Raw genomic sequence first — 115,343 nt, 5'->3', positions numbered from 1 at the left:
GAAGCTTGTGCAAAAGCGCACGATATCCCGCACTTCTTTGGTTCCGTCGATGAGATGCTCAGTTCTGCTGAACTGGACGCCGTCAGCATTTGTACACCGAACAAGTTTCACAGTGTCTCCACGCTTGCGGCGCTGAAAGCTGGTTGTCACGTGCTTTGTGAAAAGCCGCCGGCAATGACCGTTGCAGAGGCGGAAGAGATGGCGGCAACGGCCAAAGCAGCAGGCAAATATCTCACTTACGGCTTCCATTATCGCCATTCGCAAGAAGTAGAGACGTTAAAACGTTTCATTCGCGATGGTGAACTGGGCGACATTTATGCAGCCACCGCCATTGCCCTTCGTCGACGCGGCATTCCGGGTTGGGGCGTGTTTACCAACAAGGAATTGCAGGGCGGAGGACCGCTCATCGACATTGGTGTACATATGCTGGATACAGCGCTGTACCTGATGGGGTATCCAGAGCCGGAGACTGTGTTTGGCGCCACTTATCAGAAGTTGGGCACCAGAGAAGGCGTCGGTATGATGGGTAGCTGGGATTGGAAAAACTTTTCGGTTGAAGATATGGCGCGCGGCATGATTCGCTTCAAAAATGGCGCATCGTTGGTGCTGGAATCTGCCTTTGCGGCAAACATCGGCAAATCCGATGAAATGCAAGTGAAATTGATGGGAGACATCGGCGGCGCTGAGGTATTCCCGTTGGAAGTGTATCAAGAGAAACACGAGACGCTCATCAATGCGACGCCTGCGTACATGCCGCAACGGAACAGCTATGAAGTGGAAGTTGCGCGATTTGTCGATGCTTGTTTGGGTGGACCTGCTCCGATTTCAACGCCAGAGCAAGGGGTTATGCTCCAACGCATCATCAATGGCTTGTATGATTCGGCTGAATCAGGTGCACCTGTCAAATTGTAAGATTGAACTGCTGGGATAGAGCGTCGTGTGTGACACGTCTCTCTCCAGCAGGGTCAGCCACATGCCTTTTCATCGGGCATGTGGCTGGCCTGCATCAGGTGTCCGATGAGGATTAGGAAAAGCAACGAAGAGGGGGCTCTCCCCCTCTTTTGTCAATGATTCTTTTTTTCGAGAAAGGTGTGGCGGCAAATGGGAAATGAACGAAAAATTCGGGTTGGTATGGTTGGGTATCAATTTATGGGCAAGGCGCACAGCCATGCTTATCGCGATTTGCCCTTCTTCTTCGATACGGGTGTCGTCCCGGTGATGGCTGCAGTCTCCGGCCGTAACGAAAAGGCCGTACAGGCGGCGGCAAACCAGTACGGGTTCGAGTCGTATGAGACAGATTGGCGGCGGTTGATCGAACGAGATGACATCGATGTCATCGACATTGTGACACCGAACAATGTGCACGCCGAAATTGCGCTTGCCGCGATGGAAGCTGGCAAACATGTCATCTGTGAGAAACCCCTTGCATTGACGATGGATCAGGCGCGTGAAATGAAGGCGGCTGCGGATAAGGCTGGGGTTGTGAACGCGGTTTGTCACAACTATCGTTTTGCACCGGCTGTTCAATACGCGAAGCAATTGATTGAGAGCGGACGACTCGGCCGTATTTACCACATTCGCGCCCAATATTTGCAGGATTGGATCATGGATCCGTCCTTCCCGCTCGTTTGGCGTCTGCGCAAGGAAGTCACAGGCTCTGGCGCACTGGGGGACATTGGCGCACATATCATCGACTTGGCGCGGTTCCTGGTTGGCGAAATTGATGAACTGGTCAGCGAAATGACCACGTTTATCAAAGAACGGCCACTTGGTGAGATGTCGGGCGGTTTGAACGCATCCACAGAAGGCGGCAAAATGGGCGAGGTCGATGTCGACGACGCGGTCTCCTTCTTGGCGCGTTTTCAAAATGGTGCCATGGGTGTGTTTGAAGCATCTCGGTTCGCAGCTGGCAATCGCAATGGCAACCGTTTTGAAATCAACGGTGAACATGGCTCCATCCGTTGGGATTTGGAGAACATGAACAATCTGCACGTCTATTTCACAGACGATAAGGCTGGCCAGCAAGGGTTCCGCACCATCAATTGTACAGAGGCGGAGCATCCGTATGCTGCAGCTTATTGGCCAGCTGGGCACATCATCGGTTATGAGCACACCTTTATCGGCCTGTTTGCTGAGACGTTCCGCGCCATCGCCAATGGAACACAGGTGAAACCCGATTTCGAAGATGGCCTTCGCGATCAAGCGGTGCTCGCAGCAATTGAAGCATCAAGCGAAGCAGGGCGTTGGGTGAAGGTTGAACAGGCATAACCTGTTCATCGCCATGAGTCCGTGTTAAAATAAGTTCAACTGAATATGAACCTTCGGGGCAGGGTGAAATTCCCGACCGGCGGTGACAGTCGCTTTTTGCGACGGAAGCCCGCGACTTGATGTGTTGTTTGACATCGACTGACTTGGTGAAACTCCAAGGCCGACGGTATAGTCCGGATGGGAGAAGGTATTCATTGGGCATGGTCTGTTATAGGCCATACCCAATTCCGCGTGCGCCTCTGAGGATTTTTCCTTTGAGGCGTTTTGTTTTTTTCGTGGTCCTTCTAGGAAGGTTCAATTCAAATCTTCATCAACGTTGGTTGGAGGTTTTTGAATTGACGGCAGCACAGACAAAATCTCGCAGCGCCATTTGGTGGATTGCCATCGGCGCGGCCATGTGGGGGCTTGACGCAGTTTTCATTGTTGCGTTGCTCCACCATTTCACGTCCACGCAAATTGTCTTTTTGGAGCATCTATTGCTCGCCTTTTTTTCGATTCCTGTCTTGATTTGGAAGCGTCGCGAACTAAAAACGCTCAATATGGGCGATTGGTTGGCGGTCTTGTTTATCGCTTGGGGTGGATCAGCGATTGCCTCGATTCTGTTCACCGCTGGTTTTACGTACGGCAACGCCAATGTAGTGCTGATTCTACAAAAATTACAGCCCGTTTTTGCTGTGCTTTTAGCCGCTTGGGTACTCAAAGAGCGCGTGCGTAAAAGTTATTGGCTCGTGTTGATCGCGGCTTTGGTCGGCGCGTACTTTCTGACATTTGGCTTTCATCGTCCAGGGAGTGTCGGCCATGATGGGCAATTGACTGGCGCGCTGTTGGCCATCGGCGCGGCCGTGTTGTGGGGCGGATCGACCGTGATGGGCAAGCGCCTTGTTACGAAGGTGTCTTTTACGACGGTGACGGCCCTGCGCTTCGCCATTGCGCTCCCGCTGCTCTTTACCATTGTTTCGGTCGGGCATCCGCATTGGGGCAATATGTTGCATGCATTATCCTTGACGCCAGTGCTCGCGAACTTGCTCTTCCAGACGCTCGTGCCTAGTTTGATCAGTTTGCTCATCTACTACCGTGGACTCCATGGTGTGCGTGCATCGTATGCCACCATAGCCGAATTGGCTTTTCCGGCAACTGGGATTTTGCTCAATTGGCTGGTCTTACATGAGGTGATCACACTTGGCCAATGGGTTGGTTTCGCCATTGTTTGGCTGGCTGTCTTGTCGCTGTCCTGGGCGCCGGAGCGGAGGAAAAGAACATCACTGCGCGCATTGTCTCGGATGTCATCCGTCAATGACTGAGTGTGCGATTGCATAGTGGCACAAGACGAGCATGCCCTGCGTGGTAACGATTAGATAAGGGTAGAATCACGAGCGGGTCGGATGATTCATCCATAAAGTACGATGCAGGGCATCTCAAAAGTGGACACTTCAGTTGGTTTAACATCTTTACGTACAAGTTTGCGTATAGATATGAATAAGGGTTTTGCGCATCTCGTCTTTTCGAATGAGGGATGTCAAATTGAAAAAATTTAAGTCCACAAAAAACAATCATTTCCCTAGAAAGATCCTTTCCGTCGCCGTGTTCTGCATTTTACTCATCGTTGCATTTGCGCTATTTCGCTTTATAGACCCCTTTCAATCCTTGGATCCCCTACATCGCGAAGTCACACCAGGCGAAAAGGTTATCGACAATTGGACATACAATGGCATGAATGGAAAAGGGGAACTTGTTTTTGCAAATGGCCCTGACAATGTACCTGACTTGATCCCTGCCAGTGACCATATGTTCGCTTTGGACGGCCAGACGTTTGTCATTGAGGAAGCGTCATCCAACTCACTGACGTTCTCGGAGCCAATTGAGTCTTTGCCGTATCTATGGATGATCACGATACTAGGCGTGTTGGGTTTCTTCGCATTGTTCATAACGCGCAGGCGGAAAAGAAAGACGTTCAACGCCAAAAAATGAGAGACAGTGTGCCTGATTTACTTCTAAGAGCAAGGGGAAGTAAATTGATGTGATATGTCACTGTGCAGCGACCAGCCAGTCAACACAAGGGCAGTTTTTACAATACATAAGTGATGTGTGAAGAACGCTTGTATCAATCCTTCGAAGCATTGCTGCAAGATGGATAACCGTTTCTACAAAAATGCCGCGCCATATTCTCATCTTCTAAAAAATTTTTTAACCACCGCTCAAAAAAATCAAACACTTTGCGCAACTCAATCGTTATACAGATGTGGCAGGGAGGACATCCGCCATCTACCCTGAAAATAAAGTCGATACCTTTGCGTGCGCCATCCGCGATGCTTCGATCAACTGGCATTTTCATGATACTGCTGGTGCGGGACGCATCACGCATGGCGGTCTAAAGCGTTTGAAACGCGCATTCCAAGCGATGGGGCGAAGATGCTGTGCTGATTGAGGATTTGTATTACAAACATGGGGCGGAATTGAAGCGATTTGCCAAAGCCATCGCGAGAAATGAACGGGAGGCGGAGGACCTGTTGCAGGAGACGTTCCTGCGGGCTTTGTCCCACACAACCCAGCTTGCCAGTCTACCCGAGTCCAAACGCCGGGCGTGGCTGTTCACCGTCTTGCGGAATGATTTCTATGACAGACGGCGCAAAGCGCGGTTTGAGGTGCCTTTGGCAGAGCAGTTCGAGCCAGCACTCGATTTTGCGGGTCAATCCCGCATCGAAATGCAGGAGTTGCTAGAACAGCTCCCGTCACCGTTGCGGGATATCGTGCATCGGCGCTACTGGTTGGGCATGAATAGTCGGCAGATTGCCGATACGCTGGAACTCCCTGCAGCCACGGTCCGTCATCGTCTGCACACGGCCATCAAGTTGTTGCGCAAGAAAATACGAGAATGAATAGGAGCATGGTGTAATGGGAAAAGTCATTCGCAACGTCAATCTGCTCGATCTCACCGAAGCGACCGAAGAAAACTTCACTGACGTAACAGCCATCGAAAATGTCAATCTGATGCTTTACAGCAAGCAATCTGCCAAATTCTTAGCCGGGATCAAACTTGTGAATGTAAACGCGTCAACCGAGATCCCGGAAGCATGTAGTCGCGTGCAAGTGGTCAATGGAGAGTTCAAGATTGGCAAAGGGTTCGAATCAAGCAGCGGGGAACTCATCTTTTATTTGGTCAACGGAAACGTGATTGTGGAACCCGGTGTTTTACCAGAGACGATTGAAAAGGCAGTTGGCGGATTGTTTGTCAATGGAAATCTGTACTGTCCGGAATCTTTGAGCGGCGTCCTTCAGACAAAAATTCAATCGCACAATGGCAATATGGTTACGTACATGGATGATGCAGATGTGTTGGTAAAGGAAGTGGTCTTAGACAACCACTATCTGCAATCGCTTCAGCCGGGGACAAAGCTTGTCGTGATGGGAACAACACGGATCATTGATTCATTGGATATTACACTCTTGGAGGAACGGTTAGGCAAGCTCGCATGCTTGGGCAATCTGTTGATCCGCGAGGAATATGCCGAAGCGATATCCAAAAAAATGCAAGTTGCAGCGCGGAGAGAACTGAAGCTCATTCCAGCGGCGGCGATTTTTGTCGATAAAGACCTCCAAATCGATGCTGCTTCCATCACGCGTTATCAAGCCGCGAAACTATATGTGACGGGTACCCTGACGATTGGCGAAGATGTGTCTACAGCGTCACTGGAAGCAGCCATCACGCAAATTCACGCAGGAAAAATTATCTGTAAGAAAGAACTTAAGGCAGCCGTCGTCCAGCGTTGTGACGATGATTCTGTGTCCGAGGTGCTTGATTACAGTGGTCGACTTGTTAGGGTTGAAGGCGAGTACACACTTACAGATAGCGAATTGGAATATACAAAGGGCGAACTTACGCTTGTCGTACATGGCATGTTGACCATTGCTGCAGATGTCGATCCCGCCACACTGTACGAAAAAATCGCGTTCATCGACAACTACGGCGTCATTCATGGCAGCGTAGCGCAATGCGGCGTCATTCAAGTAAAATTGCGCAAGAACGAAGGGCATATTGGCCAACCGGAGGAAGAACAAGCCATCGTTGAAGTAGAAGAAGAAGCGGAGTCAGACGATAGTTACATCGCGAACATTAACTTTCTGAAGCTGTAACTGAGTATTTTGCTGGCGAATCGCGTGCTACGCAACACGCGATTCGCCAGTTCAAGTCGGTATCTTGGTGTCGAGTCATGCGCAATGCGTCGATCCACTGCAGTTTTCAGCGTTTATTGGCGCGGGCGCAGCATGTATCCAGCATCAAAGCCAATTCCCCGTCAATCTAAGCGCTTTGTACAACACGCCCAAAGTCATACAAGGATTTCAGATTTCTCACCGTTATGTATCCCTGCCACTCGACTTTTGCGATTTCCCAATCCGCTTCGTAATTGCCAAACCACGACCAGTTAGGACTCCAACTTCCGTCGTCATTCATGTGTTCAATTTCGTAATCTAAGTTGGCTGCTAAGGAGGCTTGCAGTATTTCTGCAAAAGGAGAATCAGGAAATGAGGCAATTTGCAGCGGCTTTGCCCCGTAATCTGCCCACTGATTCGGATCTGTATCAACAGTCAATCCGGCTGATTTCATCAACTTGTCCATGACAAGTGCTCGGTATGGCTCCGGGATATTTTCAGATAACCTCTGATAACAAAGAAAGTCGTGCATTTCTAAATTCACCGGTAGTATTTCAAGCTCTAGCATGGCTTTGTCAGTTAATGAATGGAGAAAATCGGCGGGAACCAAATCTTTGTATCGCCACAGATAGCCAAGGAGTTCGGCGTTTGGATTGGCCCAGGTGTTCTCTGTACCGCAACGGCCCGTCGTCAGGTCAAAAGTCCACCACGGCGCGTGCGGCATATCATTGATTGTTTCAGGTACAGCATGCCAACGCTGCTCGTCTGGATCAAAATGCGCCAAGAGATATTGAATCGCCTTTTGTATCATTGGATCATCGGCAGTCAGCCCAATCTCACAGGCGTATTGCAGGCCAATCGATGTCGCCATCGGCGACGATGTGTTCAACCTAAAATCAGGTTCAATCGCGTGGCCAAATCCCCCATCTTGATTCTGGAAATCTGCCAAGGCTTCTCGCACATCTTCAACGGAACCTCCCCAAAAATAAAATTGTGCCAGGAGGTAGTCCAATGTGCGACCGTGCGTTTGGAGAAACCGTTTGGAACGTTCGAGTTGTTGTTGGGTGATCGTATGCATGCGCTCATTCCCTTCGCTCATTTGTCGAATCTGCAGCACAGTAAAATCACTTCATAAAACCGAGTTCATTGCCGTCGGGATCGGAGATTGTAAACTTTGTGGTTCCCCAAGGGGTAGTCCACAGTTCTTCGATGACCGTTGCCCTATCTTTTGTTTTTTCCCATAGTAGTTGCACATCATCTACTTGGAAATTAAAACGTCCATAGGATGGGACGTTTTCTTCCTGTTGTATCGAAAATCCAGCTCCTAGCTCGTCTTCAAATCCAATGTATGTTGGGTTCTCTGCAGGGTATCTGGTTGTCACGACGAACCCCAGGATTTCCTCATACCATTTAATGGATTGGTTAATGTCTGATACATTGATACGGACATGCGTTAAGCTTGTCTTCATTTTGTAACCCCTTTCGCATTGGTGAATTGGGTTCATTTTGTACCTGAAGCGCAATGAGTGAACACTTCAATATCCACTAGTAACCCAATTTATAGATACCCATATTATACCATGGAGGGAAGTGCTCATCTGAAAAAGTTTTGAGGATTCTCACTCCATCATCTGTGCGATTGTTGCCACTTGCGCATAGTGTATCATGTGATATAATACACTTAATTCTCGCGATACGCTTGTGTGCCTCGATCGGAGGGAAAGCTGTGGATGAACGAAAGGTTGGCTCATTGACGTTTCACCTAGATTTAAGCCAGCCACTATATGAGCAGATATTACAGCAGATGAGCAGCGCGATTGTCAGAGGAGAGATTGCCTTGGGAGAAAAAATTCCGTCCGTGCGGGAGATGGCGCTCGCTCTTAAAATTAACCCGAACACGGTCATGCATGCCTATAAAGAAATGGAACGCGAAGGACTCACAGAGACACGTCGCGGTCAAGGCACGTTTATTACCACGGCCCAGTCTCGTGTGGATGGCTTTCGCGCGCAATTTGCGGAACAAGTGATTGACGAATTTCTAGAGAAAATGCAGAGCATCGGTTACTCGTGGGAGGATATTCACAAATACCTGAATGCGAAACAAGGAGGTGGACTTTGAACATGACAACTGCAGCGGTTTTTTGCAGGGGTGTGACAAAACAGTACGGACAGAAGTACGCTTTGAACGGTTTGGAGCTCTTCATCCCACAAGGCTGCACCGTCGGCGTGCTTGGTCCGAATGGTTCGGGCAAATCCAGTTTGTTTCGTATGCTGACAGGTCTGACGCGGGCTGATAGAGGGAAAATCGAGGTGCTTGGAAAAGCGCCCGGTTGGCGGACCAACAAAGAGATTGCCTATCTGCCGGACAGAGCGCGTTGGTATCCAGATTATACAGTCAACGAGTCTTTCCGGTGGGGAGAAAATTTCCTACCGGGCTTTGAGCGGGAGACGGCAGAGCGATTGGCAAGTTTCATGAAACTGGATATGGACATGCGTGCGGTGGGCATGTCTCGCGGACAAGAGGCACGCTTGATGCTCATTTTGTGCATTGCCCGTCAAGTGCCTTTGATCATCTTAGATGAGCCATTTTCCGGCATCGATGTCATCTCCAGAGAAAAAATCATCGAAGGATTGATTGAGCACATGAGCACGGGGGAGCAAACGGTGTTGATCAGCACTCATGAAATTTACGAGGCTGAACCATTGTTCGATCACGTCGTGTTCATGAATGAGGGCCAGGTCATTTTGGCTGGCGAGGCGGATAAATTGCGTGGAAAATATGGTTCTATGCACACCATCTTACAAAAAATGTACTGATATGTTTTACATCTGTGTGCCCTGCATCCGGGCAGGGTGGGAAAGTCGTTAAGTAGTGCGAAGTGAACAGTCCATTATCAGGACAAGGAGGAGACGCATGACGACACAGAGTGTGTTTTGGGCACTTGTGAAACATGATCTCAGGAGGCGAAAACGCCGCAATGTAGCGCGCTCGAAAACATGGGTGGTGTTGTACGGAACAGTGATCGCGGCGCTGGTTGTGATTGTTGCCACATATGTCAGCCTGAGTGGACAGCGCGTAGATTTAACCGATGCTTGGGTATTTACTTATGTATTGCCGTTCATGTCGTTTGGCCTGACGATAGGCCTCTTGGTGCATGAATGGAAAGATGGAACGGCTGGTTGGTGGCTGTCGCTGCCGATGTCGCGTTTGCGATTGGTCACCTCCAAATTTGTTGCTGCATTGATACGCATGATTCTCCTTGTGGCGGCGGTGTATTGCGCCACTGGGTTATTGATACTGTACACGATGGTTTTGGAGGGGAATTTCAACGCGCACACGGCTGGACAATTTTTGCTGACAGGCTTGAAGTATGACGGCTTATTCCTGTGTGTCTGCCCGTTTATTGCAGCGTTTGGCGTACTGATTGGCGTGCTGACCGAATCGCGCGCAAAACCGATCATGCCGCTCATTTGGCTTGTCTTTGGCTGTAGTTGGTGGCTGATTTTCTCGTGGCACGGAGGCACCGTCCACATTCAGCACACGCATGGATTGGCTGGTTTTTCACTAGCGCCGATATTCTACTATCTGATTGTGGCAAGCTGGATTGTGGCTTACTTGATGATTCGTTTGACTTCATATGTTCTTGAACGGCAAATGGCTTCGTGACCATTGGGAGGATGAATGGGATGCAAACTGTGCTTTCTGTACAGAACCTTCAAAAATCGTACGGCAAGAAGGTGGCCTTGCGAGGTGTCACGTTTGCTGTGCAAAAAGGAACTTGCTTTGGTTTGCTCGGTCCAAATGGGGCGGGGAAATCGACGACAATGAAAATCTTGACGGGCATTGTGGGGGCGGATGGGGGAACGGCGCACATCCTGGGGTTGAATGCCAACCATGAGCAAAATGCGATTCGCCGTCAGGTCGGCTACGTACCGCAGAATATCACGTTGTACGAAAAGCTGAGCGCGCGTGATAATCTGGTTTTCTTTGGTGAAATGTATGGCGTTCACGGCCAAGTATTGGAACAGCGGATCCGTGAAGTGCTGGATCAGACAGGACTGACCAGTCGAGCCCAAGATGCGATAGAAAGTTTTTCTGGCGGAATGAAGCGACGCATCAACATTGCCGCAGCGCTGCTCCATCGACCCAAATTGCTGATACTTGATGAGCCTACGGTCGGGATCGACCCACAATCGCGCAATCATATTTTTGAAATGATTCGCACGCTCAAAGCCAAAGGGGTCACCATCATCTATTCGACGCACTACATGGAAGAGGTGGAGGCGCTCTGTGACGATGTGGCCATTATCGACCAGGGGAATGTTGTGGTGCAAGGCACTTTGAAATCGCTGCTGTCCCGCTTTGCCAGTAAGGCGGTTTATGTGGAAGCGGAAGCGTTTGAGCAATTGTCTCTTTTGCCTGGTGACGTACAGTGCGAGCGCCGGGATAGTGGTTGGGTGATTGAAACGGACGATGTGATGGACACGATGAAACACATCTTGCAGCAGGCGTCCAAACAGCGCATTGAACTGCAGGCGCTGGAGATGGTGCGGCCATCGCTCGAATCTGTGTTTTTAACCTTGACGGGCACCAGTTTACGAGACTAGGGGGGACCGAGTGTGTTGAGCATCGTTCGCAAGGAGCTCAAGTTGTTATTGAAGGGAAAAGGAAACTTCTTCTTCCTCCTTTTAATGCCGATCTTATTCATTGTGTTATTTGGTTCAGTTTTTTCGAGTTCATCGAATGCAACGTTGACGGTTCACTATATTGATCAGGATCAGTCCGCGGTATCGAAAAGTTTTCTTCATGCGGTTGGTCAGGTGAAAGGCTTCGCGTTGAAGCAAGACACTGCATCGTCAAAAGATGAGATCCAGCAGGTGAAAGATGGAAAAGTCGACACGTTGCTAGTCATTCCAAAGGGGTTTGGCGCAGATGTGACATCGGGCGCGAAACAGGCCGATGTACAATTTTACTACGACGCCGCAGATGATACGGTCTCTGGGCCGACCGAATCGGTGTTGAACACCATCGCTAGCCAGTATCAGCAACAACACGTATCTGCGGCATTGTCGGCGACGGGCAAAAGCACTGCGCAGGTCAAGCAAATTTTACAGCCGCCGATTCATATTGAAGGTACGAAATTAAGTGGTGACAATGCAAGCGAATTGGACCAGGTTGTGCCTGGTTACACAGTCATGTTCGTCTTTTTCATCATCATGACCATGATGCGCAGTTTCTTAGGGGAAAAGGAATCGGGGATGTTGGCGCGTCTGCGCAGCACGCCGATGCGACCGGTGACATATCTCATCGGCATGTGGATACCCGCTTTAATTGCCGTCCTGGTTCAATGTGTTGTGCTGCTTGGTTTTGGCCACTTTATTTACGGCGTCAATTTGGGTAATGTCAGCGCCATCGGAGCGATTGTCCTCTGTCTTGGCATCTGCGGAACCGGGATTGGATTGGCCATTTCCCTGCTGGTGCGTGGCGAAAATCAAGGCAGGGGCATCACGATGCTCATCTCGCTTGGAGGCACAGCCGTTGGCGGCGTATGGCTGCCGACGGCGTTGATGCCTCATTTCGCCCAGGTGATAGGCCACTTCAGCCCACAATATTGGGCACAACAAGGATTCCAGGAAGTTATGATCCGCAGCGGGCAGATAGGGGACATTTGGCAGTCGCTCGGTGTGCTTTTGGCCTTTGGCGCCGCTGGTTTACTTGTGGCATTGCTGCGGTTTCATCATTTCTTGCGCACGGCGACAAACTGACGCGTAACAGGAAACTTCGTATACACTTTTTTAGGGCATTCATCTCAATGGGTGAATGCCCTTTGCGATTTGTCGTTTGACGAAGGGTAGCGAATACTCAAGTGATTTTCTGGCATACGGTGACGATGAGCGGACTGGCTTTTGTGTAGGGTAAAATGCGCAAAAAAGCAAGTTCCGTCTCCTCAAGTGAATTCTCTAAATCATAGAGACTTGGATTGCGATATTCTTCAAGGTTGTCTGCGTAATCTTCGCGCACAAAAGCACCTCAATTTTCAAAGCTACAGTCTGTGTATGTGATGACGAATATGCAGTTCGTCAGATGTCATGTGATGCGCGACATAGTCCCAGGCGTCATCACCGATTTCCCACACGTGTGGCATGTGCACGGTGTGCATCAGCGTGAGGAACAATGTAGCGGCGATGGTCACCGAAACGGAGACATTTCGCAATCGCCTTCTCAGCCAAGTTGTTTTTAAGGAAGTCGAGTGCTTTTGTTTGACTGGAAACATGAGCATGTTTTTGCGCCATTTTAGCGGACGCTGCGGTTCGCGCTCCAAAACGGTTGACGGTGTTTCTAGGCACCGAATGATTTCCTTGTATTCACGGACTTCATGCTGGCAGTGCAGACAATCAACAAGATGCCGTTCGTAACGTCTTCGGGTGAATTCATCGCGAATTTCACCAAGTGCATAGTCAAGACACAGCGTACAAAGCGGTTGAACTGTCAAACCATCCTCACCTTTACAGGGTTGTCCGACGACGGTGGCGTCTTGCAGGGCAGGCCGTGCAGAGAGACGAGCGACAGTCTCAGTAAAACATGAAACGGTGTAGATGAGAAGACTTTGGTTCGTGTTACGAGAAATTTCATACTGCCCGCCAACCAAATTGAACGCTTGATGAACTGCTCTCCCCTTTTCCATCACCGACAATATGTGTAGAGTAAAGTGGAATGTGCAGTTTGGCTGGGGCGGGCGAGAACGTGCGCCGCAATTCCGGACACTTCATTCTTCTTACAGTGCTTTTGACAAGGAGGGGCTGCGTTTTGTTTTCTATTTTTTCAACGCATGTCTTACCAGCGCATGTGAAGCGTTATTTAACGGATTTTGCCGAAGTGACAGAATGGAACAAAGGTATCCCAATTGATTCGGATGAGCTTGCGCGCGCCGCAGCCCATGCGGATGGCATCATCACGCCAGGGGGAACGCCTTTTGGCGAAGCGTTGATTCAGCAATTGCCGAAGCTGCGGGCAATTAGCACGATATCCGTCGGGTATGATCATTTCGATCCGGCCGCATTTCGTCGCCACAATATCATGGCTACGCATACGCCAGAGGTGCTGGACGAAACGGTGGCTGATCTGACGTTTGCGCTCATGCTGTCTGTTGCGCGCCGGATTGCGGAGCTGGATAAACTGGTGCGCGATGGCCGTTGGGGTGAACAACCGGGATCGGCCTCTTTTGGCATAGACGTCCATCATCGTACATTGGGCATTGTCGGGATGGGGCGGATTGGTGAAGCTGTGGCCAAGCGTGCGAAACACGGCTTCGGGATGAATGTCCTATACCACAATCGCACGCGCAAGCCGGCGGTCGAGCAGGAATTGGGCGCTACATATGTCTCTTTTGAAGAATTGTTGGAAATTGCCGACTTCGTAGTCTTGCTCACGCCGTTGACGCCAGCAACCAAAGGGCTGATGGATGCGCAAGCCTTTGCGCGCATGAAGTCCTCTGCCATCTTCATCAATGTTTCTCGCGGCGCCACCGTGGACGAGCAGGCTTTATATGAGGCGCTAAGCACAGGCGCCATTTATGGCGCAGGATTAGATGTTTTTCAGGAGGAACCAGTCCCTGTGGATCATCCTTTGTTGAGCTTGCGAAACGTAGTGCTGGTGCCGCATATTGGTTCTGCCACGGCCAAGACGCGTGAGGATATGGCCATGTTGGCTGCCCAAAATTTGATTGCTGTCCTAGAGGGGCGCGCGCGGGACGCTAAAGTGATCCCTGAATTGCAGGATATTGTAAAGGAGTCGTAAATCGTATGTATCCAGTCAAGTTTAAACCTGTACCCATGGAACGCATCTGGGGCGGTCATGCGCTCAAGTCCATGTTTTCGGTAGACAGTGAGCAGCCAATCGGAGAGTATTGGGTGGTTTCCGGGCATCCCAATGGGATGAGTGTGGTGGCGGATGGCCCGCATGCTGGTCAGACGTTGACGGCATTGACCGAGCGGTTTCCAGAGGCTTATCTGGGGCAATCGCCGCAGCCAAGATTTCCTTTGTTGATAAAATTCTTGGAAGCTGAAGCAGACTTGTCTGTGCAAATTCATCCAGATGACGCATATGCGCAAGCCAATGAAGGGGATTTTGGCAAGACTGAAGCTTGGTATGTGCTCGATGCAAAGCCAGACGGCGTAGTCAATTACGGGCATTCGTTTGACAGCAAAGCGTCGTATCAGGCGGCAGTGGCAAACGGCCATGTTCGCGATTATCTCAAGTATCAAAATGTTCGAGCGGGCGATCTCGTCTATGTGCCGGCCCGCACGTTGCACGCGTTGCTCGCCGGTACGAAGGTATTGGAAATTCAGCAGACTTCTGACGTGACGTATCGTGTCTACGATTGGGATCGAAAAGATGAAAATGGTCAGGGCCGGGCATTGCATGTCGAGAAAGCGGCAGATGTGCTGCAATACGGTGTGGAGCATGCCAAAATGACGCGCAGCGTGCTCCGTGACGATGAGAAACTGCGTCAGAGCCGCTTGGCGACGTGCCCATATTTCACCATTGATGAATTGCTGGTCCATGCGCAAGTGACATGTCCACTAGGGCATAAAGGCAATCCGGACGTCATCATCGCCGTTGAGGGGCATGGGCAGTTGTCTTGTGATGTCGATGGCGAACGGCACACGCTTAGGTTAAAGCCAGGGGATGCTGTATTGGTGCCAGGGACATTGAGCGATTACGAGTTGATCCCAGATGGAGAAATGACGTTGGTTCGCACGTTCTATTGATTTGCCGCCATGTGGGGTGCCGAGATTTTCGCGAATTTTTCAGGCACCCCAGATGTATAACAATTGGGGAAATAGGCTTTATTCGTGACCACATTCATGCTTGGTCTGGAGGTTGGCCATAGCGAGCGGTTTCGTAGGCTTGGGTGAGGCTTTCGTCCTCATGCTGTTTTTCATCGCTGGAAATTCGGTTCAACAATTCCCTTGACGATTCCGCTTTGCCCAAGGTGAAGCCGTGATCATGCCAGCGCTTTAAGCGCAATTGGTAGCGGCGGCGCACAGGATCTTTCGTGTCCAGCAATTGAAACGAATCAATCTGTTTGTCCCGCACAATCACGGTTCCCCCCATCTCTACAACTTCTTGTACCTCAATTTCACTGTATTTCTTTTTACTGCGCAAGATGAAGATGAACATCACGATGAACAAAACAGCGACAATCACCACCCAGAGTATCCAGTTGACGGCCATATGTGGCTGTGTGTAAGGGGGATTGGCGTGATTGGTCAGCGCGTGTTTTTTGCCGAGCTGTAGCGGCGCTCTGTGAGACGTATTGAGGCTGTCGAGAATGTGATAAACCAAATTGGCGATTGGCATGAAGAGTGGCAGAAAAATAAATCCCATAACAATGCCCGCAAACAACAGCAAAAGGACGGTAGCAAGGGGGCCGATTGCAATGAAGATGGCGGCGATGGTCAGGATGCCGGAGCCAACAAGGTGCAAGTTGCTTTGCTTCAGTTGGGACGATTGAGCCTGAATACGGCGGGCGATGGCCAATTGCGAAATGATGAGAATCAGTGAGGTTACAAAAATATACAGCACAACGCTGTACAGTTGCAGTTCTAACTCCATCGCGCTGAGAAGGTACATGTAAAGCAGAATCGAAAATAACACGAGCGCTGAAAAAATGCGCAGGTTGAAGGCGGCAGCGTCCCCTACGTCAATGCGCCATATATAATTCAAACATAAGATCAGGCTGCCTAAAATGCCGAACAATGTGATGACATACAAAAGCGTGAAATCGGGCATCAGGTACCAGCCGAAGGCCAACAAAATGAGCCCCGCAATGGCGGATAGCGCCGCCGCGCCTTGCCAAGCTATCCGCTGCACCAAATTGACCATGCAGATGCTGCTGGCTAGACAGACGCAAAGCGGCACGATGAGCGCGACATACCACATCTTGTGATCCCACCCCAAAGCCAGGACAAAGCAAAAACTCGCCAGTGCATTCAGCAGGCCAATGGCCATTTGCATGCTTGGCGCTAAGTCCGTCCATATCAGCGACTCCATCTCGCCTTCTTGGATGTTTGCATGTTTCGCATCCTGCATTGTGATCATCCCCCTTGAGAAATCGCTGGTTCGTGCATCGGCGCAGCCGGATTCACATCCGTGTCTGTTGCCTGTTCGAGTTTCGGTCGGATGATATCGAGATGCATACCGAGTTTTTGCAGGCGTTCGAGCATCTGTGCCTGTTTGGGTGTCTCAAATGCGCTGAACAGGATGATGTGCGGTGGCAGTTTCCGATGGTGTTGCAGGATGTGCGCGAGCATGCTGGTCAGTGGTGCAGAAGCCAGTTTGTTCGCGTGCGCCAACAGGGAACGCAATGAGGGTGTATTCAGTTGCCGAACCAGTCGATTCTGCCAATTGCCGCCGCCGTCCAAAATGACGGTGTTGGTGGCAAAGACCAGACGCGCCCCTTGTTTTTCCAAGTGCAGGGCTGTGGCCGTCACTTCGCGGCACATTTGTTCAAAGGCGACTGCATGGGTGCCCAGCCAGAAAGGATCGACGGTTTGAGCGTTGAGCAACAACAGCACCTCTTTGCTGGTGGAGGAGAAGAACTGTTTGGAGACAAAGTGGCCCAACCGGGCGCTGGCGCGCCAGTGGATGTGGCGAGCGGGATCGCCAAATTGGTAGTTGCGCACGCCCTTGAACATCGTCTCGTCAGGGAACAGCCATTGATCATAGGGACGTTCACCCTGGAGGGTGAGGTTGAGCGCTGGCGGCAGCTCTCGCGCTGGATCTGGACGCACGGCGACCAGTGCGCTGGATTGGTCGTAGATGTAGACGTTGCGCAGGCCCAGTCCCTCGTGCATGCGGACATAGATGTTGCGAATCGTGGCGGGTCCGCGAGCGAAGCCGTAGAGTGTAAATTGCATCTGGACGCGGCGGCGCATCAAGAGATAGGTTCGAAAGGACAGATGCTGATTTGGTACATCCGGCGCAACGGACAGTTCCGCTGGTAATTTCACCTGGACTTGAATCAACGGCAGCGGGAACCAAGCGCGGTTGATGAGGGTCACGGTGATGGGAAGCGCCTCGCCAATGTTGCATTCATGACGTGAAAAATCCACGGTGCACTCCACTTTGTTGCGGATCTGACTGGCCCAAATGGCTGGCCAGGTCAACACGGCGACGACAAAAACGATGATGAACCACAAAAGCACCCACATGGCTTACACCTCGGCGCGCTCGTTGGGCACGGGCACTTGATCCAAGATGTCTGCCAAGATTTGCTCTACGCCAGCATCGCCCATCCAGTCGACGTTCAACTGCAGGCGGTGGCCTATGACTGGCACAAACGCGCGTTTGACGTCATCGGGAATGATAAAACCACGTTGGTCTATGTAGGCAAGCGCTTGCGCGTATTGCGTCAATGCGACAATGGCGCGCGGACTAGCGCCGAGTGTGATTTGGTCATGTGACCTCGTCGTCCGTGCCAAATTCACGATATAGCGTAGCATGTCGTCGCTCACATAGATGTTTTTCACTTCTGCCTGGGCCGCACGGACACTGTCTTCGGTGAGCATACTGGTCAAGGTCACCGCTTGTCCGAAGACGACGCTTTGCACCATCTCCATTTCCTCTTCTGCTGATATATAACCGAGGCGCAGTTGAACGAGGAAGCGGTCTAACTGTGCCTCCGGCAAAGGAAATACGCCCTGTGACTCGATTGGATTGGCGGTTGCGATGACAAAGAAAGGCGTTGGCAGGGCATAGGTCTCTCCATCTGCTGAAACTTGCTTTTCTGCCATTGCTTCGAGGAGCGCTGATTGGGTTCGCGGCGTCGCGCGGTTGATTTCATCCATTAACAAAACATTGGTGAATACCGGTCCGGGATGAAATACGAAACTGCTGTCTTGCGGGTGATAGACAGTGGCGCCGATCACGTCCGCGGGGAGTAGGTCAGGTGTCCCTTGTATCCGTTTAAATGTCAGGCCAAACACCTGTGCAAGACTGTTTGCCAAAGTGGTCTTCCCGGTGCCGGGCACATCTTCGAGGAGGACGTGACCGCCAGTGAGACAAGCTGCTGTGACAAGTGTGAGGGTCTCTTTGTGACCGACCATTTTGCGCGACAGTTCATCTATCAGTGCGGGCATTTGTGCTTGCAGTGCTGATATTGTGGTTTGACTCATGAAGGAACACCCTTTCCACAGCAACCTATATGTATCCATTGTAGCGCTTTTTTTACTGAATGCACCAGTTGAAATCCATGTCCTGTGCTCGAGGCAGCAATGTCGCGATGGAGACATGGCGATCACGCCCGTGGCAACACGGTTTCATATTTTTTACATTTTGCGCGAAGGTGTCGAATGTGGTATACATAGAGATTGGAATTGGGATTTGTTATCCCCCGACAAGGGCGTAGTGATACAGTTGTGCAATGGATATGGAAGATGGGAGCATGAGCCTCCTAGCTGTACTCTGCGCTCATAGATACGGAAGAGGGGTTTACAGATGGAGAACGAACACCCAGCAGATAACCAATCATTTTGGCAGCAGTTTTTCGGGCCGAATTTTGGGTACATTCTCGAACTGTATGAAGCATACAGGGAAGATCCAGAATCGGTCAGTGAGGAGACGCGTGTGCTCTTTACTGAGCATGGCGACCCGAATGCTGCCATTTCGCTGGGATTGGAGACAACATCATCAGGTGCAACAGGTCAAACGAACCTCTCCTCAATTGCACCACAACGCATCGCTCAAGCGATTGACTATGCACGCAATATCCGCATGTATGGCCATCTAGCGGCCACAACTGACCCCATTCATCCAGCACAGGCTGTCGCGCAATTGGAGGCTGCCACTTATCGCCTTCACGAAGCGGACTTGACGCGTATCCCTGCCACAGTGGTCTGGCCAGACGCGCCAGCCGATGTTCGCACAGCGAGTCAGGCGATTGACCGGCTAAAGGCCGCTTATACCGGCCGTCACGGGTACGAATTTAACCAAGTGGTCAATCCAGAAGAACGCGCGTGGCTTGAACAGAAAGTCGAGCGTGGTGAGATCTTCAAACCACTGTTTGTCGACGAACAGAAAAAACTGTTGCGCCAACTTGCGCAAGCAGAGCTGTTTGAGAAGTTTTTGCATCGGCAATACGTCGGTCAAAAGCGCTTTTCTGTCGAGGGGCTGGATGCCTTGGTTCCGATGGTGGACACACTCGCCTTCGAAGCGCTGGACGCGGGAACTGACAAGGTCATCATCGCCATGTCACACCGCGGTCGGTTGAACGTGCTCGCACACGTCCTCAAAAAGCCATATGAAAACATCTTCTCTGAGATTCACAGTGGTCATGACGAAGCTGGCGCAGACGAGATGGCTACTTTCCATCAAGGTTGGGCAGGCGATGTCAAATACCACATGGGTTGGCGTAGAGCTGTGCAGAAAGCGGATGGCAGTGCCGCGCAATTTATTCTGCCAAGCAACCCAAGCCACTTGGAAGTCGTGGACCCTGTCGCAGAGGGCATCGCGCGCGCTGCACAGGATGATCGGACACACAAAGGCGCACCGGTACATGATGTCCGTGCCGCATTGCCGATTGTCGTGCATGGTGATGCGGCCTTTGCTGGGGAAGGTGTCGTCGCCGAGACGTTCAACTTCTCACTGGTGGAAGGCTATCACACTGGCGGCACGGTACATATCATCGCGAACAACCACGTCGGCTTCACTGCGGATCCGGATCAGGGAAGGTCTACGCGGTATGCCAGTGATCCTGCGAAAGGGTATGAAGTCCCAGTCGTCCATGTTTCAGCCGATGATCCAGAAGCATGTCTGGCGGCAGTTCGGTTTGCGTTCTTGTATCGTGAGACGTTCCACAAGGATTTTCTGATTGACTTGATTGGCTATCGTCGTTGGGGACACAATGAGATGGATGATCCAATGAACACGCAACCGGTTTTGTATCGTGAAATCGGTCTGCACAAGACCGTCAAGACGTTGTATGGTCAAGCGCTCATGGATGCGGGCGTCGTCACAGCAGCGGAGATTGGTGAAATGGAAGCGGCCATTAACGACGAACTGAAGGCTGCTCAACAAAAATCGGCGGATATGCACCCACCTGCATTGGTCACTGATTTTTCGTACCCACAGGTGGAGGTTCCAGCAGTGTCTGCGGACGAATTGCGTGAAATCAATGCGGCGTTGCTGGTGACGCCAGCTGATTTTACAGTCTATCCGAAGCTGAAAAAAATATTGGATAGGCGGACAAATGCCATCGATGGTGGTGACATCGAATGGGCTCACGCAGAGGCGTTGGCGTTCGCGACCATCCTGCAGGAAGGCACGCCAATCCGCTTGACTGGACAAGACTCCGAACGAGGGACGTTCGGTCAACGGCACTTGGTCCTGCACGATGTGAACGATGGGCGCAAATATACGCCGCTGCAACATTTGCCCCAAGCAGAAGCGAGCTTTGAGGTACACAACAGCCCGCTGTCAGAAACGAGTCTCATCGGTTTTGAGTACGGGTACAACGTGGAAGCGAAAAATACATTGGTGTTGTGGGAAGCCCAATTTGGCGACTTTGTCAATGTGGCTCAACCAATGATCGATCAGTTTATCGCCGCAGGGTATGCGCGATGGGGAGAAGCTTCCGGTTTGGTCCTGCTCTTGCCGCACGGCTATGAGGGACAGGCTGCAGAGCACTCCAGCGGGCGTGTGGAACGGTTTTTGCAATTGGCGGCGAACAACAATTTCATGGTGGCCAATGTGACCACTTCGGCTCAATATTTCCATCTGCTTCGTCTGCAAGCTGCGCGTTTAGGCGACAATGCACGGCCGTTGATTTTGATGACGCCGAAGAGTTTGTTGCGCAGTCCGCATGCGTCGTCGAAGAGCGAAGATTTAGTAGCTGGCCAGTTTGAGCCGGTGTTGCACCAGGTTGCTGGCGCAAATCCGGATAAAGTCACGCGACTGGTTTTGTCGAGCGGGAAGGTCGGCGTCGATTTGACGACAGAGCTTGCGAACCGCGAGGGCAACTTTGATTGGCTGGCTGCGGCGCGCGTGGAACAGCTCTATCCGTTCCCGAGTGAGCGGGTGCAAGAGATTGTGGCGCAATATCAGAACTTAGAAGAAGTTGTCTGGCTGCAGGAAGAACCGCAAAACAGTGGTGGCTGGTGCTTTGTGGAACCGCGTTTGCGTTCCATCTTGCCCGAGAAGGTCAGCTTGCAATATATTGGTCGTTTTGCCTCAGCAAGTCCTGCCGAAGGGTCAGCAGATGTGCATAACGCTGAACAAGCACGCATTATTGATGGCGCATTAACGCAACATACGCTTTGAGCGAATGGGAGGAAACGGGAATGGCAGAGGTGAAAGTACCTGGACTCGGTGAGTCCATCGTCGAAGCAACCATTGGTGGCTGGCTGAAGAGTGAAGGCGACGCCGTCCAAGCTGGGGAAGCCATCGCCGAACTGGAAACCGACAAGGTCAACGTTGAAGTGATTGCGGATGAGGCTGGGATTTTGGCTTCCATTACAAAACAAGTAGGGGAGACGGTCGGCATCGGTGACACCATCGCGGTCATCCAGGCTGGCGGAGTTGCGCCAGCACCTGCTGCGTCTGCTCCAGCGCCACAGGCGAAGGAACCAGAGAAACCGGAAGCAGCGGCAAAGCCAGCTGCCAGCGCACCTCTTTCGCAAGTCGCGCCAGTGGCCAATGGGAATGTTCGCGCAACGCCTTCTGTGCGACGGGCGGCGCTTGGACAAGGTGTGGACATCAACCAAATTCAAAGCGGTCGTGTGGAGTTGGCGAATTTACAGACGCCGCCGCCAAGTGCGCAACCACAAGCTGCACCGCAACCAGCGTCTGCTGAACGGCAGGACGAGGAACGTGTTCGTATGTCACGGCGTCGGATCACGATTGCCAAGCGTTTGGTCGAAGCTCAACATACCGCTGCAATGTTGACGACATTTAACGAAGTGGACATGACGGCGGTCATGGACGTGCGCAAGCGTCGCAAAGAGGCGTTTAAAGAGAAGCACAACATCGGTTTAGGTTTTATGTCCTTCTTTACCAAAGCGGTTGTCGGGGCATTGAAGCAGTTCCCTCGCTTGAATGCGGAAATTCAAGGCGATGACATGCTGCTCAAGCGCCATTATGACATCGGCATTGCCGTTGCAACCGAAGGTGGACTGGTAGTACCAGTCGTGCGCAATGCGGATAGAATCGGTTTTGCCGATATCGAACGGGAAATCGCATCGCTTGCCAAGCGCGCGCGTGACAACAAATTGGGTGTCGAAGATCTGCAGGGTGGCACGTTTACCATCACGAATGGTGGGACGTTTGGTTCGCTCATGTCGACGCCTATCCTGAATGCGCCCCAAGTGGGTATCCTGGGCATGCACTCCATCCAGCAACGGCCAGTTGCTGTGAACGGACAGGTGGAAATTCGTCCGATGATGTACATCGCATTGTCATATGATCACCGCATTGTCGACGGTAGCGAAGCGGTTCGCTTCCTGGTTGCTGTGAAACAAATGATTGAGGATCCGGAATCATTATTGCTCGAAGGCTGATGGACAGACAACAGCACTTTTTCGATTTTCCAAGGTTCTCATGCAATTCTAATTGACAAGTTCCGCCTTATGCACCTGGCTGGTTGCGTGAGGCGGAACTTTTTGTGTTGGTGGTTTTCGTTTGCATCGGTAGGTGCAATTTGCCTACACTCGCGTACACTGGCAGTGGTCTTTGTATGCAGATGCCGAGCTGATTTGTTCGCAAAAAATGCTTGTGTGCAATGGAATCTTTGCGTAATCTGAAAAATATAAGCATTCTTGACAGGAGGATTTTGCTACATGAGGACGATACCACTGTGGGCGCACCGTGGGTATTCCGGTCGCTATCCGGAAAACACGATGGCAGCGTTTATCGCCGGTGTGGAAGCTGGGGCGAGCGGGATCGAATGCGATTTGCGCGAGACATCAGACGGACATCTTGTCATCTTGCACGATGCGACTGTGGACCGTACGACGGATGGTGTGGGCGCAATCGAGGACATGACACTGGACGAAGCGCGGCGTTTGGATGCGGGGATCGGCTTTCATCCCGCTTTTACCGGCGCATGCATTCCCACGTTAGAGGAATTTCTCGCATATATGTCATATGTTGCGTCGCCTTGTCTGATCAATCTGGAATGGAAACTGCCCGCTCCCCGGCCTGCCGTCGTGCAGAACGCATTTCAGCGGATTGAGGCATATGGCTTGGCGAGTTTCATCCTACACTCTTCGTTTCATGTCGAGAGTTTACGGCGTGTCAAACAAGCAAATCCGCACGCGCGCACCGCTTTGTTGGTGGACGAAGTCGACGCGGGCACGATTGATCAGACGGTTGCTTTAGGTGCAGAGGCGATTCATCCGAACTATCATCAAGTGACGCCCAATTTTGTCCGCAGGGCCCACCAGCAGGGATTGCGGGTGAACCCGTTCACGGTCAACGATGCCAGGGGGTTTGCTTGGATGTACGAGTGCAATGTCGACGCAGTCATTACAAACTGGCCGGCGGCACAGTGGTGGAAACAGATTGAGTCCGCTTCTGATCCAACCATTTAGCGGCCACTGTCGCAAAGAGGACCAGAACCAGCGAGACTGGGATGAGCCAGAAGGCGGTTTGAATTGAGCAACGCGTTGCCAGGATGCCAATCAACCAACTCATGGCCATGCTGCCAACACCTGCGCTGGTGAACAAGACACCAAGCACACGGCCAGTCTCCTGTGCAAACGCTTGACTGGCAATATGCACGATCATCGGAAAGGTGACGGCGAAGCCAAAGCCGGAGATGATGAACAAAACAGGCATTGACGGTGAGATCAGCGCAATGCTGAACAACACGAGTGAAAACACAGAGCTGAAAACAATGCTGCCGTATGGACCCAGATGATGTACCCACACGGGTCCGCTCAAGCGGCCAATGGTGAATACGAGATAGAACCCTGTGAGGAACCATGAACTCTGGTTGACACTCTGGCCTTGGGCGTGGACCAAATAGGTCGGCAACCAGGCAGCGGTGCCTGTTTCGGCGACCACATACAGGGTGATGGCGATGAGCAGCGTGTACAAGAGCGGCGATGTAAACAAGCGCGTCTGGGCTGCATGTTGTTCAGGCTGCCGCATTGGTTCAGGCGCTTTGGGAAAACGAAATCGGGCAATGGCCAGCGCGGCGAGCAGTGTGAGGAGTCCGATGCCGTAAAACGGCGTGCCCCAGGAACCGGATGCGGTGGCCAACCAGATGACGACAATAGGAACGACCGTGGCCCCGACGCCATAACAACCGTGCAGCAAATTAAAGCCTGTGGATTCGGCGCGAGATGAAGTCGAAACTGCGGGAATGACCGCATTGATGCCAATTTCCAGCCACCCCATCATCCAGCCCAAAACAAAAAAGCCCAGCCAAAGCAGCAAATAGATATGCCAGATGGGTAGGACGGCGAGAATTGCGCCCAAGCCGATGCTGCCGCAGAGGATGATTCGTTTTAAGCCAACGTGGTGAAGCGCGAATCCACCTGGGAGACTGCCGAGCAAATAGCCAATCGAATTGGCTGCAAACAAAGCGCCCAACTGTGTGTACGTGATGTGTGTCTGTGCTTGTAGAAGTGGGCCAGTGGCACTCCGTGTCGCGTCGATGGCTCCATAGATGACCATGGTCCACAGCGCGAAGAAGAACGCCATGCGGAACTGTTTCAATTGCCTCATCCATTCATAAAAAAGTCCAGGCTTGATCATAACACCTGGACGTGATCGACGACAATCGCTCATTTATCGAATGGATCTCTATACACTTTTCAATCAGTGGAGGAATGGTCATCAAACGAGATCAATAATTGTCGGTGTGGTGAATTTCGCGCCGTGCAACGCCAGATTCATACGCCGCTTTGCTGACTGCATCTGCCACTTTTTCGACGACTGACTGATTGAAAACGGAGGGAATGATGTAATCCTCCGTCAATTCTTCATCTTTGATGGAGGAAGCAATGGCATGGGCTGCTGCCAGTTTCATTTCCTCATTGATGGTGGATGCGCGCGCATTCAGCGCCCCTTTAAAAATGCCCGGGAAACAGAGGACATTGTTGATTTGATTCGGATAATCCGAGCGCCCGGTCGCCATGACGCGAACGTAGGGTGCCGCTTCTTCTGGCGTGATTTCAGGTGTGGGATTGGCCATGGCAAATACAATCGGATCTCGCGCCATCTTCTGAATGTGCTCGGGCTTGAGCACGCCAGGGCCGGATACACCGATGAACACGTCAGCGTCGACGATGGCGTCGGCCAATGTGCCCTGAACATTGGCTGGATTGGTATGTTCCTTGTACCAGTTCCATGCCGGAATGTCATAGTCTTTTCCGCGGTGCAAAATGCCTTCCAGCGTCACGCCGATGATATTGGTCACCCCTGCGGCCAACATCATTTTTGTGCAGGCCACGCCAGCGGCGCCGATGCCGACGATGACGACTTTCAAGTCAGACAGGTCTTTCTTGACCAGCTTGGTGGCATTGATGAGACCTGCCAAAAGGACGACGGCGGTTCCGTGTTGATCATCATGGAATACGGGGATATCCAGTTCCTTGCGCAACTGTTCCTCAATTGCAAAACAGCGCGGCGAACCGATGTCTTCGAGATTGATGCCGCCGAACGCCGGGGCGATGCTCTTGACGATGCGGACAATCTCATCGGGGTCTTTCGTATCTAAACAGATGGGAAAGGCGTCGATTCCCGCAAACTGTTTGAATAGCATTGCCTTCCCTTCCATGACTGGCATTGCTGCATAGGGGCCAATGTCGCCCAGACCCAAAACGGCTGTGCCATCGGACACGACAGCGACTGTGTTTCGTTTGATGGTCAATTGATAGGCTTTGGATACATCATCGCGAATGGCTTCGCAAATGCGCGCGACATGTGGGGTGTAGACGCGTGATAAATCGTCACGGTTCTTGATTTGGATTTTTGGCGACACTTCGAGTTTGCCGCCCAAATGGACGAGAAATGTGCGATCCGACACAGCGACAACGCGGATGCCTGGTTCGGAGTTTAACATGTCCGAGATGCGTTTGCCGTGATCTCGATTGGACACATTGATGGTCACATCGCGAACAACGATGTCCTGACTGACGCGGATGACGTCCACGGCGATGATATCGCCGCCGGTGACACCGACGAGGCTGGCGACTTTCGCAAAAGTCGTGACGGAGTTGGCGAGCTCGAGACGATAAATCAGGCTGATGCCTGGATTGTTGACGTTCATACAACAAGGCCTCCCAACATGTGCCACGTAGTATTAAGGATATGACAATTTGATATTACCAGAGTTCAGCTCTGCGGGACAACGTATGGCCAGGGAATTGTGTGACGATGTGCACTTTCTATCTGCATCACGCATGGCGGTCTTTCATGTACAATGGAGTGAGTTGATTTGGACGAGGTGAGCAGGGTGTCTTGGTGGACAGAACCGTTGACGAGATGGGCAGCGGCTTTGAATATGCCGTTTGTAACCGAACAAGGGGAAGTTGCATCGCGTTTGTCGACTGGGGCATGGTGGCAACAGGAGGATACGTGGTGTATGCAACTGGATGCTTTTACATATGCTCGCTTTCCAAATTGGAGCGGGACGGATGAACTGCGCGACGCGCTTGCGTGGACCATTCGCCAGGCGCGTCCTGTGGGTAAGGGCACGCAAGACATGCTTTCGCTCAAATACGAAGAGTTGTGCCAATTGGACATGGCGAATTTGGCGATCCGCATTCAAGCGGGGGAAGTGATCTCGGGGCTGGCGGCAGACAGGTGGATATATCCGGGGCATTTATTCATCATCCAACAACAGCATCCACCGCGCGTTGGTGAGGGCAATTCGTATTGGCAGCAGGAACTCCCTGACGTGCTGAGCGCGACCATTGGGGCGGTGTGGTTTTCCCGGTTGGGTGAAACCGAGGATGTGCTGGTGTACGCTTCACGCAGCCAACTGGAGGAAGTGTCGTTGGAGCTCTCTGACGACGCATCTGAATACGGCTTGCTGAGTTTGTTGGAGGTCGGCCAGTTGTTGACATCCGCACTTGCCGAAGAGGCGCTGACCAATGTTCGCATCGCGGTTTCCAAGCAAATTACTGCGGCTAAAGAGATATATGCAGGGATGGCATCGGCCATTCTGGCCTTCCATTTGCCTTCGTCGCACAACAGAGATACAAATGTGCACGTTTTCGGCCAAGCGCCACTGCAACTGTTGGCGCAATTGGCCACTGTGGAAGCGCGAACCGCTTTCTTTCAAATGTTGATGGAGCGTGCCACAGCGCCGATGGACGCGTGGCCTGAGGATTGGATGGAGACAGTTCAGGCGGTCTTGGCGGCCAACCTCAATATCAGTGAGGCGGCGCGACACCTATATGTTCACCGCAACACTTTATTGCACAAGGTGGAGCGCTTGCGCCAATTGACTGGCCACGACGTCCGATTGAGTGGGGATGCGGTCATTTTGTATCTGGCGTCACTCATCATGCGACAACCTGCACTCAATTCGAAAAGTTGATTGTGCAACCTGTACATAGGATAGAGACGAATACACCTGTACACTGAATGTAGTTGATTGATTGCGTTTTCAAATTTAAAGGAGGGTGTATTTCGTGGCACAAGTACAACTCAATCATATTTACAAGACATATAGTGGTGCAACTGAACCAGTTGTAAAAGATTTTAACCTCGACGTAAAAGACAAGGAGTTTGTCGTTTTTGTCGGTCCGTCTGGTTGTGGTAAAACCACGACCCTGCGTATGATTGCCGGTCTGGAAGACATCACGGATGGGGATTTGCTGATTGGGGATCGCCGCGTGAACGATGTGGCGCCGAAAGACAGGGACATCGCGATGGTTTTCCAAAACTACGCGCTGTATCCGCATATGAGTGTTTATCAAAACATGGCTTTCGGCTTGAAACTTCGCAAGTTTTCCAAGGCTGACATCGACAAGCGCGTTCAAGAAGCAGCTAAAATTTTGGATATCCAACATCTGTTGGATCGGAAACCAAAAGCGCTGTCAGGTGGTCAACGCCAACGTGTCGCTTTGGGACGCGCGATTGTCCGCGAACCACAAGTGTTCCTGATGGACGAACCGCTCTCCAACTTGGACGCAAAATTGCGCGTGCAGATGCGTGCGGAAATCCGCAAATTGCATCAACGCCTGCAAACAACCATGATTTACGTCACGCACGACCAAACAGAGGCCATGACGATGGGTGATCGCATTGTTGTCATGAAAGACGGCATTGTGCAACAGTCGGATACGCCGCAAGTGGTGTATTCGCAGCCCAAGAACATTTTTGTCGCAGGTTTCATTGGTTCACCGGCGATGAATTTCATCCGCGGTGAAGTGGTCGCTGAAGGCAGTAAGTACTACTTCCGTGCACCTTCTGTCTCCATCTTGTTGCCGGAAGGTCGTTATGGTTTGCTCAAGAGCTCCGGTATCATTGGCAAGGAAGTTGTATTGGGTGTTCGTCCTGAAGATCTTCATAACGAAGAGGTCTTTATGTCGACCTACCCAGATGCAGTCGTGGATGCGCGCGTAGAGGTTGTTGAACACATGGGTTCGGAAGTTTACCTGCACGTGCAAGCTGGCAATCAATCTATGATTGCTCGTGTCAACTCGAGATTCCATTTCCACCCGGGCAGTGAAGTGAAACTGGCGCTGGATATGAACAAAATTCATCTTTTTGATGGCGAGACGGAACAATCCATCGGTTTTGCCGATGCAGCCCAACAAAAACCAGTTACGGTTTGATGGGAGTGAAGCGGAATGATTGAACGCAAAGTGAAAATTGAACTGGCGCAAGGCCTTGCAGCTCGCCCTGCTGCTGAGTTCGTCAAGCGGTCATCTGTGTATACCTGTTCAGTGCAAATTGGGAAGAATGGGCAATTTATTGATGCCAAAAGCATTCTTGGTGTCATGTCTATGGCTTTTTCGCACGGCGAAGAAATTGTTGTCCGAGTAGATGGCAAGGATGAAGAAGCTGCTATTGAATCTTTGACAGAATTGCTGAGCAATCCCAATCTCTAATGGCTGAAGATGAGTGATCAGTGACTGCAAAATGGTTATTTTGAGTCAGCGTGGTTGGCGCAAGCCGACCGCGCTGACTTTTTCTGTGGCCCTCGGCATATGAATGTATTGTCACACGTGCATTTGCATGATGCGCTTTATCATGCCTGTGTACGCATGTGAACCGACGTATCGGAACTGCGGTTGAAATGTGGTACACTTCTAAATTAAAGCGGTATCACACATGTTTGGGACAGGTGTGCTGGCCTAAATTACATATTCTATTTGATTGGTGAAAAGGGGGCTCATTTTGATGAGCGAACGTAGATTGCAGTTTGATGTCGTGGTTGTAGGTGGTGGCACCGCAGGTGTCGCAGCTGCAATTGGCGCGGCCACTGTCGGGATGAGGACCCTTCTCATCGAAAAAAATCCTTATTTTGGCGGAGCTGTTACACATAGTTCCGTCTTGACGTTTTGCGGTTTCTTTGCGCAGCAAGAGCCGATTGAACAAGTTGTCGGCGGTGTCGGTCAGCAATTGCTCGATAACTTGGGAAAGCTGGGGATATACGCCGGTCCCTATCGGAGTCCGCGGACAGGGAACGTCATTGTCCTTTTGGATGCAGAGGCGACAAAATATGCATTGGACAAGACGGTGCAGGACTCAGATGTCACGCCAAGACTGCACTGCCAAGTGATAGGCGCCAGCGTAGCTCAGAACGGCATTCGAGAAATCGAGTGTTACGATCACAACGGGCGCTTTCGCGTAGAGGCAAAGGCGTTTGTCGATGCGAGCGGGGAAGCGGATTTAAGCGCGTTAGCGGGAGCAGAGGTGCGCTTTGGCGATGACGAAGGCCGCGTGCAGGCGGGCACGTTGGTGATGCGCATCGGCGGTGTTGCAGCTGATGCGGACTTGAACCGAAATCTGTTTACCAAAGCGGTGCTTGAGGCAAAGCGAGATGGGGAACCGTATTTGACCAAACAAAAGGGCATGGTTTTGCGCTTGCCGGGATCGAACGATGTGTTGGCCATGTTTGCGGATGAGGCAGTGGATGGACTGGATTCAGCCAGCCTCACAGAAGCGGAAATGTCGGCGCGTCGTCAATCCTGGGCTTATCTCAACCTATTTCGCCGTGTCATTCCGGGGTTTGAGCATGCCTTTCTCAGTCAGACGGGTCCTTCCATCGGCATCCGGGAAACCAGACACGTGCTCGGCGAATACACATTGCGCGGGGAAGACGCGCTGTCTGGCGCCAAGCAGGAAGACGGTGTCGCGCGCGGCGGCTGGCCAGTTGAGATCCACAAACCTGGTGTTCCGGCAGAGTATCAGCACATACGCGATAAATCTTTTTACGACATTCCGCTTCGTGCGTTGAAGGTGCGTGGCTTGGATAATCTTTGGTGCGCTGGACGGATCATCTCTTGTGATCCGATTGCGTTTGCGTCCGCCCGGGTGATGGGGACGGCATTTGCGACAGGACATGCTGCCGGAGTGGCGGCAGCGCATTACGCGGCGATGAAACGAGTGGATGTCACTTCTGTGCGCGCAGAACTGGTGCGCCAAGGGGCTTTTGTTTGACCTAGAGCCGCGACGAAACGATTTTGGCCAAGATTGAACGCGAATGATTTTATTGGCGGGGCTCCCATTACAAACTGCTGTCGGGAGCTTTCGCAATGCCCCTCAATCCCTTCTTAAGGCTTGTCCATTTAGAATGGCCTACAACTACCTCTGATTTCACTTTGTGCCTAGCTTGAGTGTTGTAAGGCGAGGTCCGCTTCTTTTGTGATTGACCATAAACTGTCTATTTCTGATGCGCGCTTATTCAATCTGGACGAATTACGCCACTTTGATCTTTTTGTGTTCGTTTAGGTAACAATATGGTATAGTTTGTTCAAATGGAACAGAGGGGAGGGTACACAAATGGACGGATTTTTGACAGTGGATCAACTCGCCCAGATGATCGACATGCATCCCAGAACGGTTAGGCGCTATATTCGTGAAGGAAAGCTGAAAGCCATTAAGGTGGGCGGCGAATGGAGAATTCGAAGGGAGGACGTGAAGATGTTCATGGACGGAAATGCTCAGGTGTTACAGCAAAATGCGATAGAAGATGTGCAGGCGTACATCGACGGGTTTGACGGCCAGATATCAGGCAAGTTCCAGGTTTGTACCGTGCTTGACTGTTATGTGAAAGACAACGATGAAGCGTACGAAATATCCAAGATTGTCATGCGGCATATGAATGAAGATGAGGACCACGGTGAGGCTAAGTCACAATATTTTTATGATAAAGATGCGAAAAAAGGCCGCTACATCTTGTGGGGCAATCCTCGCTTTGTCGGACGCATCTTGAATTCGGTCGGTGAATTTACAGGTGAACAGAACTGAGAGAGAAAATAGTCCTGGGCGCAATGGCCTAGGACTTTTCTCTATTTTCAATAGGATTTCCAATTGCGTTTGATGAGTATGTAGAACTCACTGTGTGTTGATTGTAAATGGTCTGTATTTACTTTGATACTCGCCGTGATTATTATGGTACATAAGCAAAGTGGTCGGGCGTGGATTACGAAGGAATTCGGGCAGTACCTAACATGACGAAGGCAGGAATCATTGGTTGGGAGGTGTGGAACGTGGAGCAAGCGTATGACAGTCCAACCCCAGAACGCTACGAGATCATTGACAGTGTGATTTATGACATGTCACCGTCGCCAAATGAGCGGCATCAACGCATTTCAGGCAATTTATTCAGGGAATTTAGTGTGTACCTGAAGGGGAAATCTTGCAGAGCATATGCTGCCCCGTTCGATGTGTACCTGAAGGATGGTGTCGACGAATGGGTGATTCCTGACCTGACTATTGTTTGTGACCCCTCCAAACTGCAGGACAAGGGCTGTGTCGGTGCGCCTGATCTTGTTGTGGAAATCTTGTCAAAGGCAACTGCGGTGAAGGACAGAACCGTAAAGTACAAGCTTTATCGAGCGTCTGGAATCCAAGAATACTGGATCGTTGATCCGCATTGGCAGACTGTCGATGTGTACAAATTTGGAGATAATGTATTTTCTGCGCCTGAAATTTACGAATCTGGAGACTGCTTAAAAGTCGGTATCTTCGACGATTTGGAAATCAATCTGAGTGAAATCTTCGAGGATTGACAGCCGCTCATTCATTATTTTAAGAAAGAAAAAAGTCCTGGGCGCAATGGCTTGGGGCATTTTCTCAATTTTCAATAGGCATGAAAATTTCGTCATAAATGACGCGCGGGAAACACCCAGTCCAACGGGCTGCGACGTCCTGTACCGTCAAAGCTGCTGTTACCTGTTGTTCCACGTACGACTTCATATGGCGGGCGACGCAAAGCGGGGTCTGTGCTTCGTGGTCGCTGTGAAGCGTCTGTCACGATGGCCCTCCCAGTAGATTATGTAGGCGGGTTGCGCCATGCGTGATTTCAGGACGGGTATGGCGACGGCGTTGGAAGCGCATTCAAGACAATCGAGCATTCTGAAGGCAACTGAAAAAATTGTGGATGGGAGACGGGTGCAATGGAGATCAAACAAGTCGTGGTGATCGGACAATATCAGGTGGAGTTGCAGACGTTGCGTTTGGATGACAACCTGGAGCCTGATGAGGTTTTGATAGAGACGGAATACACGTTTATCAGTGCGGGGACAGAGTTGGCCAATTACTCGGGCAAAGAACCGACCGTGTTTGTTCCCGGTTCCTGGTGCGCCTATCCATGGAAGTCGGGGTATGCAAATGTCGGTATAGTCAAGGCTGTCGGCCAGAACGTCAAAAATGTCGCCGTTGGCCAGCGTGTGTATACGTTTGGACAGCATGCCTCCTTCATCAAGGCAAATCAACACGGTCTCATTATCGGTGTGCCGGATGACATCGATCCGGCGATTGCGGTGTCTTCCCGGATGGCAGCTGTGGCGGCGACCGCCATTATCATCAGTGAAATTCCGAAGAACGCTTGGGTGGCTGTTTACGGACTTGGGATGGTCGGAAATTTGGCTGCGCAGATGTTTCAAATCTTGGGCTGCAGAGTCATTGGCATCGAACCGACAGCACATCGCCGCGAATTGGCAAAACAGTGCGGCTTGGCCATCACTGTGGGCGGAAACCCGGATGAGGTACAGCAAGCGGTCAAAGACATCACTGGCGGGCAGATGGCCCATATCTCGGTCGATGCGGTAGGCCATAGCAGTGTCGTGATGCAGGCTTTGAAGGCGACGGCCAATTTTGGGCAAATCATTTTGCTGGGCAGCCCGCGTGTGCCGGTCGAAGGAAATTTAACGGAGCTCTTGTCTGACGTCCACCTGCGCTGGATCACCGTTCGCGGCGGTCTGGAATGGTGCTTGCCGACTTACTCCACGCTGCCAAACACCCCGTCGCTTTACAGCAAACAAGAGATGATTTTCGATTGGATCCGCAGAGAGAAATTGGCGCTGGCGCCACAGATATCCCATCGGATCGATCCCGCGCAAATCAAGGAAGCCTACGATGGATTGCTTTATCAGCCGGAAACTTACACCGGCGTTGTGCTGAATTGGCGGTAGGCGGCACTGGCCTACAGCTTGCTGTCAAATGCGCCACAGTCTATCTTGAAGGGCGGCAAGATTTGCAATTGCCCGCCCTTCGGGATTGTTGTCCAACCAGTCGGTCAATACATCGGACTCATAGAGCAGCGTGTAATCCATCGCCCTCTGCGCAAAATCGCTACCTAGCTCTGCAACGCCGCCATAGGTGTCGAGAAAGACGCGAAGGAGCGTCTTATCTGTGGCAAACAGGCCGAAGTGGAGGGGGACGAGATCATACAGGGGATCCCCCACTTTTACGTCGCCAAAGTCGATCACGCCCGTGAATGCAAACGATTCGCCCTCACGGACGACGCCGAGTATGTGATCGCGGTTCAGATCACCATGGAGCAACCGTGGCGTTTTACTTGTATCGTAGGGGGTGGGCATTGTGTCCAGCCGCGCAAGGAGTTCGCTTCGCAATGTCGGCGCGATGGCCAACTGTTCAATCGCCGGCCGGATGGCTTGGCGGCGTTCGGATAAAAGGGCTGCAAACCCCTGCCAACTTGCGTCGAGAATACTGCTGTCGCTGTGTAAGGGGGCATTGTGGAACGCCTGCAGTACACCCGCAGCGTAGCGGGCAGCTTCTGCGGGGAATTCTGGTGTTTGCAGATGCGCTTCGCCGATGCTGACGCCTTGTAGCCGCGTTGTGATGATGTAGGGCCAATGCCAAGGCCCATCAGGCTCTGCGGGAAACAGCGCACCGTGCGTGACCAGAGATGGAATTGACACTGGAAGGTGTGGCGCGACTTGTTGATAAAACGCCAGTTCCACTTGATTGGACGCAACGCCAAAGAGATTGGTGAAAAACTTGATGATATATGTATCATTGACAACGAATACAGGATGCGTGCCCGGCAATCCGGCTTTGCAGTCATGGACTGTGCCAATCCGGATGAATGACCAAACATATTCCACATACGGACGCCAAAACGCCGCATTCGTAAATGTCCGCCCATATGCCTCTATGGTAGGAAAAGCTGGTCGCATCATGCGGAGCACCCCCTCAATCTACTGCTAATGCGAGAAACAGCACACTGATCGGCTTATCCCTGTAACGGAAGTTGATACGCCTTGACCGTGACACTGCCAACAGGCGTTTCAAAATCCAATTGTGGTGCACGCTCGAAGCCCAGGCTTTCGTATAAGTGCACGGCGCTTTCCATAAAATCCATGGTGTGCAATCCTATGTATTGACAGTCCCTTGCTTTGGCACGACGAATACATTCGGCGACCAACGCCTTGGCAAGACCTTGATTTCTCATTTGTGGCGCAACTGCCAGTGTCCTGATTTCCGGAAACAAAGACGTGGTCGTAAGACCTTCGTAGGCGTCCGTATTTTCCTGCCAGAGCGCGACGCTGCCGACGATTTGGCCAGCGACCTCAGCAACGAGAATTTCAACATTTTCTCCTGGTCCTGTGTCTGACGAAATGGCTTGCTTAAACGCCTCCCAGTACGCTTGGCCGATGACTTTGGCGTATTCTTCATACGCTGTAATTCGCTGTTTTTGCACCAATGCTGCCTCTTCTGGCAGGCCATCAAATCACCATGATCCATTCCTCCTGCAGTGCGAACACTCACATTTCTTGATATAAAGTCCCGCAATTCAATGTACGGCCTCATCTCATTGGTTGATGCATTCATACAAGATTGGCGTGATTTGGCAACTTCTCTGTCAACATTATCATTTTTTTCGCCATAGATCATCGCTAAAATGGAGAACGTAGCAATCGTTCTATCCTTAGGTTATCTAGGAGGAGAACGGCCATCTGCGCTACGTGTTACTGGGTTCGGATAATCACTTCAGCCTCAATGACGACAGGCAAATTCAGCGGTGTTGCTACAACACCAGGCGCTGTGCGGGCATGCTTTCCCGCTTCGGGACCGTATAATTCGAGAATCAGGTCGGAAAATCCGTTCATCACGTGCGTGGTTTTGGTGAAACCCGGCACAGCGTTGACCATTCCTCGCGCAATCAGCCATGCTTCCACTCTGTCCAAATCGCCGATGGCCTGTTTTAAATTGCTTAAGATGTTGAGTGTCGCCAGACGTGCCGCTCGATATGCCTCAGCCTCAGATACATCCTGTGGCACTTTCCCAAATGGTCCAGTATATGTACCGTCAGCATGGACGGGGCCAGTTCCTGATACAAAAGCCCGATTTCCGTAGATTCGCACCCAGGCGAACGGGATCTTCAAATCTGTAGGCAGTTTTTGTTCCGGCAAAACCAGCCCTAATTTCGCTAATTTGGCTTCCACACGCATCTGATTTAATCTTCCTTTCGCAAATTTGTCAGTTTCAGAGGACATGCGCGATGTGGGAAAGAGAAAGAAGTGTGATGCTGCAGTGGCGACCAAGTACAAATACGGTTTCGCATTTGTGTCAGGGCTACTCCAGCATGGTGATCATACCACATTCAAGCGCGGAAAAATGGCAATTTTAAGCGGTGTGAGGTCTAGCGTTGCGTCACATGCCGTGTTCGGTTACGCTTGTATTACACGGATTTCGTGTTCAGGAGACGATTAGGAGGGAACAACTTGCAAACCGACGCGTCGTTACATAGAGATATTCGAATTCTCGGTGATCTACTAGGTGAAGTGGTTGTGGAGCAATGTGGTCAAGCGGTGTTTGATCACGTCGAAGCCATTCGCCGCGCGGCCAAGGCTTTTCGCCAGGAACCGACACAGGACACGCGCGCAGCGCTGCAGCGGCTGGTCGAGTCTGTGCCCGGGGACATGCGCAGCGATACCATTCACGCTTTTTCTGTCTATTTTCAACTAGTCAATCTGGCCGAGCAAAATCACCGTTTGCGCCGCCGCCGAGTCTATGAAAAGACGGAACAAGTTCAACGGGGGACCTTTGAAGAGGCACTTGTCAAGCTGAAAGAACGGGATATCGACAAACATGGGCTCGAACAGGTTTTGCACGAAGTGGGCATTGAACTGATTTTGACGGCGCATCCGACGGAAGCCCTGCGTCGGACAGTGCTTGACAAGCATACGAAAATATCCGCTTTGCTTGAGGCGATGGATGATCCACGCAAGACTTCGCGCGAACTCGAGCAACTGCGTGAACATATCCGCACCGAAATCATCGCCGTTTGGCAGACGAGGTCCGTTCGCAAAAAGCGGATTACGGTCATTGATGAGGTGCGCAATGGCCTTTATTTTCTAGACCAGATTCTGTTCGACGTCCTGCCTCAGGTGCACCAAAAACTGGCGCATGCGGTGGAAGAGACGTATGGGGATGAAAACATAGATGTGCCTGCCTTGATTCGCTTTGGTTCTTGGATGGGCGGGGACAGGGACGGAAATCCGAATGTGACGCATGATATCACCGCTGAGACGCTGAAATTGCACTTCGATTTGGCACTCTCCAAATACGAGGAGAGAATGCACGAATTGGCGCGCAATTTGAGCCCTTCGGTGGAGCGTGTGGGCGCCGACGCGGAACTGATGGCGTCGCTTGCCGAGCCGACGGATGAGCCGTATCGGGCAAAAATTGATTCGATGATTGAAAAACTGCAGAACACGCGCAAGCGGGTGCACGGACAAGTGATTTCCGGCGAAGATTACGCAAATCCACAAGCGCTTTTGGCCGATGTCGATATGATGATCCGCTCGCTTCGCAACCATCGCGGCGAACGCTTGGCAGGGATGTATCTGGAGCCGTTCCGCTTCCAGGTCAACTTGTTTGGTTTCCACATGTTGACGCTCGACGTTCGTCAACACAGCGGTGTGCACGAGCACGCCGTGGCGGAACTGTTCGACGTGGCTGGCTTAGGTGACTACCACTTGATGGACGAGGCGGAGCGGGTGCAAATGCTCTCCGACTGTTTGGCGTCCCCGCGGCCGATTCGCAATCCGTATCACGCGTATGACGAACAAACGACAGAGGCGTTGGCTGTATTTGATTGCATTCGCGACGGTCAGGCGCAGTTTGGCCAAGCGTGTGTGGAAGACTATCTTATTTCCATGACCCAAGGTACGAGTGACTTGCTGGAAGTCTTGTTGTTGGCCAAAGAGTGCGGTTTGTTTGGCTGGCCAGATGGACCGACGGATGCGCCGCAAAGCCGCTTGAATGTCGTGCCGCTCTTTGAGACCATCGAAGACTTGCAGGCAGCGCCAGCCATTATGACGGAACTGTTCGCCAATCCGGTCTATCGTCGTCATTTGGCAGCCCACGGGAATTTTCAGGAGATCATGCTCGGTTATTCGGATAGCAACAAGGATGGGGGCTATCTGACTTCCAACTGGTCGCTTTACACTGCACAGTGCGCGCTGCTGGATGCTGCAAAGTCATACGATGTGCGCCTGAAATTCTTCCATGGTCGCGGCGGTGCGCTCGGTCGTGGCGGCGGTCCAATTGAACAGAGTATTTTAGCGCAGCCGACAGGCGCTTTGCTCAGCCACGTCAAGATCACCGAACAAGGCGAAGTCATTTCGCAGCGGTACAGCCATCCTGGCATTGCCGAAAGGTCGCTCGAATCAGCTACCGCAGCAGTGCTCGTTGGCGCAACCAGGTCACTGGACGGGCAGACGGATGACGCCGCGCAAGCGTGGTCGGCGCTCTTAGCTGAAGCGTCGCAACTTTCATTTGAGGCGTACCGCGCGTTTGTATTTGGCGATGAATCGTTTCTCGATTATTTTCACATTGCCACCCCGGTCGACGAGATTGGCAAGCTGAATATCGGATCGCGGCCATCGAAGCGGACGCAATCTGCCCAAATTGAAGACTTGCGTGCCATTCCCTGGGTCTTCTCCTGGACGCAAAATCGCCATCTGTTGCCAGCGTGGTATGGTTTTGGCTTGGCAATGGAGCAATTGCTGCAAAAAGATAGCGCGACACTGGACCGCCTGCAGGAGATGTATCGGGAGTGGCCGTTTTTCCGGACGTTGATTGACAATCTGCAGATGGCTTTGGCAAAAGCCGACATGCTTGTCGCCCGTGAATACGCGTATCTCGCTGGTGACACAGGTGAGCGCTTGTTTGCGCAAATTGAGCAAGAATACAACCGGAGTCTTAAACTGGTGTTGCAGATCACTGGGTATGCGGAGTTGCTGGACAATAAGCCAGTCATCCAAGCGTCCATTCAATTGCGTAACCCATATGTAGATCCGCTGTCATTCTTTCAGGTTCGGCTCTTGCGTCAAATGCGTGAAGATGTCGACGAAGAGACAAAACAGGCTTTGCTTGCCGATGTGCTTCTGACCATCAATGGCATTGCCGCTGGACTGCGAAATACTGGCTGATTGCACAAGTCATCCATTGCAAGTTGCGCGTCTGTGTTCTACCATGTAGATATGGGCGCGCTTTAGTTAAATTTCAGTGGGACTTATTTTGTCATTAAGGGACAAATCCCGTCCCTATGGGGGTGGTCATCATCCGCAAGATTGGTGTTTTGACAAGTGGCGGCGATGCACCGGGCATGAACCCTGGTGTTCGTGCGGTCGTTCGCACCGCGATTTATCGTGGGCTCGAAGTCGTGGGTATCCGCCGTGGATATGCAGGTTTGTTAGACGGGGATTTGAAGCCGATGCAGTTGGAATCTGTCGGTGACATTATTCAGCGGGGTGGAACCTTCCTATACACGGCGCGCTGTCTTGAATTTTTGACAGAAGAGGGTCAGCGCCAGGGCTATGAACGGCTGCAAAAGGAAGGCATTGACGGCCTGATTGTGTTTGGCGGCGATGGCTCTTTCCGCGGTGCGCAAAAGTTGCACCAGCTTGGCATCAGGACCATCGGCGTCCCCAGCACCATAGACAACGACATCGGCGCGTGTGACGCGAACATCGGCTTTGACACGGCAGTGCAGACGGCGATTGAAGCGATTGACAAAATTCGCGACACGGCCACGTCGCACGAACGGACATACGTCGTTGAAGTCATGGGGCGCAGCGCTGGGCACATCGCGTTGGCGGCCGGATTGGCTGGTGGCGCAGAATCGGTGTTGATTCCAGAAGTTCCGTACAAACTTGAGGACGTTGTGGCTAAACTAAAGCGTGGCGTGGCGCGCGGCAAGAAGCATTCCATCATCGTCGTGGCGGAAGGCGCGGGCCAAGGGGGCGAGATCGGCCGCTATATCGAGCAGCACACTGGCTTTGACACGCGTGTCACAGTTTTGGGCCATGTCCAACGCGGCGGAGCGCCCAGTGCCGCTGACCGTGTGCTGGCCAGCCGTTTGGGTGCGCATGCAGTGGATCTGTGTCTGCAAGGGATCTCCGGCCATATGGCGGCGACCGTCAACCACGAGTTGACGTCAGTGCCGTTTGATGAGGTATTCGCATCACATCGCCAGCCGTCGCTGCCTGTTTATCAACTGGCAGACATCCTGTCCACCTAACTGTATTTATGACAACTTGAGGAGTGAATGATATCGTGATCGAACAAATCCGCGATTATTTAGGCAGTGAAGCAGAAAGCTTGTTGGGGCACAAGACGACGACCATTCCAGCGTCTTCCATCACTTCGCCTTCCCCGACCTATTTGGATGATGTGTTTACATACACCAACCGCAACAACCAAGTGTTGCGCAGTTTGCAGTCCCTGTATGGCACTGGCCGTTTGGCGAACACGGGCTACGTGTCCATTTTGCCGGTCGACCAAGGGATTGAGCACTCCGCTGGGGCATCCTTTGCCAAAAACCCAGCTTACTTTGATGCAGAAAACATCGTGAAACTGGCCATCGAAGGCGGCTGTAACGGCGTTGCATCCACGCTTGGCGTTCTGGCGCTCACGAGCCGCAAGTACGCGCACAAGATTCCGTACATTGTCAAAATCAATCACAACGAGATGCTGACACACCCGAACCAGTTCGACCAAGTGATGTTCGCTTCGGTAGAACAAGCTTGGGAGCTTGGCGCAGCTGGCGTTGGCGCAACCATCTACTTCGGTTCGCCGGAATCGACTCGTCAGTTGCAAGAAGTGAGCGAAGCGTTCCACCGCGCGCATGAACTCGGCATGTTCACCATTCTCTGGTGTTACCTGCGCAACGAAGCGTTTGTCAAGGATGGGGTGGACTACCATACAGCTGCTGATTTGACGGGCCAAGCGAACCACTTGGGCGTCACCATTGAAGCGGACATCATCAAACAAAAGCTGCCAACCGTCAACGGCGGCTACACGGCGTTGAACATGGGACAAAGCAGCTACGGCAAGACAGACAAGCGCATTTATACCGAATTGACGACAGATCATCCCATTGATCTCACCCGTTATCAAGTCGCGAACTGCTATATGGGCAAGATTGGCCTCATCAGCTCTGGCGGCGCTTCGGGCGACAACGACTTCGCAGATGCGGTCAAGACAGCAGTCATCAACAAGCGTGCAGGCGGCATGGGCTTGATCTCTGGTCGCAAGGCGTTCCAACGTCCGATGGCAGAAGGTGTACAGCTGTTGAATGTCATCCAAGATGTCTACCTGTGTAACGACGTTACGTTGGCATAACAAACGAAAGCAGGGAGGAGCCGCAGCATGAGCCAGGCGGTGGTTGGCGTCATTATGGGGAGTCAGTCGGATTGGGAGACGATGGCGCACAGTTGTCGTGTCCTGGACGAGCTTGAGATCCCGTACGAGAAGAAAGTGGTCTCCGCGCATCGCACCCCGGATTATATGTTTGAGTATGCGGCAAGCGCCAAAGCGCGCGGTCTTCGCGTCATCATCGCCGGTGCAGGCGGGGCTGCCCACCTGCCAGGCATGGTGGCGTCCAAAACGGATTTGCCGGTGGTTGGCGTACCTGTGAAAACGTCGACGCTGCAGGGACTTGAATCGCTGCTTTCCATCGTCCAGATGCCTGGCGGCGTACCGGTTGCGACCATGGCGATTGGTCGGGCCGGCGCCACAAATGCGGCGTTGTATGCGGCGCGCATCTTGGCGGTTGATGACGCTGCGTTGGCGGATCGACTTGCCGCTCGGCGCGCGCGCGTTGAGGCGGATGTGTTGGCGGGAGGCGAGCCAGGTGAAGTTTGATGGAACGAAGCCGTCGGCTGTGAAACCACCTGCGACCATCGGCATCCTGGGCGGAGGGCAATTGGGGCGCATGATGGCATTGGACGGCCGCAAGATGGGCTATCGCTTTGCTGTTTTGGATCCGACCGCAGACTGCCCGACAGCACAAGTCGCGGATGAACACGTTATCGCCGCGTTTTCTGATGTCGAGGCGGCCTCGCGGTTGGCGGAACTGGCGGATGTGGTGACATACGAATTCGAAAATGTGGACGCCGCCGTGGCATCTGCATTGGAGACGTCGAGTCGCGTGCCCCAAGGAAGCCAACTGCTTGCTTTGACACAGCATCGCGTGCGCGAAAAATCGGCTTTGGCCGCGCAAAGCTTGCCCGTCACACCGTTTGTGCCCCTTCGCGATCTCGCGGACATCGAGCAGGCGACGAGCCAACTCGGTGAAAAATTGGTGATCAAAACAAGTCGTGGCGGCTATGACGGCAAGGGTCAATGGATGGTGCGGCAGGCAGAGGATATCGAGCGTTTTCGCGCGGAATGGGAAGCCGTTTTAACGCAGGAAAGCAGTTCATCTGACGCCGAGGCGCCGCTCATCGCCGAGCAGTTTGTCCCGTTTGTGGGGGAACTGTCGGTCATCGTGGCGCGCAACGAAAATGGTCAGGTTGCGGTTTTTCCGCCTGCAGAAAACATACACGAAAATCACATTTTGCACTTGTCTATCGTTCCGGCGCGTTACAGTGACGCCATATTGGCGCGGGCGGTTGAGCTGGCCGAACAGGTGGCGGAACGGCTTGATGTCGTCGGCTTGGTTGCGGTGGAGATGTTCGTCGGGCAGGGTGATAGCCTGTTTATCAACGAATTGGCGCCGCGTCCGCACAACAGCGGCCATTACACGATGGACGCCTGTGTCACAAGCCAGTTTGAGCAGCATATTCGGGCGGTGTGCAATTTGCCGCTTGGCGATACTCGCTTGCTCACACCCGTGGTCATGGTCAATATTCTGGGACAGCATCTGGATGCGGTTCTTGAAATGGTGGACAAGTTACCTGGTCATGTGAAGTTGCATTTGTACGGGAAAGCGTCGTCGCGGCGGGATCGCAAAATGGGTCATTTGAACGTGCTTGCAGACAGTGTGGATGAAGCGCTGGGCACCATTCGCGGACTGCAGATTTGGGATGTTTGAGATGAGTGGGTTTGGCAGCAAACCTGACGCGTAGTCGGTTTTGCTTTTCCGGACTCATGAGCGCGTTGTGAGCATGCCGTGATAATTCATGAAAACAAAGAACTGCCTCCAGTTGGCTTTCAACCGGAGGCAGTTCTTTGTTTAATGGGCGTCTGTTCGTCAATAGGCGCCGCCAGGGGTTGCAGTTGCAGTTCCAGTTGTTCCACCGAAGGCAGGCACTAGCAAGAAGAACAAAACAAAGATGATAAGGAACACGACCGCCCATTGCGTATAGCCACCAAAAGCACCGTACATATTAGCCCCTCCTTGTTGCGATTTGCGGCGTTTCGCCGCCGAACACAGTGTTAGGATATGTGCACAGTGGATGAGGGACCACGATATACACCCAGATTTCGTTGGATTCGCCCGATTAGGCAAGCGCCGAGTCATTAGGCCGCACGTCAGCATACGGTTCAGTCACATTTGTGGAATTTCGATGGTGAACGTGCTTCCTTCGCCAATGGTGGATTCAATGCGAAGTGTGCCGCCGAGCAGTTCCGCCCGCTCCCGCAAGCCGAGAATGCCATAGCGGCCTTGCGGAATGGCATGGGTATCAAACCCCTTTCCGTTATCCGTGACGGAGACGCGCCATGCGCTAGGTTGGTAGGTGAAGCGAACTTGAATGTGGGTCGCTTCCGCGTGTTTGTGCACATTATTGAGCATTTCTGTAATCAGTCGAAACACAATCATCTGTTTCGCCGCACTGAACTGAAAGTAAGTCGCATCGTCTGACTCCACTTGGATGCGGACATTCCATTCGCGCGCAAACCGATGGCAGAGTTCACGTGTGGCCTGGATGACGCCAAGTTCGTCAATGCTGATGGGCCGCAAATCGAAGATCAGGCGGCGAATTTCGTTGACAGCCTGGAGGATGCCGTGGTTGACTTTGTCGATCTCGCTCGAAGCCATCTCTGGCCGATTTACTAGCAGACGCTGAATGAGATTCAATCGCATACTCAAGTTTGTCAGTGCTTGCGCTGGTCCGTCGTGCAGGTCACGGGCGATGCGCCGACGTTCTTCCTCCACCATGCGGATGGCGTGATCAATCGGGTCGACAGGGGTGTGTGCGGTCACGTCTCACGCGCCTCCTTTGTCCGAATGGCTATATTGCTATGCTGAATATAAAGTCGATACCTATGCGTGTGCTATCCGCGATGCCTTGATATGTATGATATTTCCATGATGCTGGTGGCGCGGGGGATCACGGATGGCGGTCTAACGTCAAGTGTACTACAATTGGAAGAAGTCTGCGCGTGGTTGGGTTGCTTCCAAGTCTTGATTTGCGTATAATCTACCCTGAAAATACAGTCGATACCTATGCGTGCGCCATCCGCGATGCCTCAATTGACTGACATTTTCATGATTCTGCTGGTGCGGGACGCATCACGGATGGCAGACTATCCAGCAAATTAGATTGACACCTTGGTGTTGCGCTATTGCGTAACGCACATCACATTTACAAAAATGGATATGCAAATGGCTTAGATGAGGCCAGTAGAGCAGCTTCAGACTCCACAGGGAGGCACACCAAGACTGGAAGTGTGCTGTGTCTATCTGTTTGAAATTCACCTCGGAGCCGCAAGGCTGAAGCATCAATACAGTAAGCTTTGCCGGATACCTCGCACGGTTTTGGAATGAGGTATGCCGTTATCGAATGAAGTTGGGCGACTGTTTTACACATGTCGCCAATTAGGGTGGTATCGCGAGCAACTCGTCCCTATTTCGGGGCGGTTGCTCTTTTTTGTATACAAGGAGGGGCACCCATGGATTTTCCGGCGCTAAAAGCGCATTTAAGCGCAATACAAACGGAAGCAGAGACGAAATTACAGGACATTGCAGATACGAAGGCGTTGAACGAGTGGCGCGTTTTGTATCTTGGCAAAAAGAGCGAGATGACCGGGTTATCCAAACAGATGGGTCAACTTGAGGCCAGTGAAAAACCGCAATTTGGCCAATCGCTCAATCAGGTTCGCCAAGCGTTGGAAGCGAAGTGGAATGATAAGCGCGAGGCGCTGGCGGCTGCGGAGCAAAGCGCGCGATTGATGGCTGAAACCATCGACGTTACGTTGCCGGGCCGCAGGGCGAATTTTGGCGCAATGCATCCCATCTCCAAAGTGATTCGCGAAATCGAGGACGTTTTTCTCGGCATGGGCTTTTTGATTGCGGATGGTCCGGAAGTGGAAACGGATAAATACAACTTTGAAATGCTCAATCTGCCGAAGGATCACCCGGCGCGGGACATGCAGGACACGTTCTATATCACTGAGGAATTGTTGATGCGCACGCACACTTCACCGATGCAAGTGCGCACCATGGAGCGGTTGGCGCCACAAGTGCCTGTCAAAGTGCTGGTGCCAGGTCGCGTATATCGCCGCGATGAGGACGATGCGACCCATTCGCACGCTTTCACCCAAATTGAGGGGCTGGTTGTGGGCGAGGGTATTCGCATGAGTGATTTAAAAGGCACGTTGGAGCAGTTCGCACGTGCCCTGTTTGGTGAACATCAGCAAGTTCGCTTGCGACCGAGCTTTTTCCCTTTTACCGAACCGAGCGCCGAAGTGGATCTCATCTGTGTACAGTGTCAAGGCGAGGGCTGCCGCGTTTGCAAGCAAACTGGTTGGATTGAAATTTTAGGCTCGGGCATGGTGCATCCACGCGTGTTGGATATGGCCGGGTATGATTCGAGTCGTTATACGGGCTTTGCCTTTGGCATGGGCGCTGAGCGTGTTGCAATGCTCAAGTACGGCATTCCGGACATCCGCCAATTTTACCAAAATGATTTACGCCTGCTTTCGCAGTTCGCGACGATTTGACAATCTGTACAACAGCTTGGAGGTGGCCCAGTGAAGGTTTCTTATCAATGGCTATGTGAATACATCGATTTAACAGCATATACACCCGCAAAATTGGCGGAAATGCTCACCGCCGCTGGTCTGGCGGTCGATGCGGTGGAACTGCGCCATCAAGGCGTAGAAGGCGTCGTAGTTGGACTTGTGACAGAGATGGAAGACCATCCGGATGCAGACAAATTACATGTGTGCCAAGTGGATGTTGGCGGATCAGAACCATATCAAATTGTCTGTGGTGCGCCAAATGTCAAACCAGGCCTGAAAGTGCCTGTTGCGCTGCCTGGCGCCAAACTGCCTGGCGGTGTCACCATCAAGCGCGCCAAACTGCGTGGTGTCACCAGCAATGGCATGCTCTGCTCCGCAGCGGAAATCGGCTTGGATACACGTTTGTTGCCAACCCATGCGACAAGCGGTCTCTATTTGCTGCCAACGGATGTGCCGATTGGTGAAGATATCGTCAAGGTTCTGCATCTCGATGATTTTGTCCTGGATGTGGATTTGACACCCAATCGCAGTGATTGTTTGTCCATTCGCGGACTGGTTTACGAAATTGCTGCGTTGACCAAACAAAAGACCAGCTTTCCCACAGAAATTGAGTTATCTCTACCGGAGGATGCCTCACCGCTGCAAGTGAAGCTGGTCAGTGATCGCTGCGCGCGCTATGACGCCCAGATGCTGACCGACCTTTCCGCAGTGTCAGCGCCTCTATGGATGCAAATGCGGTTGATGGCGATGGGTGTGCGTCCCATCGATGTCATTGTCGATGTCACCAACTATGTGATGTTGGAATGGGGACAGCCGCTACACGCGTTTGACGCGGCCGCCATTGCTGATGAAACGATTGTCGTACGGCAAGCGGCAGACGCCGAGCAGTTGGTGACACTCGATGGTCAGACGCGCATTCTGGATGAAGATATGCTGGTCATAGCCGACCCACACAAAGCCATTGGCTTAGCAGGTGTCATGGGCGCTGAAAACAGTGAAATCAAACAGGATACATCGCGTGTCGTCATTGAATCCGCCCGTTTTGACGCGCTTTCCACAAGGCGTACAGGACAGAAATTGGGACTGCGCTCCGAAGCGCAACAGCGGTTTGAAAAAGGGGTCGATCCAGTTTGTGTGCGTAACGCCCTGCTTCGCGCGACAGCTTTGTTGATGGAATATGCAGGTGGCAAGGCGGTCGGCGGTCCGATCACAGCGCGGCAGACAGACGAATCAGCTGCACATGTTGGACGCGACATCTCGTTTTCTCCAGATGCGGCTCGGTCACTTTTGGGCAGTGATGTGGCTGACGCAGCCATCGTGGAAATCTTTGGCCAATTGGGTTTCACAGTGACGGCGCACTCGGATGAGTGGACGGTGACTGTGCCACCGCGGCGACCAGATTTGAGTCTCCAGGCAGACTTGGCTGAAGAAGTGGCGCGTCTGTATGGATATGACAAAATTCCATCGACTCTGCCTAGTGGTCCGATGACGGCTGGCGGGCGCACTGGAATACAAAAACTGGTAGAGCAACTGCGTGACGCACTTGTCGCATCTGGTCTATACGAGGTGCGCACATACGCGTTTTCTGCGCCGGAGGCTTTGGCGGCACTGCAATTGCCCGAGGAGACACAATTGATGCAAATGGTTCCATTGATGCATCCGATGTCGGACGAAAGACGGGCGCTGCGCACACACATGTTGCCTTCTTTAGCAGAGGTGGCGCGGTACAATTTGGCTCACCGCGTCGATGGCGGCGCCATCTTTGAACTGGGCCATGTCTATGAAGCAAGGGAATGGCCGATTGCCACCCAACCGCATGAACGGGCACAAGTGGCGCTTTTGTGGTTCGGCCAATCTGCAGAAAATCTCTACCAGCGCACTCGTGCATACGATTTCTTCGATGCCAAGGGCGTGATCGAAACCTTGATGGATCACATTGGGATTGAGGTCACATACACTCGTGCGACCGAGCCTTGGTTGCATCCGGGGCGCAGTGCAAAAGTGCTGTCCGGTGACGAGGTGTTGGGGGTCGTTGGTGAGATCCACCCGGCGACTGCAGCAGCCTTGGATGTGCCATCGGCCATTTACGCCGCGTTTGACATTGAGAAACTGCACGCCCATATGCGCGGCGCGCAAACGGTCGAGCAGTTGCCGCGGTTCCCGGGATCACGCCGCGATTTGGCGCTGATCGTCAAAGAGGACGTCCAGGTCGGTGCGCTGTTGGCGGCGATAACAGAGTTGACTGTGGCAGAAAACAACGAAATTCTGCGTGAAACCAAGGTATTTGACGTCTATGTCGGCGAGAATGTGGAATCAGGCTCCAAAAGCGTAGCGCTTTCCTTGTATTTCCAAGCGGATGAACGCACGTTGACGGATGACGAAATTGATGATGTGATCAAACTGGTGCTTGCAAGGCTGGAAGAAAAAGTGGATGCGCGCTTGCGCAGCTAAAGATAAGCTATATTTGAGCAGGAAATTGGACTGGCTGAGTGGAATATGGCGTGAAGCGGTTGGCTAGAGCGGGAGGCCACCGCGTTTGTAAGGGGGGAGCACAATGGACGACAAGCCATCAGTTACCCGCGTCAAGGTAAATATTCACGGGGTGGAGTACACGTTGCGAGGCGCTGTCCCAGCGCAACACCTTCAGGCGGTCGCTGACATGGTTGATAAAATGATGTCTGAAATTGCGGCCACCTCTTCGTATATGGACGAACGGCGCGTCGCTGTGCTCACTGCCATCAATCTTGCTGATGAGTTTCTACGTCTGCGCGAAGAATATACAGATTTGGTGTCACTGTTAGATGAACAAACACGGGGTGATAAAACGCCGTGAATCAATTTGACGGTTTGGATTTGATTTTCGTCGCGATTTTGGTTCTAGGCGCACTGAATGGGTATCGATTGGGCGTCATCCGCCAAGTCACACGTTTGTTTGGCGTGGTCATCGCCTATTTCGTTTCCTTTTGGCTGCGCCCGTATGTGGCGCCGGTCATTCGCCATCTGCATCTGTTTGCACAAACCAGTTCGAAGGCGAGTGTGACCAATTATTTATTTGGCAACCTGTCGGACGCGATAGCGTTCGGCGCTGTGTTTATTGTCACATTCTTGCTGTTGCGGTATGCAGTCGGATTGCTGGATGCGCTGTTCAGTTTGCCTGTATTATCCTTTTTCAACCACTTGGTCGGATTGGTTGCCGGACTGCTATTCGCCTTTGTCTTCGTCTATGTGATTGCCTTGATTTTACATGACGTGAACACACCATCCATACAATATCAGGTGAATCATTCTACGTTGACGCACTGGCTTTTGGGCATCAAATGGAAGTCGTCGACACAGGTGACCAATATGTAAAAGTGAGTCGGGCAAAAAGCCCGACTCACTTCGTTTACCTTGCCCTGTCGTGACGGTCGCCCCGCAGACTTGTCGGCACGAACAAATCGATAATCCCAATCACCAGCGCTGCCAGGAGCGCGCCAAGAATGCTTACGCGCATGCCCGGGACAAATAACTGTGCGACGTAAATGACGATGGCGCTCGAGATGAATCCGACAATTCCCCTGCCGTATGGTGAGATGCGGCGGCCGAACAATGCTTCCATTGCCATACCCAAAAGGGCGATGATAACTGCGGCGAGAATCGCGGACCAAAAGCCCATGACCCCAAAGCCTGGCACTAAAAAGCCGACAAACATCAGTACGAGCGCGGATACGACAAAGCGAATGATGGTGCCTAGAATATGCATGTAAAGCCCTCCTTGCACCAGTTGGTCTGACATTAGACTGTCCCGTTAAACATCGCTCGATGTGGTACAATGAATGGGACTTTTTGAACTAAAATGAAGAAAAGCAGGTGGACCTGTTGTGGTTCATTGGCTGTGATACGGAGTGCGTCAGATATGTTGGAGCGGTCCTTAGTGGCGCTTGAATACAATTTTGTACAAGAACAATTGAGCCAATATGCCATGTGTGGTTTGGGCAAGCAAGCCGCTTTGACGATGCGGCCTTTTGCCAACCGCCAAGAGGCGGAGCACGCTTTAGCGGCGTTGGACGAATGCCTGCGCTGTCTGTTGCGCGCTGGTGCGCCGCCGTTTGGCGGCATCACGGATATCCGTTCGGATTTAAAGCGCGCGAAGATTGGCGGCACTTTATCTGCAGAACGGTTGCTGGCTATCGCCCGGGTGATTCAAGGTGGACGAGGGGTTCGGCAATATGTGGTAAGGGCAGGCGAACTGACTGAACTGGTGCACTTGCCGGAATTGATTGAACCGATGTTTGACGCGCGTCGCACCGAGCAGGAGATTCGTCAAGCCATCGACGAGGATGCGCAAGTATTGGACAACGCGAGCGACGAATTGCGTCGTTTGCGCGGTGAGCGCCGCAGGGCGGAAGGTGAGGTCCGCCGCGTCCTGGAGCGGATGTTGCGCTCACATCAAAAAATGCTGCAGGAACCGATTGTGGCGATGCGAGGGTCCTATTTTTGCCTGCCAGTGCGCGTTGAGCACAAAAATCAGGTCGGCGGCATTGTGCGCGACGTCTCTTCGTCGGGATCGACCGTGTTCATTGAGCCGCAGGCGGTGGTGGACATCAGCAACCGCGTTCGCGAACTGCTTCTGTTGGAAGAACGCGAAATTGAGCGAATACTCATGCGGTTGTCGGTGCTGGTCGGTGAAGTGGCGGACGAGTTGCACAGCAATGTGTTCATCCTGGAGACGGTGGATCTCTGGTTTGCCAAAGCCGGATATGCGCGCACACTCGACGCGAAGCGCCCGACGTTGACAGAGGGCGTCTGGCGGTTGCATGGCGCTGTTCACCCGCAATTGGCGGCCGACGGCGTGCCCGCGGACATTGAATTGGGCGGTTCGTTCCATTTGCTGATTGTCACAGGGCCCAATACGGGCGGGAAGACGGTGACGCTCAAAACGGTTGGCCTGTTGACACTGATGGCGATGTCTGGCTGTTTTCTGCCGACGCGGCGAGAAAGCGAAGTCGGGTTTTGCGCAAACATCTTTGTCGACATCGGAGATGAGCAGAGCATTGAGCAAAGCTTGTCGACATTTTCTTCGCACATGAAGAATATTATTCAGATGCTTGCAGAAGTCGAAGCGGACAGCCTCGTTTTACTTGATGAGTTGGGCGCTGGCACGGACCCGGCAGAGGGTTCAGCGCTGGCAGTCGCCATACTCAATCGCTTGGCGGCGGTTGGCTGCCGAGTCATAGCGACGACACACTACGCTGAGCTAAAAGGATACGCCTTCCAGAACGATAGCGCGATGAATGCGAGCATGGAATTTGACGTGGCGAGTTTGCGGCCAACTTACCGATTGTTGATTGGTGTTCCTGGTCGATCCAACGCCTTGGCCATCGCCATGCGCTTGGGGTTGCCAGAAGACATTCTGGCAGAAGCCAGGACGCATGTCGCCGAGTCGGACATGCGTGTGGAGGATCTGATCGCCAAATTGGAGCAGGCCAAACGCGATGCCGAAGAGGCTCAGGAGCAAGCTGCCCTCGCGCGGGACGAAATGTTGCAGTTACGCGCGAACTGGGAAGAAAAAGCAGCGCGCCAAGCAAAAGAATTGGCGGATGAGCGGCAAAAGGCACAGCGTGAAGTCCGGGCGCTGATTGAGAAATCACAGCGGGAAAGTGAACAGATCATCCGCGAATTGCGCAGTATGCGCGGCCAGACAGGCATCAAAGACCACGAACTCGTGGAATTGCGCAAAGGCTTGGAACAACTGGCGCCGCCAACTGAATCCCTGCGCCAAGCAGGCAAAGGGGGCGGCAAGCGCGTGCAGGCAGGTGCGCGTGTACGCGTATTGTCCCTGGGACAAAAAGGGGACGTCGTCGACGTTTCGTCCGACGGCAAGAGTGCTACAGTGCAGTTGGGTTTGATGCGGATGAAGGTGGACGTTGCTGATCTCGAGATATTGCAGGAAAAGCAGCAGGCAGAGACGTCCATTCGCCACACGCGCAAAGGCGTGCAAAAGGACGTGCGCATGGAACTGGATGTGCGCGGCGAAACCGTCGAGGAGTCCATTCTGCGAATTGACAAATACCTGGATGATGCAGTGGTCAGTGGACTCAGCAGGGTGGTGATCATTCACGGCAAGGGCACTGGCGCGCTGAAGAATGCCATTCGTCGCCATTTACAACATCACGCGCAAGTCAAGAATACCCAAACGGGGTCAGCGGGTGAGGGAGGCGATGGCGTGACGATTGTGAGTGTGCGCATTTAATGGTGTTGTCGCTCCTAATGGTCTGAATTTCAATACATGGGGGGAAGCGTCATGGATCTGGGTCTAGAACGCAAATCGGTGTTGGTGACCGCTGCCAGTCGCGGTCTTGGTTTGGCGACAGCGAAATTGTTTGCAGCGGAAGGCGCTCGCGTCACCATTGCCAGCCGCAATGAATCGTCATTGCAAGCAGCTGCACATGAGATTCATACGGAAACCGGACACATGGTCAACGTCGTCAGAATGGATGTCAATCGCTCAGAAGACATTGCTCGTGTCGTCGCGTCTGCCGAGGAGTTCGGTGATGGGCTCGACAGCCTGATTTGCAATGCAGGCGGTCCGCCTAGCGGCGCTTTCAGCCAGATTGACGACAGCACGTGGTATCAGGCGTTTGAGCAAAATTTGTTGTCTGTTGTGCGTTTGAGCCGTGCCGCGTTGCCGCATTTGCGGCGTTCCTCCAGCGGGAGAATTGTGAATATTACGTCGACGTCGGTCAAGCAGACAATTCCTGGTTTGGTCTTATCCAACACGATGCGTGCAGGGGTTTGGGGACTGACCAAGACCTTAAGTCAGGAATTGGGGCCGTTTGGCATTCTCGTCAACACAGTCGGCCCTGGGCGGATTTCCACCGACCGAATTGCCGAGTTGGACGGACAGGCTGCCGCACGCCAAGGCGTTGATGTCGCAGACATCGAAACCAAAATGGCGGCCATGATCCCGCTCGGACGTTACGGGACACCTGAAGAGTTCGCGCGCATGGTGGTGTTTTTGGCTTCACCGTTGAACACATACGTGACGGGGCAAGCGTTGTTGGTGGATGGCGGAATGGTGACGTCACTGTAAAACAACAGGAAACATGCATGGGAACAGGCGGTGAAAAATAAAATGGGCAGCGGTCATCACAACCGCTGCCCATTTTATTTTTTGGTTGTCGACTCTAGCTGCCGTGTTCACCGATTCCAGGCATCCATGCGCCACGCTGAGCGTCCTTGGTTGGCGCGTCATCACTCGTGGTCTTGCCCGTACTGTCTTTCGCCTAATTCGTTGTGTCAGATGTATTGTCGTCCGTTGTTGTGTTGTTATCGGTCTGATTCGCTGTGCCATTTGTCGTGCTGTTTTCGTCCCCTTGCACCGTTCCCGACGGCAGTTGAATCCCATACGGTGCTGATGCATCCGACATGGCACTGGACGAAATGGCGTACACTTCGTAGTACACGGCGTTCGCGTTGGTGGGCAACTGACTGTCTGTAAACGAATTGCCCGTCACTTTGCCTAGGTCTTGATACTGCCCATTTTGGCTGGTGGAGCGGTAGACTTCGTACGTGTTCGCACCAGTCACCGCCTGCCAGTTGAGCACAACCTGATTGCCTGCTACATGTCCGTTCAAGCCAGTCGGCGCAGGCAAAGTGGAGCCGTTGCCCGGTGTGGAACCGTCATCCAAAATCTGTCCGCCGCGTGGATCTGCCTGTGTTGGCAGCAGATAAGGGGTGTCGGCATTGTAGCCACCAGGGATCTTATGCGCCATGTCCGGAATATCGGACGGTATTTTGATAAATGTGCCCGTCTTCACATCGGCCGGTGGCGTGTTTGTCGTCGCCAAGTATTTTTTTCCATCAATGACCACATATTTCGCCTCGACGTGAATGTTGTCCGTTTGCGTTGGTTGTGTGCCATCAATGTAGTATTCGGTATAGACACTGCCGTCCGCTTTGCTAGCTGCGGTCGGCAACATGCCGCTGCTGCTGGAAACATCCTCCGCTACCACGTTCGCCGGCTTTGGCCAAGGTGTCGTCGCCGGTTTCTGCTGCAGAATCGGTTTCATGATGTCGCTCCAGACGGTGAACTTCTCATTGTACTGATTGATGTTGTAAATCGGCTCATGATGGTTGTAGCCCATCCAAACACCCAAGGTGTAGTCCTTCGTATAGCCAACAAACCAGCCATCTTCCAGGGAGTCGGTGGTACCCGTCTTGCCGGAGATATATTGTCCCGGGAATTGGGCGCCGACGCTGGTGGCAGTTCCACCTGGTGTATACAGCACGTCATGCAGCATGTTCGTGATGATGTATGCCGTTGCTGGAGAATACACTTGCGCCGTCTTTGGATGCGCAGTGTAAATGGTGTGGCCAGTATTATCCTTGATTTTTTGAATCATATACCCTTGGCGCCAAACGCCTTGGTTGGCAAACGTGCTATAGGCGCTCGTCATCTGCTCGACCGTGACGCCATTGTCCAAGCCGCCAATGGCCGATGATAAATGGTTTTCATCGTCTGCGACGATGGTTGGATCGCCTGTCAATGTTTTGTCAGTTGGCCCCATACCCATTTTGTTCAAATACTGAAACCCAGTTTGCGGCGTCAAGGTCTCCAAAACGTCGATGGCCGGCACGTTACGCGACTCGTAGAGCGCTACGCGTGCTGTCATCAATCCGGCAAAATCATCCTCATCATCTTTTGGATCCCAGTTGCCGCTCGATTCGCTGAATTGTGTAGGCGCATCGTACAAAAGAGAACTCGCAGTTAAAATCTTGGTATCGATGGCCGGGCCATAATCGAGCAAAGGCTTAATGGATGAACCCGGTTGACGCGCATAGTCGGCGTGATCGTAATTGTCCTTCGTGAAGTCTCTTCCGCCGCCCACGGCTAGGATGCCGCCAGTCTTGTTGTCGACGAGTGTCACACCGGCTTGATAGTAGTCAGTGACAGCCTTGCCTTTTGGCGGCTGATATGTCTTGTTCGTGCCTTCAAATAAAGATGGGTCGGCAAGCACTTTGGTGATGTCTTTTTGTTTACTCAAGTCGATGGTCGTATAAATGGACAGTCCGGCACTGGACAATGCCCGCTTGGCGTCAGCGACGTTATCGTACAATTTCTCATTGACGAGTTCCTGACAAACGCGTGGTTCGATCTCGTCCAACATCAAGTAAGGGTAGCTTGGCAAGCCGGATTTGGGTGCAGCGTGCAGAACTTTAAGGATGTTAAAATGAATGGCTTGGTTGTACTCGGCTTGCGTGATCATATTGTCGTCTAACATTTGCTGTAAGATGTAATGCTGTCTTGCAATGGTGTGTTTTGGGTACTGATATGGTGAAAAATAAGACGGATTGTTTGGAATGGCCGCCACAAATGCGGACTCTGCTAATGTCAAATTTTTCGGGTCTTTGCCAAACAGGATTTCAGAAGCGCGCTTCACGCCGTAGACCGGGGTAGAACCGAGATTGCCCATGTCCACCCAATTCATATAGTCGGTCAAGATTTCATTTTTTGTCAACTGATGCGTCACTTCCAAAGCGAGCGCAATTTCCTGGATCTTGCGCCGCAGTGTCCGCTGCTGCTCTGGAAATACAGCGAGTTTTACCGTTTGTTGTGTAATGGTGCTGGCGCCGCTTTCGATGCGATGACCAAGCACGTCTTGAATGGCGGCCCGTCCCATCGCAAGTGGATTGATGCCGATATTGGCGTAGAACGTTTTGTCCTCTGCTGCGATAAACGCGTTTTTCAATTTCGGTGAAACCTGTTGAATCGATGAAATGGGCTGTCGGTCGCCGTCGCCCTGAATTCGCCCAATCACCTTGCCAGTCTTGTCATACACCACGGATGGGGCACGATTGTTGGAGAAAGTTGCAGCGCTGACTTTCGGTAAGCCTTTCAGCATGGACGCGGCATAGCCGACGCCACCTGCAACTCCGAGAACAACCAAACTGCCGACGGTAAACCCGAGGATTTTGAACGTGGTCAAAACCGGGCGGCGTCGACGTTCCGCCTTGGCGCTCTGCGCGCGTTTGGCCGTTTTTTTTCGGTTGTCCTGCTTGGCCTTTTTTGGCCCTGAATCTTTGCCCATGATGAACCTCCTTCCGTCGGCAAGATTATAGCATAAGCCGTTTCTCTATAGTCCGGATTGGGGGGATTCCACACTGAATCGCATGAATTGCCGCTTTCATTGACACATAAATGTGACATTTGTTATATTGATGCAAATTCGATTACTCATACAATGCCCTGTGATACAGGTTTTTACGTTCTTTCGGACGGCCCAGAGAACTGGCGGATGGTGCAAGCCAGCGCGTGATGGAGCGGAAGTTACGCCTGTGGAGGAAAAATGGCAAGCGACTGGCAAAGACATGAGGTTTTTACAGTGTGTGCGTCATTTTCGGCGGAGGTCGTTATCGCTCTCAAGAGGTCTTTTTTCTGGCAATCAGGGTGGTACCGCGAGGTCATCTCGTCCCCGAGTGGACGGGATTTTTTTATGCCTTGGAACTGTTAAACACGGGCGTGACTGATGGAGGGAACAAGAAATGGAACTCAGTGCAGCGCAAGAACAGGAAGTCAAGCGGCAACTGGAAGTGATCCGGCGCGGCGTCGTCGAGATCGTCCCAGAAAGTGAACTGGTGGCGAAGTTGCGACAGTCGGTGGCGACAGGTGAACCGCTGCGTGTGAAGCTCGGCATGGATCCCACTGCCCCAGATATTCATCTCGGGCATACTGTGGTCTTGCACAAAATTCGCCAACTACAGGATTTAGGCCATGTGGCGCACCTCGTGATCGGTGACTTTACAGGACAAATTGGCGATCCGACGGATAAGTCGGAAACCCGCAAGCAATTGAGCGAAGATGAAGTGAAGGCCAATGCGAAGACATATGTCGAGCAGGTCTATAAAGTTTTGGATCCAGCGAAAACGACCATTGTGCACAATGCAGACTGGTTGGCAAAACTGGATTTTGCCGCGGTGATTCGCTTGGCGTCCACATTGACCGTCGCGCGCATGTTGGAACGGGAGGACTTCACGAAGCGGTTTCGGGAAAATCGTCCGATCCACATTCATGAATTTTTCTATCCTTTAATGCAGGCGTACGATTCTGTGGAACTGCACACGGATATTGAATTGGGCGGGACGGATCAAACGTTCAACCTGTTGATGGGCCGCACGTTGCAAAAGGAGTTTGGCCAACCGATGCAGGTCACGGTGATGATGCCGCTGTTGGAAGGGCTCGATGGCGTCAACAAGATGTCCAAGAGCTTAGGCAACTATATCGGCGTCAACGAGACGCCAAACGACATGTTTGGCAAAGTCATGTCCATTCCCGATGGGTTGATGTTTAAATACTATGAGTTGTTGTCCTTCCGTTCAAGCGAGGAGATCGCGGCGCTCAAGGCAGATGTCGAGGCGGGACGGGCGCATCCGCGTGATGTAAAAATGGCTTTGGCCAAGGAACTGGTCGGGCGTTTCTTGGGCGAGCAGGCGGTTGTTGAGGCCGTGACACACTGGGAGCAGGTGTTTCAAAGTGGAGCGATTCCGGAGGATGTGCCGGAAATCACCGTCACGCCGGAAGCGCGCTGGATTGTCAAATTGCTTGTGGAAACGGGATTGGCGAACAGCAACAGCGAGGCGCGCCGCGCCATCAGCCAAGGCGCCGTAAAGTTGAATGGCGAGAAAATGCTCGACGTCAATCTGGAGTACACGCCGGTCGACGGCGATGTGCTGCAACTTGGCAAACGGCAGTTTGGCAAACTCTTGGTCAAAGCTTGACGGTCATATTTTTAAGCTGTATATAAACATGTCCCCCCTTTTTCGTGCGTAAGATCACAGAAAGGGGGGACTTTGCGTGGCTCGAAGATTTCGCGTTCGCGGCACCACAGGACATGCTGTCCGCGTCAGTATTCCGCGCTGGCTGCTGCCTGCCGCTTTTGTCTGCGCAGTGCTCCTTTTTTCCCTCTATATGTTGGATCATCGCTTGCGTCCGTCCGTGATGACCGCTTCTACCGCCATTGCCAGACGCGTTGGCGCCGAAGCGTTGAACGATGCGCTGACAGCGGATATTTCCGCTTATGAAGACGATGATAAACTTTTGACAACGACGACCGTGAACGGCGGGAAAATGACGTTGACGCGCGTCAATATGACCGCGTTGACGCAACTCCAAGCCATTGCGACGAAGCATGCGCAGGCATCGCTGCAGACATTGACAAACCAGACCATTCGCTTGCCGATTGTACAGATGTTCAGCGGATCGCTGATATCGCGATCAACCTTTACTTTGCCTGTGCGCATCACAGTGATTGGATCCGTCCATTCCAAAATCGATTCAGATGTCGAAAGCAAGGGTGTCAATCAGGTCGTTCACATCGTTTACCTGGATCTCACGGCACAGGTGATGGTTGTCTCACCGTTTGTGACCCAGCCGATCACGATTGAAACGAAAGCGCCGGTCGCTTATGTCGTCATGGCAGGGCAAGTTCCCAACGCGTATTACGGAGCAGGGGTGTCTGGTCAAAAAGCACCGGAAATCTCTTCTTTTGGGCAAAAATGACATGCGAGTGAGCGCATGATTGGCTTTCAAGATAAAAATTCCGAAAAATCGTGTCCTGTCGACTAAATTCGACAGGATTTTTCTATGGTGATGCAGAAGAAATTTCCTGGTTTACATATGGAAATGAATGATACTTAGCCTGATCTCATCACTGTGTTTTTTTTAGGAGGAAAGTAGTTGAACAAATCACCGAATCAAGATGAACAAAATCAAGATGAGCACGAGGATTACACGCTTATAGCAGAAAGTGAGGATGAAAAGGAGCAGGAAGGCGAAACGTTCACTGACGCGTCTAGCGAAGTTGCGGCTGCAGTTGCAGCAGACGGTGCTGTCTTCCCAGAGATATCCACGGCAAAACCAAAAGGGAGGAAACGGACGTATCTGTCCATTCGTTTCAAAGTCGGAGGCTCATTTGCAGTGCTCCTCGCGATGACCATCGTCATTGGACTGGTCGGCGTAATTCGTTTGTTTGCGCTGCAGAGTCAAGTGGATACGCTGGCTCGGACAAATTTGGAGATTGTCGAGCAGTCCAACAGTTTGGAAGAGGACCTATTGACGATGGAAAGCAGCATGCGCGGTTATCTGATCACGGGGAATACAGCGCTCTTGAGCGATAACTACGATAGTGTCAAAAGTGTGTATCCCAAGGAATTCTCCAGCTTGCAAAAGCTGCTCCAAGGCAATAAGGATGATTTGAGCACACTGTCGGCCATCAAGCAGTCGTTTAATCAATATGTGCAGTATAGTGATCAGATGATTCAATTGCGCAAAAGCGGGCAACAAAAGATCGCAATCCAGGATGAGTCTCAGCAAGCTGGGGACGCTGCCTCACAGGGGGCGGACAGTGGGCTGCAACTCATTGTGCAGGAATATCAAACCGAGGCTGCGCAGAACGCCAGCAAGTTGAGAACCACCGTAAATGACACCATCATCGTGATGGCGATTCTCACGGCCATTTCCATTCTGATTGGCATCATTTTCGGCTTGCCTGCGACAATGTCGACACCGCGCAACATCAATCGCGTGACGCGCATTCTGCGTGAAATTGCGTCTGCGGGCGGCGATTTGACCAAGCGGATCGAAGGGGTCAAGAGCCGGGATGAAGTCCAGCGGCTGGCGGATGCCACCAACGAATTGTTGGCGTCGATTGCCACATTGGTCGGCGGGATCGGGCATCATTCCGACACATTGGCCGCAAGCGCCGAGCAATTGACCGCCAGTTCGGACGAGACGGCGCGCGCTGTCAACGACATCGCGGCGACAGCTGGCGAATTTGCACAGGTCAGCGAGCAAGCAGTCGGGGCGCTGGAAGAACTGAACGAGGCGCTGGTCGCCATTGGCAGCCACAGTGACGAAACAGCAGCAAAAGCCGATGAGGTGTCGACTGCCATCACGAATGTATCGACATCGACCGACCGTGGACAAGCGTTGGTTGAACAGGCGGAAGCGTCGATGGAGTCCATGCAGACCATGACGACGCGGGCCAATACGAGTGTCCAGGATTTGAACGCGGCTTCCGCGCAGATTGCTCAGATTCTCGGCACCATACGCAACATCGCCGAGGAAACCAACCTGCTTGCGCTCAACGCCTCCATAGAAGCAGCGCGCGCTGGCGATGCTGGTCGCGGGTTTGCTGTCGTGGCGCAAGAGGTTCGGCACCTCGCTGAACAAAGCCGGGAAGCGACCAAACGCATCAATGACATTATTGGGCGCAACCTTGAATTGATGAGCCAGGTCAGCGCGGCGATGGAACAAGGTGTTGCGGCAGTAAACAATGGTCGCGAAGCGTTTTCCCGCACCAAGGACGCGTTTGTCGATATTCACTCTGCGGTAGAACGCGTGGTGCCTTCGACCACGGATATTGTGGAGCGCACACGGACGCAGGCCTCTCTCTTGCAAGGGGGACGAGCGGGTGTGCAAAAATTGAACACGCTCATGGCGCAAGTTGCCGCCGGATCGCAAAACAATGCGGCCAGCACAGAGGAGACCTTGGCCACGGTCGAAGAAATTGCCGCATCTTCCCACGAACTTGCGCGGATTGCTCAAGCGTTGCAAGACCAGGTCGGCCGTTTTCAAGTCTGACGTCATTTTGCTTAGAAGGTATGCAACAACAGCCCAGGTCGGAGAGCCTGGGCTTTTTTCTGCTCATTTCGTGCCACAAGTTGGGCGTTTGCATATACTGTCGCAGTGCTTACAGTCAGCTATGTTGCCAAGGAGGTTTTTGGCTTGAAAAAGTATGTTGTAGAGCCTGGCGATACGCTTTATCAGATCAGTCAAAAGACAGGTGTGCGCGTCCCGCTGTTGTTGGCGTCCAATCCGCAATTGCAAAATCCGCATGAATTGATGCCTGGCATGCATATGGTGATTCCGGAGCTTGGAAAACCGGCAAAAACCAGTCAGGCAAAGTCCAAAGTGAGAAAGCAGTCCAGTTCGTATCCGGGGCCTTCGTATTTCGGCTTTGTCTGGCCACATGAAGTCCAGTCTACCGATACGTGGGAGGCATTGACGAAAAAGTACGGCGTTTCACTCGAACAACTGCAGCATGTCAATCCACATGTCGAGCCGGATCAAATGCCATCAGAAGGAGATACGTTGTATGTCCCTACCTCGACGCTGCCAATGATGGAACAGGCAGGAGCAGGCTCGTTCGCCGGTGGCGCGTCGTTGGGACAGACGCCGGATCAGACGTCGTATGGGCCACATACACACACGCCGTTTCGCTACGAAGCCGGAACAGTCCACAACGGGCAGCCAGAAGGATGGTATGTCGACGGCGATGAGAGTTCCTCCTTTTTTGCTTCTTCGTCTTTGGTGGAGATGACGCCAGATGCCCGGGCGGATGTTCGCGGCCAGACACAGGAGACGACGGTAGACGATGAAGGATGGTCTGGCGCCTTGACGGTTCAATTGGATGGAGACGCATGAGCAATGGCGGCGACGCACGAGAAGCTCGTGCAGCATCTATGGCGCTCGTATGGCATCCAGGCGCAGGCCATCATCCGTCGGCGAACGGTGCTGGGCATTGTCGACGAGGATGGGCATGCGTATATATGGAAGCCAGCTCGCTTGGGCGATGATGAAGCGCGTCTAGCCGCGTTGGCCGGGTTGCAGTCGGTCTACCAGGCGAGCGGCACCGACGTGGCGCTGCCGCTGCGCGCCAGGAGCGGGCGGTATCTGACGCGTGTCAGCGACGCAGATACCGCAGGATATCTCCAGCCCTGGCTCACTGGACGGCATGTGGATGTCAGTGTGGCAAAGGAGCGGTTGCGTGTCCTCTCCACCCTTGCAGCGGTACAGCGAGCCAGTCAGCAAGCGGGATTTCCCGGCCAACAGGTGCTGACGCGCGGCACGTTGCTTGGCAAGCTGCGCATGAAGGAAAAGGCTTTATGGCGCGTGTGGCCCACGGTGGAAGCCGCTTATCCTGTGCTGCGTCATTGGCGTCAGCCTACAGAGCGGCGAATGACCTACGTGCTGCAAAGCTACAAAACGTATCTGGCGCGCCATCATGATGACACAGCGGACATCGCGTTTTGCCACCGCGACTTGGCGCCGCACAATGTCCTCTGTCAGCCTGAAGGACGAATCGGTTGGATTGATTTCGATCACGCCAATTACGATGATATGCTGCACGACGCCATACAATTTGTCGGTCACACTGTTTTTTTGGCTGCGCTTTCCGCTGAAGCGTATCGCGAGCTTGTGGAGACGTACGTCGCTGCCGCTGAGATCGACACAGAACGCGCGCAGTTGTTGTGGACATTGACCACATGGCCGGATGTGCTCATCCGCGTTTGCGTGGAATGGGTTCGCCAAGGTTGTCGCAAAGAAGGCATCACGCGTATCGATCACGCTATCGCATGCGAGCGAAAAAGGATGCGCTTGCAAACTGAATTGGATTTGAAGGGCTGTCCCTTTTGAGACGGCCCTTTTTCAGTGCATTGAAGCATCCTATGCGGCGGTCTATACTGAAACGAGACTGAATGAGCAATCGATAGGACAAGGGAGAGGCAACCAGATGGCCGGGCATTCGAAATGGCACAACATTCAACGCCGGAAAGGCAAACAAGATGCAGTGCGGGGGCAACTTTTTACAAAAATTTCACGTGACATCTATCATGCGGCAAAAGAGGGCGGTGGGAACCCGGATACGAATTTCCGTTTAAAGGTGGCTGTGGAACGGGCAAGGCAAAGCAATCTTTCCGCAGACAGCATCCAGCGGACCATCGCAAAGGCCACCGGGACGCTTGAAGGGGTCACGTATGAAGAAATTCAATATGAGGGCTATGGCCCACAGAGTGTCGCCATCTTGATTGATATTGTCACCGACAATCGGAATCGCACAGCGGCAGATATTCGTCACATTTTCAAAAAGCGCGGCGGCAATCTCGGCGAAGCGGGTTCTGTCGCTTGGATGTTTGAGCGGGTTGGCCAAATCAGCGCTCCGATGAACGCACAGACCGACGAAGAATCATTGATGCTCGAACTCATCGAAGCGGGCGCGAGCGATGTTGAAGCCAATGATGGCGTGTTGCAGATTCAAACTGCGCCAGAAGCCTTTCGCGCTGTTCGGGACACGTTGGATGCGATGGACATTCCCTATGAAGACGCGGAACTGACCTATTTGCCGTCGACCACAGTCGCGTTGACAGCGGATGCCGCTGACGAGGTGGACGAGCTGATTGAGGCGCTGGAAGCGCATGATGATGTGCAAACAGTTTATAGCAACGCCGTCTTCCCATCGGGGGAAGAGGAACTGTAAGTTTGCATAACTTGTTCCTCTCTGCACACATTAAGTACAACGTTGGGCGCCGAGAGGTGAGTACGTTGTATATAAACCGTGTTTGTCGAGGAACAAAGAAAATGTTCGCCATACTGGGGATATGGACGGTGGCGTTTGCCGTTTGTCTGTGCGTTGCCAGTGTGCCTACGCGCGCTGTCTACGCCGATGCGCCGGCCTATCCGGATTTTGGTCAGCATACAAATACGCATTCACACACAGCGGCACAGGGCAAGAAGGAGCCAGCGCACGCGCTGTTTGTCACCAAAAAACAAGATGGCCAATGTTTGCTGGAAGAACATGCTGTCGTGGATGACGCCATCACAGGCTTTGTCGGGGAGCATCCGGCTTGGCAACTGAACATCGCTTTGACATGCTTCTTTATGGAGCCCGTTTATGAGCGAGATACCTCTTTGTATGCGACCCAGGACGGGCGCGTTGCGGTATAACCACGACGATACCAGACGATACCACAAGTATCACCACAGGGGATACCCAGAGATTGGCTTCAGAAAATAAGCAGAATATGAGACAATGGGGGCGTCATGGCGCCTCCTTTTTTTTGTTGAAGTAGGACTTTCTCGTCTCGGCGGCGAATTTCTATCGTCTGGGAGACTGCCATGCGTGATGCATCCCGTACCAGTAGCATCACGAAAATTCGAGCTAATCAAAGCACCGCGGATGGCACACAAAGGTATCGACTTTACTTTCAGGGCAGGAGCGTTCTTTTGGCTACTCTTCGCGTTTTAGGAATTGATCCAGGCATTGCACGTCTCGGTTATGGTATTGTCGAAGCAGCCGGATCCCAATTGCGCTGTGTGACTTACGGTTGCATTGAGACCGCTGCGAATATTGCCGTGGCCGAACGCTTACAAACAATTTACCAGGAATTAGAACAGTTGTTGCGGCAATATCAACCCGATGCCATGGCTGTTGAAGAGTTGTTCTTCAATCGCAACACGACCACTGCGTTTACCGTTGCTCAAGCGCGCGGTGTGGTCTTGCTGAGTGCCGCACAGCACAATACGCCTTTGGCGGAGTATACGCCGATGCAAGTCAAGCAGGCAGTGACCGGCTATGGCCGAGCGGACAAGCAGCAGATTCAGCAGATGGTGAAATTGCTTTTGGGCCTAGCGTCCCTACCAAAACCGGACGATGCGGCAGATGCGCTGGCCATTGCCATCGCGCACGCCCATACAGCGCCACTTGCGCGGATGCAGCCAGCGGCACAGCCGCAGCAAACGGGCTGGCACTGGCAACGGGGGAATGGACGATGATCATCTTCTTGGACGGGCGTGTGGATACGCTTGGCATTGGCTATGTCGATCTCGACGTCAACCATGTGGGCTATCGTGTCTATGTTTCGGATCTGACGCTTCGCTCCTTGCGCACAGACGAAGATGTGCGTTTGTACACCTACCAGCACGTGCGTGAGGATGGCGTGTTCTTGTTTGGGTTTGCCACATTACAGGACAGACAGATCTTCGAACGGCTCATCAGCGTTTCTGGTGTCGGGCCGAAACTTGCGATGCAAATGCTCGGCGCGCTTCCGGCGCCAGCGGTGGTTGCGGCAATTCGGCAGGAAGATGCGCAGACGCTGTGCGGTTTGCCGGGCATTGGCAAGAAGACGGCGCAACGGATGATCTTGGAGTTAAAGGACAAGCTGGACGATTTGCCGGTGTCCACCGATTCGATATATGCAAACGCCGAGCCACCCAAAGCGCAAGTGGATGTGGCGGACGACGTGACCACGGCGTTGATTGCGCTCGGCTACCGGCAAAAAGAGGCAATGGCGGCAACCGAGCACGTGTTGCAGAACCAGCTGCATACGGTCGAAACGGCCATCAAGGCCGCCTTGACCTGGCTTTACGCCAACCAAAGCGAGTTGAACGCCTGAGGTGCGTTCAGTGTCGGATGGATTAAAATGGAATGCCTGTCCTGTTGTGATCATGTTATGGTAACATCGAATACTAGCTGTTTAAAAGATAGCGCATCGTGTGTGACGCGCTCTGTACCAACAGCAGTATCAATCTAGCCAATCATCAGCATCGTGGATGGCGCACGAAAAGGTATCGATTTTACTTTGAGGATAGAGTCTGGATGGGAGGTGTCAGATGGACGAGCGCATCGTTTCTGGCGAGTGGAGTCGCGAAGATACGACGCTTGATTCCATTCGCCCACGCTTTCTCGATGATTACATCGGGCAACGTGTGGTGAAAGAAAATCTCCAGATTTTTATTCAGGCGGCCCGTGAACGCGGGGAATCCCTTGACCACGTTTTGCTATATGGACCGCCAGGGCTGGGCAAAACCTCGTTGGCGATGATCATCGGCAATGAATTGGGCGTGCATGTGCGTGTGACGTCGGGGCCAGCAATTGAGCGGGCAGGCGACTTGGCCGCGCTTTTGACCAACTTGCAACCCGGCGACGTGTTGTTCATCGATGAGATCCATCGCCTGTCGAGATCGGTCGAAGAAGTGCTTTACCCAGCGATGGAGGATTTTTCACTGGACATCATGATTGGCAAAGGGCCTTCTGCCAGATCTGTTCGTTTGGATCTGCCGTCGTTTACACTGGTTGGCGCGACGACACGAGCGGGCCTTTTGTCGGCGCCGTTGCGAGATCGGTTTGGCGTCATTTTGCATCTTGACTATTATCCGGTGGACGAACTGGCCAAAATTGTGCGTCGCAGCGCAGAAGTTCTGCAGGTCGCCGTCACGCCAGACGCGTGTGATGAGGTTGCCCGGCGCGCCCGCGGCACGCCGCGTATCGCGAATCGCCTGTTGAAGCGCGTACGCGATATTGTGCAAGTGTCCGGCCAAGACGTCATTGACGAAACGTCGGCTGCTGCGGCGCTGACGCGGCTGAATGTCGATAAACTGGGCCTTGACGCGGTGGATGAACGTATATTGCTCGCGGCCATTGACAAGTTTTCCGGTGGCCCTGTGGGGCTGGATACACTGGCGGCGGCCATTGGCGAAGAGTCGGATACGCTGGAAGATGTTTACGAGCCATATTTGCTGCAAATGGGATTGCTCAAGAGAACACCGCGCGGCCGTGTTGTCACGTCGCTCGGCTATCGCCATCTAGGGCGAGTTGAACCAGGCAATCGCTTTTGAAGTTGGCAGACACAGACCCCCGTAATCGCTCTGAGATAAGCGAACGATGTAAGTGAGGTGGAACGTGTGGGAGTCCTGCCTTTTCGCGCTCGTCGACCTGATGAACGGAAAGAACTTGCCACACTGCTCCATAAAGTCCAAGCGGGGGACGAGCGCGCCCGCAATGATTTGATTTCATCGTATGTGCCGTTCATCTTGCGCATTGCGTCGCAGACGACACATCGATATATCGATCAAAATACTGATGATGAATTCAGTATTGCATTATCCGCCTTCAATGAGGCGATTGATCGCTTTGACACGAAGCGTGCAGCTTCATTCTTGGCGTTTGCCGAAACCATCATCCGGCGGCGGTTGATTGATTTCTTCCGCGCTCGCAAGCGGGATCGGCGTCAGACGCCTTGGAGTGAATTTGACGTTTTGGACGAAGAGGACAATGTAACGAATTATGTAGAGGTCAATACTTCCTTGTCGCAGCATCGGCTTGAAGAAGAAGCGCAGTTGCGCAAGTATGAGATTGAAGAGTACAAAGCGCGCTTGAAGGCGTATGATTTAAGTTTTTCAGAGCTTGTGCAAATTTCTCCTAAGCATGAAGACGCGAGAATCAACGCTCTGCGCATCGGCAAGTTGATTGCCGAGGACAAAGCGCTTCTGGAATATGTAGAACGGCGCAAATCGCTGCCTTTAAAAGCGCTTGAGGGCCGTGTGGAGGTTTCGCGCAAAACGATGGAGCGGCAGCGCAAGTATATTTTGGCCATCGTGATTTTGATCACGGGCGATTTTCCGACATTGCAGTCGTTTTTGGCTGACACAGGGGAGGTGTGAGTGATGCACAGAGCAAAGCCGCATGGCATGGTGATGGAAATTGAAGGGAAACGGGCGATTGTCATGACGAACGACGGTCAATTTCGGCGGATTCGCCTGCGTGAGGCGACAGAAGTGGGCGCATTCGTCCCATTGCGCTCACTGCCTTCTTCCTCCTGGCATTTGCGTGCAACAGTCGCGAGCGTGGCTGCTGTGGTGGTTATTTTGGTTGGTGTTCTTCACGCTGTGCTGATCGCCCCGCCTGAAGTGGAGGCGTACGCCTATGTATCACTCGACATCAATCCGAGTGTCAGTTTGGATTTAAGTCCGCATCTCACGGTGCTTCGCGCTGATGGGCTGAATGCCCATGGGAAAAGTTTGCTGCGTTCCATCCACGTTCGCGGCAAATCTTTGGACAAAGCCATCAGTATGATTGTCGGACAGACAGTCAAGACAGGTCTTTTGCCGCAAAATGACACCATCATTGTCGCTGCCGCATCGGCGACGGATGGGAAAGATGTGACTCAGATTGAGCAAGAGGCTACATCGGATGTGGATCAGGCGCTGGTTGTTGCGCCGACGAATATTGCCGCGAGTGCGACAGTCTATGGCATGGATTTGTCTGACGATGTCTGGAAGAAAGCCATCTCCCAAAACGTCTCGCCGGGTAAGTTTGCGACTTACTTGATGGCCAAGCAGGTTGGTGTAAACATCAAACTTGCGGACATCAATTCTTCCAATCTGCAGATGCTGTTGACACAGGTTCACGACCTGCAGTCAGGCATGGCGCAATTGGACACAGGTTCATATGGGAAAGTTGCTGAAATTTTGCAGCAGTACAGTCCGAACCAAACCACGGGCAACAGCAACCAGCAACAACATGCAGCTGGTTGATAAGCAAGGGCAAAAAGTGTTTGCATTCCTCTTTCTTTGCCTCGCCTTCAATTCAAAGTATAATAATCCCTGTTATTTGTGATGGAGACCGCCATGCGCGATGCGTCGCATCTGCAATGTCATGCAAATGCCAGTCCATCGAGGTATCGCGGATGGCAAGCAAAGTATCAATTTAACAGAGTAGAAGGGATGTCTCTTTTGCGGGTCGATGAGTTTGATTATGAGCTGCCTGAGCGCTTAGTGGCCCAGACGCCGCTATCGTCGCGCGATGAATCGCGTTTGATGGTGGTGGATCCGGTGGACAAAACGCTTGTGCACACACATTTTCGCAAGATTACAGAGTATCTGCGTCCTGGTGATCTCCTGGTGTTGAACAATTCAAAGGTGATCCCGGCTCGTTTGTATGCCAAAAAAGTGGACACCGGCGCGCGCGTCGAGTTGCTCTTGCTGCGTCCAGCCACTGAAGCGCAATGCTGGATGGCGTTGACGCGTCCTGCGAAGCGGTTGAAGTTGGGCACCGAATTGGTGCTTGGCGAGGGAGCTGAGGCTGTCAGCATCCGCGTTGTCGGCGTGCATGACGAAGGCATCCGAACGCTGCATTTTTTGACTGAGCAATCGGTGACAGCGTTGGCGGATCGATATGGCGAAATGCCTTTGCCTCCCTATATCCATGCGAAGTTGGAGGACAAGTCCCGCTATCAGACAGTGTACGCCAAGCATGTCGGCTCTGTCGCTGCCCCGACTGCAGGTCTGCATTTTACGCAGACGTTGCTCGACGAGGTCCGGGCAAAAGGGGTGGATGTGCACTTTGTCACACTGCATGTGGGATTAGGCACATTCCGCAATGTGCAGGCTGAGGATGTCAAGGAACATCAAATGCATAGCGAATGGTATGAAGTCAGTGAGGATACGGCCGATGCCATTAACGAAGCGCGTCGAGCCGGACGGCGCATTGTCGCTGTGGGGACGACTGCGCTGCGGACCTTGGAGAGCGCAGGCGTGACAGGGACGCTTCTGGCAGAGGCGCGAGAGACGGACATCTTCATTTATCCGGGGTATCAGTTTCAAATCGTCGATGCGTTGATCACGAATTTTCATCTGCCCAAATCGACGTTGTTTATGCTCGTGAGCGCTTGGATGGGCACGGATTTTGCCAAAGAAGTTTACGCCACAGCGGTAGAGAACGAGTATCGCTTTTTCAGTTTTGGCGACGCGATGTTTTTGACACGGAGGTGAACACGAATGACAGTGCCAGTGCGCTATGAGTTGCTTGCTCGTTCAACCGAATCCCAAGCGCGGCGGGGGCGCGTCTATACGCCGCACGGCGTGATCGAGACGCCGGTCTTTATGCCTGTCGGCACGCAAGCCACGGTCAAAACCATGGCGCCTTGGGAATTGGAGGAGCTTGACGCAAAAATTATTCTCTCGAATACATACCACCTGCACCTGCGGCCAGGTGAAGAGATTGTGCGACAGGCGGGGGGACTGCATGGTTTTATGAATTGGCAGCGCCCAGTGCTGACGGACAGCGGCGGGTTTCAAGTGTTCAGTCTCGCCAGTCTGCGCAAAATCACGGACGAAGGGGTCGCGTTTAAATCACATATTGATGGCAGCCCGCGTTTCTTTTCGCCCGAGACGGTCATGGGGATTGAAAATGCGCTTGGCGCGGATATCATCATGCAGTTTGACGAGTGTCCACCGTACCCAGCGGATAGAGCATATCTTGAAACTTCGCTCGAACGCACGCTCGCTTGGGCGAAACGCTGTAAGGACGCACATGCCCGTCCGGAAGCGCAGGCGCTATTTGGCATTGTTCAAGGCGGTGAGCATCTTGATTTGCGTCGTCGGGCAGTGGAATCGCTGGTGGAGCTGGATTTGCCGGGGTACGCCATCGGCGGGTTGAGCGTCGGCGAACCGAAGCCGTTGATGTACGACATTTTGGCTTACACGACGCCGCTGTTGCCTGCGGATAAGCCGAGATATCTGATGGGCGTCGGCGCGCCGGATGATTTGTTCGAAGGCGTCGAGCGTGGCATTGACATGTTTGATTGCGTGTTGCCGACTCGCATCGCCCGCAATGGCACAGTCTTTACTTCCACGGGCAAACGCGTGCTTAAACACGCGCGGTACAAGGATGATTTTTTGCCGCTGGATGAAAATTGCACATGCCGCGTGTGCCGTACGTTTACGCGAGCGTATATCCGCCATCTGTTGAAGGCGGAAGAGATTCTGGGCGTGCGTCTGACTAGTTACCACAACGTCCACTTTCTCCTGCAATTGATGGAGAAGATCAGATTATCTATCCAAGAGAACAGGTTTTTGGCATTCAAACGCGAATTTTACCAAACGTATGGTTATACTGGACAACGAGAGGATGTGAAAGAATGAAAGGCGGAAGTTTACTATTTCTTGTGATTTTGGTTATCGTCTTCTACTTCCTGATGATTGTGCCGCAAAGGCGCCAGCAGAAGAAGAAAGCCGAAATGATGAAACAATTGGGACCTGGTGCGAAGGTTATGACAGCGTCTGGGATCTATGCGGAAATCGTCGAGATCCATGATGATATCATTGTTGCTCGTGTGGCGCCCGATGTTGAGATTGAGATGGACGCACGCGCAGTGACTCGCGTGGTCAGTGAAGGCACCTCGTATGACGAAGATGAGGAAGTGCACGAACTTGGCGCGCCGGACGATGAAGACGGCGAATACGCTGAAGAATCGGCAGACGAAGAACACGACGAAGATGTAGACGATGATGCTGATGAAGTCAGCGAAGACGACGAAAACGAGTTTGAGCGTAAAAAAGAAGGCTGATTTTTTTTCGATCACGCCAAAATGTCACACTCACATGGGTGGAAGAGGGAGGGCACATCGCCCTCCCTCTAGTCGTCCCGGCGCGTTGCGGCGCCAATCATGCCGCCAAAAGCGCCGATGACCGCCATCAGCAGCACACGGAAAAGTCCGCTGGCATCGATGGTAAACGTGTTGTAGATAAAAAGGCCAATGGCCACCATGATCAGCGCGTAAAGCAGGCCTGTGACGCCCCCGTAAAACCAACCTCTGGATGTGACGCAACGACTTGCCGCCACCGCGCCAAAAAATACGGCGATGCAGTGAATGATGTATGCAGCAGTTGTAATGCCACGCGCTTCAAGGCTGCCGTATTGAGCCATGAGAAAAACGACAATAATGCCGAGCGCGGCGAGGAATAAAGCCCAAAAACAGCCATACAAAATCGGGAATCTGCGCAGCGATCTTACATTCAAGGACGTCTCCGAGGAGGACATACAGGTCACCTCTTGTACAAGTTTGCTAATCTCTATGCCAGCTTGCTCTAAAATATGAATTGACTTCTCTGAATTGTCCGCTGTGATAGAAAAGTGAAAATCAGGTCCACGGGCAATATGTCATTGGCGCGCATGGAGAATCCATCCATCAGGTCATACTACCAAGGTACATGTGAAAATCCATCAGACTGTATCACTGTAGGTACAGATCTGGTGTTTGATTTTGTTGAATAGAGGACTTTTTCACATGTCCCTTAGGTGGAGGATGATACGCATGAACCATATCCCAATCTGGCTGATTCCACTGCGCGTGCTATTTTTGTATTTGTTGGTGATGGTGGCGCTGCGGATTATGGGGAAGCGTGAAATTGGTCAGTTGTCGGTATTCGACTTTGTCGTGTCCGTCATGATTGCTGAACTGTCCACCTTGCCGATGGAGGATGCAAACATTCCGCTATATCAATCCGGCATTGCGATTGGTTCCCTCGTTTTATACCAGATCGTTGTCGCGTTGTTGCAGCTCAAAAGCACTCGCTTTCGCCACTTGGTCGACGGCGAACCATCTGTACTTGTGGAACACGGCCAAATCAAGGATAGAGAAATGCGCCGTCATCGCTATTCTGTAGATGATCTGCTGACACAACTGCGTGAAAAAGGGATGAATCAACTTGCGGATGTGGAGTTTGCCATTTTGGAAACTTCAGGCCAACTGAGTGTTTTTCCCAAGGCAGAAGCAAGGCCGCTCACCCCGCGCGATATGAATCAACACGTCAGGCCGGAACATATGCCCATGCCGCTGGTCATCGATGGACAGCCGGTGCAAAAGACGCTTGAAGTCTTGGGGCGTGACACAGCCTGGCTGCAACAGACATTGAGCCAGCGCGGCTACGCGAGTTTGCAGGATGTTTTCTTCGCCTCCATCGATGGACAGGGGGACATTTGGATTGATGCGCGTGATCCGAAAGAGCACTGATGCCTCGTGCCCCTTGGCGCGCATTTCAACGCCTTTACACCGCAAACGGCACCCACCTGATGATGGAGGCCAACCAAGGGCCGATTTTTGGCACGCGGCGAATGTTGCGCGTGGTCAAGACGCGCAGCGCGCACAAGAGAGCAAGGTACAATATGAATCCGCCGATGATGGCGAACATCAGCGAACCAAACGGCAACTGGCCATGGTGGTAGGTGATGATTTGCATGTAGGCAAACATGGCGCATGCCGCGATGGCGATACGCGCAAGCGCCTGCAGACGAATGCTAAAGCCAACATAGTGCACGACAAACCAGAGATTGAGCAAGGCAGAGATGGTAAAGGACGCGGCGGTCGCCATGCTGATGCCTAGCACGCCGATGGTAGGATGCGACGCCAAGAGAATGATCAAAGCCAACTTGAGCAAACCACCGATGATAGAATTGGCCATTGCGATGCCTGCTTTGTTCAATCCCTGCAAAATGCCGACGAGCGGTCCTTGCAGGCAGAGAAAAAACTCAAATGGCGCCATGACGGCAAGGATGGGTCCGACAGACGGCTCTTTGTAAATGTACTGCGAGAGCGGCGAAGCGAACATCGTCAAGACGACGGATGTCGGGAAAGCGACCATGGCGGTGGCAGTGAAACTTTGCGCCAGGCGGATGCGCACGCGAAACCGCTCTGAACTGGCCACAGCTTGGGCGACAGATGGCACGAGATTCGTCGCCAGTGAACCTGTGAAGACAGTCGGAAACACCAACAGCGGAAAGGCCATGCCGCTGTACTGGCCGTACAGCGCGGTCGAGATGCTCGTCGTGAATCCTGCCGCTTTTAACGCCCGCATGACGAGAACGGGTTCCGCGGCTGCCAACACCGACCAGATAAGTGAACTTAATGTGACGGGCAGCGCTAACTGGCCCATGGAATAGAGCGTCTGTCGCCTGGTTTCGTCGCTGCGCGCCGCCGCATTGGGCAAAATGTCGGACAATCTGCCTCGCCGCCGCTGTTGGACAATCAAAAACAGCAATCCACCAAGTTCTCCTAAAACCATGCCCATCATCGCCGCCGCCGCTGCATAGGCCAGCGAATACCGGACGAAGTACGCCGCTAAAATCCAGATGCTCACAATGCGTATCGTCTGTTCGAAGATGCGCGCCGCCGCAGTTGGCGTCATGTCCTGCATTCCCTGAAAATACCCTCGGTACAAACTGGATACCGCGATGATGGAGACGACGGGAATCATTGCGAGATAGGTTGGGTATGCGCGCGGGTCCGACAGCCAGTGATGGAGTACAAACCCTCTTAAAAAGTACATCAGGCTGGTGAAAATGACGGTCATGGTGGCGATGATCCAAACGCTGACGCGCATAATCCGCAACACGCGAGCGCGATCGTTCTGGGCGACGGCTTCTGCCACAAGCTTTGAAATGGCCAGCGGCAGCCCTGCGGTGACAAATGTCAGCACGAGACCGAGGATGGGAAAGACAATTTGGAAAAGGCCCATCCCTTCGGCGCCAATCAACCGCGTTAAAAAAATGCGATAGACGAATCCCATTACGCGCGTGATAAGTCCTGCAATCATTAACACAAGCGCGCCGTGAAGGAATGATTGACGATTCATCCTGCAACGCTCCTGTTCTATTTTTGCGACATGTGAAAGCTCGAACGAGCTGTCCGTTCAATCTATGCGTTTTGGCGGTGGGGTAGTCCATTTTTCACGACCAAGCGGACTCTAGACTTGGACGCCGAACACATGTGTGGTATGGAAGACAATGGATGACATGGCACAAGGTATCGTTGATTTCCATGTCAAAAGCGCGCAGGATTTGCGGGCTTTCTGTTGAACCCTTAAAGTCAGTGTTTTGCAGACGTTTGCGGAGTTCTAGGCTTGAAGCGAGCAAAGGAGTGTTTTAGGGTGAATCCGCAGGAAGCCACACATATTCGGCCTTACGCGAAAGAACTGTTCGGTTTGTGCGCCAATAAAGCGGACGAGTTTCGTTTACTCGGATATGAACATGCCAAAATGGAGGAGATTTGGGCGTTCGTCTGCGCAAAAGTGCCGTCAGATACACCCCTACACGCAGTCGTTGACTTTATATTGTCGCTGCGCGTTATGGACTTCATGAACTACCAGACCATCGCAGCGTACAAAGGTGAAATGAACGATTAGGCCGCCATGCGTGATGCATCCCGCATCAGCAGGACCACGAAAATACACGTCAATGGGCACAGCGCGGATGGTGTGCACCAGGGTACGACATTTGTTTTCGGGCGTAGAAGGTGTCCAGATTTTGCAGAAGCGGCAACCCTGGAACTGGAAAAAGCCCCAGCACAGGGCGATTGTCCGGCGGATGGCGTTTGACGGCGAATTTTGTCGTTTTGTATACTAGGCATGTTATGCCATGACAAGGGTTCGGAATGAGTGTACATGTAAGTGAGCACGTGAGGAGGACAATCTATGAAATGGGGACGCTTTATGGCGTTCTTGCTGATGGCGGTCATCATTTTGGGCGTGACCGTGGGCACAGCAGGGCGGCTTTGGAAGTCGATTCCGCTTGGACTCGATTTGCAAGGCGGCTTCAACATACTGTATCAAGTTCAGACACCGCACAACCGGGCGTTGACCGCGAGTGAAAAACAGGCGTTGGTCAAGGCGGTGGAACTGCGCGTAGACACGATTGGCGTTTCATCTCCGGAAATCGATTTGGAGGGTCATAACCAAATACGGGTGCAGTTGGCTGGGACTTTCAACCAACAAACAGCTGCAAACGTGATTGGCGAGACCGCCCAACTCAAAATTTATTCAGGGGGCAAAGTTGTCACCCAGAAAGACAAAGCGACCGGGAAGAAGGTCCAGGTGATGGTGCCCTCGGGCAAATTACTGGCGACTGGCGCGGATTTGAAAAGCAACGCCCAAGCGCAGCAGGATCCTACAACTGGCCAGAACGAGGTGGCCATCAGTTTTAAGGATCCAAAACTGTGGCAGAATATTACCACCAAATATTTGAATAAACAGATCTATGTGTTCCTGAACGGGACCCTCCTGACGGATCCGACTATCGATTCCAAGATGTACAATGGCAACAGCGTCATCTCTGGCGGCACGCTGACAACCGTGCAAGCATGTCAAGACTTGGCGAAAGAACTGAATGCTGGCGCATTGCCCTACCCACTTAAGAAACAAAGTGAGAGCAGTGTGGGACCGACACTTGGACAAGCCAGTCTCCGTGCCACGCTCTGGGCTGGCATGATTGCTGTGATTTTGATTTTCATCTTCATGATGCTCGTCTACCGAATGGCAGGTCTCATCGCCGATTTGGCCCTGATTGGGTATGGCTATCTCACGCTGGTGATTTTCGACGGACTGCATGTGGTGTTGACCCTGCCGGGCCTTGCCGCGTTGATTCTCGGCGTCGGGATGGCGGTGGATGCGAATATCATCGCCTACGAACGGATCAAGGACGAAATGCGCAATGGCCGCAGCCTCAAATCGGCTGTCAAAATCGGCAACAAAAACGCGTTGCGCACGATTCTCGATTCGAACGCCACCACGTTTATCGCTGGCGCCGTCATGTATTTTCTCGGTGGGCAAGGGGATATTCGCGGATTTGCGGTCGCGTTGATGATCAGCATCATCGTCAGTTTGCTCACCGCTGTGCTGCTCTCACGGTTGATGTTCTTCTCGTTCGTCAACTCGAACATTTTGCGTCGCCCGTGGTGGTTTGGAATTGGGAAAGGAGTGCTGAAGAAGGATGAAGCCTAAGTTTGACATCGTCCGGATGAGCCGTTGGTTCTTTCTCTTGTCTGCCGCCATCACGATTGCGGGAATCATCGTCTTCGCCGTTTTTGGATTCAATTTGAGCACCGATTTTAAAGCCGGTTCACGCGTGCAACTGCAGGTCAATCAGACGGTTGGCGATGCAAAAGTGCAACAGATGTTCGATTCTATCGGACTGCATGTGGAGGATGCGAACATCACCACCCAGGGGAAAGATACGGTTGTTGTTCGCTTCCCGACGATATTGACCGATGCAGAGACCGCGAAAATCAAGACTGCGGAAAGCAGCTATTTCCCGAAAAATCAAGGGCTTTCGGTTGATACGGTCGATCCCTATGTAGCCAATCAGACGGCGCAGCGCGCTGTGATCGCCGTGCTTGTCGCGTCGGCGTTTATTGTCATCTACATCTGCATTCGCTTTGAATGGCGCTTTGCCATCGCGGGCATCATCGCATTGTTGCACGACGCCTTTATCGTGCTGGCGGCATTCGCCCTCTTGCGGCGCGAGGTGGATCTGACGTTCGTCGCTGCGGTGTTGACCATCATCGGTTACTCCATCAATGACACCATCGTCATTTTCGACCGCATTCGTGAGAATCTGAAAATCGTCAAGCCAAAAGATGTGGATACACTGAAAACTTTGGTGAATCGCAGTCTATGGCAGACGATGTCGCGTTCCATCAATACGGTCATCACTGTGCTCATCGCGTCGCTCATTCTCTACTTTTTTGGCGGCACATCGATTCGCAACTTCACGTTCGCGTTGATTATCGGTTTGGTCAGTGGCGCGTACAGCTCGATTTTTATCGCCAGCCCGTTGTGGCTGCTCATTCGCGGCAGGAATCTCGAACATGGAAAAAAGAAGAACGAAAGCAAGGTCAATCCTGCTTGATGAGGCAATGAACAATGATGCGGGGCGCTCCGGTTGGAGCGCTTTCTTTATCTTTAGCAGCCAGTTTGGTTACCCTTTACAAGAGGGAGAAAGATGGGGGGCATGCGCTTGAGCAGCGAGTCACGCGCACAAAGACAGGGGACGGTGGTCGCCTATGCGAATGCCATCATCAACCTGCTGCTGTCCATCGGCAAAGGCGTGGTTGGGGCACTGGCAGGCAGCGACGCGCTGATAGCCGACGCCGTGCATTCCGCAGCTGACTTGGTTGGCTCCTTGGCGGTCATCATCGGCCTTCGCATAGCGCGCAAACCACCAGATGAAGATCACCCGTACGGGCATGGCAAGGCGGAGTTGATCGCTGCGACGATTGTGGGTGGCTTTCTCGTCGCAGCGGCGGTGGAAGTCGGTTACTCATCGGGGAAGTCACTCTTTTATCCGCCAAAGCATCCAGATTTGATGGCCGCCTATGCGGCTGGCGCCGCCATTCTGGTTAAAGAGTTTCTGTATCACTTCAACATTCGGCTAGGGCGTAAACTCAACAGCAAGAGCTTGATTGCCAGCGCATATGATCATCGCTCTGATGTGTACTCTTCGTTTGCGGCGCTGATCGGCATCGTGTTGTCCATTATTGGGGCGCGCGAACACATTCTCTGGCTGCGCTACATGGATGCCATCGCAGGTTTGTTTGTCGCCCTGCTAGTTTTGAAAATGGCCATTTCCATCGCTTGGGATGCCCTGCAGAGCTTGATGGACCGCGTGGTGTTGGAGGAAGCGGACATCACGCCGTATCGCAATACGGCGCAGAGCGTGACGGGGGTCGAGTGTATCGACGAGATTCGCGTGCGTGATCACGGTCAGTATGTGATTGTCGATATTGAGATTGGCGTCGACGCAGATATCACGGTTGCAGCTGGCCACGATATTGCGGCTGAAGTGCGAAGCGAACTCCGACGGCAGTTCAATCGAATCCAGGATGTTTTTGTGCACGTCAATCCGTATTACAATGATGAATTGGAGTCGCAAACAGGAAAGGGGGACGAAGCGTGACGAAGGTTCCACTTTGGTCGACTGCAGGGGCTTCTGACCATGCGGTAGAGGCGCTCGTTGAGACATTGGCGCTGCCGCGGCGGGTGGCCAGTTGGCTGGTTGCCAGAAAGATCACGGATCCACAGGAAGCGCGCCGTTTTCTCTTTGCGCACGAGCGTTTCTCGGATCCGTTCGCATTTCACGAAATGAAACCGGCCATCCATCGGCTCATTCAGGCGATGGAACAGGACGAAATCATCGTCATCGTCGGCGATTACGACGTTGATGGCGTCACGGCCAGCACGATTTTGGCCAGTGAGCTTGTTTTGCGCGGAGCGACATGGCATTGCCTGATTCCAGACAGGGTCGCCGATGGTTACGGGTTGAGCGAGCATCTCGTGGACAGCGCGGCTGCGTTGGGCGCACATCTCATCATCACGGTGGACAACGGCATTCGCGCAGATAGCGCTGTGGCATCCGCGGTGGCGCAGGGGATAGATGTCATCGTCACAGACCACCACGAACCGGGTGATACAGCGCTGCCCCCTTGCACAGCGGTTGTGCATTGGGCGCGTCACGACATGCCGAACGAAGCCATCGTCCTATCTGGCGCAGGGGTTGCGTGGAAATTCTGTCAAGCGTTGCAGACGATGTCGCCGCTTCAGGGGAATGCCGCTGTGTTGGACGATCACGCCAATTGGCAACTGGGCCTTGCGTCCTTGGGGGCAATCAGCGACATGATGCCGATGCGCGGGGAAAATCGGCGCTTGATTCGCGAAGGGCTGGAGGCGATGCGGCAGTGTCAGCGGCCTGGATGGCGCACACTGTGTCTCAATGCGCGCGTCAAACCGGAGGAGCTGTCTGTCACGGGCGTGTCGTGGCGGATCGCCCCACGTATGAACGCCGCCGGGCGGATGACCACGGCAAAGGTCGCGTTTGATCTCCTGATGGCGGACAATCTGCAAAATGCAACGGACTATGCGGACACCATTGAGGCGCTGAACACAGAACGCAGACAGGTGACGGAGCGCGCGGTGCAAGAGGCGATAGCAGAGGTAGAGGAAGCATATGGCGGGCAACCGGACTCGGTTGTGGTGCGTGGCCGCTGGCCGCTGGGGGTTGTCGGCATTGTGGCGGCGAAATTGGTCGATACATACGATTGTCCGGCGATTGTGTTCGCGGATGCTGGCGAGTCGTTGTTGCGTGGTTCTGGCCGTGCGCCCGCCGGTTTTTCGCTCTATGATGCGCTTTCGGAATGCGCGGTGTGGTTGGCGCACTTTGGGGGGCACGATGCGGCGGTGGGCTGTGGTGTCGAATCGGACAATTTTTTGCAATTTCGCGCGGCCTTCGACAATGTGGTGCGGCAAGCTGACATCGATACCAGCGAAACAGCGTCCATGGTCGCGGACGACTTTTTGCCTTTGGCGGATGCCAATCTGGAACTTTTGGATTGGGCGCTTCGCTTTGCGCCGTATGGGCCAGAAAATGAGCCTTTGCGCTTTTTTATCGGTCCAGCGGTGGTGACGCGGGTGATGCCGCTGGGCAATGGCGCCCACGTGCGCCTTTGTCTGCGTGAAGGACAGGCTGAAGCGGAGGCGGTTTGGTTCAACGCGCCAGAGGTGGCCCGCGAGATGGGGAGAGTAGGGCAACTCATCGGATTATTGGTCGAATTGGAGGAGAACGTCTGGCAGGGCGTGCGCAAGGCGCAGTTGCGGGTGTTGGCAGGCTGGCATCTGCAAGAACCCATCGTGCGTGACGTGTTTGCCCGTTTCTATCGGCTCTTGCAAAAGCGCAGACAGGTGCCAGAAACGATGTTTCGCGAGCTTGCAGAGGCCCATGGCGTACATGATGTCGAGGTGATTTTGGCGACATTTCGCGAACTGGGATTTGCCGCTTGTCGCGATGGTGCGTATCATGTTCTTGAAGCTGTCAAATCACGCGATTTGCGCGAAGCAATCTCCTATCAAGCCCACCTGCGCGAGCATTTGGTGGCTTTGACATAAAAGATGAAAGAAATTTGTTTCGCCAGATGGATCTTTTGACAACAGATGAGGAGAGAATGATGAATAATGGATTATCGCAATTGGATTCGTGATATCCCGGACTTCCCGCGGGAGGGGATATTGTTTCGCGATATCACGCCGCTGCTTGGCCATGGTCAGGCTTACAAGCACGCCATCGATCAGTTGGCTGAGCAGGTGCAGCTTTGGGCGGCGGACGTCATCATCGGGCCGGAGGCGCGCGGATATGTCGTCGGGGCGCCTCTCGCCTATACGCTAGGGTTGGGATTTGTCCCTGTGCGCAAGAAGGGGAAACTGCCTGCCGATACCACAGCCGTGACATATGATTTAGAATATGGACAGGATGTCTTGGAGATGCACACGGACGCCATTCAGCCAGGACAGCGTGTAGTAGTCGCCGACGATTTATTGGCGACAGGCGGCACGATGGCCGCAACGGTCGAGCTGGCGCGCAAATTGGGAGGCGTGGTGGTCGGGGCGGCCTTTTTCATTGAACTCTTGCCCTTGCATGGGCGGGAGAAACTGTCCGGGATTCCGATTCACACACTTGTTCAATATGAAGACTAAACCATCACTTGTCGTGCGGCAGCGCTGCGCGCGCATCATATTGGCGCGAGGTCAGTTGGAATGGCAGATAGACTACGGCGGCAACGCGCCGCGATATGTAGAGGATAAGCATCGGAAATAAGCGAGATGGGGGTGTATTGATATGTCCGAAATTACAATTGAGGCACTGTGCACGCGTATGGCATCGTATTGTGATGCGGCGGACGTAGCCAGTGTGCGGCGCGCATATACGTTTGCCGAACGTTCGCACAGCGAACAGCAGCGGATGTCAGGCGAACCGTACATCACCCATCCGCTAGCGGTGGCGCTGATTTTGGCCAACCTGAAATTGGATGCCACGGCGGTCATCGCGGGCTTGTTGCACGATGTGGTCGAGGATACGACAGTTACGGATGCCGAATTGGTGCAAAACTTTGGCTCAGAGGTCGCCGCGTTAGTCGATGGTGTGACGAAATTGAAACGAATCAAATTCGATTCGCGTGAAGAGCAGCAGGCCGAGAATTTGCGCAAAATGTTTATGGCCATGGCCAAGGACATTCGCGTGCTCATCATCAAACTGGCGGATCGACTGCATAACATGCGCACCCTGCGTTATCAAACCCCGGAAAAACAACGCCGCAAAGCGCGCGAAACACTGGAGATTTTTGCGCCGCTCGCCCACCGACTTGGCATTAACACCATCAAATGGGAACTGGAAGACATCTCTCTGCGTTACCTCAATCCGCAACAATATTATCGCATTGTCAACCTGATGGCGCGCAAGCGCCAAGAGCGAGAGAGCTTTATTGATGGCGTGATGGATCTGTTGCGCGACAAGCTCAAGGATCTCAATTTAAAGGCCGAGGTTTCTGGCCGGGCAAAACATATCTACAGCATATATCGCAAAATGACGACACAGCACAAAGAATTCAATGAAATCTATGATTTGTTTGCCATTCGGGTGACGGTCGAAAGCATCAAGGACTGCTATGGGGTGCTCGGGGTTGTGCACACGATGTGGAAACCAATGCCTGGACGCTTTAAGGATTACATCGCCATGCCGAAGGCGAACATGTACCAGAGCTTGCACACGACGGTCATTGGACCGAACGGGGAGCCGTTGGAGATCCAAATCCGCACGTGGGAAATGCACCAGACCGCCGAATACGGAATCGCGGCCCACTGGGTGTACAAAGAAGGGCCGGGCCAAAAGGCCGAGGGCGACTTTGCGAAAAAGTTGGCGTGGTTCCGAGAAGTGCTGGAGTGGCAGCAGGATTTTCGCGACGCCCAAGAGTTTATGGAAACGCTCAAAATTGACCTGTTTTCAGATCAGGTTTTCGTCTTTACGCCGAAAGGCGATGTGATTGAACTGCCAGCGGGGTCTGTGCCGATTGATTTTGCCTACCGCATTCACACGGCCATCGGCAACCGCTGTATTGGCGCGAAGGTGAACAGCAAAATGGTGCCACTCGACTATCGCCTGCGCACCGGGGATATTGTCGAGGTCGTCACGTCCAAACACAGTTACGGCCCTAGCCGCGATTGGTTGAAAATCGTGCAGTCCTCGCAGGCAAAAAGCAAGATTCGCCAGTGGTTCAAGCGCGAGAAACGCGAAGAGAACGTGACACGCGGGCGGGAATCGCTGGAGAAGGAACTGGTTCGCCAACGCCTGGAACCGAAGCAACTGATGAGTGCGCCATGGATGAACGAAGCTTTACAAAAGTTCAACTTTGCCAAAGAAGAGGACTTGTACGCCGCTTTGGGCTATGGCGGCATCAGCGCGGCGCAAGTGGTGACACGGCTGCTGGAGGCCCAGAAGAAGGCGCATGAGGACAATAAACCAGTCGATTCTGTGTCTTTGACGGCGAAAACACAGCAGAAGCCGACGGAGACGGGGATTCGTGTGCGCGGTGTGGACAATCTGTTGATCCGCTTTGCGCGCTGTTGTCATCCAGTCCCTGGGGACGACATCGTCGGCTTCGTCACGCGCGGACGCGGCGTTTCGGTGCATCGGCGCAATTGCGCCAACGTCGCCTCGCTGTCGGCAGATGGAACGCGGATGTTGGAAGTGGAGTGGGCGACAAACAAGGATTGGTCGTACAACGCGGAAATCGAAGTGACGGCGTTAGATAGGAATGGCCTGGTCAATGAAGTGTTAAACGCCGTCGCCGAGACAAAGACGGACATCACGGCGGTCAATGCGCGGGCAGATGGCAAACGGATCGCCCACATTCACATGAGCGTGCGCATTCGCAATTTGGATCATCTGCGCAGCGTTGTGGAACGACTCAAGCGGCTAAAGGACATCTACAGCGTTCGTCGCATTGTGCAGTAGGTCGGCCTGGTTCTGCTGACGTGCGCAAGCGCAACAGCTAGGTGCAGCATTGTCGGATGAAGATAGCGATGGTTCGATTTGAGCTTCAGTGGGCTTTAGGAGGGAAGTTTGGTGCGGGTTGTGGTACAGCGAAGCGGTCCAGCGCGCGTCGAAGTGGCTGGCGAGATCACGGGGCAAATTGAGCGCGGGCTCGTTTTACTGGTTGGTGTCGGCAGTGAAGATACGGAGGCGGATGCAGCGTATCTCGCGGAAAAAGTGGCTCATTTGCGCATCTTTGCAGACGAGGATGGCAAAATGAATCTCGATGTGTGCGCGGCAGGCGGTGCAGTTCTCTCTGTCAGCCAGTTCACCCTCTACGGGGATGTCCGTAAAGGGCGGCGGCCAAGTTATGCAAAGGCAGCGCCACCGGAAGCGGCGACGCGTCTGTATGACGCATTCAACGCGTGCTTGCGGGGGTATGGACTGCAGGTTGAAACGGGTGTCTTTCGGGCGACGATGGATGTGCATCTAGTCAATGATGGGCCCGTCACTATCCTTTTGGACAGCAGCAAGCAATTTTAATTGCGCTTCTCTAATTGGCCAAGCCGTCATAAAGGGAAAACAGCCCCACTTTGGCTCAGTGAACAATGAAGCGACTCGACGAGGATGGTGAGAAATGTAAATGGAGATCCGCCGTTTTGTGGTCAATTCCATTCAAGCGAACTGTTACGTGTTGTCCGAGTCCATGGACAAGGGCGCGCGCGCAGTCGTCGTAGACCCTGGGGATACAGCACTGGATGAAATCTTCTCCTATATCGATGCGCATGGTTTTCAAGTCATCGCCAACTGGAATACACACGCCCATTACGATCACGTCGTCGGTGTGGACCTGCTGCGCAATCGGTATCATTGTCCCGCATATCTGCACCCGGAAGATCAACCAGTCTGGGACGAAGTGCCAAACAGCTACCACGCCTGGACGGGGCAAGAGACGGGGCCACTCAACCCTCCTGACATCCCCTACCGCGAGGGGGATGTGGTCCAGTTGGGTGAGGAGGCGTTTCGCATTTGGCATACGCCGGGACATTCGCCTGGTGGGGTCTGTCTTGTCGGAAAAGATGTCGCATTTACGGGCGATACGATTTTCAAAAGCACGATTGGCCGCACGGATTTAGCGCATGGTGATGCGGCGGCTATGGAACAGTCACTTGTGCGCATTTTGGATTGGCCAGACGAGCTTGTACTCTATCCGGGTCACGGGGATTGTTCAACGCTTGCGCGCGAGCGAGAACACAATCGTTTTCTTCGGATTGTTGCACGAGGTGGCGTGTAAGACCGCGATGAGATGTCGCGGTCTTTTTTTGTATGGGTTTGTCGTTTGTCGCCCAACCTAAGCGGAGCGATGTCTCTTCATAATACAGAAGCGTCAAATGTATCGACTTTATTTTCAGGTTAGGGGGAGAAAGGTATGGTCAACCACGAACTTCATTCATCGCACACTTGTTTTGCCTGTGGGCACACCATGCCGTGGACAGGCAACATCTTTGGCAGTTTGACGATTGCGCATGGCAACGAGATAGACGCGACCATCTCGGTCACCGGTGAAAAGGACGATCACGTCGAATTGGCCATTCAAGTACAGTGCCCGGAGTGCGGTGCCGTCAATCAGTTTAAAGCGATGCACCACAAATGAATGTTTGGCATGTAGACGCGCCGTTCTGGCGTCTGTTAAAGAGGAGCATGGTGAGCGGGGCCACGTAAAAGGGCCCCTTTTCCCCAGCTGATGTTAAGAGGCAGCGAGACATTTTGGACAATATCCGTACACTTCAAAACGATGGTTAATCACCTTAAAATCTTTAATCCTGTCGTTGAGGCCATTCATCGGGCAATCGTCAATGGGGAATGTGGCCCCACAGCCGACACACACCAGATGGTGGTGATGATGCTCGTGACACATCAGGCGATATTTCGCTGCGTCATCGCTGAACTCCATGTGCTCAATGACATTGTTTTCAAGCAATGTGGCCAATGTGCGATAAATGGTGTCATAGCTGATATTGGGATATATCTCTTTGAGGTGTTCGTACACTTCTTTGGCAGACATATATTTATCTTTATTTTGCACGAAAAAATCGACTGTTTCCTGTCGTTTTCCCGTGAATTTGAGACCAGCGCGTTTGAGTTTGTGCAAAATGGCTTCTGTGGTGACCTCCATTCAATCGTCTCCTTTCGCAAGCATCACGTGTGGCAATCTATCCGTCACCTCTGATTGTGACCATTATCTCGCAGACTTCGTAGATTGACAAATCACAGGGCCAACAGGCAAGGAGAAACGAGTTCAAAAAGAACGGGTTTCATCAACGACACACTGCGAAAATCCTTCTTTAAAGAAGGCCTGTCATATCAAGCGGCTTCGTTTCCCGCAATACGCTGGAACTGACGGCATCATCGTGATCGTGCGTTTCTTCTTCCAAATAGTGTGGGTCAATCTCCAGTTTCTTTTCAATGTCAAAGGCATGGACGCCAAGCACTTTGTCAATTTCAATTTGTGATTTCTGCGTCTGATAAATTTTTGCGTATGGGTTCATGGCACGTAGCCGCTGCGTCAAATCATCCAACTTGGAAGGGGTGACTAAGTCTACTTTATTGAGCCATGTCTTCTTCATCCTCTTCGTCTTCATCGAAATCCCAATCTTCCACAACGGGTAGCGGGTCCGGAAAGCTTGCCCAATCCAACGCCATCTCTTCGGGCGTCAGCAAACAATCATCCAATGTCTTTGCAAGTGTGGACTGGTCCATGTCGATGCCAATGAACACAACTTCATTGATGCGGTCCCCCCATACAGGATCAAGTGTTGCTGCCCATTCAGGTTCCTCGGAAAAAATAGCGGCCTGTTCTTCTTCTGGAAATGAGGCAACCCAGTAACCGGAAATGCCAATTTGAATGGAGGAGCCGGCTTGACTGAACAGAATGGCCTGGTCATTGCGGGTGGCCAACCACATCATGCCTTTGGCTCGGACAATTTCAGCTGGCCAATTTTCCAACCATTGCGCCAGCCGCTCGGGATGGAATGGCAGTGTTCGGCGATAGACGAAAGAGCCAATCCCGTATTCCTCGGTTTCCGGCGTGTGCTTTGCAAGTTGCAGTTCTCGCAGCCAGCCAGCCGACATGCTTGCCTTTTCAAAATCAAATCGGTTGGTGTTGAGCAGTTCCCGCGCATCGACACGACCATGGGTGGTTCGAATGATTTGGGCTTCCGGTTGCAATTTTTGCAAGATTTTTTCCAACTGCGCCAAATCTTCTGCGGCGACCAAATCACATTTGTTCAACAACAGCACGTCACAGAACTCGATTTGATCGATCAACAAGTCCACCACTTCTCTGGCATCTGTTTCATCAATGCCTTGTTTTCTGTCGACAAGGCTTTCGCCAGACGAGAAGTCATGCCAGAAACGGTGGGCATCCACCACGGTGACCATGCAATCCAGATGGCAGAACGTTCCCAGGTTGATGTCTAGCTCTTCATCTACATAAGTAAAAGTCTGCGCCACAGGAATGGGTTCACTGATGCCGGAGGATTCGATGAGAATATAATCGAAGCGTCCTTTCAGCGCCAGGTTGCGCACTTCTTGAATGAGATCTTCGCGCAGTGTGCAGCAGATACAGCCATTTGTCATTTCCACCAACTGTTCTTCTGTTCGCGAAAAGCTGTCGTTTCGTTTGATGAGATTTGCATCGACGTTGATTTCGCTCATGTCATTGACGATGAGGGCAATGCGCATACCCTGCTGGTTGTGCAAAAGGTGGTTCAACACCGTCGTTTTGCCTGCGCCGAGGTAACCGCTCAAGACGGTCACGGGAATTGTGTTGTCGTTCATCTCTGCACTCCTATACCGGACAGAACTGCCAATCAAGATTTGAGAGGGATGTCCATTTTTTAATTCGTTATTATTGCGATTTACGAACGCTTTGGATTATACCACTGACGTCGGGTGGTGTAAATCATAATAATTACGATTTGTCTGCATGTACCCTTTCTTCTCGCATATGGATTACAGACAAGCGAGAAGGAGGGACATTCATGCAACTCATTTACGCAATTCCGGCCGCCATGGGATTGGGCGCGCTGCATTCATTGGAACCGGGACACGGCAAGGGGATTCTTTCCGCTTATCTCATTTCCAATCGGGGCAAGACGAAGGATGCGCTCTTGTTGGGCGTGATTTCGGCTGCATCTCACACACTGTCCATTTTGTTGCTGGCTCTGGTGAGCACTTTATCTGTGAACACGTGGGCGCCTCAGCAGTTGATTTTCCTGATTGAACTTTGTTCGGGCACAATTGTGACCCTCATGGGCGCGCGTATGCTCTATTACCGGTTTCGTCCACAAGTGGTGGTTGTCAGGAAAATTGGCGACGCGTCTGGGGCCAGCGAGGCCCACCATCACCACCACCATCTCTTTCATCATCATGACGATCACGGCGACGAGGCGCCTAACTCGATGTATCGTTTGTGCATGGTGGGCTTCTTTACAGGACTCATTCCATGTCCCAGCGCCTTGGCCATTCTGGTCGCTGCCATCGGCATGCATCAAATACAGCTTGGCTTGGGTTTGGTTGTCGCGTTTTCGGCAGGGATGGCGCTGACCATGTGCACAATCGGCATGATTGTAGTGCAGACCGGGGATTCTATCAAACGGCTTGAGCATTGGCGGATTGCCGACATGTTGGCGACAGTGTCTTCTTTTCTCGTTTTCGGGCTAGGCTGCTTTGTCCTGTACGGCGCGTTTGAACACATATTCTAGCGAGGCATTCGGTATCACCACCCTTGATGTTTACAGCATGGCCGTGATCGACCATTCATTCTCTCTTGCAAAAATCGTAATGCTTACTATTTACAAATCGAAATCATTCTGATATTATCCGAAGCGTGCAATTTGAGCCGTTCACTAAAGACAAGGGGAGAAATAAGAATATGCAGAACCGCTTCGGAAATACAGCAGCCATTGCCTCCGTCACGATGGTCGCCGCGCTTGTGGCAGGATGTGGCACAAGCGGAGGCAACAATCAATCTACGAATGCCTCCCACTCTGCAAGTGCAAAGGTGATTAAGGCAGTCGGAGCAGAAAACGAATATGCGAACGTCATTCAGCAAATTGGCGGCAAGTACGTTTCTGTTACAGCGATTATGAGCAACCCAAGCACAGATCCGCACGATTACGAGGCGAGCACCAAAGATGCTGCTGTCGTCGGCGCCGCGACGCTCATTGTGCAGAACGGCGTTGGATATGATGATTTCATGGGAAATCTGGAGTCTTCTGCTCCGAATTCAAACCGCGCGGTCATCAATGTTGCCGATGCTTTACACTACGGCAAGAATACAAAGAATCCACATTTGTGGTATCAGCCGAATACGATGCCCAAAGTGGCGCAACTGATTGCGAATGAATTGGCCAAGCAGGATCCCAGCGAGAAATCGTACTTTAATGCGAACGTAAAGAAATTTGATGACTCTTTAAAACCTTGGAAACAGGAATTGGCTACTTTGAAGTCGAAATTTCCGAATACAGGCGTGGCTGTGACAGAGCCTGTCGCAGATTACTTCCTGCAAGCCTCTGGCATGGATATCAAAACCCCTTGGTCATTCCAGGCTGCGATTATGAATGGCGTGGACCCATCACCGCAGGATGTAAAAACTCAGGAAGAACTGTTTAACGACCACAAGATCAAGGTATTTTTGTACAATCAGCAGGCAATCACCGACGTGACGAAAAAGTTTTTAAGTCTGGCCAAAAAGGATGATATCCCTGTTGTCGGGGTATATGAAACGATGCCGCTGAGCCATACTTATCAAAGTTGGATGGAAGCTGAAGCAAAGGCGCTTGAGAATGCGCTTGAAAATGGAAAATCAACGGAGACGATTTCGTAATGCAAAAAGATAACGTGCTTGAGTTGAATCAAATTGGGGTTCGCTTCGGCAATCGTACGGTATTAGAACGCATCCATGTGGAGATAAAGGCTGGTGAATTTGTCGGCCTGATTGGCCCGAACGGGGCTGGCAAAACGACGCTTTTGCGCGTGATTCTGGGCCTCTTGTCCCCGAATCATGGACAGGTCAGCGTCAACGGGAAACCTGTGCGCAAAAGCAACCGCGCCATCGGTTATGTTCCGCAAAAAATCCATCTAGATCCCGATACGCCGCTACGCGGACGGGATTTGGTCGGCCTTGGGCTGGATGGCCATCGTTGGGGCGTGCCTCTGCCAAGCCGCTCGCGCAAAAAGAAAATCGATGAAGTGTTAAGCGCAGTCGATGCGCTACGGTTCGCGGATGCGCCCGTCGGCAAATTATCTGGTGGTGAGCAACAGCGTCTCTTAATCGCGCAGGCGCTCTTGACAGATCCTCAAATTCTGCTTTTGGATGAGCCATTGTCAAATCTGGATATCCGCAGCGCACATGAAGTTGTCCGCTTGGTGGCGGATATCAGCAAAGCGCGGGGCATTGCGGTCATCCTTGTCGCACATGATATGAATCCGCTTCTGAGCAGCATGGATAAAGTCTTGTATTTGGCAGAAGGGCATGCGGCGATGGGGACGGTTGACGACGTGATTCAAAGTGAAGTTTTATCCCAGCTATATGGGTACGATGTTGAGGTCTTGCGTGTGCGCGGACGAGTTCTTGTTGTGAGCGGTCAGGATACTGATGGTGGTGTCATGGATTTGACCGGTGGGTCTCATTGTGACGGTCACGAGGATGTGAGCAACCTGTGAACTCGCTCTTTCACTACATATTTGCCCCTGGGATGTTTCAAAGCAGTGAAGTGGTTCACGCGTTGCTTATCGGTGTTGTCGTCGCGGTCATCTCCGGTGTGATTGGCGTGTTTGTCGTCGTGCGCGGTCAGTCATTTGTCGGGCACGTGCTGACAGATATCGGCGCTGCAGGCGCTTCGGGTTCTTTTTTGGTCGGCATCAATGCATGGTACGGTTTTATATCGTTTGGCGTTCTTGCTGGTGTTGGTGTCGAATTGCTAGGGGACAGAGCGCGCAATCGCGATATTGCCACCGGTATTATTCTTTCATTCGCCATGGGATTAGGCGCGCTTTTTCTGTACTTTGACGCACACTTCACCAGTAATGCCAATGCGCCAATGCTGGTCTTGTTCGGTTCTATTTTTGTGATAGACCCGGGTGTGGTTCCCGTTGTCATCATCACTGGTCTGGTCTCATTGCTGGTCTTGCTCTTGATTTATCGACCACTTTTGCTTTGTTCGGTGAACCCGGAAATTGCGCAGACACGCGGCATTTCCGTGCGTATTGTCAGTATTCTGTTTATGATTTTGCTGGTGATTGCCGTAGAGGACGGATCCATTATCATTGGTTCGTTGCTCAGCACTGCGCTGATTATCGGTCCTTCAGCGACAGCCATCCGGCTGACGCAGAGAATTGGCGTGGCTTCATTGCTCTCGGCTGCCATCGGCGCTTTCGCCACTTGTCTTGGTATCGTGCTCGCTTATGACAGTTATCTTTGGCCGCCAGCACATCGGGGCTGGCCAGTCAGTTTCTTTGTCGCCTTTCTCATTCTCTTGTTTTATCTGCTGTCTCGTTTTTGGCCTTCACAGCAGGCAAAGGGAAGTTTGTCTGTGCACAAAGGGGTGGCGTAACGATGGGACAGGCATGGCAATTGATTTTTCCAAGTGAACTGTTTACGTTGCCGTTTATGTTCCACGCGTTTCTGAGTGGAACCATTGTTGCAATACTCGCTGGTTTGACCGGTTTTTTTGTGATTTTGCGCAGTTCGTCCTTCGTGGCGCACGTTCTGCCAAAGGCGGGCTTTGCTGGTGCGGCTGGCGCCGTTCTTCTGGACATGAATGCGATTGTCGGATTGATTGTATTTGCGGTCGCGGGTGCGCTCAGCATCGGTTTTTTGGGCAAAAGCGGCCGACACGACGTCGTCACGGCGTTGACTTTGGTGGCGGCATTGGGTAGCGGCGCATTGTTTCTCACTTTGAACAACAATTATGCCATCGGCGCTTATGCGTTGCTATTTGGTCAGTTGGTCGGCGTCAGTATCAATCAAGTGGTGCAAACAGCGCTGCTTGGCATCCTGTGCGTACTCATCCTCGGTTTTCTTTACCGACCGCTGTTGTTTACATCCGTTATGAAAGACAGCGCCGAAGCGCGCGGCGTCAAAAGCGATCGTTTGGAAATGGCCTTTTTGGTGGTTGTCGGTTTGGTGACCGCTGTCACAGTGCCTGTGGTCGGCGCGTTGCTCTCGTTCAGCTTGATGGTGGGGCCAGCTGCAACAGCGCGCTATTTGACACATCGACCAATCAACGCGCTCATTTGTTCTGTCACCATCTCCGTTTTGACCGTCTGGATCGCACTCATAATGGGTTATGACACCAGTTGGCCAATTGGGTTCTTCGTCTCTACCATCACCGCGGTGCTTTACGGTGTCGTGCGTGTGGCGACTCACCGCAGGGAACATCGCTCGCTGCGTGCAGATGGGGAGTCGTCTGTGGCGTTAGATCACGCCTTTAGCAAGGAATAAGCCGCTTTTTCAGGCGCGGCCGAGCAAGGGGTTCAGTGTTGCTCGCGCATGGCGCGCGGCGTCAGCGAAACAAATAGGATGGGCGCCACCATGCTCGTGAAAATGGCTACGAGAATGATGGCGTCAGCAAATGTCTGCGGCAATGCGCCAATTTGCACACCAATTTGCGCTGCAGCGGCAATCAAACTCAAGCGGGCTGACAGCAAAAACCCCCCGGCCAGCGCCTGCCGCCAACCAAAGTGGCGCACCATGTGCAGCGCAGGCACAATTTTCACCACGAACGCCACCGCAATCAACGCCGGTATCCAAATGATGGCCTCGGTTGACCGCAGTGAATGAAAGTCAAAGTCTAATCCAACAGAGATGAAAAACAATGGAATGAAAAAACCGTAGCCAATGCCATGGCTGTAGTCGCGCAGTTTCTCCTTGAACGAGAAAGGCAGCGCTGAAACCAACATCCCCACGAGAAAACTGCCCAAAATCGGTTCAGCGCCTGTGAAGTCCGCCAAAGCCGCGGTGACCGCAAGCAAGGCGATGATGGCCCGGATGCGGATTTGCACATCGCCAGCGAAACGGCGCAACCAGGGCGAGCGCTGGACGGATCGCAAAACGATGTAAATGATACAGGCGAAGGGCACGATGGCCAATGTGAGCAGCACTTGCGTCCAACTGCCCGATGTTTGGCTGCTGATGAACATCGACAACAGGAGCATCGTCAAAAAATCGGCGATCAAAGCGCTGACCAAGAGGGATTGGCCAAACGATTGATGGAGCAGTTTCGCCTCCTCCAAAATCGGCAAAATGACGCCGAGTGAAGTGGTAGAGAACAGCAGTGCGAGCATATACGGATTGGTTCGCGGGGGTGTGAAATGACACAGCAACAGGGAGATGCCAAAACTGACGAGCAACGTCATGCAGAAAATCGAGAGGCCCATCGGCAGAACAGATTGTCCATTTTCTTTCCACTTGCTCGGCCGCAACTGGTGCACGTCCACTTCCATGCCAGATACATACATCAAGAACAGCAGGCCGAAGTCAGCTAAATGGTTCATCCAGTTGGTTTCTTCACTCGTCAAATGAAACATATGTATCTGCAGAAGCATGCCAAATATCAGGTAACCGACTGTGGAGGGAACACGTAAAAGTGGAATCCGGGAAAGGAGGGTACTGAACACAAACGACGCCGCTAGGACCAGCAGAAAAACAAATAACGTATCACTCATTTTGGTACACCCCCCGCTGATCAAACATATGTTTTGCGGGAGGACACTAGCACAAAAGTGTACATGTTCATTTGGAAGTTAGGCGTAGGAACTGTTTTGTCAGTCTACTGCGTCGTGATTCTGTATCATGCTATAAATATGAACGAGCTGTTGATGAAACTGTGTGCATTGTTCAAACTGCATGCCAATTTTCTCTGCCACGTGAATGGAGGCTCCGTTCGCGGGCTGGATGATGCTTATCAGTCGATCACGCTTGAACGCTGTGAATCCTATATCGCGAAACAAACTTGCCGCTTCTGTCGCAAACCCGTGCCCCCAGTAGCGTTTAGCCAACCAGTAGCCGACTTCTAGTTCCATAGATCCGGCAACCTCTTGCGGTACGAGACCGGCATGTCCAATCGGCCGCTGTGTCGCTTTGTGGACCATCAGCAACACACCACGTCCCAGCGCCGATTTCGCCAACCAGTAGGGATAGTTGGTTTTGAGGGATGTTTTCGACCGCACCTGACCGTCGCCGATGTGGCGAACGACATCTGGGTCTTGCCATAAGTCCACGTAGAATTGAAAGTCATCCCATGTATAGGGCCGGAACAAAAGCCGAGGTGTCTCCAACATGCACTATCCCTCCTTTGCAACCGATTTTGCTTACTCAAGCTAAACACAAATGTCCATTTTCGTCAGGATAACAGCGTATAAATTTGCTGTACGATGACAACGCAAGTGACCAAAATGAAAATTGGCCGAACATAGCGCGCGCCTTTGCGAATGGCGAACTGGGAGCCAACGAGCGCACCGATGACCATACAGGCGCCGAGCACGAGCCCATCCTCGTAATGTACCGCGCGCAGGAAAAGAAACGCTGTCAAGGCGCCTAGATTGCTGGCGAAATTTAATGTGCGCGCATTGCCGCTGGCATTGACAAAATTGAACCCTAAGAGGACAAAAATCATCATCAAAAACGAACCTGTGCCTGGTCCGAAAAAACCGTCGTAAAACCCGACGACAAGCGCTGCAAGGCAGGTCCATATGAACGTGCGCGAGGTTAAGTCCGGTCGTTCGGTATTCAGCCCGAGCTTCTTGTTCCACAGTGTGTAGCCAGCAACCACGACCAACAAACCGAGGACGAGCGGGCGCAAGAAAGTCGATGGCAAATGGTGTACGACAATTGCACCAACGACGGCACCGATGACGCCGAGTGGAAATGCAGGCGCGATGAGTCTATAAGTGACTTTGCCCGAACGCAGGTAGGACAGTGTGCTTGTCAGCGCTGACAGCGTGCCAGCCAGTTTATTGGTGCCGAGTGCTGCTGCAGGAGGCAAGCCGACAAGTAAGAGTGCAGGCAGAGAGACTAGACCGCCACCTCCGACAGTTGAATCGATAAATCCTGATAGAAATCCACAGATTGCAAGTATTATCCAAGTGGTGAGATGTGTATGTAACAAATATGATCCGGCCTTTCCGCTGAACTTGTTCATTTTAACTTGCATCGCTGACTGTGACAAACAGTTCTATTTCGCGGAACCATGTTTTGCCGAAAGACCTCTTTTGAGATACCCTTCGAATACAACTTTGGAAGTGATACAACATTGTCATTCCATTACTTATAGGGGGGAGGAAAGGGAGTGACAAGCACGGATTGGGCGTGATCGAAATTTAGAAATGAGATGCATGGACCAAGACGAGAAAAACATGCAGTGTTAACTACCTGAGTTCCTTTTTGTGGACTTGGACAGACCCTACCCGTCCTCATTGGTCGCGGCTACTTCCCGTTCAACATCCACGATATCATCGTTCGGGGACTGATCTTTCATGCGAGCCAAAGCTGCTTCGTACTCGATTTTAATTCGTTCTTTGCCATACACGCGCTCAAGTCTCCGAATCATAAAGTGTCCACGCGCAATACGTTGGAAATGAGCTATAAATAAATAATTAAGGCTAGCTGCTGTGACTGCTCCGATGACGGGTACAAGCTCAGCAACCATTTTTTCCGTCAATTGAATGCCAAATCGTTCAGCTATCTTATTCAAAAACTTTGCGACGATTGGGGCGGTCTCATCCGTTACCGTGTTCGAAGCGAGATATTCTGCTGCTGTTGTAAGCTCATCCGCCATAGCACGTCTAATCAAAAAATACCTGCTGGTATCAATCTTCTCTGTCCCTGTAATGTTCGACGTATCCAAGCCAAGCACAGCAATACAAGCCAAACGGGACTCGACTGCGGTAAGGTCTTCTCCTTCTTCACGTGCAACTTCCGCGATCGAACGCATCATGATGCCTGTAGACAAAGATAGTTCGGCTGCCATAGTGGCGCCGCCGAAAAAACCTCCAGTTGCCCCTGTTGCGACGACTAAACCTTTGTGTAAGAGATTGCTGGCCTTTTTAAACCGTTTTTTCGTATCCACTGTCAATAGAACCACTCTAAATGCAGCTTCAAAGCAGGCTTGTGTATATTCTCCAACCTTGCTCTTCACAGGAGCCGGAAGTGATTTCAATGTCAATTCGGCGGGTTTTCCAATCACCTTGGATACTTGAGCTGTAAAAGTTGGAAACTCTAAGATTCTTGCGGCACATTGTAGATCTTGCATATCTTGTTCCGTCATTAGAATCGACATGTCGTCTTCTATTCTTCTAGTCATCATACGAATATTCTATCAAAATGCAGAACAAATCCTCAAATACAAAACTCATAACAGGACTTGTAGTATTCCAAAAACCCTGACCATTGCTCACACTTCTTTGCCATGTATGGAATCGACTGCAACAGACAAGCTAATTGTCAGACAGATAAACACTCTGGTTTGTGTACAGTCATTGTCATTGTTCCGCAATGACCAGTTGGGCCATGAATGCATCAATGGCAGCGCGGATGGTGCGTACGGTGGATGGCACTACGTGGGTGTTCGATTTTATTTGCAGAACAGGAGGTCATGGTATGCGGCTTTCGCGTTCATTCGCAACCGGGATGGCACTTGCTATTTTCATGGGTGCAACTGGATGTGGTACGGCAAACAACCAAACAGGCGCACTCGTTTCCAAATCCATGACGTCATCGAAAAAGACATCGACATCTGGATGGATGCTGCATAAACCGGAGCACCCGGGCATCCCGGCGACTGTCCGGTTGAATTCGCTTGAACGCAGCAATTCTTGGTACACAATTGATATGGCAAGCAATGAGATTGGCTATCGTTGGGGCTTTCTCAACGGTCATTTCGCTATGGAGCGGACGGAAGACGGCGGCCAGAATTGGAACAGTGTCGCACTGCCGATGACGTTGACGCTTGCGCAGATGACACCAGGCAATGGCCAATTGATCAATCCCAACGTGCAAATACTCGATGAGACAACGGTATATATGTTTGCGGTTTCTGGGCACCAACTCATCGCGTTGCATTCGGCAGATGGGGGAAGCCACTTTTCAACAAAGCGATTGCCGCTTGCCACGAATGGTTTGCGCATAGAAAGCGTCAATTTGTTAGGCGATACGGATGGATGGATTTTACTGCGGGGTAGTGGGCAAGATGCGGCGACCCACCTGTTATATCACCTGACGAACGCAGCGACCAAGGCGACAAGTCAGCATGTCACAGCTGGGGCGACGGACGCCGGATTGCCAGCCAGCGCACAAGCTGTCGTACGTTTCACTAATCCAAAAGACGGCTGGTTGCTTGCCACTGCGACAGATGGGAAGTTGAGATTGTACGCCACGGCTGATGGCGGAGCCACATGGAGAATGAGAAACTTGGCCGCGCCAAGCGAGCTCGACGGGTATAAAGCTGCCCGCGTGTACACGCCGGTCATCCTTGAGCAGGAAGGGACATTCGTCGTCAGATATACGCGTACAGGAGCGCAATCGCCTGTGAAGACCGTGGTTTTTCGCTCTCGCGACAGAGGGGTGCATTTCACCGGGCAAATCGTCAATGAACTCAATGATGCCATGGCCGATTATACGGGGCAGCCTGTGTTTTTCGCCACGCCGGACTACGGATGGAGTATCAGTGACGCACGTTTGGTGATGACGCGCGATTCTGGAACCAGTTGGAAAACGATACATGCCCCCGGTTTAGAGACCACATTGCACAGTTATCCGCGCGTGTTGGCGCTTGACTTCGTATCGGATTTAAGTGGCTTTGTTCTCTTGCAGTCGCAGGACTACAGGAAGACGCAATTGTTGCACACAGATGATGAGGGATCGAGTTGGTCAGTTGTTCAATCGTAGATCGCCATGGGTGAATGCGTTTTACATCCGTATACATCGTGAACGTCAGGCAGCGCGGATGGCGTAGCACAATGCGTCTATGATTTATACGTAGAGTAACAGTCCAATGTTCGCTTTCGAGGAAGCGGATATTGGCGCGTTTGAACAAAGTCGCATTTGCCCATTGTAGTTGGTCGAACGGTATGGTTCTATAAAAATAGAGCATCTCGGTTAAAAATAAGGAATAGGATGGACAAGCACGATGAAATCGAAAAATTGTGGAGGGATTGTAAATGTCAGATATCACAATTCGCGTCAATGACAATGGTCCGTACAAAGTTGAAGGAACAGTCAAATTAATTGATGCAGATGGAAATGAATTTCAGCACAAAGAAAAATTCTATCTGTGCCGATGTGGATTGTCGAGCAACAAACCTTTTTGCGACGGAACGCATGGAAAGCAAGGATTTCAGGATGCGAGCCGAGCAAAATAGACTGGTGGCATAGGGAATAGCGCATTTTTCTCCTGAATCTCTTTACGCTACTTAAAACATCTCGTTGAAATTCGTCCAATTTCAAAAGGAGCTTCCATGATGTCAAACTGTGAGACCTATGAAAGCGCGTTGAATCATGTGAATACGTTTTCAAGCCCTGCGGATTTGCGCATTACAGACATCCGTTTTGCGGATATTTACGGCGCGCCGATGCACTGTAGCTTGATAAAAGTCTATACCAACCAAGGGCTTATCGGCTTCGGCGAAGTGCGCGACGGCGCCGATAAAGTGTACGCGCAGATGTTGAAAAGCCGTCTGCTCGGTGAAAATCCTTGCAATATCGACAAACTGTTTCGACGGATCAAACAATTTGGCGGTCACGCCCGTCAGGGTGGCGGTGTCAGCGGCTTGGAGATCGCTTTGTGGGATTTGGCAGGCAAGGCGTATAACATTCCTATCTATCAAATGCTGGGTGGCAAATTTCGCGATAAGATCCGTATGTACTGCGATACGGACGTCGCAGGGAAAGATACCGGCGCCGCCATGGGTGAGGCCCTGAAAAAACGGATGGAAAAAGGGTTCACCTTTCTGAAGATGGATCTCGGCATCAATCAAATCATTGACCATCCTGGCACGTTGAGCGCGCCCATCGGGTTTTTGGAGGAAATGAAAGCGTTGTCCAAGGCTTGGCGCAACCGGAAAAACCTTTCGGAAGATGAGGTGCGTTACCTGCGCAACCGCCAGTATGACCATCAGAACATCGCCCATCCATTTACGCACACGCATGTCACGGAAAAGGGACTCGACATGCTGGAACAGTACGTCGCTGACGTGCGGGATGTCATCGGCTATGAAGTGCCGCTCGCCATCGATCACTTCGGTCACATCGGACTGGAAAACTGTATCAAGCTTGGTAGGCGGATCGACAAATTCAATCTGGCCTGGATGGAAGATATGATTCCCTGGCAGTACACGGATCAATATGTGCGGTTGGCCAATTCGGTCTCGACGCCGATTTGTACAGGGGAGGACATTTATCTAAAGGAAAATTTCAGGCCGCTGTTGGAAGCGCGCGGCGTATCTGTGATTCATCCAGATGTGCTCACATCCGGCGGCATTTTGGAGACCAAGAAAATTGGCGATCTCGCTCAAGAACATGGGGTCGCTATGGCGATTCACATGGCCGAGAGTCCGATTGCCTGTCTGGCCGCCGTGCATGCCGCTGCGGCGACGGAAAACTTTCTGGCCTTGGAATATCATTCAGTGGACGTGGACTGGTGGGATGACATCATCGTCAGCCGTCTGCCCAAGCCGCTCGTGCAAAATGGATTCATCACTGTGCCGGACGCGCCGGGGCTTGGCATTGAGGCATTGAACGACGAAGTCATAGCCCAGCATATCCATCCTGACATCCCTGGCCTGTGGGAACCGACGGATAGCTGGAACCATTACTGGTCGAATGATCGACTGTGGAGTTAGCAGAGTTCACTCATTATCAGATTGACGAAGTTACTTAGGCCATGATTGATATCAAAGCGAGGTGCGCGTATGAAGTTTGACGATGCTGAAGATATTCGCCAAATCACACCGTTGTGGCAAGGTGAGCGATTTCCAAACGGCCGTCCAAAGGTGCCGACAGACATTCTTCGCAGGATGCAAAAAATCACGTTGGAGGAAGCGTGGGGGCCGCTCTGGCAACGAGGGTATCGGTATCAATTCGAGGGCGATTTGAAAATCATTCATCCCGACAAGGTAATTGTCGGGCGGGCGGTGACGGCCGTTATGGTGCCGAAGCGGCCGGATTTGCACGAAACCCTACTGCAATACGGACACGAGCAAGAAGGGCGCAAAGGGTTTTTCAACCAGTGGGTGATTGATTCACTGGAGGAAGATGACGTGGTCGTGGTCGATATGTTTGACAAGGTGTACGAGGGGACATTTGTCGGCGGGAATCTTTCGACGGCCATCGCCACACGCACAAAACGCGGTGGCGCGGTGATTTGGGGCGGCATTCGCGACACGCAACAAGTCGTCGAGATCGAAAACATCAATGTGTTTTATCGCGGGAGCGATCCGACGGCGATTGGGGACGTGACGCTGGTGGGCATGAACGGCCCTACACGTATTGGCCGCGCCGTCTGCCTGCCGGGGGATGTCGTTCTGGGCACGCCGGCCGGTGTGATTTTTGTCCCCGCGCACTTGGCAGAATTGACCGTGGTGAACGCGGAGAAGTCGCAGGTGCAGGATATTTTTGGCTTTGTCCGTTTGAAAGAGGGCGTCTATACGACGGCGCAAATCGACGCATCGTGGAGTTTGGCGCTTTGGCAAGACTTCTTGCAGTGGTTTCAAAACGAAGACAGCGCCGCAAGCTATCGGCATTTGACATGGGATGATGAATTAAACGAGGCGCGTCAAAGGGACGAGCGTGGACCAAACAGCGATGTTCGCGTATAACGGGAGATAGAGCATTACCTTTGAAAGGATTGGATGACATGGCACTCATCAACTGTCACTTTTTTTCTGACGTTTTGGGGTTGAGCACCTCCATGACCGTGATTTTGCCACAGCAGACGACGACGCAAATCGGCATGCAAAATCAGAAGTCCGGAGAGAAGCGCAAGACCCTCTATTTGCTGCACGGGATGTCGGACGATGACACCATCTGGGTGCGCCGCACATCGATAGAACGCTATGTGGCGCCGCTTGGCCTGGCTGTGGTCATGCCGCAAGTACACCGCAGCGCATACACAGACATGGTATATGGCAATCGCTACTGGACGTTTTTAAGCGAGGAGCTTCCGCAGATTGCCCGTTCGTTCTTCCCATTGTCAGACAGGCGTGAGGACAACTTTGTCGCCGGTTTGTCCATGGGAGGTTATGGCGCCATGAAATGGGCACTACGCAAACCCGATCAGTTTGCTGCAGCGGCCAGTTTATCTGGTGGCGTCAACCGGGCCAAAAAGCGAACCGACAGAAATCGAGATCACTTTCTCGCCTTTGGCGACACTGAGGTCGCGGGGACGGAAAATGACCTGTTTTGGCTGTTGAAACAGTGTGATGCCGCAGACGGTTCGAAACCGAAGTTGTATCAATGTTGTGGCACAGAAGACTTTCTCTATGAGGACAATGTGCTGTTTCGCGATGCTTGCCGTCAGACAAATCTGGACTTCACGTACGAAGAGGAACCAGGTACACACGAATGGGGCTACTGGGACAAGAAGATTCAAGATGTGTTAGCCTGGCTGCCGCTGCAGGCGTAAAAGCGTGTCGCTAAAGCAAATGGATGGGAGTGAATTCGGTGTCTCACATTAGCGTTGCCATACTCGGTCAAGGACGGAGCGGCTACAGTATTCATGGGCAATCATTAAGTAAAATGACGGATAAGTATAAAATCGTTGCGGTCATGGACGATTTGGCGGAGCGAAGGCGGCGAGCAGAGCAGGAATATCACTGCTCGTCCTATGATGACTATCGGGATTTATTCCAGAGAAAAGACATTGATCTGATTGTCAATGCACTCCCCAGTTACTTGCATGTGCCCGTGACTTTGGAATTTCTGAATGCTGGATATCATGTACTGTCGGAAAAACCAGTGGTACGATTCGCAAGTGAGGTCGATTCATTGATTGAAGCGTCCAAGAAATCAGGACGGACATTGGCCATTTATCAGCAATCTCGCTTCTCACCAGCTTTTGTTCAGATGAGAAAGATCATTGCCTCTGGTGTGCTTGGTCGGATTGTTCAAGTGAGCATTTCATTCAGTGGATTTGCTCGTCGCTGGGATTGGCAAACCTTGAAGTCGATGAACGGTGGGAGTTTATTGAATACAGGGCCACACCCCGTTGACCAAGCATTGCAGTTGTTTGGCACAGACCAGATGCCAGCAGTATTTTGCAGAATGGATAGTGTCAATTCATACGGTGATGCGGAAGATTACGTCAAACTTGTTCTTTACGGTGAGGGGCGGCCAACGATTGATGTGGAAATATCATCGTGTTCAGCCTATCCATTATTCACCTACCAAGTACAAGGTGAGCATGGCGGACTGACGGGCAATACGTCCCATCTAGAGTGGAAGTATTTCGATCCCAGTCAGTCACAGGAGCACCAATTGACAACCACACCGTTACAGAATGATGATGGATCGCCCGCTTATTGCAGCGAGGATTTGGTGTGGAAGCAAGAAGAATGGAATGTTTCTGATGCCCTGTCAAGCGATCCGTTCAGTTCAATGTCTGAAGTGTTTTACAACATGTTATATGACACATTGACCAAAGGCGTACCGCTGCAAGTGACGCCACAAGAAGTCCGACAGCAGATTGCCGTCATGGAGGAATGCTATCGACAGAATCCTCGTTTTTCAATGTAAAAGACGTTGATTTTGGTAGACCGCCATGCGTGATGCAGCCTGCACCGGCGGAACCATGAAAATGCCAGTTAATCGGAGCATCGCGGATGGCACAGCACCAGAGTATCGACTTTATTTTCAAGGTAGATAAGTGAGCACGGTCATTCGTGCATTTAACAGTAGGAGGATTGATGATGACTTCGCTGTGCAAAATCGGAATGATTGGTTTAGATACATCTCATGCTACCGCGTTTACCGAGTTACTGCACAATAAAGCGCATCCGTACCATGTGCCGGGTGGAGTTGTTGTTGCTGCATACCCAGGAGGGTCTGCCGATTTTGAGTTGAGCCGTTCGCGGGTCGGTCCCATCACTGATGAATTACGGGAACATTACGGCGTGAAAATTGTGCACGATTTGACCGAACTTGCGGAGCAATGTGATGCGATTCTCCTGGAATCTGTGGATGGCAGAGTTCATTTACAGCAATTTCAAGAGGTTGTTCGCTTTCAGAAACCCGTATTTATAGATAAACCCTTTGCGCTCTGCTCAAATGAGGCGATGGAAATGATCCGACTCGCCGATGCGCATGGAACGCCGTTGATGAGTTGTTCAGCATTGCGTTATTCGGAGGCGTTGACATCATCTCTAAGTGATCATCAAGATGGTGGTATTCTCGGTTGCGATACGTATGGACCCATGCGTATCGAGGAAACGCAGCCAGGATTGTTTTGGTATGGTATCCACTGCGTTGAAGTGTTGTTCACGGTACTTGGCAAGGAGTGCGTACGCGTCAGGACGGTCACGAATGTCGACTATGACATGGTCGTTGGGGAATGGGCAAACGGTCAAATCGGTACTGTGCGGGGAAATCGGAAAGGGAACCAGAAATTTGGGACACTGATTCATTGCGAACAAGGAACCCATTACGTCGATATCTCAGCTTGTGAAAAACCTTTCTACGCCAGTATGTTAGAAAATATTCTCGCTATGTTTGTAAGTGGGAAATCACCCTGTGATATCGCTGATACTGAACGTATCGTCCGTTTTATCGAATGTGCGAACGAGAGCCGACGAACGGGCTTAGCAATTAATTTATGATCAAATGAGCTGTTCATGTAGTGCTCTATATATCCGCATGATTTGGTCATCCAAAGAGCACTGAAATGAAGGGGAGATTGACAATTTTCGATCTCGATAAATTGGGCATTATCACGGATGAAGTATCGTCGAGCCTCGTGGACGCGTTGGAGTGGGCAAAGTGTCATGGCCTGCGACATGTGGAAATTCGCACAATAGACGGTGTAAATGCGATAGATCTATCCGATTCCCATTTACGCTGGATTCGAGAACAGGTGAACCAGAGCGGTCTGTTTGTATCATGCCTGGCTTCTCCGGTATTCAAATGTCCCCTAAGTCCATCGCGCCCAGTACAGAGGGGAGATATGTTTGGGGATCAAGAAGATACGGTGGACGGCCATTTTGAGAAATTGCAACGATCTATCGACATCGCGCACATGCTCGGAACTCGCCGCATTCGAATTTTCTCCTTTTGGCGTGAACGGGATCCGCGAGCATTTTATGACGAGATCGTCAGTCATCTACGCGAGGCTGCCCGAGTTGCAGAGGAGCGCAACATCTTACTCTTACTAGAGAATGAGCCTTCTTGCAACGGTGGTTTTGCGGCTGAAGTCGGGGAGTTTGTTCACGCTGTCGCCTCACCTGCTTTGAAAGTACTGTGGGATCCAGGAAATGAGGCGTACGGTGGTCGCAGTTCGTTCCCAGAAGGTTATCGGGCTATCAAGGAAGTTGTAGCCCACGTACATCTCAAAGATGTTCGACATTGCGCCAATGGAAAACCAGTGTGCGTTCCAATCGGATCGGGCGAAATTCCGTTTATTGATCACTTTACAGCACTTCAAGAGGATGGGTATGCAGGACTTTATACCATCGAAACACACTTTATGCCTGATGGGGGTACGTTGGCGGATGGTTCATCCGCCTCATTAGCGGGGTTGAAGATGATGGTCCATGGCGAATAGACCGCCATGCGTGATACGCCCCGCACCAGCAGCATCATGAAAATGTCAGTCAATTGAGGCATCGTGGATGGCGCGCGCAGGTATCGACCTTGTTTTCGAGATGGGACAAAAGAAAAACCCGACAAGGCGGGTTATCACGCTAAAGTTCAAACGGATTGTCGACATTTATTTTCACACCGACGTTCACATATAAGACCGTCTCGCTTTACAAAATCATTGCGACGATACCCAACTCACGACATTACTTCTTGTCTGTCGCCATGATGTTGGAGCAAATGTGCCCATACTGCCTCTGCTGCCGACTCGCCTTGCACAATACAGTCGGGCAAACCCAGTCCTTCGTAACCGCCGCCTGCCACAAAGACGCCAGGTAACGATTCCACAAGATCTTGTTTCAGTTGTTGCAACCGTGTCAAGTGACCGACCAGATAATTGGGCATGCTGTTGTCCCACCGGGTCACTTTACTGAACACAGGTGATGGGGAAATGCCCACCAAATCTTTGACATCCTGATGGACTGCGCGGACCATTTCATGGTCAGCAAGCGCAAGATGAGACGCTTGTCCTGCGCGTCCGACATAACAGCGCAACACGACGTAATCTTCTGTCGTCGTATGCGGCCATTTGCTGGAAGTCCACGTGCTTGCCGTAATTGCTCGATTTTCCGAGCGCGGCACGAGAAAGCCCGAAGCCTTGCTCAAATCGACCTTCACATGACTTTTCGGATAACCAAGGATGACCGTGGCTGTGGATACGTAGGGTACGTCAAACGGATTATCGCGTCGCGGCAAATAGGTTTGCAGCAAGCGCTTCATGGTGTCAACAGGCGTGCACACAATCACCGCGTCAAACGCTTTTTCCTCAACTTCGCCCGCCGATTTGATGACCAAGGTGTACCCACGCACAGTAGGCGCCACGCGGGTCACTTGATGGCCCAACGCAATGTGCACCTTGTCTGCCAACACATCGGCCAAACGCTCGATCACGGTTTCCAGACCGCCGCGCACGGTCATGAACGCGCTGCGTCCGGAGTTGTTGCTGGGCGTCGATTGCCGCTTGCGCATCGCCCGCGCGCCGACAATCAAACTGCGGTATTCAGTGCCAAGTTGGACAATCTGCTGCCAGGTGGCTTGCAAACTCAAATCATCCACCCGTCCAGCATAAATACCCGCTAGGAGCGGTTCGCCAAGTTGCTCTACCCATTCGTGACCTAGACGTGCGCGCAAATACGCGCCGAGTGACACATCTTCCTCCAGCTTGCTCCCAGGCAGGCATATATCGAACAACGCCCGCAGTTTGCCCTGTGAGGAGAGCAAATCTGTCTGTAAAAATGCCGAGACGTTCATGGGAATGCCGATGAATGTGCCGCTGGGCATCGGGACCAATTCCGCATTTCGGGCAATATAGGTCTGCGATGCCGCACTGTTGGTATATACGATTTCTGACGCCAATCCGAGTTCTTGCAACAACCGCATTCCTGCTGGTTTGCGAGCAAGCATCGAATCGGGCCCGGCTTCGAGCGTCAGGCCGCCATCCCGATATGTCAGCACCTTGCCGCCAAGCCGATTGGCGGCCTCGTAGATGGTGATTTCCGTCTGCATCTGCAAGTGATCCGCTTGTTGCATCAGTCTGCGTGCGGCTGTTAAACCAGTGATGCCACCGCCGATGACGGCGACGCGATAGGTCTTTTCCATGGGGATCCTAGTCCTCCTGCGCACAGGTTCGTACAGTGTTGGCGAGTGCTTGTAGGAACTGTGCATCATCGTTCATCTGTTTTGTGCGAACCAGATGCAAATTCAATGTTTTCGCCACCTGCTGCGCCTCAATGTCGATGTCGTACAACACTTCGAGGTGATCCGCCACAAATCCTTGTGAGCAGGAAACGACTTCTTTGAACCCACGCTGTTTTAAATCGTGCAGCACGTCCAAAATATCTGGTCCAAGCCATGGTTCACCTGTGCGTCCCGCACTTTGCCAAGCAAACATGTAGTTTGTGAGATGCAGCCGCTCCGCGACGATCTCCCCCGACTCGTGTAGCTGCTTTACATAGGGATCATCGGTTTCTAAAATGCGTTCTGGCAAACTGTGCGCAGAGAACACCACCATTGCGCCAGCGGGATCACTGCACTGGTCAAGCGCCGCTTGCACACGTTCGGTCAGCGCGTCTAAAAAGGCAGGCTCCAAATGCCACTCATTCACATAGCGGATGTTTGGTCCGCCTAGTTTGGCTGCCGTTTCGCGAGCCACACGTTGGTAGCCGCCAACGCTCATATGCGAGAAGTGAGGCGCCAAGACGATGGCGACCGCATCCTGGATGCCATCCTGGTACATTTGTTCCACTGCTTCGTAAATGAACGGATGTGTGTGTTTCATCCCTTGGTACAGGCGCACTGGTCGGCCGCCATCCTGATTTAAGATCTTCGCGATGCCCTCCGCTTGCGCCCGTGTGATTTCGGTCAGCGGCGAGACGCCGCCAATGGCCTGGTAGCGTCCCGTCAGATCCGCAAGCTGCTCAGGCGAAGGCGCGCGCCCCCGACGGATGTCCGTGTAGTAAGGCAAGACTTCCTCTAAACTGCTTGGTGTGCCATAGGCCATGACAAGTAGACCCAGAGGTTCTGTCATTGTCGTTTCCCCTTTCCCAAAGCCGAACCACAGATTAACAGGTCAGGCGGAATTGATGTACATAGGCCACCAATTCGCGCAAGACGGCGATGTCGGTGGACGGCTTTACACCATGGCCCAGGTTGAAGATAAAGCCAGGTGCTTTCGTGCCTTCTGACAAAATTGCCTGTGCCCGCCGCTCGATTTCCGACTGTGGTGCGAAGAGCATGGCGGGATCGAAATTTCCTTGCAGTGCGACGTTGTCGCCGACGCGCTGGCGGGCGACGGTCAAGGGGACGCGCCAGTCGACACCGATGACGCTTGCCCCGGTCTCTGCAAAGGTAGACAAAAGTTCACCCGTGTTGACGCCAAAGTAGATCAACGGCACATCCAGTTCTTTGAGCGCGCCAAAGATCCGCTGCATGGTCGGCAGCACGTATTGGTGGTAGTCACTTGGTGCGAGACTGCCCACCCAGGAGTCGAAAATTTGCAGCGCGCTGGCGCCAGCTTTCACTTGGGCCGTGCCGTAGACGATGATCATCTCGCTTAGCTTGTCCATCAACTGTTGCCACATGTCCGGGCGACTGACCATCATCGTTTTGGTATGCAAATAATCACGCGACGGACCGCCTTCTATCATGTAGCTGGCCAGTGTGAACGGACCGCCCATAAAGCCGATGAGCGGCACACTTAAATCCTGTTTGAGCAAACGGATGGTTTCCAGTACGTGGGGCAGCGCCGCCTCAGGTACAAATGTATGTAAATGATGTAAATCCGACTCGTGGCGAATCGGCGTGTCGATGACCGGACCGACATTTTCTTTGATGACGAAGGGCAAGCCCATGGCTCCAATCGGAATCATGATGTCAGAAAAGAGAATCGCTGCATCGACACCCAATTTATCCACCGGCATCTTGGTGACCTCAACACACACATCAGGGTGTTCACAAATCTCCACGAGCGAATACTTCTTGCGAATCGCTCGGTAATCTGCATCATAACGCCCCGCCTGACGCATAAACCAGACAGGTACCGAATTGGTTTGATCCCGTTGACAAGCCCGTAAAAACGTATCATTAAACATATGATAACTCCATTCACTGTAACAAGTTCGCGTCGCACATCAATAAAATGTTCAACGCACCTTCATCTGTTATACCTAAGCGAGGCCACGTGATGCAAACGCAAACCGAAGTGTATCAGCGGATTTGCCATGACGTTCGCCAAACTGTCATGTGCTTGCCAGTCGCGGTATAATAGAAGGGAACAAAACAAATGCGCGATTTACAGCTTATAAGGAGGTTCTGTCGTGAGCTTAGAATTGGATTTTTATCAGATGATGGTTCAGCCAATGCGCGATGAATTGACACAAATTGGTTTTCGTGAATTGCTCACCGCCGAGGAAGTAGACGAAGTGATGGCCGACAAGGCTGGAACGACGTTGTTTGTGGTCAACTCCGTTTGTGGCTGCGCAGGCGGCATTGCGCGTCCTGGTGTTGCGATGGCCCTGGAAAATGACAAATTGCCAGACAGACTCGTGACGGTGTTTGCTGGTCAAGACAAGGAAGCGACCGCGCGCGCGCGTGAGTTCTTCACCGATATGCCGCCGTCATCGCCTTCAATGTTCCTGTTCAAGGACGGTTCGCTGGCTGGTGTGCTGCACCGCAGTGATATCGAGGGGTCTTCTGCCGATGCTGTAGCGGCCAAATTGGTCGCGCTGTTCAATCAGTACTGCGAAGCCAAAGCAAGCTAAGCGGGTCGCAGCACTTTCGCATTTCTAGATCATTGTTTGATACGACGTATCCGGGCGACCGAATAGGTCATGTAAATTCGGGATGCGCTTAAAAGCCGCTTGTCGGCCACATATTCGAATTTTGGACCAAGTTGGGCTGTTTGTGCTCTGCTTGGTCCTTTTTGCGTAAACGCGTTATGGTTGTTAAGATGGAATTTCTGGAATTTGTCGAGCTGATTTCGTCCCGAGGAGTGTGGTGTGATAGAATAGGATCAAATTCAAGACGGGAGCGGTCTGTTTGAGTCAATGGGCGCACTGGAAAGATGCGGCGGATGCCATCAAGGAAATTCGCAACGTGTTTTGTGTCGGTCGAAACTATCGGGATCACGCTATTGAACTCGGCAATGCTGTACCTACGCGGCCGATGATCTTCGGCAAATTTACGCATGCCTTGACACCTGCGTCGGGTCATCTTGCGTTGCCGCCAGGGGCGACTGACATTCACCACGAGTTGGAAATTGTACTTTTTATCGATAAACCGGTGACCAATGGAGCGCAGGCAAAGGACGTTGTGGGCGGTGTCGCTTTAGGGCTCGATTTGACGGACAGGCCGTTGCAATCGCGGTTGAAGGAACAAGGTCATCCGTGGGAATTGGCCAAAAGTTTTATCGGATCAGGCATTCTCACCGATTTTTACACATCCGGTGATTTTCAAGATGTGCAACAGGCAGTTTTTTCTCTGCAAATCAATGGTCAAACTGTACAAGAAGGCACGCCAGCAGATATGTTGTTTGATTTCGACACTTTGGTGCAATACGTTCATCAACACTTTGGCCTTCATCCCGGAGATATCCTGTTTACAGGCACGCCTGCAGGCGTTGGTCCGCTTCACGCGGGGGATACATGTACACTCGTGTTGGATAACACACGTTTAGGAGAACTAATCATCGCCAATTGAGATGAAGGAGGGGGTAATTAAAGTGTCACGTCCAAGTGCTATGAATGCCTATCTAGAGGCGATTTACGTATTGAATGACGAAGGAGAACAAGTCATTGCGTCGAAAGTGGCCGATTATTTGAATGTATCGCGGCCGACGGTTTCACAGACGTTACAGCGGATGAATCAGGAAGGCTATGTGACATCCGGTGAAGGAAAGGAAATTCTGTTGACCGATGAGGGGCGGAGCAAGGCCGAACAAATCGTGCGTCGCCATCGTTTGTTGGAACGTTGGTTGACAGATGTGCTGGATCTCGATTGGGCGGACGCGCATGTGGAAGCAGGTCGGTTGGAAAACAGTGTATCAGAATTGGTGGAAAAGCGCCTGGCCACATTGTTAGGCAATCCGACGACATGTCCTCATGGGAATGTGATACCAGGATCTGGATATGTCTTACCCAAGGGGATGCCGCTCTCCGAAGTGGATTCTCACCAGACGGTAGAGGTTGTACGCATCATTGAGGTGGCCGAAGAAGATTTGGATCTCTTGCGCTTCTTGCATCGTACAGGTCTGGTGCCTGGCGCGCGTGTGGTGCTCGGCGAACAAAGCCGCTTTGAGGCAGGCATTCCGATTGAAGTGAAGGGCGAGACATTGTCCTTACAACGGGAAATCGCAGATCGGGTTTTGGTCCGTCCTATTGAGGCCCAAGCATAAATTACACGAAAACTGCCCACCTTAATCACCGATGCGGAAAGAGGTGGGCTTTTTTTGATGCAAATTGCACGGCAATTTAAACGCAGGTGGCGAATTTTTGCGCAGTCGTTCAGCGCATTGGTGGTCATCATCGGCGTGACGTTGAGCGGCGTTGCGACGGCGGGCGCCAGAGAAACTGGCGACGAGCCGTATGTCAATGCAAAGGCGGCTGTGGTCTACGACGTGACGACAAAAAAGACGCTTTATGACAAGCAAGGGGATACAGCGATGTATCCGGCAAGCACGACAAAACTGATGACGGCCATCTTGCTTGTGAAAAATCTACAACCGGACGATCCGGTCTACATTGGCACCGAAGCGGCGCATCAGCCGCGAGTGCGGCTCGGCGTCAAACCAGGTACGACGATACCTGCGGATGACGCGCTCTGCGCCTTGCTGATGAAGAGCGCCAATGACATTGCCTATGGGGTCGCTGAAACTGTTGGCGGATCGCAAGAAGGATTTGCGCGCATGATGAACGTGGAAGCAAGGAAGCTCGGTTGCACGCATACAGAATTTGTCACGCCAAACGGTCTGCATGCGGAAGATCACGCGACTTCCGCGATGGATATCGCGTACATTATGGCCGAAGCCATCAAGCATCCGCGCATTGTTGATGCCATGCAGACAAAGTCGCATATGGTCGATGGGAAAACGGTGAACAATACCAATCGATTGCTGTACAGTCAGGGCAATGCCATTGGTGAATACATCGGCGGCAAGACGGGATTTACTTCAAAGGCGATGTACTGCTTAGCAACAGCGGTCCGTCAACATGGGCACGTGCTCATCAGCGTCGTGCTTGGCGCACCGCGCAAGACGTACATGTACAGTGAAACCATCCGGCTCTTGACTTGGGCAAACCAATATACGGAACCGGGCGAAGACGAACATATGGATAAAGAAGAAACAGTACCAGGTCAAGATTGACTTGGTACTGTTTCTTTTTCGGGTCAACCGTATTGTCCGACGAAATCGGATAAGGTGACATTGATGGGTGCATCAGCGGTTGATATATCAAATGAAATTTGCCAATGCGTCGAACCTGGCACGCGTCCCTCCACTGACAAGTTGACAAGCGATATTGTCATACAGTGAAGCAAAGGGAAAGGCGGGACGATGCATGGGTAAATCGGTTGCGTTGGCGTATGTGTTATGGTTCTTTTTGGGCTATCTTGGCATTCATCGCATGTACTGCGGGCGTGTAGGCTCTGGTGTCACCATGTTGGCGCTCACCGTATTAGGCGGCATCACGTCCGTCATCATTATCGGGCATGTAATTTTACTGATTGTGGGCATTTGGTGGTTGCTAGATCTGTTTTTGACAGCAAATATGGCGATGACTGCCAGGAGATAGCACCGGATTGGTCGCAATTGATTCGACACTGCGAACGGCGTGATTTTCGTTGAGTACTCGGTTGCTTATATTTGGGCGTGGTACAATGAGATCCAGTTTCTTTATATGAACGAAAGCAACATAGGCTGGGGATGATTTCTAAACGGCGACAGTGATTGCAGGCAGGAGGTCCCTTGGTGGGACTGGCGTTTCTTTGGACAAGTTGCATTGACTACTGGATATTCAAGTAAAGATGTAGAGATTCGAAAATATGCAAGCGTCTCCTTGTGCATGCATCGTGCAATGCAGGGGGATGCGACTTTTTAGGCGGAAGTTTGGCGAAAGGAGTCGGTCATGTGCTGGGAGCGGCAGCCGCAGTTTGCGTGAGCGGACAACAATTGTTGATGGTCTTGCAAGGCCAGCCTGGAAATCCTCCGAAGAACTTGCGCAGTTGTATATGCCCTACGAAGAGGACAGAGCGTTTCTGTTGCGTTATTTGGCTGAAAAATCAGAAAGCATTTGAGGGGAGGATTAATCGATGGCCGATGTGACGATACAGGCGCTGCAAGCGTACATTCGCGGCAAGGATTTTCATCCAGATTTGAAGTTGCAATATCTACAAAAGTTGGTTGAAGAAGTGGGTGAACTGGCTAAAGCGATGCGGCACGATGTTCGCTACGCAGAGACCCAGCACATCAAAGGTACGCTTGATGAGGAATTGTACGATGTCCTGTATTACACACTCGCCTTAGCGAATATTTATGAGGTTGATCTCGAGATGGTGATGCGTCTGAAGGAACCGATCAACGCTGCCAAGTACGGACAAGTGGAGCAGTTGAACAAGTTGCCTGGTTAGCTGTCGGCAGCCGTACAGACATTGACGTGGTCAAACAAAATCCAACCGGCAACTGCAGTTTACATGCTGTGTCAAAGGGACGGGACGGCGTAGCGCGGTGTGTTTATCATCGTATGAGTGTGAATCTGAGTAGTGTCTTGTTATTGCCTAAACTGCATAAACGACTTAATATTATTTCTATTGACGAAATACATAGAATGACAATGACAGGAAAGGGATCTTCCATGAATGTTTAAGAACAGCGAACAAGGCACGAAAGAGACGTCCTGGCAAGTGACGCTGTGGACCATGGCGGCCGTCCAGTTCATCATGTCCATTGCTTTCTCCAGCTCTAATCCTTTTATGGCGCTCTATGTCGAACAGCTTGGCGTGCACAATGTCCATCACGTGGAAATGCTCACAGGCATTATTCAAGGCATGACCCCGTTGATGGCCGCCCTGATGTCGCCTTTGTGGGGATCGCTCTCTGACAAAAGCGGCCGCAAGATGATGGTGATGCGATCCACCATCGCCATTGCCATCTTTACCGGCGTATTGGGTTTTGCCCAGAATACGTGGCAACTGATGCTGATTCGCGCGTTGCAGGGATCGTTTAGCGGTTTTTCGGCAGCATCCATTGCGCTCGTCGCCACGGTCGTTCCCCAGAATCGACTGGGGTATGCACTGGGGTGGACACAAACAGCCGGCATGATTGGCACCTTGGTCGGGCCGCTTTTAGGTGGTGTGGCCGCAGACTATTTTCACAATTATCGTATGGTGTTTTTCTTGACGACCGTATTTGCGTTTTCTGCATTTTTGATCACGCTGTTGTGCGTCAAAGAGCGGCACAAGCCGTCGACCACCGCACAAAAGAAACCTTCGCTCATCGGGCAGTTCAAAGCGATAAAACAATTAAAGACGGTTCAGTCGATGTTTATCGTTCTGTTTTTGACACAGTTTACGGTCATGAGTGTACAACCCGTTCTCACGGTGTTTATGAAACAATTGGCTGGCAACGTCGGGTATCTCAACACAGTGGCCGGTTTTGCCTTTGCCGTCACTGGACTAGCCGATCTCATCGCATCTCCGTTTCTTGGCAAAAGAAGCGATGTCCTGGGGTATCGGCGGGTTTTAACCATATGTATGACCGGAGCGGGTCTATTTTATCTGCCGCAGGCCTTTACGCCGAACATCTGGGTGTTTGTGGCAGCCAGATTTGGCCTGGGGATGTTCATTGGTGGCATTCTCCCTACCGCCAACGCTTTAATCGGCAGGATGACACCAAGCAATCAACGGGGACAAATTTATGGTTTCACATCCAGCGCTCAATTTTTAGGGAGTTTTGCGGGGCCATTTCTTGGCGGACTCGGCTCCGCAGCGTTGGGCATTCGCACTATGCTGGGCATCGCTGGCGCTTTGTACATCTGCAACATGCTGTGGGTCAGATTTAAGGTCAGTGAGCCGACAGATGATGTCCCGGATAATATGGCGTGATCGAAAGCTGAAATGGGGGGAGGGAAGTACGGGTATGTACGGTAAAGCAGCCCCCTTACCATTCGGAATTGATCTTTGTGGCCTTGGCCAGGGTGCCTTCAAAAGTTTCTATCAATGTCTAATGACTAGTAAATGGATGTCGACTATGCGAGAAGTCTGAATAAATGTACAGTGAACATGGTCAGTTGGGCAAAACAAGAGGCGAACAAGCGAAACAAGATGTACCTTCGGTTAGATTGTGTAGCGGATAGACCTAAACTGTGCGTCGCAGGGATTTAGAAAGGTGCAGGAACGGTCATGTTCGACAAGTATCCCATTGCTTTTTACGGACAAACCCCAACCAGTTACGCAGACGTTAATTCACGGGGACTTCACAATCGATAACGTACTTGTCCACGATGGGGAAATTAGCGGTGTGATCGACTGGAGTGAAGGCGCATTTGGCGATTCAAGATGTGACGCAGCATTAGCCATTAGGCCGAAACCGAATGTCTTTCAAGATTACTTGGATGTAGATATATTCTTCGAAGGTTATGGTGAAAAGATACTCACCGACGACGATTTCACATATTTCGCAGAAGGGTTTTATGAGTTTTTCTAATGGCTTGAAAACGTTGAATCGAAAGGTGGCAGCTCAACCTTTACAGTCGAACGTATGTTTGGTATGGTTGTCGTAAACATGTTGGAGCGTGAAGTCATTTTGGATAGCTCAACGATGGTGATTGATTTTCTATTAAGGAAATACAAAGCAGACCGGAAATGGACACTCATGGTCATTGAACAGTTGTCTGAGGAAGACATCGTTTGGTCACCCACCCCTGAAAGTAACAGCATCGCGAATTTGATTGCACATATTTGGGCAAATGTGCATCACTGTTTTGAAATCGCATTCTTTGGTGTTCCATACACAAGAGATAGGGATGAATTCGAACGGGACCTCAAGATGTCAAAAGAACAAGCCATTGAGCTCACCACAATTCAGACATTTACCTAGCCATACAGGACAAATTTTTTACATTGCGAAAATGCGGAAGGGGCAAATCCAGTGGAGCTGAAAAGCGCGTATCTGGGAATTCCCGTGAGTGACCTACAAGCCGCTGCTGAATGGTATGGCAAGCATTTTGGTTTTAAGGTTGTCACAGAAGATCCGATTTTCTTAGAACTGATCACTAAATCCGGCGTCAGGATCTGTTTGACCCAACATGAGCCGAAAGTGAATTCTCACATCAATTTGCCGAGCGGGCCGTTTCCAGTGCAAGGATTCATCGTTTCAGACGCAGAATTAGTTTATCAAGGGCTGAAAAATAACGGTGTTCAAGTCGGTGAATTCTTCGACTACCAAGGGAAGTCATTTTCGTTCTACGACCTGGATGGCAATTTCATCGAAGTTTGGAGTCTGCCAGACGGTAACAAATGATAACAGTTCTGATTCAGTTGGCGAGGCTGGGGCTGTTTATGACGAGATAGAATTTGTGTTATCAGAAGCGTCGTAAAACCCCTTGCTTTAGCTATGGGGATATAAGGCGCTCGCCGTTAGGCGAAATGTCTTTTAACGATCAACTAAACGTTAGATGAAATAGTCCCGTATCTAACTTGTTTTGGTAAGATGTTCTTGGGTGATCGCAATGAGTAGAGACGTCGAATTGAATCGAAATGTCACATTTGACTGCAAGTACCATGTCGTGTTTTGTCCGAAATACCGGAGAAAGGTGCTTGTAGAGCCCGTTGAATCACGTTTGAAGCAATTGTTAATACAGAAGGCGACAGAAATCCAGACAGAAATCGT

At 52.1% G+C, this 115,343-nt stretch carries 113 protein-coding genes, 1 riboswitch and 1 other annotated feature (1 of these 115 running past the window's edge); of the genes, 84 read left to right on the top strand and 29 right to left on the bottom strand.

Annotated features, from left to right (window positions below):
• From ACFSB2_RS20110 to ACFSB2_RS20085, 6 genes are all read left to right on the top strand, one after another.
• Positions 1-912, top strand: partial view of a Gfo/Idh/MocA family protein gene (locus ACFSB2_RS20110; RefSeq protein WP_377944893.1) — the 3' portion only. 132 nt of this gene lie to the left of the window's left edge; the window shows 912 of its 1,044 coding nt (coding positions 133-1,044); the start codon falls outside the window, past its left edge; its stop codon occupies positions 910-912.
• Between the two features lie 189 nt (positions 913-1,101).
• A complete protein-coding gene (locus ACFSB2_RS20105) occupies positions 1,102-2,268 on the top strand; it encodes a Gfo/Idh/MocA family protein (RefSeq protein WP_377944892.1) in 1,167 nt (388 codons plus the stop codon).
• A 45-nt stretch (positions 2,269-2,313) separates the two neighbouring features.
• Positions 2,314-2,461, top strand: a riboswitch (FMN riboswitch).
• A gap of 142 nt (positions 2,462-2,603) precedes the next feature.
• Positions 2,604-3,569 carry a DMT family transporter gene (locus ACFSB2_RS20100; RefSeq protein ID WP_377944891.1) on the top strand — a complete coding sequence of 322 codons (966 nt, stop codon included), beginning with the start codon at positions 2,604-2,606 and terminating at the stop codon, positions 3,567-3,569.
• 220 nt (positions 3,570-3,789) lie between these two features.
• The gene (locus tag ACFSB2_RS20095; RefSeq protein ID WP_377944890.1) at positions 3,790-4,236 is read left to right on the top strand and encodes a hypothetical protein; all 447 of its coding nucleotides are present in this window, start codon (positions 3,790-3,792) and stop codon (positions 4,234-4,236) included.
• A gap of 446 nt (positions 4,237-4,682) precedes the next feature.
• Positions 4,683-5,144, top strand: coding sequence for an RNA polymerase sigma factor (locus ACFSB2_RS20090; protein WP_377944889.1), 462 nt, complete (start codon positions 4,683-4,685; stop codon positions 5,142-5,144).
• 16 nt (positions 5,145-5,160) lie between these two features.
• Positions 5,161-6,399, top strand: a complete 1,239-nt coding sequence (locus tag ACFSB2_RS20085; protein WP_377944888.1) for a hypothetical protein — start codon at positions 5,161-5,163, stop codon at positions 6,397-6,399.
• Between the two features lie 166 nt (positions 6,400-6,565).
• On the opposite strand, the gene ACFSB2_RS20080 is transcribed toward ACFSB2_RS20085, so the two are convergent.
• Together ACFSB2_RS20080 and ACFSB2_RS20075 are read right to left on the bottom strand one after the other, a co-directional pair.
• Positions 6,566-7,495, bottom strand: coding sequence for a hypothetical protein (locus ACFSB2_RS20080; protein WP_377944887.1), 930 nt, complete (start codon positions 7,493-7,495; stop codon positions 6,566-6,568).
• A gap of 46 nt (positions 7,496-7,541) precedes the next feature.
• Positions 7,542-7,886: a VOC family protein gene (locus tag ACFSB2_RS20075; RefSeq protein WP_377944886.1), complete on the bottom strand. Its 345-nt coding sequence runs from the start codon at positions 7,884-7,886 to the stop codon at positions 7,542-7,544.
• A gap of 257 nt (positions 7,887-8,143) precedes the next feature.
• Between ACFSB2_RS20075 and ACFSB2_RS20070 the strand changes: the two genes are divergently transcribed.
• The 5 genes from ACFSB2_RS20070 (at position 8,144) to ACFSB2_RS20050 (ending at position 12,183) form a co-directional block, all read left to right on the top strand.
• Positions 8,144-8,536, top strand: a complete 393-nt coding sequence (locus ACFSB2_RS20070) for a GntR family transcriptional regulator (RefSeq protein WP_377944885.1) — start codon at positions 8,144-8,146, stop codon at positions 8,534-8,536.
• 2 nt (positions 8,537-8,538) lie between these two features.
• The gene (locus ACFSB2_RS20065) at positions 8,539-9,234 is read left to right on the top strand and encodes an ABC transporter ATP-binding protein (protein ID WP_377944884.1); all 696 of its coding nucleotides are present in this window, start codon (positions 8,539-8,541) and stop codon (positions 9,232-9,234) included.
• Between the two features lie 97 nt (positions 9,235-9,331).
• Positions 9,332-10,084, top strand: coding sequence for an ABC transporter permease subunit (locus tag ACFSB2_RS20060; RefSeq protein WP_377944883.1), 753 nt, complete (start codon positions 9,332-9,334; stop codon positions 10,082-10,084).
• A gap of 20 nt (positions 10,085-10,104) precedes the next feature.
• Positions 10,105-11,025: an ABC transporter ATP-binding protein gene (locus tag ACFSB2_RS20055; protein ID WP_377944882.1), complete on the top strand. Its 921-nt coding sequence runs from the start codon at positions 10,105-10,107 to the stop codon at positions 11,023-11,025.
• Positions 11,026-11,037: 12 nt separating this feature from the next.
• Positions 11,038-12,183, top strand: a complete 1,146-nt coding sequence (locus ACFSB2_RS20050; protein WP_377944881.1) for an ABC transporter permease — start codon at positions 11,038-11,040, stop codon at positions 12,181-12,183.
• A 97-nt stretch (positions 12,184-12,280) separates the two neighbouring features.
• Here the strand turns inward: ACFSB2_RS20050 and ACFSB2_RS20045 are convergent, their stop codons facing one another.
• Entirely contained in the window at positions 12,281-12,439 is a 159-nt protein-coding gene (locus ACFSB2_RS20045) for a hypothetical protein (RefSeq protein WP_377944880.1), read from the bottom strand.
• A 22-nt stretch (positions 12,440-12,461) separates the two neighbouring features.
• Positions 12,462-13,103 carry a hypothetical protein gene (locus ACFSB2_RS20040; protein ID WP_377944879.1) on the bottom strand — a complete coding sequence of 214 codons (642 nt, stop codon included), beginning with the start codon at positions 13,101-13,103 and terminating at the stop codon, positions 12,462-12,464.
• Positions 13,104-13,225: 122 nt separating this feature from the next.
• On the opposite strand from ACFSB2_RS20040, the gene ACFSB2_RS20035 reads away from it, so the two are divergent.
• Complete coding sequence (locus tag ACFSB2_RS20035; protein ID WP_377944878.1) at positions 13,226-14,215, top strand: 2-hydroxyacid dehydrogenase; 990 nt, start codon at positions 13,226-13,228, stop codon at positions 14,213-14,215.
• A 5-nt stretch (positions 14,216-14,220) separates the two neighbouring features.
• Positions 14,221-15,189: a type I phosphomannose isomerase catalytic subunit gene (locus tag ACFSB2_RS20030; protein ID WP_377944877.1), complete on the top strand. Its 969-nt coding sequence runs from the start codon at positions 14,221-14,223 to the stop codon at positions 15,187-15,189.
• A 94-nt stretch (positions 15,190-15,283) separates the two neighbouring features.
• Here the strand turns inward: ACFSB2_RS20030 and ACFSB2_RS20025 are convergent, their stop codons facing one another.
• Genes ACFSB2_RS20025 through ACFSB2_RS20015 form a run of 3 tightly spaced genes read right to left on the bottom strand, consistent with a single transcriptional unit; the run spans position 15,284 to position 18,597 of the window.
• Positions 15,284-16,513, bottom strand: coding sequence for a hypothetical protein (locus ACFSB2_RS20025; RefSeq protein WP_377944876.1), 1,230 nt, complete (start codon positions 16,511-16,513; stop codon positions 15,284-15,286).
• 5 nt (positions 16,514-16,518) lie between these two features.
• The gene (locus ACFSB2_RS20020; RefSeq protein WP_377944875.1) at positions 16,519-17,634 is read right to left on the bottom strand and encodes a DUF58 domain-containing protein; all 1,116 of its coding nucleotides are present in this window, start codon (positions 17,632-17,634) and stop codon (positions 16,519-16,521) included.
• 3 nt (positions 17,635-17,637) lie between these two features.
• A complete protein-coding gene (locus tag ACFSB2_RS20015) occupies positions 17,638-18,597 on the bottom strand; it encodes an AAA family ATPase (RefSeq protein WP_377944874.1) in 960 nt (319 codons plus the stop codon).
• Between the two features lie 322 nt (positions 18,598-18,919).
• Here ACFSB2_RS20015 and ACFSB2_RS20010 point away from each other — a divergent pair, with 322 nt between their 5' ends.
• The 3 genes from ACFSB2_RS20010 to ACFSB2_RS20000 all read left to right on the top strand — a co-directional run bounded on the left by ACFSB2_RS20010 (position 18,920) and on the right by ACFSB2_RS20000 (position 24,006).
• Complete coding sequence (locus tag ACFSB2_RS20010) at positions 18,920-21,739, top strand: 2-oxoglutarate dehydrogenase E1 component (RefSeq protein WP_377944873.1); 2,820 nt, start codon at positions 18,920-18,922, stop codon at positions 21,737-21,739.
• 20 nt (positions 21,740-21,759) lie between these two features.
• A complete protein-coding gene (gene odhB, locus ACFSB2_RS20005) occupies positions 21,760-22,974 on the top strand; it encodes a 2-oxoglutarate dehydrogenase complex dihydrolipoyllysine-residue succinyltransferase (RefSeq protein ID WP_377944872.1) in 1,215 nt (404 codons plus the stop codon).
• Positions 22,975-23,253: 279 nt separating this feature from the next.
• A complete protein-coding gene (locus ACFSB2_RS20000) occupies positions 23,254-24,006 on the top strand; it encodes a glycerophosphodiester phosphodiesterase (RefSeq protein WP_377944871.1) in 753 nt (250 codons plus the stop codon).
• Here the strand turns inward: ACFSB2_RS20000 and ACFSB2_RS19995 are convergent.
• On the bottom strand, positions 23,942-25,138 hold the full coding sequence (locus tag ACFSB2_RS19995) for an MFS transporter (protein WP_377944870.1): 1,197 nt from the start codon (positions 25,136-25,138) through the stop codon (positions 23,942-23,944). The genes ACFSB2_RS20000 and ACFSB2_RS19995 overlap by 65 nt on opposite strands.
• Positions 25,139-25,268: 130 nt before the next feature.
• On the bottom strand, positions 25,269-26,693 hold the full coding sequence (locus ACFSB2_RS19990) for an NAD-dependent malic enzyme (RefSeq protein ID WP_377944869.1): 1,425 nt from the start codon (positions 26,691-26,693) through the stop codon (positions 25,269-25,271).
• 186 nt (positions 26,694-26,879) lie between these two features.
• On the opposite strand from ACFSB2_RS19990, the gene ACFSB2_RS19985 reads away from it, so the two are divergent.
• The 6 genes from ACFSB2_RS19985 (at position 26,880) to ACFSB2_RS19960 (ending at position 32,616) form a co-directional block, all read left to right on the top strand.
• Positions 26,880-27,968 (top strand): PucR family transcriptional regulator, encoded by a 1,089-nt coding sequence (locus ACFSB2_RS19985; protein ID WP_377944868.1) that lies wholly within the window; start codon positions 26,880-26,882, stop codon positions 27,966-27,968.
• A 94-nt stretch (positions 27,969-28,062) separates the two neighbouring features.
• The gene (locus ACFSB2_RS19980; protein WP_377944867.1) at positions 28,063-29,211 is read left to right on the top strand and encodes an ABC transporter ATP-binding protein; all 1,149 of its coding nucleotides are present in this window, start codon (positions 28,063-28,065) and stop codon (positions 29,209-29,211) included.
• 15 nt (positions 29,212-29,226) lie between these two features.
• The gene (locus ACFSB2_RS19975) at positions 29,227-29,487 is read left to right on the top strand and encodes an HPr family phosphocarrier protein (protein ID WP_377944866.1); all 261 of its coding nucleotides are present in this window, start codon (positions 29,227-29,229) and stop codon (positions 29,485-29,487) included.
• 292 nt (positions 29,488-29,779) lie between these two features.
• Positions 29,780-31,042: an FAD-dependent oxidoreductase gene (locus ACFSB2_RS19970; RefSeq protein WP_377944865.1), complete on the top strand. Its 1,263-nt coding sequence runs from the start codon at positions 29,780-29,782 to the stop codon at positions 31,040-31,042.
• Positions 31,043-31,384: 342 nt separating this feature from the next.
• Positions 31,385-31,852: a helix-turn-helix domain-containing protein gene (locus tag ACFSB2_RS19965; RefSeq protein WP_377944864.1), complete on the top strand. Its 468-nt coding sequence runs from the start codon at positions 31,385-31,387 to the stop codon at positions 31,850-31,852.
• Positions 31,853-32,094: 242 nt separating this feature from the next.
• Entirely contained in the window at positions 32,095-32,616 is a 522-nt protein-coding gene (locus ACFSB2_RS19960) for a Uma2 family endonuclease (RefSeq protein ID WP_377944863.1), read from the top strand.
• Between the two features lie 92 nt (positions 32,617-32,708).
• On the opposite strand, the gene ACFSB2_RS19955 is transcribed toward ACFSB2_RS19960, so the two are convergent.
• Positions 32,709-32,861 carry a hypothetical protein gene (locus ACFSB2_RS19955; RefSeq protein ID WP_377944862.1) on the bottom strand — a complete coding sequence of 51 codons (153 nt, stop codon included), beginning with the start codon at positions 32,859-32,861 and terminating at the stop codon, positions 32,709-32,711.
• A 142-nt stretch (positions 32,862-33,003) separates the two neighbouring features.
• On the opposite strand from ACFSB2_RS19955, the gene ACFSB2_RS19950 reads away from it, so the two are divergent.
• On the top strand, positions 33,004-34,020 hold the full coding sequence (locus tag ACFSB2_RS19950) for a zinc-dependent alcohol dehydrogenase (RefSeq protein WP_377944861.1): 1,017 nt from the start codon (positions 33,004-33,006) through the stop codon (positions 34,018-34,020).
• A gap of 24 nt (positions 34,021-34,044) precedes the next feature.
• On the opposite strand, the gene ACFSB2_RS19945 is transcribed toward ACFSB2_RS19950, so the two are convergent.
• The 3 genes from ACFSB2_RS19945 to ACFSB2_RS19935 all read right to left on the bottom strand — a co-directional run bounded on the left by ACFSB2_RS19945 (position 34,045) and on the right by ACFSB2_RS19935 (position 36,303).
• Positions 34,045-35,031, bottom strand: coding sequence for a phosphotransferase family protein (locus tag ACFSB2_RS19945; RefSeq protein ID WP_377944860.1), 987 nt, complete (start codon positions 35,029-35,031; stop codon positions 34,045-34,047).
• Positions 35,032-35,084: 53 nt separating this feature from the next.
• On the bottom strand, positions 35,085-35,552 hold the full coding sequence (locus ACFSB2_RS19940) for a GNAT family N-acetyltransferase (RefSeq protein WP_377944859.1): 468 nt from the start codon (positions 35,550-35,552) through the stop codon (positions 35,085-35,087).
• Between the two features lie 268 nt (positions 35,553-35,820).
• Positions 35,821-36,303, bottom strand: a complete 483-nt coding sequence (locus ACFSB2_RS19935; RefSeq protein WP_377944858.1) for a RidA family protein — start codon at positions 36,301-36,303, stop codon at positions 35,821-35,823.
• Positions 36,304-36,576: 273 nt separating this feature from the next.
• Here ACFSB2_RS19935 and ppc point away from each other — a divergent pair, with 273 nt between their 5' ends.
• The 5 genes from ppc (at position 36,577) to purK (ending at position 43,178) form a co-directional block, all read left to right on the top strand.
• Positions 36,577-39,291 carry a phosphoenolpyruvate carboxylase gene (gene ppc, locus ACFSB2_RS19930; protein WP_377944857.1) on the top strand — a complete coding sequence of 905 codons (2,715 nt, stop codon included), beginning with the start codon at positions 36,577-36,579 and terminating at the stop codon, positions 39,289-39,291.
• Positions 39,292-39,422: 131 nt separating this feature from the next.
• Positions 39,423-40,382, top strand: coding sequence for a 6-phosphofructokinase (gene pfkA / locus ACFSB2_RS19925; RefSeq protein WP_377945005.1), 960 nt, complete (start codon positions 39,423-39,425; stop codon positions 40,380-40,382).
• Positions 40,383-40,417: 35 nt separating this feature from the next.
• Positions 40,418-41,485, top strand: a complete 1,068-nt coding sequence (locus ACFSB2_RS19920) for a class I fructose-bisphosphate aldolase (protein ID WP_377944856.1) — start codon at positions 40,418-40,420, stop codon at positions 41,483-41,485.
• Between the two features lie 27 nt (positions 41,486-41,512).
• Positions 41,513-42,007: a 5-(carboxyamino)imidazole ribonucleotide mutase gene (purE, locus tag ACFSB2_RS19915; protein WP_377944855.1), complete on the top strand. Its 495-nt coding sequence runs from the start codon at positions 41,513-41,515 to the stop codon at positions 42,005-42,007.
• Positions 41,997-43,178, top strand: a complete 1,182-nt coding sequence (purK, locus tag ACFSB2_RS19910; RefSeq protein ID WP_377944854.1) for a 5-(carboxyamino)imidazole ribonucleotide synthase — start codon at positions 41,997-41,999, stop codon at positions 43,176-43,178. The genes purE and purK overlap by 11 nt, the downstream gene beginning before the upstream one ends.
• Before the next feature lie 159 nt (positions 43,179-43,337).
• On the opposite strand, the gene ACFSB2_RS19905 is transcribed toward purK, so the two are convergent.
• Entirely contained in the window at positions 43,338-43,472 is a 135-nt protein-coding gene (locus ACFSB2_RS19905) for a hypothetical protein (RefSeq protein ID WP_377944853.1), read from the bottom strand.
• A gap of 162 nt (positions 43,473-43,634) precedes the next feature.
• Positions 43,635-44,291: a sensor histidine kinase gene (locus ACFSB2_RS19900; RefSeq protein WP_377944852.1), complete on the bottom strand. Its 657-nt coding sequence runs from the start codon at positions 44,289-44,291 to the stop codon at positions 43,635-43,637.
• Between the two features lie 399 nt (positions 44,292-44,690).
• Positions 44,691-44,939 (top strand) — a binding site (T-box leader).
• 41 nt (positions 44,940-44,980) lie between these two features.
• Between ACFSB2_RS19900 and pheS the strand changes: the two genes are divergently transcribed.
• From pheS to ACFSB2_RS19880, 4 genes are all read left to right on the top strand, one after another.
• Positions 44,981-46,030 (top strand): phenylalanine--tRNA ligase subunit alpha, encoded by a 1,050-nt coding sequence (gene pheS, locus ACFSB2_RS19895; protein ID WP_377944851.1) that lies wholly within the window; start codon positions 44,981-44,983, stop codon positions 46,028-46,030.
• Positions 46,031-46,060: 30 nt separating this feature from the next.
• Entirely contained in the window at positions 46,061-48,502 is a 2,442-nt protein-coding gene (gene pheT / locus ACFSB2_RS19890) for a phenylalanine--tRNA ligase subunit beta (RefSeq protein WP_377944850.1), read from the top strand.
• Between the two features lie 103 nt (positions 48,503-48,605).
• Positions 48,606-48,884, top strand: coding sequence for a cell division protein ZapA (locus ACFSB2_RS19885; RefSeq protein WP_377944849.1), 279 nt, complete (start codon positions 48,606-48,608; stop codon positions 48,882-48,884).
• On the top strand, positions 48,881-49,402 hold the full coding sequence (locus ACFSB2_RS19880; protein ID WP_377944848.1) for a CvpA family protein: 522 nt from the start codon (positions 48,881-48,883) through the stop codon (positions 49,400-49,402). The genes ACFSB2_RS19885 and ACFSB2_RS19880 overlap by 4 nt, the downstream gene beginning before the upstream one ends.
• A 34-nt stretch (positions 49,403-49,436) precedes the next feature.
• On the opposite strand, the gene ACFSB2_RS19875 is transcribed toward ACFSB2_RS19880, so the two are convergent.
• Positions 49,437-49,793, bottom strand: a complete 357-nt coding sequence (locus ACFSB2_RS19875) for a phage holin family protein (protein ID WP_377944847.1) — start codon at positions 49,791-49,793, stop codon at positions 49,437-49,439.
• A gap of 153 nt (positions 49,794-49,946) precedes the next feature.
• On the opposite strand from ACFSB2_RS19875, the gene ACFSB2_RS19870 reads away from it, so the two are divergent.
• Entirely contained in the window at positions 49,947-52,283 is a 2,337-nt protein-coding gene (locus ACFSB2_RS19870; protein ID WP_377944846.1) for an endonuclease MutS2, read from the top strand.
• Between the two features lie 51 nt (positions 52,284-52,334).
• The gene (locus ACFSB2_RS19865; RefSeq protein WP_377944845.1) at positions 52,335-53,123 is read left to right on the top strand and encodes an SDR family oxidoreductase; all 789 of its coding nucleotides are present in this window, start codon (positions 52,335-52,337) and stop codon (positions 53,121-53,123) included.
• 193 nt (positions 53,124-53,316) lie between these two features.
• On the opposite strand, the gene ACFSB2_RS19860 is transcribed toward ACFSB2_RS19865, so the two are convergent.
• Positions 53,317-56,121 (bottom strand): transglycosylase domain-containing protein, encoded by a 2,805-nt coding sequence (locus ACFSB2_RS19860; RefSeq protein WP_377944844.1) that lies wholly within the window; start codon positions 56,119-56,121, stop codon positions 53,317-53,319.
• 454 nt (positions 56,122-56,575) lie between these two features.
• Here ACFSB2_RS19860 and tyrS point away from each other — a divergent pair, with 454 nt between their 5' ends.
• From tyrS to yajC, 15 genes are all read left to right on the top strand, one after another.
• Entirely contained in the window at positions 56,576-57,808 is a 1,233-nt protein-coding gene (gene tyrS, locus ACFSB2_RS19855; protein ID WP_377944843.1) for a tyrosine--tRNA ligase, read from the top strand.
• A gap of 76 nt (positions 57,809-57,884) precedes the next feature.
• Entirely contained in the window at positions 57,885-58,589 is a 705-nt protein-coding gene (yunB, locus tag ACFSB2_RS19850; RefSeq protein WP_377944842.1) for a sporulation protein YunB, read from the top strand.
• A gap of 177 nt (positions 58,590-58,766) precedes the next feature.
• A complete protein-coding gene (locus ACFSB2_RS19845; RefSeq protein WP_377944841.1) occupies positions 58,767-60,671 on the top strand; it encodes a methyl-accepting chemotaxis protein in 1,905 nt (634 codons plus the stop codon).
• Positions 60,672-60,815: 144 nt separating this feature from the next.
• Positions 60,816-61,514, top strand: coding sequence for a LysM peptidoglycan-binding domain-containing protein (locus tag ACFSB2_RS19840; protein ID WP_377944840.1), 699 nt, complete (start codon positions 60,816-60,818; stop codon positions 61,512-61,514).
• A gap of 3 nt (positions 61,515-61,517) precedes the next feature.
• Positions 61,518-62,507 (top strand): phosphotransferase, encoded by a 990-nt coding sequence (locus tag ACFSB2_RS19835; protein WP_377944839.1) that lies wholly within the window; start codon positions 61,518-61,520, stop codon positions 62,505-62,507.
• A 97-nt stretch (positions 62,508-62,604) separates the two neighbouring features.
• Positions 62,605-63,348 carry a YebC/PmpR family DNA-binding transcriptional regulator gene (locus ACFSB2_RS19830; RefSeq protein ID WP_377944838.1) on the top strand — a complete coding sequence of 248 codons (744 nt, stop codon included), beginning with the start codon at positions 62,605-62,607 and terminating at the stop codon, positions 63,346-63,348.
• Positions 63,349-63,449: 101 nt separating this feature from the next.
• Positions 63,450-63,815 (top strand): hypothetical protein, encoded by a 366-nt coding sequence (locus ACFSB2_RS19825; RefSeq protein WP_377944837.1) that lies wholly within the window; start codon positions 63,450-63,452, stop codon positions 63,813-63,815.
• A gap of 279 nt (positions 63,816-64,094) precedes the next feature.
• Positions 64,095-64,643 carry a crossover junction endodeoxyribonuclease RuvC gene (gene ruvC, locus ACFSB2_RS19820; RefSeq protein ID WP_377944836.1) on the top strand — a complete coding sequence of 183 codons (549 nt, stop codon included), beginning with the start codon at positions 64,095-64,097 and terminating at the stop codon, positions 64,641-64,643.
• The gene (gene ruvA / locus ACFSB2_RS19815; RefSeq protein WP_377944835.1) at positions 64,640-65,263 is read left to right on the top strand and encodes a Holliday junction branch migration protein RuvA; all 624 of its coding nucleotides are present in this window, start codon (positions 64,640-64,642) and stop codon (positions 65,261-65,263) included. The genes ruvC and ruvA overlap by 4 nt, the downstream gene beginning before the upstream one ends.
• A 217-nt stretch (positions 65,264-65,480) precedes the next feature.
• The gene (gene ruvB / locus ACFSB2_RS19810; protein ID WP_377944834.1) at positions 65,481-66,485 is read left to right on the top strand and encodes a Holliday junction branch migration DNA helicase RuvB; all 1,005 of its coding nucleotides are present in this window, start codon (positions 65,481-65,483) and stop codon (positions 66,483-66,485) included.
• Between the two features lie 57 nt (positions 66,486-66,542).
• Positions 66,543-67,310: an RNA polymerase sigma factor SigI gene (gene sigI, locus ACFSB2_RS19805; RefSeq protein WP_377944833.1), complete on the top strand. Its 768-nt coding sequence runs from the start codon at positions 66,543-66,545 to the stop codon at positions 67,308-67,310.
• Positions 67,311-67,313: 3 nt separating this feature from the next.
• Positions 67,314-68,183 (top strand): anti-sigma factor domain-containing protein, encoded by an 870-nt coding sequence (locus ACFSB2_RS19800; protein WP_377944832.1) that lies wholly within the window; start codon positions 67,314-67,316, stop codon positions 68,181-68,183.
• Between the two features lie 198 nt (positions 68,184-68,381).
• Positions 68,382-69,419, top strand: a complete 1,038-nt coding sequence (queA, locus tag ACFSB2_RS19795; RefSeq protein WP_377945004.1) for a tRNA preQ1(34) S-adenosylmethionine ribosyltransferase-isomerase QueA — start codon at positions 68,382-68,384, stop codon at positions 69,417-69,419.
• Between the two features lie 6 nt (positions 69,420-69,425).
• Positions 69,426-70,571 carry a tRNA guanosine(34) transglycosylase Tgt gene (gene tgt / locus ACFSB2_RS19790; RefSeq protein ID WP_377944831.1) on the top strand — a complete coding sequence of 382 codons (1,146 nt, stop codon included), beginning with the start codon at positions 69,426-69,428 and terminating at the stop codon, positions 70,569-70,571.
• Positions 70,568-70,996, top strand: a complete 429-nt coding sequence (gene yajC / locus ACFSB2_RS19785) for a preprotein translocase subunit YajC (RefSeq protein WP_377944830.1) — start codon at positions 70,568-70,570, stop codon at positions 70,994-70,996. The genes tgt and yajC overlap by 4 nt, the downstream gene beginning before the upstream one ends.
• Positions 70,997-71,064: 68 nt before the next feature.
• Here yajC and ACFSB2_RS19780 read toward each other — a convergent pair whose 3' ends face one another.
• Positions 71,065-71,469, bottom strand: coding sequence for a TIGR04086 family membrane protein (locus tag ACFSB2_RS19780; protein WP_377944829.1), 405 nt, complete (start codon positions 71,467-71,469; stop codon positions 71,065-71,067).
• Positions 71,470-71,743: 274 nt separating this feature from the next.
• On the opposite strand from ACFSB2_RS19780, the gene ACFSB2_RS19775 reads away from it, so the two are divergent.
• The gene (locus ACFSB2_RS19775) at positions 71,744-72,442 is read left to right on the top strand and encodes a DUF421 domain-containing protein (protein WP_377944828.1); all 699 of its coding nucleotides are present in this window, start codon (positions 71,744-71,746) and stop codon (positions 72,440-72,442) included.
• A 34-nt stretch (positions 72,443-72,476) separates the two neighbouring features.
• Here ACFSB2_RS19775 and spoVB read toward each other — a convergent pair whose 3' ends face one another.
• On the bottom strand, positions 72,477-74,060 hold the full coding sequence (spoVB, locus tag ACFSB2_RS19770; protein WP_377944827.1) for a stage V sporulation protein B: 1,584 nt from the start codon (positions 74,058-74,060) through the stop codon (positions 72,477-72,479).
• Between the two features lie 294 nt (positions 74,061-74,354).
• Between spoVB and ACFSB2_RS19765 the strand changes: the two genes are divergently transcribed.
• The 10 genes from ACFSB2_RS19765 to ACFSB2_RS19720 all read left to right on the top strand — a co-directional run bounded on the left by ACFSB2_RS19765 (position 74,355) and on the right by ACFSB2_RS19720 (position 84,709).
• The gene (locus ACFSB2_RS19765) at positions 74,355-74,609 is read left to right on the top strand and encodes a post-transcriptional regulator (protein WP_377944826.1); all 255 of its coding nucleotides are present in this window, start codon (positions 74,355-74,357) and stop codon (positions 74,607-74,609) included.
• A 288-nt stretch (positions 74,610-74,897) separates the two neighbouring features.
• A complete protein-coding gene (secD, locus tag ACFSB2_RS19760; RefSeq protein ID WP_377944825.1) occupies positions 74,898-76,202 on the top strand; it encodes a protein translocase subunit SecD in 1,305 nt (434 codons plus the stop codon).
• The gene (secF, locus tag ACFSB2_RS19755) at positions 76,192-77,109 is read left to right on the top strand and encodes a protein translocase subunit SecF (RefSeq protein WP_377944824.1); all 918 of its coding nucleotides are present in this window, start codon (positions 76,192-76,194) and stop codon (positions 77,107-77,109) included. The genes secD and secF overlap by 11 nt, the downstream gene beginning before the upstream one ends.
• A 108-nt stretch (positions 77,110-77,217) precedes the next feature.
• Entirely contained in the window at positions 77,218-78,156 is a 939-nt protein-coding gene (locus tag ACFSB2_RS19750; protein ID WP_377944822.1) for a cation diffusion facilitator family transporter, read from the top strand.
• Positions 78,153-80,138 carry a single-stranded-DNA-specific exonuclease RecJ gene (gene recJ, locus ACFSB2_RS19745; protein ID WP_377944821.1) on the top strand — a complete coding sequence of 662 codons (1,986 nt, stop codon included), beginning with the start codon at positions 78,153-78,155 and terminating at the stop codon, positions 80,136-80,138. Before ACFSB2_RS19750 ends, recJ begins: the two co-directional genes overlap by 4 nt.
• 66 nt (positions 80,139-80,204) lie before the next feature.
• Positions 80,205-80,723, top strand: coding sequence for an adenine phosphoribosyltransferase (locus ACFSB2_RS19740; protein ID WP_377944819.1), 519 nt, complete (start codon positions 80,205-80,207; stop codon positions 80,721-80,723).
• 142 nt (positions 80,724-80,865) lie between these two features.
• Positions 80,866-83,037 (top strand): RelA/SpoT family protein, encoded by a 2,172-nt coding sequence (locus ACFSB2_RS19735; protein ID WP_377944817.1) that lies wholly within the window; start codon positions 80,866-80,868, stop codon positions 83,035-83,037.
• A gap of 111 nt (positions 83,038-83,148) precedes the next feature.
• Positions 83,149-83,598 carry a D-aminoacyl-tRNA deacylase gene (dtd, locus tag ACFSB2_RS19730; protein ID WP_377944816.1) on the top strand — a complete coding sequence of 150 codons (450 nt, stop codon included), beginning with the start codon at positions 83,149-83,151 and terminating at the stop codon, positions 83,596-83,598.
• A 100-nt stretch (positions 83,599-83,698) separates the two neighbouring features.
• A complete protein-coding gene (locus ACFSB2_RS19725; RefSeq protein WP_377944814.1) occupies positions 83,699-84,349 on the top strand; it encodes an MBL fold metallo-hydrolase in 651 nt (216 codons plus the stop codon).
• Between the two features lie 135 nt (positions 84,350-84,484).
• Positions 84,485-84,709 (top strand): hypothetical protein, encoded by a 225-nt coding sequence (locus tag ACFSB2_RS19720; protein ID WP_377944813.1) that lies wholly within the window; start codon positions 84,485-84,487, stop codon positions 84,707-84,709.
• 93 nt (positions 84,710-84,802) lie between these two features.
• On the opposite strand, the gene ACFSB2_RS19715 is transcribed toward ACFSB2_RS19720, so the two are convergent.
• The 3 genes from ACFSB2_RS19715 to ACFSB2_RS19705 form a co-directional block, all read right to left on the bottom strand.
• Positions 84,803-85,231, bottom strand: coding sequence for a Fur family transcriptional regulator (locus tag ACFSB2_RS19715; RefSeq protein WP_377944811.1), 429 nt, complete (start codon positions 85,229-85,231; stop codon positions 84,803-84,805).
• Between the two features lie 169 nt (positions 85,232-85,400).
• Positions 85,401-85,682, bottom strand: a complete 282-nt coding sequence (locus ACFSB2_RS19710) for a CobW family GTP-binding protein (protein WP_377944810.1) — start codon at positions 85,680-85,682, stop codon at positions 85,401-85,403.
• Positions 85,660-86,895: a GTP-binding protein gene (locus tag ACFSB2_RS19705; RefSeq protein WP_377944809.1), complete on the bottom strand. Its 1,236-nt coding sequence runs from the start codon at positions 86,893-86,895 to the stop codon at positions 85,660-85,662. Before ACFSB2_RS19705 ends, ACFSB2_RS19710 begins: the two co-directional genes overlap by 23 nt.
• 203 nt (positions 86,896-87,098) lie before the next feature.
• On the opposite strand from ACFSB2_RS19705, the gene ACFSB2_RS19700 reads away from it, so the two are divergent.
• From ACFSB2_RS19700 to ACFSB2_RS19680, 5 genes are all read left to right on the top strand, one after another.
• Positions 87,099-87,821, top strand: a complete 723-nt coding sequence (locus tag ACFSB2_RS19700; RefSeq protein ID WP_377944807.1) for a HoxN/HupN/NixA family nickel/cobalt transporter — start codon at positions 87,099-87,101, stop codon at positions 87,819-87,821.
• A 170-nt stretch (positions 87,822-87,991) separates the two neighbouring features.
• Entirely contained in the window at positions 87,992-88,945 is a 954-nt protein-coding gene (locus ACFSB2_RS19695; RefSeq protein WP_377944806.1) for a metal ABC transporter solute-binding protein, Zn/Mn family, read from the top strand.
• The gene (locus tag ACFSB2_RS19690) at positions 88,945-89,784 is read left to right on the top strand and encodes a metal ABC transporter ATP-binding protein (protein WP_377944805.1); all 840 of its coding nucleotides are present in this window, start codon (positions 88,945-88,947) and stop codon (positions 89,782-89,784) included. The genes ACFSB2_RS19695 and ACFSB2_RS19690 overlap by 1 nt, the downstream gene beginning before the upstream one ends.
• On the top strand, positions 89,781-90,674 hold the full coding sequence (locus ACFSB2_RS19685; RefSeq protein WP_377944804.1) for a metal ABC transporter permease: 894 nt from the start codon (positions 89,781-89,783) through the stop codon (positions 90,672-90,674). The genes ACFSB2_RS19690 and ACFSB2_RS19685 overlap by 4 nt, the downstream gene beginning before the upstream one ends.
• Positions 90,675-90,676: 2 nt before the next feature.
• Entirely contained in the window at positions 90,677-91,564 is an 888-nt protein-coding gene (locus ACFSB2_RS19680; RefSeq protein WP_377944803.1) for a metal ABC transporter permease, read from the top strand.
• Positions 91,565-91,596: 32 nt separating this feature from the next.
• Here the strand turns inward: ACFSB2_RS19680 and ACFSB2_RS19675 are convergent, their stop codons facing one another.
• From ACFSB2_RS19675 to ACFSB2_RS19660, 4 genes are all read right to left on the bottom strand, one after another.
• Complete coding sequence (locus tag ACFSB2_RS19675) at positions 91,597-92,787, bottom strand: cation:proton antiporter (RefSeq protein WP_377944802.1); 1,191 nt, start codon at positions 92,785-92,787, stop codon at positions 91,597-91,599.
• A gap of 99 nt (positions 92,788-92,886) precedes the next feature.
• A complete protein-coding gene (locus tag ACFSB2_RS19670; RefSeq protein WP_377944801.1) occupies positions 92,887-93,402 on the bottom strand; it encodes a GNAT family N-acetyltransferase in 516 nt (171 codons plus the stop codon).
• Positions 93,403-93,464: 62 nt separating this feature from the next.
• The gene (locus ACFSB2_RS19665; protein ID WP_377944800.1) at positions 93,465-94,262 is read right to left on the bottom strand and encodes a sulfite exporter TauE/SafE family protein; all 798 of its coding nucleotides are present in this window, start codon (positions 94,260-94,262) and stop codon (positions 93,465-93,467) included.
• Positions 94,263-94,523: 261 nt separating this feature from the next.
• Complete coding sequence (locus ACFSB2_RS19660; protein ID WP_377944799.1) at positions 94,524-95,387, bottom strand: EcsC family protein; 864 nt, start codon at positions 95,385-95,387, stop codon at positions 94,524-94,526.
• A 332-nt stretch (positions 95,388-95,719) separates the two neighbouring features.
• Between ACFSB2_RS19660 and ACFSB2_RS19655 the strand changes: the two genes are divergently transcribed.
• The 8 genes from ACFSB2_RS19655 (at position 95,720) to ACFSB2_RS19620 (ending at position 103,868) form a co-directional block, all read left to right on the top strand.
• On the top strand, positions 95,720-97,006 hold the full coding sequence (locus ACFSB2_RS19655) for a beta propeller repeat protein (protein ID WP_377944798.1): 1,287 nt from the start codon (positions 95,720-95,722) through the stop codon (positions 97,004-97,006).
• Positions 97,007-97,278: 272 nt separating this feature from the next.
• Entirely contained in the window at positions 97,279-97,479 is a 201-nt protein-coding gene (locus tag ACFSB2_RS19650) for a CDGSH iron-sulfur domain-containing protein (RefSeq protein WP_377944797.1), read from the top strand.
• Between the two features lie 99 nt (positions 97,480-97,578).
• Complete coding sequence (locus ACFSB2_RS19645; protein WP_377944796.1) at positions 97,579-98,958, top strand: mandelate racemase/muconate lactonizing enzyme family protein; 1,380 nt, start codon at positions 97,579-97,581, stop codon at positions 98,956-98,958.
• Between the two features lie 69 nt (positions 98,959-99,027).
• Positions 99,028-99,933 (top strand): RraA family protein, encoded by a 906-nt coding sequence (locus ACFSB2_RS19640; RefSeq protein WP_377944795.1) that lies wholly within the window; start codon positions 99,028-99,030, stop codon positions 99,931-99,933.
• Between the two features lie 38 nt (positions 99,934-99,971).
• Positions 99,972-100,739 carry an alpha/beta hydrolase gene (locus tag ACFSB2_RS19635; protein WP_377944794.1) on the top strand — a complete coding sequence of 256 codons (768 nt, stop codon included), beginning with the start codon at positions 99,972-99,974 and terminating at the stop codon, positions 100,737-100,739.
• A 38-nt stretch (positions 100,740-100,777) separates the two neighbouring features.
• Positions 100,778-101,848 carry a Gfo/Idh/MocA family protein gene (locus ACFSB2_RS19630; protein WP_377944793.1) on the top strand — a complete coding sequence of 357 codons (1,071 nt, stop codon included), beginning with the start codon at positions 100,778-100,780 and terminating at the stop codon, positions 101,846-101,848.
• A gap of 173 nt (positions 101,849-102,021) precedes the next feature.
• Positions 102,022-102,927 (top strand): Gfo/Idh/MocA family protein, encoded by a 906-nt coding sequence (locus tag ACFSB2_RS19625; RefSeq protein WP_377944792.1) that lies wholly within the window; start codon positions 102,022-102,024, stop codon positions 102,925-102,927.
• Positions 102,928-102,992: 65 nt separating this feature from the next.
• On the top strand, positions 102,993-103,868 hold the full coding sequence (locus tag ACFSB2_RS19620; RefSeq protein ID WP_377944791.1) for a sugar phosphate isomerase/epimerase family protein: 876 nt from the start codon (positions 102,993-102,995) through the stop codon (positions 103,866-103,868).
• A gap of 233 nt (positions 103,869-104,101) precedes the next feature.
• On the opposite strand, the gene hemG is transcribed toward ACFSB2_RS19620, so the two are convergent.
• Genes hemG through hemE form a run of 3 tightly spaced genes read right to left on the bottom strand, consistent with a single transcriptional unit; the run spans position 104,102 to position 107,553 of the window.
• Positions 104,102-105,562: a protoporphyrinogen oxidase gene (gene hemG / locus ACFSB2_RS19615; protein WP_377944790.1), complete on the bottom strand. Its 1,461-nt coding sequence runs from the start codon at positions 105,560-105,562 to the stop codon at positions 104,102-104,104.
• Between the two features lie 7 nt (positions 105,563-105,569).
• A complete protein-coding gene (hemH, locus tag ACFSB2_RS19610) occupies positions 105,570-106,490 on the bottom strand; it encodes a ferrochelatase (RefSeq protein ID WP_377944788.1) in 921 nt (306 codons plus the stop codon).
• A 34-nt stretch (positions 106,491-106,524) separates the two neighbouring features.
• Positions 106,525-107,553: a uroporphyrinogen decarboxylase gene (hemE, locus tag ACFSB2_RS19605; RefSeq protein ID WP_377944787.1), complete on the bottom strand. Its 1,029-nt coding sequence runs from the start codon at positions 107,551-107,553 to the stop codon at positions 106,525-106,527.
• 225 nt (positions 107,554-107,778) lie between these two features.
• On the opposite strand from hemE, the gene ACFSB2_RS19600 reads away from it, so the two are divergent.
• The 11 genes from ACFSB2_RS19600 to ACFSB2_RS19550 form a co-directional block, all read left to right on the top strand.
• Positions 107,779-108,222 (top strand): BrxA/BrxB family bacilliredoxin, encoded by a 444-nt coding sequence (locus ACFSB2_RS19600; protein WP_377944786.1) that lies wholly within the window; start codon positions 107,779-107,781, stop codon positions 108,220-108,222.
• A gap of 277 nt (positions 108,223-108,499) precedes the next feature.
• Positions 108,500-109,159 (top strand): fumarylacetoacetate hydrolase family protein, encoded by a 660-nt coding sequence (locus ACFSB2_RS19595; protein ID WP_377944785.1) that lies wholly within the window; start codon positions 108,500-108,502, stop codon positions 109,157-109,159.
• A 22-nt stretch (positions 109,160-109,181) separates the two neighbouring features.
• Positions 109,182-109,853 carry a metal-dependent transcriptional regulator gene (locus ACFSB2_RS19590; RefSeq protein ID WP_377944784.1) on the top strand — a complete coding sequence of 224 codons (672 nt, stop codon included), beginning with the start codon at positions 109,182-109,184 and terminating at the stop codon, positions 109,851-109,853.
• Between the two features lie 57 nt (positions 109,854-109,910).
• Positions 109,911-110,822, top strand: coding sequence for a D-alanyl-D-alanine carboxypeptidase family protein (locus ACFSB2_RS19585; RefSeq protein WP_377945003.1), 912 nt, complete (start codon positions 109,911-109,913; stop codon positions 110,820-110,822).
• Positions 110,823-111,015: 193 nt separating this feature from the next.
• Positions 111,016-111,249: a TM2 domain-containing protein gene (locus tag ACFSB2_RS19580; RefSeq protein WP_377944783.1), complete on the top strand. Its 234-nt coding sequence runs from the start codon at positions 111,016-111,018 to the stop codon at positions 111,247-111,249.
• A gap of 517 nt (positions 111,250-111,766) precedes the next feature.
• Entirely contained in the window at positions 111,767-112,084 is a 318-nt protein-coding gene (locus tag ACFSB2_RS19575; protein ID WP_377944782.1) for a MazG nucleotide pyrophosphohydrolase domain-containing protein, read from the top strand.
• A gap of 228 nt (positions 112,085-112,312) precedes the next feature.
• Positions 112,313-113,557 (top strand): MFS transporter, encoded by a 1,245-nt coding sequence (locus ACFSB2_RS19570; RefSeq protein WP_377944781.1) that lies wholly within the window; start codon positions 112,313-112,315, stop codon positions 113,555-113,557.
• Between the two features lie 283 nt (positions 113,558-113,840).
• Complete coding sequence (locus tag ACFSB2_RS19565; protein WP_377944780.1) at positions 113,841-114,158, top strand: phosphotransferase family protein; 318 nt, start codon at positions 113,841-113,843, stop codon at positions 114,156-114,158.
• 78 nt (positions 114,159-114,236) lie between these two features.
• Complete coding sequence (locus tag ACFSB2_RS19560; protein ID WP_377944779.1) at positions 114,237-114,551, top strand: DUF1572 family protein; 315 nt, start codon at positions 114,237-114,239, stop codon at positions 114,549-114,551.
• A gap of 51 nt (positions 114,552-114,602) precedes the next feature.
• Positions 114,603-114,974: a VOC family protein gene (locus tag ACFSB2_RS19555; protein ID WP_377944778.1), complete on the top strand. Its 372-nt coding sequence runs from the start codon at positions 114,603-114,605 to the stop codon at positions 114,972-114,974.
• Between the two features lie 208 nt (positions 114,975-115,182).
• On the top strand, positions 115,183-115,343 hold a 161-nt coding region (locus tag ACFSB2_RS19550; protein WP_377945002.1), incomplete at its 3' end, for a transposase.

This window comes from Alicyclobacillus fodiniaquatilis (assembly GCF_042678105.1).
Lineage (GTDB): Bacteria > Bacillota > Bacilli > Alicyclobacillales > Alicyclobacillaceae > Alicyclobacillus > Alicyclobacillus fodiniaquatilis.
Note: the sequence above shows the minus strand (reverse complement) of the source record. Positions and strands in the feature narration are given on the sequence as shown.

Excerpts from the sequence above, each read along its gene's own strand:
- ACFSB2_RS20105 (WP_377944892.1), top strand. The coding sequence starts at position 1,102 with ATGGGAAATGAACGAAAAATTCGGGTTGGTATGGTTGGGTATCAATTT.
- ACFSB2_RS20085 (WP_377944888.1), top strand. The coding sequence starts at position 5,161 with ATGGGAAAAGTCATTCGCAACGTCAATCTGCTCGATCTCACCGAAGCG.
- ACFSB2_RS20080 (WP_377944887.1), bottom strand. The coding sequence starts at position 7,495 with ATGCATACGATCACCCAACAACAACTCGAACGTTCCAAACGGTTTCTC.
- ACFSB2_RS20075 (WP_377944886.1), bottom strand. The coding sequence starts at position 7,886 with ATGAAGACAAGCTTAACGCATGTCCGTATCAATGTATCAGACATTAAC.
- ACFSB2_RS20065 (WP_377944884.1), top strand. The coding sequence starts at position 8,539 with ATGACAACTGCAGCGGTTTTTTGCAGGGGTGTGACAAAACAGTACGGA.
- ACFSB2_RS20060 (WP_377944883.1), top strand. The coding sequence starts at position 9,332 with ATGACGACACAGAGTGTGTTTTGGGCACTTGTGAAACATGATCTCAGG.
- ACFSB2_RS20055 (WP_377944882.1), top strand. The coding sequence starts at position 10,105 with ATGCAAACTGTGCTTTCTGTACAGAACCTTCAAAAATCGTACGGCAAG.
- ACFSB2_RS20040 (WP_377944879.1), bottom strand. The coding sequence starts at position 13,103 with ATGGAAAAGGGGAGAGCAGTTCATCAAGCGTTCAATTTGGTTGGCGGG.
- ACFSB2_RS20030 (WP_377944877.1), top strand. The coding sequence starts at position 14,221 with ATGTATCCAGTCAAGTTTAAACCTGTACCCATGGAACGCATCTGGGGC.
- ACFSB2_RS20025 (WP_377944876.1), bottom strand. The coding sequence starts at position 16,513 with ATGCAGGATGCGAAACATGCAAACATCCAAGAAGGCGAGATGGAGTCG.
- ACFSB2_RS20020 (WP_377944875.1), bottom strand. The coding sequence starts at position 17,634 with ATGTGGGTGCTTTTGTGGTTCATCATCGTTTTTGTCGTCGCCGTGTTG.
- ACFSB2_RS20015 (WP_377944874.1), bottom strand. The coding sequence starts at position 18,597 with ATGAGTCAAACCACAATATCAGCACTGCAAGCACAAATGCCCGCACTG.
- ACFSB2_RS20010 (WP_377944873.1), top strand. The coding sequence starts at position 18,920 with ATGGAGAACGAACACCCAGCAGATAACCAATCATTTTGGCAGCAGTTT.
- odhB (WP_377944872.1), top strand. The coding sequence starts at position 21,760 with ATGGCAGAGGTGAAAGTACCTGGACTCGGTGAGTCCATCGTCGAAGCA.
- ACFSB2_RS20000 (WP_377944871.1), top strand. The coding sequence starts at position 23,254 with ATGAGGACGATACCACTGTGGGCGCACCGTGGGTATTCCGGTCGCTAT.
- ACFSB2_RS19990 (WP_377944869.1), bottom strand. The coding sequence starts at position 26,693 with ATGAACGTCAACAATCCAGGCATCAGCCTGATTTATCGTCTCGAGCTC.
- ACFSB2_RS19975 (WP_377944866.1), top strand. The coding sequence starts at position 29,227 with ATGATTGAACGCAAAGTGAAAATTGAACTGGCGCAAGGCCTTGCAGCT.
- ACFSB2_RS19970 (WP_377944865.1), top strand. The coding sequence starts at position 29,780 with ATGAGCGAACGTAGATTGCAGTTTGATGTCGTGGTTGTAGGTGGTGGC.
- ACFSB2_RS19965 (WP_377944864.1), top strand. The coding sequence starts at position 31,385 with ATGGACGGATTTTTGACAGTGGATCAACTCGCCCAGATGATCGACATG.
- ACFSB2_RS19950 (WP_377944861.1), top strand. The coding sequence starts at position 33,004 with ATGGAGATCAAACAAGTCGTGGTGATCGGACAATATCAGGTGGAGTTG.
- ACFSB2_RS19945 (WP_377944860.1), bottom strand. The coding sequence starts at position 35,031 with ATGATGCGACCAGCTTTTCCTACCATAGAGGCATATGGGCGGACATTT.
- ACFSB2_RS19935 (WP_377944858.1), bottom strand. The coding sequence starts at position 36,303 with ATGCGTGTGGAAGCCAAATTAGCGAAATTAGGGCTGGTTTTGCCGGAA.
- purE (WP_377944855.1), top strand. The coding sequence starts at position 41,513 with ATGAGCCAGGCGGTGGTTGGCGTCATTATGGGGAGTCAGTCGGATTGG.
- ACFSB2_RS19905 (WP_377944853.1), bottom strand. The coding sequence starts at position 43,472 with ATGTACGGTGCTTTTGGTGGCTATACGCAATGGGCGGTCGTGTTCCTT.
- pheS (WP_377944851.1), top strand. The coding sequence starts at position 44,981 with ATGGATTTTCCGGCGCTAAAAGCGCATTTAAGCGCAATACAAACGGAA.
- ACFSB2_RS19885 (WP_377944849.1), top strand. The coding sequence starts at position 48,606 with ATGGACGACAAGCCATCAGTTACCCGCGTCAAGGTAAATATTCACGGG.
- ACFSB2_RS19875 (WP_377944847.1), bottom strand. The coding sequence starts at position 49,793 with ATGCATATTCTAGGCACCATCATTCGCTTTGTCGTATCCGCGCTCGTA.
- ACFSB2_RS19870 (WP_377944846.1), top strand. The coding sequence starts at position 49,947 with ATGTTGGAGCGGTCCTTAGTGGCGCTTGAATACAATTTTGTACAAGAA.
- ACFSB2_RS19865 (WP_377944845.1), top strand. The coding sequence starts at position 52,335 with ATGGATCTGGGTCTAGAACGCAAATCGGTGTTGGTGACCGCTGCCAGT.
- ACFSB2_RS19860 (WP_377944844.1), bottom strand. The coding sequence starts at position 56,121 with ATGGGCAAAGATTCAGGGCCAAAAAAGGCCAAGCAGGACAACCGAAAA.
- tyrS (WP_377944843.1), top strand. The coding sequence starts at position 56,576 with ATGGAACTCAGTGCAGCGCAAGAACAGGAAGTCAAGCGGCAACTGGAA.
- ACFSB2_RS19835 (WP_377944839.1), top strand. The coding sequence starts at position 61,518 with ATGGCGGCGACGCACGAGAAGCTCGTGCAGCATCTATGGCGCTCGTAT.
- ACFSB2_RS19830 (WP_377944838.1), top strand. The coding sequence starts at position 62,605 with ATGGCCGGGCATTCGAAATGGCACAACATTCAACGCCGGAAAGGCAAA.
- ACFSB2_RS19825 (WP_377944837.1), top strand. The coding sequence starts at position 63,450 with ATGTTCGCCATACTGGGGATATGGACGGTGGCGTTTGCCGTTTGTCTG.
- ruvA (WP_377944835.1), top strand. The coding sequence starts at position 64,640 with ATGATCATCTTCTTGGACGGGCGTGTGGATACGCTTGGCATTGGCTAT.
- ruvB (WP_377944834.1), top strand. The coding sequence starts at position 65,481 with ATGGACGAGCGCATCGTTTCTGGCGAGTGGAGTCGCGAAGATACGACG.
- ACFSB2_RS19800 (WP_377944832.1), top strand. The coding sequence starts at position 67,314 with ATGCACAGAGCAAAGCCGCATGGCATGGTGATGGAAATTGAAGGGAAA.
- tgt (WP_377944831.1), top strand. The coding sequence starts at position 69,426 with ATGACAGTGCCAGTGCGCTATGAGTTGCTTGCTCGTTCAACCGAATCC.
- yajC (WP_377944830.1), top strand. The coding sequence starts at position 70,568 with ATGAAAGGCGGAAGTTTACTATTTCTTGTGATTTTGGTTATCGTCTTC.
- ACFSB2_RS19780 (WP_377944829.1), bottom strand. The coding sequence starts at position 71,469 with ATGTCCTCCTCGGAGACGTCCTTGAATGTAAGATCGCTGCGCAGATTC.
- ACFSB2_RS19775 (WP_377944828.1), top strand. The coding sequence starts at position 71,744 with ATGAACCATATCCCAATCTGGCTGATTCCACTGCGCGTGCTATTTTTG.
- spoVB (WP_377944827.1), bottom strand. The coding sequence starts at position 74,060 with ATGAATCGTCAATCATTCCTTCACGGCGCGCTTGTGTTAATGATTGCA.
- secD (WP_377944825.1), top strand. The coding sequence starts at position 74,898 with ATGAAATGGGGACGCTTTATGGCGTTCTTGCTGATGGCGGTCATCATT.
- secF (WP_377944824.1), top strand. The coding sequence starts at position 76,192 with ATGAAGCCTAAGTTTGACATCGTCCGGATGAGCCGTTGGTTCTTTCTC.
- ACFSB2_RS19740 (WP_377944819.1), top strand. The coding sequence starts at position 80,205 with ATGGATTATCGCAATTGGATTCGTGATATCCCGGACTTCCCGCGGGAG.
- ACFSB2_RS19735 (WP_377944817.1), top strand. The coding sequence starts at position 80,866 with ATGTCCGAAATTACAATTGAGGCACTGTGCACGCGTATGGCATCGTAT.
- ACFSB2_RS19725 (WP_377944814.1), top strand. The coding sequence starts at position 83,699 with ATGGAGATCCGCCGTTTTGTGGTCAATTCCATTCAAGCGAACTGTTAC.
- ACFSB2_RS19720 (WP_377944813.1), top strand. The coding sequence starts at position 84,485 with ATGGTCAACCACGAACTTCATTCATCGCACACTTGTTTTGCCTGTGGG.
- ACFSB2_RS19715 (WP_377944811.1), bottom strand. The coding sequence starts at position 85,231 with ATGGAGGTCACCACAGAAGCCATTTTGCACAAACTCAAACGCGCTGGT.
- ACFSB2_RS19710 (WP_377944810.1), bottom strand. The coding sequence starts at position 85,682 with ATGAAGAAGACATGGCTCAATAAAGTAGACTTAGTCACCCCTTCCAAG.
- ACFSB2_RS19705 (WP_377944809.1), bottom strand. The coding sequence starts at position 86,895 with ATGAACGACAACACAATTCCCGTGACCGTCTTGAGCGGTTACCTCGGC.
- ACFSB2_RS19700 (WP_377944807.1), top strand. The coding sequence starts at position 87,099 with ATGCAACTCATTTACGCAATTCCGGCCGCCATGGGATTGGGCGCGCTG.
- ACFSB2_RS19695 (WP_377944806.1), top strand. The coding sequence starts at position 87,992 with ATGCAGAACCGCTTCGGAAATACAGCAGCCATTGCCTCCGTCACGATG.
- ACFSB2_RS19690 (WP_377944805.1), top strand. The coding sequence starts at position 88,945 with ATGCAAAAAGATAACGTGCTTGAGTTGAATCAAATTGGGGTTCGCTTC.
- ACFSB2_RS19680 (WP_377944803.1), top strand. The coding sequence starts at position 90,677 with ATGGGACAGGCATGGCAATTGATTTTTCCAAGTGAACTGTTTACGTTG.
- ACFSB2_RS19675 (WP_377944802.1), bottom strand. The coding sequence starts at position 92,787 with ATGAGTGATACGTTATTTGTTTTTCTGCTGGTCCTAGCGGCGTCGTTT.
- ACFSB2_RS19670 (WP_377944801.1), bottom strand. The coding sequence starts at position 93,402 with ATGTTGGAGACACCTCGGCTTTTGTTCCGGCCCTATACATGGGATGAC.
- ACFSB2_RS19665 (WP_377944800.1), bottom strand. The coding sequence starts at position 94,262 with ATGAACAAGTTCAGCGGAAAGGCCGGATCATATTTGTTACATACACAT.
- ACFSB2_RS19660 (WP_377944799.1), bottom strand. The coding sequence starts at position 95,387 with ATGACGGAACAAGATATGCAAGATCTACAATGTGCCGCAAGAATCTTA.
- ACFSB2_RS19655 (WP_377944798.1), top strand. The coding sequence starts at position 95,720 with ATGCGGCTTTCGCGTTCATTCGCAACCGGGATGGCACTTGCTATTTTC.
- ACFSB2_RS19650 (WP_377944797.1), top strand. The coding sequence starts at position 97,279 with ATGTCAGATATCACAATTCGCGTCAATGACAATGGTCCGTACAAAGTT.
- ACFSB2_RS19645 (WP_377944796.1), top strand. The coding sequence starts at position 97,579 with ATGTCAAACTGTGAGACCTATGAAAGCGCGTTGAATCATGTGAATACG.
- ACFSB2_RS19640 (WP_377944795.1), top strand. The coding sequence starts at position 99,028 with ATGAAGTTTGACGATGCTGAAGATATTCGCCAAATCACACCGTTGTGG.
- ACFSB2_RS19635 (WP_377944794.1), top strand. The coding sequence starts at position 99,972 with ATGGCACTCATCAACTGTCACTTTTTTTCTGACGTTTTGGGGTTGAGC.
- ACFSB2_RS19625 (WP_377944792.1), top strand. The coding sequence starts at position 102,022 with ATGACTTCGCTGTGCAAAATCGGAATGATTGGTTTAGATACATCTCAT.
- ACFSB2_RS19620 (WP_377944791.1), top strand. The coding sequence starts at position 102,993 with ATGAAGGGGAGATTGACAATTTTCGATCTCGATAAATTGGGCATTATC.
- hemG (WP_377944790.1), bottom strand. The coding sequence starts at position 105,562 with ATGGAAAAGACCTATCGCGTCGCCGTCATCGGCGGTGGCATCACTGGT.
- hemH (WP_377944788.1), bottom strand. The coding sequence starts at position 106,490 with ATGACAGAACCTCTGGGTCTACTTGTCATGGCCTATGGCACACCAAGC.
- hemE (WP_377944787.1), bottom strand. The coding sequence starts at position 107,553 with ATGTTTAATGATACGTTTTTACGGGCTTGTCAACGGGATCAAACCAAT.
- ACFSB2_RS19585 (WP_377945003.1), top strand. The coding sequence starts at position 109,911 with ATGCAAATTGCACGGCAATTTAAACGCAGGTGGCGAATTTTTGCGCAG.
- ACFSB2_RS19580 (WP_377944783.1), top strand. The coding sequence starts at position 111,016 with ATGGGTAAATCGGTTGCGTTGGCGTATGTGTTATGGTTCTTTTTGGGC.
- ACFSB2_RS19575 (WP_377944782.1), top strand. The coding sequence starts at position 111,767 with ATGGCCGATGTGACGATACAGGCGCTGCAAGCGTACATTCGCGGCAAG.
- ACFSB2_RS19570 (WP_377944781.1), top strand. The coding sequence starts at position 112,313 with ATGTTTAAGAACAGCGAACAAGGCACGAAAGAGACGTCCTGGCAAGTG.
- ACFSB2_RS19560 (WP_377944779.1), top strand. The coding sequence starts at position 114,237 with ATGTTGGAGCGTGAAGTCATTTTGGATAGCTCAACGATGGTGATTGAT.